This is a genomic window from Lelliottia sp. (assembly GCF_045627565.1).
GTDB lineage: Bacteria > Pseudomonadota > Gammaproteobacteria > Enterobacterales > Enterobacteriaceae > Enterobacter.
Window position 1 is genome coordinate 172,437 of the sequence record NZ_JAZQNX010000008.1, and the last position, 114,296, is coordinate 286,732.

Annotated in this window: 108 protein-coding genes and 1 riboswitch (2 of these 109 cut by a window edge); of the genes, 58 read left to right on the forward strand and 50 right to left on the reverse strand. The window is 54.9% G+C overall.

The features are described from left to right. The 5 genes from galK to modE all read right to left on the reverse strand — a co-directional run. Nucleotides 1-429, reverse strand: partial view of a galactokinase gene (gene galK / locus ACKI5T_RS05680; RefSeq protein ID WP_407436201.1) — the 5' end (the start) only. The gene continues 720 nt to the left of window position 1, outside the view; 429 of the gene's 1,149 nt are visible here — the first part of the coding sequence; it begins with the start codon at nucleotides 427-429; the stop codon falls past the left edge of the window. A gap of 3 nt (nucleotides 430-432) precedes the next feature. Further along, on the reverse strand, nucleotides 433-1,479 hold the full coding sequence (gene galT, locus ACKI5T_RS05685) for a galactose-1-phosphate uridylyltransferase (RefSeq protein WP_407436203.1): 1,047 nt from the start codon (nucleotides 1,477-1,479) through the stop codon (nucleotides 433-435). Nucleotides 1,480-1,491: 12 nt separating this feature from the next. Continuing rightward, nucleotides 1,492-2,508 (reverse strand): UDP-glucose 4-epimerase GalE, encoded by a 1,017-nt coding sequence (gene galE / locus ACKI5T_RS05690; protein ID WP_407436205.1) that lies wholly within the window; start codon nucleotides 2,506-2,508, stop codon nucleotides 1,492-1,494. Between the two features lie 201 nt (nucleotides 2,509-2,709). Further along, a complete protein-coding gene (modF, locus tag ACKI5T_RS05695; RefSeq protein ID WP_407436207.1) occupies nucleotides 2,710-4,182 on the reverse strand; it encodes a molybdate ABC transporter ATP-binding protein ModF in 1,473 nt (490 codons plus the stop codon). A gap of 67 nt (nucleotides 4,183-4,249) precedes the next feature. Next, nucleotides 4,250-5,038, reverse strand: coding sequence for a molybdenum-dependent transcriptional regulator (gene modE / locus ACKI5T_RS05700; RefSeq protein ID WP_407436209.1), 789 nt, complete (start codon nucleotides 5,036-5,038; stop codon nucleotides 4,250-4,252). Between the two features lie 127 nt (nucleotides 5,039-5,165). On the opposite strand from modE, the gene ACKI5T_RS05705 reads away from it, so the two are divergent. The 4 genes from ACKI5T_RS05705 (at nucleotide 5,166) to modC (ending at nucleotide 8,017) form a co-directional block, all read left to right on the forward strand. Beyond that, a complete protein-coding gene (locus tag ACKI5T_RS05705) occupies nucleotides 5,166-5,315 on the forward strand; it encodes an AcrZ family multidrug efflux pump-associated protein (protein ID WP_012016653.1) in 150 nt (49 codons plus the stop codon). Between the two features lie 178 nt (nucleotides 5,316-5,493). Beyond that, on the forward strand, nucleotides 5,494-6,267 hold the full coding sequence (gene modA / locus ACKI5T_RS05710) for a molybdate ABC transporter substrate-binding protein (RefSeq protein WP_407436211.1): 774 nt from the start codon (nucleotides 5,494-5,496) through the stop codon (nucleotides 6,265-6,267). After that, a complete protein-coding gene (modB, locus tag ACKI5T_RS05715; protein ID WP_012016655.1) occupies nucleotides 6,267-6,956 on the forward strand; it encodes a molybdate ABC transporter permease subunit in 690 nt (229 codons plus the stop codon). Before modA ends, modB begins: the two co-directional genes overlap by 1 nt. 2 nt (nucleotides 6,957-6,958) lie before the next feature. Next, a complete protein-coding gene (gene modC / locus ACKI5T_RS05720) occupies nucleotides 6,959-8,017 on the forward strand; it encodes a molybdenum ABC transporter ATP-binding protein ModC (RefSeq protein ID WP_407436213.1) in 1,059 nt (352 codons plus the stop codon). Here the strand turns inward: modC and ACKI5T_RS05725 are convergent, their stop codons facing one another. Next, nucleotides 8,018-8,836, reverse strand: a complete 819-nt coding sequence (locus tag ACKI5T_RS05725) for a pyridoxal phosphatase (protein WP_407436215.1) — start codon at nucleotides 8,834-8,836, stop codon at nucleotides 8,018-8,020. 141 nt (nucleotides 8,837-8,977) lie between these two features. Here ACKI5T_RS05725 and pgl point away from each other — a divergent pair, with 141 nt between their 5' ends. Beyond that, entirely contained in the window at nucleotides 8,978-9,973 is a 996-nt protein-coding gene (pgl, locus tag ACKI5T_RS05730; protein ID WP_407436217.1) for a 6-phosphogluconolactonase, read from the forward strand. Between the two features lie 57 nt (nucleotides 9,974-10,030). Here the strand turns inward: pgl and ACKI5T_RS05735 are convergent, their stop codons facing one another. Beyond that, complete coding sequence (locus ACKI5T_RS05735) at nucleotides 10,031-11,314, reverse strand: putative acyl-CoA thioester hydrolase (RefSeq protein ID WP_407436219.1); 1,284 nt, start codon at nucleotides 11,312-11,314, stop codon at nucleotides 10,031-10,033. Between the two features lie 224 nt (nucleotides 11,315-11,538). Between ACKI5T_RS05735 and hutI the strand changes: the two genes are divergently transcribed. The 5 genes from hutI (at nucleotide 11,539) to hutH (ending at nucleotide 17,784) form a co-directional block, all read left to right on the forward strand. Continuing rightward, entirely contained in the window at nucleotides 11,539-12,762 is a 1,224-nt protein-coding gene (gene hutI, locus ACKI5T_RS05740; RefSeq protein ID WP_407436783.1) for an imidazolonepropionase, read from the forward strand. Further along, a complete protein-coding gene (hutG, locus tag ACKI5T_RS05745; RefSeq protein WP_407436221.1) occupies nucleotides 12,759-13,697 on the forward strand; it encodes a formimidoylglutamase in 939 nt (312 codons plus the stop codon). The genes hutI and hutG overlap by 4 nt, the downstream gene beginning before the upstream one ends. Nucleotides 13,698-13,716: 19 nt before the next feature. Beyond that, nucleotides 13,717-14,451, forward strand: coding sequence for a histidine utilization repressor (locus tag ACKI5T_RS05750; protein WP_407436223.1), 735 nt, complete (start codon nucleotides 13,717-13,719; stop codon nucleotides 14,449-14,451). 127 nt (nucleotides 14,452-14,578) lie between these two features. Then, nucleotides 14,579-16,264, forward strand: a complete 1,686-nt coding sequence (gene hutU / locus ACKI5T_RS05755; RefSeq protein ID WP_407436225.1) for a urocanate hydratase — start codon at nucleotides 14,579-14,581, stop codon at nucleotides 16,262-16,264. Further along, nucleotides 16,264-17,784, forward strand: a complete 1,521-nt coding sequence (gene hutH / locus ACKI5T_RS05760; protein WP_407436227.1) for a histidine ammonia-lyase — start codon at nucleotides 16,264-16,266, stop codon at nucleotides 17,782-17,784. Before hutU ends, hutH begins: the two co-directional genes overlap by 1 nt. A 49-nt stretch (nucleotides 17,785-17,833) precedes the next feature. Here hutH and bioA read toward each other — a convergent pair whose 3' ends face one another. Continuing rightward, nucleotides 17,834-19,123 carry an adenosylmethionine--8-amino-7-oxononanoate transaminase gene (gene bioA, locus ACKI5T_RS05765; RefSeq protein WP_407436229.1) on the reverse strand — a complete coding sequence of 430 codons (1,290 nt, stop codon included), beginning with the start codon at nucleotides 19,121-19,123 and terminating at the stop codon, nucleotides 17,834-17,836. Between the two features lie 86 nt (nucleotides 19,124-19,209). Here bioA and bioB point away from each other — a divergent pair, with 86 nt between their 5' ends. From bioB to bioD, 4 genes are read left to right on the forward strand one after another with little or no spacing between them, the layout of a single operon-like run. Then, nucleotides 19,210-20,250, forward strand: coding sequence for a biotin synthase BioB (gene bioB / locus ACKI5T_RS05770; protein ID WP_407436231.1), 1,041 nt, complete (start codon nucleotides 19,210-19,212; stop codon nucleotides 20,248-20,250). Beyond that, the gene (gene bioF, locus ACKI5T_RS05775; protein WP_407436232.1) at nucleotides 20,247-21,401 is read left to right on the forward strand and encodes an 8-amino-7-oxononanoate synthase; all 1,155 of its coding nucleotides are present in this window, start codon (nucleotides 20,247-20,249) and stop codon (nucleotides 21,399-21,401) included. The genes bioB and bioF overlap by 4 nt, the downstream gene beginning before the upstream one ends. Then, nucleotides 21,388-22,143, forward strand: a complete 756-nt coding sequence (bioC, locus tag ACKI5T_RS05780) for a malonyl-ACP O-methyltransferase BioC (protein WP_407436234.1) — start codon at nucleotides 21,388-21,390, stop codon at nucleotides 22,141-22,143. The genes bioF and bioC overlap by 14 nt, the downstream gene beginning before the upstream one ends. After that, nucleotides 22,136-22,837 (forward strand): dethiobiotin synthase, encoded by a 702-nt coding sequence (gene bioD, locus ACKI5T_RS05785; protein WP_407436236.1) that lies wholly within the window; start codon nucleotides 22,136-22,138, stop codon nucleotides 22,835-22,837. Before bioC ends, bioD begins: the two co-directional genes overlap by 8 nt. Here bioD and ACKI5T_RS05790 read toward each other — a convergent pair. Beyond that, nucleotides 22,800-23,522: an ABC transporter ATP-binding protein gene (locus ACKI5T_RS05790; RefSeq protein ID WP_012016670.1), complete on the reverse strand. Its 723-nt coding sequence runs from the start codon at nucleotides 23,520-23,522 to the stop codon at nucleotides 22,800-22,802. The two genes, bioD and ACKI5T_RS05790, sit on opposite strands and share 38 nt — an antisense overlap. A 749-nt stretch (nucleotides 23,523-24,271) precedes the next feature. Here ACKI5T_RS05790 and uvrB point away from each other — a divergent pair. Further along, nucleotides 24,272-26,293, forward strand: a complete 2,022-nt coding sequence (uvrB, locus tag ACKI5T_RS05795) for an excinuclease ABC subunit UvrB (protein WP_407436239.1) — start codon at nucleotides 24,272-24,274, stop codon at nucleotides 26,291-26,293. A 93-nt stretch (nucleotides 26,294-26,386) separates the two neighbouring features. Here uvrB and yvcK read toward each other — a convergent pair whose 3' ends face one another. After that, nucleotides 26,387-27,295: a uridine diphosphate-N-acetylglucosamine-binding protein YvcK gene (yvcK, locus tag ACKI5T_RS05800; protein ID WP_407436241.1), complete on the reverse strand. Its 909-nt coding sequence runs from the start codon at nucleotides 27,293-27,295 to the stop codon at nucleotides 26,387-26,389. Nucleotides 27,296-27,518: 223 nt separating this feature from the next. Beyond that, nucleotides 27,519-27,653, forward strand: a riboswitch (molybdenum cofactor riboswitch). On the opposite strand from yvcK, the gene moaA reads away from it, so the two are divergent. From moaA to ACKI5T_RS05830, 6 genes are all read left to right on the forward strand, one after another. Further along, on the forward strand, nucleotides 27,641-28,630 hold the full coding sequence (gene moaA / locus ACKI5T_RS05805) for a GTP 3',8-cyclase MoaA (RefSeq protein WP_407436242.1): 990 nt from the start codon (nucleotides 27,641-27,643) through the stop codon (nucleotides 28,628-28,630). Its footprint overlaps the riboswitch before it by 13 nt. A 22-nt stretch (nucleotides 28,631-28,652) precedes the next feature. Then, nucleotides 28,653-29,165, forward strand: coding sequence for a molybdenum cofactor biosynthesis protein B (moaB, locus tag ACKI5T_RS05810; protein WP_407436244.1), 513 nt, complete (start codon nucleotides 28,653-28,655; stop codon nucleotides 29,163-29,165). A gap of 2 nt (nucleotides 29,166-29,167) precedes the next feature. Beyond that, nucleotides 29,168-29,653: a cyclic pyranopterin monophosphate synthase MoaC gene (gene moaC / locus ACKI5T_RS05815; RefSeq protein ID WP_407436246.1), complete on the forward strand. Its 486-nt coding sequence runs from the start codon at nucleotides 29,168-29,170 to the stop codon at nucleotides 29,651-29,653. Then, complete coding sequence (gene moaD / locus ACKI5T_RS05820) at nucleotides 29,646-29,891, forward strand: molybdopterin synthase sulfur carrier subunit (protein ID WP_407436248.1); 246 nt, start codon at nucleotides 29,646-29,648, stop codon at nucleotides 29,889-29,891. Before moaC ends, moaD begins: the two co-directional genes overlap by 8 nt. Nucleotides 29,892-29,893: 2 nt before the next feature. Continuing rightward, nucleotides 29,894-30,346: a molybdopterin synthase catalytic subunit MoaE gene (moaE, locus tag ACKI5T_RS05825; RefSeq protein WP_059178581.1), complete on the forward strand. Its 453-nt coding sequence runs from the start codon at nucleotides 29,894-29,896 to the stop codon at nucleotides 30,344-30,346. A 58-nt stretch (nucleotides 30,347-30,404) separates the two neighbouring features. Next, on the forward strand, nucleotides 30,405-31,112 hold the full coding sequence (locus tag ACKI5T_RS05830; RefSeq protein ID WP_012016678.1) for a Bax inhibitor-1/YccA family protein: 708 nt from the start codon (nucleotides 30,405-30,407) through the stop codon (nucleotides 31,110-31,112). A 104-nt stretch (nucleotides 31,113-31,216) separates the two neighbouring features. On the opposite strand, the gene ACKI5T_RS05835 is transcribed toward ACKI5T_RS05830, so the two are convergent. Genes ACKI5T_RS05835 through ACKI5T_RS05845 form a run of 3 tightly spaced genes read right to left on the reverse strand, consistent with a single transcriptional unit; the run spans nucleotide 31,217 to nucleotide 34,178 of the window. Next, nucleotides 31,217-32,179 (reverse strand): YbhN family protein, encoded by a 963-nt coding sequence (locus tag ACKI5T_RS05835; RefSeq protein WP_407436250.1) that lies wholly within the window; start codon nucleotides 32,177-32,179, stop codon nucleotides 31,217-31,219. Next, nucleotides 32,179-33,420, reverse strand: coding sequence for a cardiolipin synthase ClsB (clsB, locus tag ACKI5T_RS05840; RefSeq protein ID WP_407436252.1), 1,242 nt, complete (start codon nucleotides 33,418-33,420; stop codon nucleotides 32,179-32,181). Before clsB ends, ACKI5T_RS05835 begins: the two co-directional genes overlap by 1 nt. Then, nucleotides 33,417-34,178, reverse strand: a complete 762-nt coding sequence (locus ACKI5T_RS05845) for an endonuclease/exonuclease/phosphatase family protein (protein ID WP_407436254.1) — start codon at nucleotides 34,176-34,178, stop codon at nucleotides 33,417-33,419. Before ACKI5T_RS05845 ends, clsB begins: the two co-directional genes overlap by 4 nt. A gap of 133 nt (nucleotides 34,179-34,311) precedes the next feature. Between ACKI5T_RS05845 and ACKI5T_RS05850 the strand changes: the two genes are divergently transcribed. Continuing rightward, nucleotides 34,312-34,722: a YbhQ family protein gene (locus ACKI5T_RS05850; RefSeq protein ID WP_407436256.1), complete on the forward strand. Its 411-nt coding sequence runs from the start codon at nucleotides 34,312-34,314 to the stop codon at nucleotides 34,720-34,722. Here ACKI5T_RS05850 and ACKI5T_RS05855 read toward each other — a convergent pair. Genes ACKI5T_RS05855 through cecR form a run of 5 tightly spaced genes read right to left on the reverse strand, consistent with a single transcriptional unit; the run spans nucleotide 34,684 to nucleotide 40,324 of the window. Further along, nucleotides 34,684-35,790, reverse strand: coding sequence for an ABC transporter permease (locus ACKI5T_RS05855; RefSeq protein ID WP_407436258.1), 1,107 nt, complete (start codon nucleotides 35,788-35,790; stop codon nucleotides 34,684-34,686). The genes ACKI5T_RS05850 and ACKI5T_RS05855 overlap by 39 nt on opposite strands. 9 nt (nucleotides 35,791-35,799) lie before the next feature. Further along, entirely contained in the window at nucleotides 35,800-36,933 is a 1,134-nt protein-coding gene (locus tag ACKI5T_RS05860) for an ABC transporter permease (protein WP_407436260.1), read from the reverse strand. Then, nucleotides 36,923-38,662: an ATP-binding cassette domain-containing protein gene (locus tag ACKI5T_RS05865; protein ID WP_407436262.1), complete on the reverse strand. Its 1,740-nt coding sequence runs from the start codon at nucleotides 38,660-38,662 to the stop codon at nucleotides 36,923-36,925. The genes ACKI5T_RS05860 and ACKI5T_RS05865 overlap by 11 nt, the downstream gene beginning before the upstream one ends. Continuing rightward, nucleotides 38,655-39,650, reverse strand: a complete 996-nt coding sequence (gene hlyD, locus ACKI5T_RS05870; protein ID WP_012016686.1) for a secretion protein HlyD — start codon at nucleotides 39,648-39,650, stop codon at nucleotides 38,655-38,657. Before hlyD ends, ACKI5T_RS05865 begins: the two co-directional genes overlap by 8 nt. Then, on the reverse strand, nucleotides 39,647-40,324 hold the full coding sequence (gene cecR / locus ACKI5T_RS05875; protein ID WP_407436264.1) for a transcriptional regulator CecR: 678 nt from the start codon (nucleotides 40,322-40,324) through the stop codon (nucleotides 39,647-39,649). The genes hlyD and cecR overlap by 4 nt, the downstream gene beginning before the upstream one ends. A 232-nt stretch (nucleotides 40,325-40,556) precedes the next feature. Between cecR and rhlE the strand changes: the two genes are divergently transcribed. From rhlE to ybiB, 3 genes are all read left to right on the forward strand, one after another. Beyond that, on the forward strand, nucleotides 40,557-41,945 hold the full coding sequence (gene rhlE, locus ACKI5T_RS05880) for an ATP-dependent RNA helicase RhlE (protein ID WP_407436266.1): 1,389 nt from the start codon (nucleotides 40,557-40,559) through the stop codon (nucleotides 41,943-41,945). Nucleotides 41,946-42,042: 97 nt separating this feature from the next. Further along, on the forward strand, nucleotides 42,043-44,220 hold the full coding sequence (gene dinG / locus ACKI5T_RS05885) for an ATP-dependent DNA helicase DinG (RefSeq protein ID WP_407436268.1): 2,178 nt from the start codon (nucleotides 42,043-42,045) through the stop codon (nucleotides 44,218-44,220). 64 nt (nucleotides 44,221-44,284) lie between these two features. Next, the gene (ybiB, locus tag ACKI5T_RS05890; protein ID WP_407436270.1) at nucleotides 44,285-45,250 is read left to right on the forward strand and encodes a DNA-binding protein YbiB; all 966 of its coding nucleotides are present in this window, start codon (nucleotides 44,285-44,287) and stop codon (nucleotides 45,248-45,250) included. A 119-nt stretch (nucleotides 45,251-45,369) separates the two neighbouring features. On the opposite strand, the gene ybiJ is transcribed toward ybiB, so the two are convergent. From ybiJ to mcbA, 3 genes are all read right to left on the reverse strand, one after another. Continuing rightward, nucleotides 45,370-45,630: a DUF1471 family protein YbiJ gene (gene ybiJ / locus ACKI5T_RS05895; RefSeq protein ID WP_407436272.1), complete on the reverse strand. Its 261-nt coding sequence runs from the start codon at nucleotides 45,628-45,630 to the stop codon at nucleotides 45,370-45,372. A 285-nt stretch (nucleotides 45,631-45,915) separates the two neighbouring features. Further along, a complete protein-coding gene (locus tag ACKI5T_RS05900; protein WP_012016692.1) occupies nucleotides 45,916-46,182 on the reverse strand; it encodes a DksA/TraR family C4-type zinc finger protein in 267 nt (88 codons plus the stop codon). Between the two features lie 125 nt (nucleotides 46,183-46,307). After that, nucleotides 46,308-46,571: a DUF1471 family periplasmic protein McbA gene (gene mcbA / locus ACKI5T_RS05905; protein WP_407436275.1), complete on the reverse strand. Its 264-nt coding sequence runs from the start codon at nucleotides 46,569-46,571 to the stop codon at nucleotides 46,308-46,310. A gap of 241 nt (nucleotides 46,572-46,812) precedes the next feature. Between mcbA and rlmF the strand changes: the two genes are divergently transcribed. Next, nucleotides 46,813-47,730: a 23S rRNA (adenine(1618)-N(6))-methyltransferase RlmF gene (gene rlmF / locus ACKI5T_RS05910; RefSeq protein ID WP_407436277.1), complete on the forward strand. Its 918-nt coding sequence runs from the start codon at nucleotides 46,813-46,815 to the stop codon at nucleotides 47,728-47,730. A gap of 45 nt (nucleotides 47,731-47,775) precedes the next feature. Here rlmF and ybiO read toward each other — a convergent pair whose 3' ends face one another. The 6 genes from ybiO to rhtA all read right to left on the reverse strand — a co-directional run bounded on the left by ybiO (nucleotide 47,776) and on the right by rhtA (nucleotide 54,382). Further along, nucleotides 47,776-49,989: a mechanosensitive channel protein gene (ybiO, locus tag ACKI5T_RS05915; RefSeq protein ID WP_407436279.1), complete on the reverse strand. Its 2,214-nt coding sequence runs from the start codon at nucleotides 49,987-49,989 to the stop codon at nucleotides 47,776-47,778. 138 nt (nucleotides 49,990-50,127) lie between these two features. Continuing rightward, entirely contained in the window at nucleotides 50,128-50,850 is a 723-nt protein-coding gene (glnQ, locus tag ACKI5T_RS05920; protein WP_012016696.1) for a glutamine ABC transporter ATP-binding protein GlnQ, read from the reverse strand. After that, entirely contained in the window at nucleotides 50,847-51,506 is a 660-nt protein-coding gene (glnP, locus tag ACKI5T_RS05925) for a glutamine ABC transporter permease GlnP (protein ID WP_012016697.1), read from the reverse strand. Before glnP ends, glnQ begins: the two co-directional genes overlap by 4 nt. Before the next feature lie 78 nt (nucleotides 51,507-51,584). Next, a complete protein-coding gene (gene glnH, locus ACKI5T_RS05930) occupies nucleotides 51,585-52,328 on the reverse strand; it encodes a glutamine ABC transporter substrate-binding protein GlnH (protein ID WP_012016698.1) in 744 nt (247 codons plus the stop codon). Between the two features lie 362 nt (nucleotides 52,329-52,690). Next, nucleotides 52,691-53,194 carry a DNA starvation/stationary phase protection protein Dps gene (gene dps, locus ACKI5T_RS05935; protein ID WP_012016699.1) on the reverse strand — a complete coding sequence of 168 codons (504 nt, stop codon included), beginning with the start codon at nucleotides 53,192-53,194 and terminating at the stop codon, nucleotides 52,691-52,693. Nucleotides 53,195-53,494: 300 nt separating this feature from the next. Beyond that, nucleotides 53,495-54,382 carry a threonine/homoserine exporter RhtA gene (gene rhtA / locus ACKI5T_RS05940; RefSeq protein WP_012016700.1) on the reverse strand — a complete coding sequence of 296 codons (888 nt, stop codon included), beginning with the start codon at nucleotides 54,380-54,382 and terminating at the stop codon, nucleotides 53,495-53,497. Nucleotides 54,383-54,738: 356 nt separating this feature from the next. Between rhtA and ompX the strand changes: the two genes are divergently transcribed. Next, the gene (ompX, locus tag ACKI5T_RS05945) at nucleotides 54,739-55,257 is read left to right on the forward strand and encodes an outer membrane protein OmpX (protein ID WP_059178562.1); all 519 of its coding nucleotides are present in this window, start codon (nucleotides 54,739-54,741) and stop codon (nucleotides 55,255-55,257) included. A gap of 136 nt (nucleotides 55,258-55,393) precedes the next feature. Here the strand turns inward: ompX and ACKI5T_RS05950 are convergent, their stop codons facing one another. Both ACKI5T_RS05950 and mntS read right to left on the reverse strand, forming a co-directional pair. Then, nucleotides 55,394-56,977 (reverse strand): phosphoethanolamine transferase, encoded by a 1,584-nt coding sequence (locus ACKI5T_RS05950; protein ID WP_407436283.1) that lies wholly within the window; start codon nucleotides 56,975-56,977, stop codon nucleotides 55,394-55,396. A gap of 278 nt (nucleotides 56,978-57,255) precedes the next feature. Then, the gene (gene mntS, locus ACKI5T_RS05955; protein ID WP_041689350.1) at nucleotides 57,256-57,384 is read right to left on the reverse strand and encodes a manganase accumulation protein MntS; all 129 of its coding nucleotides are present in this window, start codon (nucleotides 57,382-57,384) and stop codon (nucleotides 57,256-57,258) included. Nucleotides 57,385-57,567: 183 nt separating this feature from the next. Here mntS and mntR point away from each other — a divergent pair, with 183 nt between their 5' ends. The 6 genes from mntR (at nucleotide 57,568) to ACKI5T_RS05985 (ending at nucleotide 63,920) form a co-directional block, all read left to right on the forward strand. Then, on the forward strand, nucleotides 57,568-58,041 hold the full coding sequence (gene mntR / locus ACKI5T_RS05960) for a manganese-binding transcriptional regulator MntR (protein WP_407436286.1): 474 nt from the start codon (nucleotides 57,568-57,570) through the stop codon (nucleotides 58,039-58,041). Further along, nucleotides 58,038-59,138 carry an anion transporter gene (locus tag ACKI5T_RS05965; protein ID WP_407436288.1) on the forward strand — a complete coding sequence of 367 codons (1,101 nt, stop codon included), beginning with the start codon at nucleotides 58,038-58,040 and terminating at the stop codon, nucleotides 59,136-59,138. The genes mntR and ACKI5T_RS05965 overlap by 4 nt, the downstream gene beginning before the upstream one ends. Before the next feature lie 101 nt (nucleotides 59,139-59,239). Continuing rightward, nucleotides 59,240-60,280, forward strand: coding sequence for an aldo/keto reductase (locus ACKI5T_RS05970; RefSeq protein ID WP_407436290.1), 1,041 nt, complete (start codon nucleotides 59,240-59,242; stop codon nucleotides 60,278-60,280). Between the two features lie 157 nt (nucleotides 60,281-60,437). After that, nucleotides 60,438-61,814, forward strand: coding sequence for a glycoside hydrolase family 1 protein (locus ACKI5T_RS05975; RefSeq protein WP_407436292.1), 1,377 nt, complete (start codon nucleotides 60,438-60,440; stop codon nucleotides 61,812-61,814). Between the two features lie 50 nt (nucleotides 61,815-61,864). Beyond that, nucleotides 61,865-63,193, forward strand: a complete 1,329-nt coding sequence (locus tag ACKI5T_RS05980; RefSeq protein WP_407436294.1) for a PTS sugar transporter subunit IIC — start codon at nucleotides 61,865-61,867, stop codon at nucleotides 63,191-63,193. A 10-nt stretch (nucleotides 63,194-63,203) separates the two neighbouring features. Next, nucleotides 63,204-63,920 (forward strand): GntR family transcriptional regulator, encoded by a 717-nt coding sequence (locus ACKI5T_RS05985; RefSeq protein ID WP_407436295.1) that lies wholly within the window; start codon nucleotides 63,204-63,206, stop codon nucleotides 63,918-63,920. 47 nt (nucleotides 63,921-63,967) lie between these two features. Here ACKI5T_RS05985 and ldtB read toward each other — a convergent pair whose 3' ends face one another. Beyond that, nucleotides 63,968-64,888 carry a L,D-transpeptidase gene (ldtB, locus tag ACKI5T_RS05990; RefSeq protein WP_407436297.1) on the reverse strand — a complete coding sequence of 307 codons (921 nt, stop codon included), beginning with the start codon at nucleotides 64,886-64,888 and terminating at the stop codon, nucleotides 63,968-63,970. A gap of 222 nt (nucleotides 64,889-65,110) precedes the next feature. Between ldtB and ACKI5T_RS05995 the strand changes: the two genes are divergently transcribed. Further along, entirely contained in the window at nucleotides 65,111-66,706 is a 1,596-nt protein-coding gene (locus ACKI5T_RS05995) for an ABC-F family ATPase (protein ID WP_012016711.1), read from the forward strand. A 184-nt stretch (nucleotides 66,707-66,890) separates the two neighbouring features. Here ACKI5T_RS05995 and ACKI5T_RS06000 read toward each other — a convergent pair whose 3' ends face one another. Continuing rightward, nucleotides 66,891-69,254, reverse strand: coding sequence for a TIM-barrel domain-containing protein (locus tag ACKI5T_RS06000; protein WP_407436300.1), 2,364 nt, complete (start codon nucleotides 69,252-69,254; stop codon nucleotides 66,891-66,893). Nucleotides 69,255-69,271: 17 nt separating this feature from the next. After that, the gene (locus ACKI5T_RS06005) at nucleotides 69,272-70,573 is read right to left on the reverse strand and encodes an MFS transporter (protein WP_407436302.1); all 1,302 of its coding nucleotides are present in this window, start codon (nucleotides 70,571-70,573) and stop codon (nucleotides 69,272-69,274) included. A gap of 290 nt (nucleotides 70,574-70,863) precedes the next feature. On the opposite strand from ACKI5T_RS06005, the gene ACKI5T_RS06010 reads away from it, so the two are divergent. Next, the gene (locus tag ACKI5T_RS06010; protein ID WP_407436304.1) at nucleotides 70,864-71,937 is read left to right on the forward strand and encodes a LacI family DNA-binding transcriptional regulator; all 1,074 of its coding nucleotides are present in this window, start codon (nucleotides 70,864-70,866) and stop codon (nucleotides 71,935-71,937) included. On the opposite strand, the gene ACKI5T_RS06015 is transcribed toward ACKI5T_RS06010, so the two are convergent. The 4 genes from ACKI5T_RS06015 to ACKI5T_RS06030 form a co-directional block, all read right to left on the reverse strand. After that, nucleotides 71,934-73,196, reverse strand: a complete 1,263-nt coding sequence (locus ACKI5T_RS06015) for a DUF1479 domain-containing protein (protein WP_407436306.1) — start codon at nucleotides 73,194-73,196, stop codon at nucleotides 71,934-71,936. The two genes, ACKI5T_RS06010 and ACKI5T_RS06015, sit on opposite strands and share 4 nt — an antisense overlap. 149 nt (nucleotides 73,197-73,345) lie before the next feature. Beyond that, entirely contained in the window at nucleotides 73,346-74,161 is an 816-nt protein-coding gene (locus ACKI5T_RS06020) for a Cof-type HAD-IIB family hydrolase (RefSeq protein ID WP_407436308.1), read from the reverse strand. Nucleotides 74,162-74,431: 270 nt separating this feature from the next. After that, complete coding sequence (locus tag ACKI5T_RS06025; protein ID WP_407436310.1) at nucleotides 74,432-76,864, reverse strand: formate C-acetyltransferase/glycerol dehydratase family glycyl radical enzyme; 2,433 nt, start codon at nucleotides 76,862-76,864, stop codon at nucleotides 74,432-74,434. Nucleotides 76,865-76,868: 4 nt separating this feature from the next. Further along, entirely contained in the window at nucleotides 76,869-77,768 is a 900-nt protein-coding gene (locus tag ACKI5T_RS06030) for a glycyl-radical enzyme activating protein (protein WP_407436312.1), read from the reverse strand. Between the two features lie 126 nt (nucleotides 77,769-77,894). On the opposite strand from ACKI5T_RS06030, the gene fsa reads away from it, so the two are divergent. Next, nucleotides 77,895-78,557, forward strand: a complete 663-nt coding sequence (gene fsa, locus ACKI5T_RS06035; RefSeq protein ID WP_407436314.1) for a fructose-6-phosphate aldolase — start codon at nucleotides 77,895-77,897, stop codon at nucleotides 78,555-78,557. Between the two features lie 266 nt (nucleotides 78,558-78,823). On the opposite strand, the gene moeB is transcribed toward fsa, so the two are convergent. Both moeB and moeA read right to left on the reverse strand, forming a co-directional pair. Then, entirely contained in the window at nucleotides 78,824-79,582 is a 759-nt protein-coding gene (gene moeB, locus ACKI5T_RS06040) for a molybdopterin-synthase adenylyltransferase MoeB (protein ID WP_407436316.1), read from the reverse strand. A gap of 2 nt (nucleotides 79,583-79,584) precedes the next feature. Continuing rightward, nucleotides 79,585-80,817 carry a molybdopterin molybdotransferase MoeA gene (gene moeA / locus ACKI5T_RS06045; RefSeq protein ID WP_407436318.1) on the reverse strand — a complete coding sequence of 411 codons (1,233 nt, stop codon included), beginning with the start codon at nucleotides 80,815-80,817 and terminating at the stop codon, nucleotides 79,585-79,587. Nucleotides 80,818-81,006: 189 nt separating this feature from the next. Between moeA and iaaA the strand changes: the two genes are divergently transcribed. The 7 genes from iaaA to ACKI5T_RS06080 all read left to right on the forward strand — a co-directional run bounded on the left by iaaA (nucleotide 81,007) and on the right by ACKI5T_RS06080 (nucleotide 89,053). Next, a complete protein-coding gene (gene iaaA, locus ACKI5T_RS06050; protein WP_407436320.1) occupies nucleotides 81,007-81,945 on the forward strand; it encodes a beta-aspartyl-peptidase in 939 nt (312 codons plus the stop codon). A gap of 11 nt (nucleotides 81,946-81,956) precedes the next feature. After that, complete coding sequence (gene gsiA / locus ACKI5T_RS06055) at nucleotides 81,957-83,828, forward strand: glutathione ABC transporter ATP-binding protein GsiA (RefSeq protein ID WP_407436322.1); 1,872 nt, start codon at nucleotides 81,957-81,959, stop codon at nucleotides 83,826-83,828. Nucleotides 83,829-83,861: 33 nt separating this feature from the next. Continuing rightward, nucleotides 83,862-85,400 carry a glutathione ABC transporter substrate-binding protein GsiB gene (gene gsiB / locus ACKI5T_RS06060; RefSeq protein ID WP_407436325.1) on the forward strand — a complete coding sequence of 513 codons (1,539 nt, stop codon included), beginning with the start codon at nucleotides 83,862-83,864 and terminating at the stop codon, nucleotides 85,398-85,400. 48 nt (nucleotides 85,401-85,448) lie between these two features. After that, complete coding sequence (gsiC, locus tag ACKI5T_RS06065; RefSeq protein WP_041689351.1) at nucleotides 85,449-86,369, forward strand: glutathione ABC transporter permease GsiC; 921 nt, start codon at nucleotides 85,449-85,451, stop codon at nucleotides 86,367-86,369. After that, on the forward strand, nucleotides 86,370-87,281 hold the full coding sequence (gene gsiD / locus ACKI5T_RS06070; protein ID WP_407436327.1) for a glutathione ABC transporter permease GsiD: 912 nt from the start codon (nucleotides 86,370-86,372) through the stop codon (nucleotides 87,279-87,281). 162 nt (nucleotides 87,282-87,443) lie between these two features. Continuing rightward, nucleotides 87,444-87,827, forward strand: a complete 384-nt coding sequence (bssR, locus tag ACKI5T_RS06075; protein WP_407436329.1) for a biofilm formation regulator BssR — start codon at nucleotides 87,444-87,446, stop codon at nucleotides 87,825-87,827. Between the two features lie 107 nt (nucleotides 87,828-87,934). Next, complete coding sequence (locus ACKI5T_RS06080; RefSeq protein ID WP_407436331.1) at nucleotides 87,935-89,053, forward strand: PQQ-dependent sugar dehydrogenase; 1,119 nt, start codon at nucleotides 87,935-87,937, stop codon at nucleotides 89,051-89,053. On the opposite strand, the gene ACKI5T_RS06085 is transcribed toward ACKI5T_RS06080, so the two are convergent. Beyond that, complete coding sequence (locus ACKI5T_RS06085; RefSeq protein WP_407436333.1) at nucleotides 89,054-89,680, reverse strand: glutathione S-transferase family protein; 627 nt, start codon at nucleotides 89,678-89,680, stop codon at nucleotides 89,054-89,056. It lies immediately after the preceding gene. 257 nt (nucleotides 89,681-89,937) lie between these two features. On the opposite strand from ACKI5T_RS06085, the gene dacC reads away from it, so the two are divergent. Next, nucleotides 89,938-91,140, forward strand: coding sequence for a serine-type D-Ala-D-Ala carboxypeptidase (gene dacC / locus ACKI5T_RS06090; protein ID WP_407436335.1), 1,203 nt, complete (start codon nucleotides 89,938-89,940; stop codon nucleotides 91,138-91,140). A gap of 85 nt (nucleotides 91,141-91,225) precedes the next feature. Here the strand turns inward: dacC and deoR are convergent, their stop codons facing one another. The 3 genes from deoR to ACKI5T_RS06105 form a co-directional block, all read right to left on the reverse strand. After that, nucleotides 91,226-91,984 (reverse strand): DNA-binding transcriptional repressor DeoR, encoded by a 759-nt coding sequence (gene deoR / locus ACKI5T_RS06095; RefSeq protein WP_407436337.1) that lies wholly within the window; start codon nucleotides 91,982-91,984, stop codon nucleotides 91,226-91,228. Between the two features lie 65 nt (nucleotides 91,985-92,049). Further along, nucleotides 92,050-92,658 carry an undecaprenyl-diphosphate phosphatase gene (gene ybjG, locus ACKI5T_RS06100; protein ID WP_407436785.1) on the reverse strand — a complete coding sequence of 203 codons (609 nt, stop codon included), beginning with the start codon at nucleotides 92,656-92,658 and terminating at the stop codon, nucleotides 92,050-92,052. A 7-nt stretch (nucleotides 92,659-92,665) separates the two neighbouring features. Next, entirely contained in the window at nucleotides 92,666-93,394 is a 729-nt protein-coding gene (locus tag ACKI5T_RS06105; protein WP_407436339.1) for a phosphatase PAP2 family protein, read from the reverse strand. 166 nt (nucleotides 93,395-93,560) lie between these two features. Between ACKI5T_RS06105 and ACKI5T_RS06110 the strand changes: the two genes are divergently transcribed. Continuing rightward, entirely contained in the window at nucleotides 93,561-94,799 is a 1,239-nt protein-coding gene (locus tag ACKI5T_RS06110) for an MFS transporter (protein ID WP_407436341.1), read from the forward strand. 47 nt (nucleotides 94,800-94,846) lie between these two features. Here the strand turns inward: ACKI5T_RS06110 and ACKI5T_RS06115 are convergent, their stop codons facing one another. Continuing rightward, nucleotides 94,847-95,659, reverse strand: a complete 813-nt coding sequence (locus ACKI5T_RS06115; RefSeq protein WP_407436343.1) for a Cof-type HAD-IIB family hydrolase — start codon at nucleotides 95,657-95,659, stop codon at nucleotides 94,847-94,849. Continuing rightward, complete coding sequence (locus tag ACKI5T_RS06120) at nucleotides 95,649-96,863, reverse strand: MFS transporter (RefSeq protein WP_407436345.1); 1,215 nt, start codon at nucleotides 96,861-96,863, stop codon at nucleotides 95,649-95,651. The genes ACKI5T_RS06115 and ACKI5T_RS06120 overlap by 11 nt, the downstream gene beginning before the upstream one ends. An 81-nt stretch (nucleotides 96,864-96,944) precedes the next feature. Here ACKI5T_RS06120 and ACKI5T_RS06125 point away from each other — a divergent pair, with 81 nt between their 5' ends. Next, nucleotides 96,945-97,493 (forward strand): TetR/AcrR family transcriptional regulator, encoded by a 549-nt coding sequence (locus tag ACKI5T_RS06125; protein WP_407436347.1) that lies wholly within the window; start codon nucleotides 96,945-96,947, stop codon nucleotides 97,491-97,493. Between the two features lie 232 nt (nucleotides 97,494-97,725). Here ACKI5T_RS06125 and ACKI5T_RS06130 read toward each other — a convergent pair whose 3' ends face one another. Further along, entirely contained in the window at nucleotides 97,726-99,411 is a 1,686-nt protein-coding gene (locus ACKI5T_RS06130; protein ID WP_012016762.1) for an aspartate:alanine antiporter, read from the reverse strand. Between the two features lie 276 nt (nucleotides 99,412-99,687). Between ACKI5T_RS06130 and ACKI5T_RS06135 the strand changes: the two genes are divergently transcribed. After that, nucleotides 99,688-100,056: an inner membrane protein YbjM gene (locus ACKI5T_RS06135; RefSeq protein WP_041689356.1), complete on the forward strand. Its 369-nt coding sequence runs from the start codon at nucleotides 99,688-99,690 to the stop codon at nucleotides 100,054-100,056. A gap of 30 nt (nucleotides 100,057-100,086) precedes the next feature. On the opposite strand, the gene ACKI5T_RS06140 is transcribed toward ACKI5T_RS06135, so the two are convergent. Further along, nucleotides 100,087-100,356 (reverse strand): GrxA family glutaredoxin, encoded by a 270-nt coding sequence (locus tag ACKI5T_RS06140; RefSeq protein ID WP_012016764.1) that lies wholly within the window; start codon nucleotides 100,354-100,356, stop codon nucleotides 100,087-100,089. A 185-nt stretch (nucleotides 100,357-100,541) separates the two neighbouring features. Here ACKI5T_RS06140 and nfsA point away from each other — a divergent pair, with 185 nt between their 5' ends. From nfsA to ACKI5T_RS06195, 11 genes are all read left to right on the forward strand, one after another. Next, a complete protein-coding gene (nfsA, locus tag ACKI5T_RS06145; RefSeq protein WP_407436350.1) occupies nucleotides 100,542-101,264 on the forward strand; it encodes an oxygen-insensitive NADPH nitroreductase in 723 nt (240 codons plus the stop codon). Nucleotides 101,265-101,333: 69 nt separating this feature from the next. Continuing rightward, on the forward strand, nucleotides 101,334-102,236 hold the full coding sequence (gene rimK / locus ACKI5T_RS06150; RefSeq protein ID WP_407436352.1) for a 30S ribosomal protein S6--L-glutamate ligase: 903 nt from the start codon (nucleotides 101,334-101,336) through the stop codon (nucleotides 102,234-102,236). Nucleotides 102,237-102,291: 55 nt separating this feature from the next. Beyond that, a complete protein-coding gene (locus ACKI5T_RS06155) occupies nucleotides 102,292-102,771 on the forward strand; it encodes a YbjN domain-containing protein (RefSeq protein WP_407436354.1) in 480 nt (159 codons plus the stop codon). A gap of 357 nt (nucleotides 102,772-103,128) precedes the next feature. Continuing rightward, the gene (gene potF, locus ACKI5T_RS06160; protein WP_407436356.1) at nucleotides 103,129-104,241 is read left to right on the forward strand and encodes a spermidine/putrescine ABC transporter substrate-binding protein PotF; all 1,113 of its coding nucleotides are present in this window, start codon (nucleotides 103,129-103,131) and stop codon (nucleotides 104,239-104,241) included. A gap of 107 nt (nucleotides 104,242-104,348) precedes the next feature. Then, nucleotides 104,349-105,482 carry a putrescine ABC transporter ATP-binding subunit PotG gene (gene potG / locus ACKI5T_RS06165; protein WP_012016769.1) on the forward strand — a complete coding sequence of 378 codons (1,134 nt, stop codon included), beginning with the start codon at nucleotides 104,349-104,351 and terminating at the stop codon, nucleotides 105,480-105,482. A gap of 9 nt (nucleotides 105,483-105,491) precedes the next feature. Continuing rightward, nucleotides 105,492-106,445, forward strand: a complete 954-nt coding sequence (gene potH, locus ACKI5T_RS06170) for a putrescine ABC transporter permease PotH (RefSeq protein WP_407436358.1) — start codon at nucleotides 105,492-105,494, stop codon at nucleotides 106,443-106,445. Beyond that, nucleotides 106,442-107,287: a putrescine ABC transporter permease PotI gene (gene potI, locus ACKI5T_RS06175; RefSeq protein WP_235135194.1), complete on the forward strand. Its 846-nt coding sequence runs from the start codon at nucleotides 106,442-106,444 to the stop codon at nucleotides 107,285-107,287. The genes potH and potI overlap by 4 nt, the downstream gene beginning before the upstream one ends. 42 nt (nucleotides 107,288-107,329) lie before the next feature. Continuing rightward, nucleotides 107,330-107,827: a YbjO family protein gene (locus ACKI5T_RS06180; RefSeq protein ID WP_150099565.1), complete on the forward strand. Its 498-nt coding sequence runs from the start codon at nucleotides 107,330-107,332 to the stop codon at nucleotides 107,825-107,827. Nucleotides 107,828-107,991: 164 nt separating this feature from the next. Next, nucleotides 107,992-109,119 (forward strand): 23S rRNA (uracil(747)-C(5))-methyltransferase RlmC, encoded by a 1,128-nt coding sequence (rlmC, locus tag ACKI5T_RS06185; protein WP_407436360.1) that lies wholly within the window; start codon nucleotides 107,992-107,994, stop codon nucleotides 109,117-109,119. Between the two features lie 72 nt (nucleotides 109,120-109,191). Then, nucleotides 109,192-109,908, forward strand: a complete 717-nt coding sequence (locus ACKI5T_RS06190) for a response regulator transcription factor (protein WP_407436362.1) — start codon at nucleotides 109,192-109,194, stop codon at nucleotides 109,906-109,908. Next, the gene (locus ACKI5T_RS06195) at nucleotides 109,892-111,364 is read left to right on the forward strand and encodes a sensor histidine kinase (RefSeq protein WP_407436364.1); all 1,473 of its coding nucleotides are present in this window, start codon (nucleotides 109,892-109,894) and stop codon (nucleotides 111,362-111,364) included. The genes ACKI5T_RS06190 and ACKI5T_RS06195 overlap by 17 nt, the downstream gene beginning before the upstream one ends. Nucleotides 111,365-111,405: 41 nt before the next feature. Here ACKI5T_RS06195 and artJ read toward each other — a convergent pair whose 3' ends face one another. From artJ to artI, 4 genes are all read right to left on the reverse strand, one after another. Continuing rightward, nucleotides 111,406-112,137: an arginine ABC transporter substrate-binding protein ArtJ gene (gene artJ / locus ACKI5T_RS06200; RefSeq protein WP_407436366.1), complete on the reverse strand. Its 732-nt coding sequence runs from the start codon at nucleotides 112,135-112,137 to the stop codon at nucleotides 111,406-111,408. A gap of 178 nt (nucleotides 112,138-112,315) precedes the next feature. After that, on the reverse strand, nucleotides 112,316-112,984 hold the full coding sequence (artM, locus tag ACKI5T_RS06205; RefSeq protein ID WP_012016777.1) for an arginine ABC transporter permease ArtM: 669 nt from the start codon (nucleotides 112,982-112,984) through the stop codon (nucleotides 112,316-112,318). Further along, complete coding sequence (artQ, locus tag ACKI5T_RS06210) at nucleotides 112,984-113,700, reverse strand: arginine ABC transporter permease ArtQ (RefSeq protein WP_407436368.1); 717 nt, start codon at nucleotides 113,698-113,700, stop codon at nucleotides 112,984-112,986. Before artQ ends, artM begins: the two co-directional genes overlap by 1 nt. Nucleotides 113,701-113,706: 6 nt before the next feature. Continuing rightward, on the reverse strand, nucleotides 113,707-114,296 hold the 3' portion of the coding sequence (gene artI, locus ACKI5T_RS06215; RefSeq protein ID WP_012016779.1) for an arginine ABC transporter substrate-binding protein ArtI. Its footprint extends 142 nt past the window's final position; the window shows 590 of its 732 coding nt (coding positions 143-732); its start codon lies off the right edge, out of view; it ends in the stop codon at nucleotides 113,707-113,709.

Here is a 114,296-nt window from a genome sequence, read left to right on the forward strand (position 1 = left end):
CTGCTGGAAGACCGTCCCCACGGCGACTTCGAGAGACGCGGAAGAGCTTAACCCCGCGCCCTGCGGCACGTTACCGGTGATCACCAGGTCCGCGCCACCAAAATCCTTATTACGCATTTGCAGGTGCTTCACCACGCCACGAACGTAGTTAGACCACTGCTGTGTATCGTGTGCCACGATCGGCGCGTCGAGCGAAAACTCGTCGGTTTGATTATCATAATCCGCCGCAATGACGCGCACGATGCGGTCATCGCGTTTTGCACAGCTGATAACGGTTTGATAATCGATCGCACACGGCAGCACAAAACCGTCGTTGTAATCGGTGTGCTCACCAATCAGGTTCACGCGGCCAGGTGCCTGAATCGCGTGGGTGGCAGGGTAGCCGAATGTTTCAGCAAACAGGGATTGTGTTTTATCTTTGAGACTCATTTTTTAGACTCCTGATTCGCGGTAATGCACATCGCTAACGGCACGGAGACGTTCAGCTGCTTGTTCTGCCGTCAAATCACGCTGGGTTTCCGCCAGCATCTCGTAGCCGACCATAAATTTACGTACCGTCGCTGAACGCAGCAGCGGCGGGTAGAAATGAGCGTGCAATTGCCAGTGCTGATTATCTTCATCATTAAACGGCGCGCCGTGCCAGCCCATCGAATATGGGAATGAGCACTGGAAAAGATTGTCGTAGCGGCTGGTCAGTTTTTTCAGCGCCAGCGCCAAATCATCGCGCTGCTCTTCCGTCAGATCGGTAAGGCGCAGAACGTGTACTTTTGGCAGCAGCAGCGTCTCGAACGGCCACGCCGCCCAGTACGGCACCACAGCGAGCCAGTGTTCAGTCTCGACAACCGTACGGCTACCGTCGGCCATTTCACGCTGCACGTAATCGGCCAGCAGCGCAGACTGATTTTCGGCGAAATAGGCTTTTTGCAGGCGGTCTTCGCGCTCAACTTCGTTCGGCAGAAAACTGTTCGCCCATATCTGGCCGTGCGGATGCGGGTTAGAACAGCCCATCGCCGCACCTTTATTCTCAAACACCTGCACCCAGGGATAGGTCTGGCCAAGCTCAGCGGTCTGATCTTGCCAGGTTTTGATCACATCGGTCAGCGCACTGATACTCAGTTCCGGCAGCGTTTTGCTGTGATCGGGCGAGAAACAAATCACCCGGCTGGTGCCGCGTGCGCTTTCACAGCGCATCAGCGGATCCGCGCTTTCCGGCGCGTCCGGTGTGTCGGTCATCAGCGCAGCAAAATCGTTAGTGAAAACGTAAGTGCTTTGATAATCGGGGTTTTTATCGCCCGTGACGCGGGTATTGCCCGGACATAAGAAACAATCCGGATCGTGCTGTGGCAGCGTCTGTTTGGCCGGCGTTTCTTGCGCCCCTTGCCACGGACGCTTAGCGCGATGTGGTGAAACCAAAATCCACTGGCCGGTTAACGGGTTAAAACGCCGATGTGGATGATCGACGGGATTGAATTGCGTCATGACGGAGGATCCTTAGTCCGGATAGCCCTGGGGATGGCGTGACTGCCAGCGCCAGGTATCTTGTGCCATTTCATCAAGCGTGCGGGTCACACGCCAGTTAAGCTCTTTATCGGCCTTGGTGGCATCTGCCCAGTAAGCCGGAAGATCGCCCTCGCGGCGTGGCGCGAAGTGATGGGCTACTGGCTTACCGCAGGCTTTGCTGAACGCGTTGATGACATCCAGCACGCTGCTGCCAATGCCTGCGCCGAGGTTATAAATATGCACGCCAGGCTTGTGCGCCAGCTGCTGCATCGCAGCCACATGTCCGTCGGCCAAATCCATGACGTGGATGTAATCACGCACGCCCGTGCCGTCTTCCGTTGGGTAATCATTGCCAAAGACCGCCAGAGAATCACGACGACCCACGGCAACCTGCGCGATGTAAGGCATCAGGTTATTAGGAATGCCCTGCGGGTCTTCGCCCATCTCTCCCGATGGATGCGCGCCGACCGGGTTGAAATAGCGCAGCAAGGCGATGCTCCATTCCGGCTGCGCTTTTTGCAGGTCAGTCAGAATCTGCTCCACCATCAATTTACTTTTCCCATACGGGCTTTGCGGCGTGCCGGTCGGGAAGCTTTCAGCGTAAGGAATTTTTGGCTGGTCGCCATAGACGGTCGCAGAAGAGCTAAAGATGAAGTTTTTCACGTTCGCGGAGCGCATCGCGGCTACCAGACGCAGGGTGCCGTTAACGTTGTTATCGTAGTATTCAAGCGGCTTCGCGACGGATTCGCCGACGGCTTTCAGACCGGCAAAGTGGATAACCGTATCGATCGCGTGATCGTGAAGAATTTCGGTCATCAACGCTTCGTTGCGGATATCGCCTTCCACAAAAGTGGGCTGCTTGCCGCCAAGGCGTTCGATAACGGACAGAACGCTGCGCTTACTATTGCACAGGTTATCGAGGATGATGACGTCATGGCCATTTTGCAGCAGTTGTACACAGGTATGACTTCCAATGTAACCGCTACCACCTGTTACCAGAACTCGCATTTTTCGCTCCATTAGGCTTATGGTATGTATTAACCATAGCATAACAGAGACGCGAAAAGTGTGACATGGGATAAAATAGTGGAATCGGTTACACCGATTGTCATGCACGCTTTCTGGCGATGTGCAGGCATTTTAAATCAAAGAGATAGGGATGTAATGATGCCACTTGTCTGAAAAAGGGGCCGAGGCCCCTGTGTGATGTCAGCCAATGCGGGTGAATTCGTAGCGATAGCCTTCACCCTCCGGCACAAAGGCCAGGCGGTGGGTAATGCAAGACGGGGCGTCCTCTGCATGGTGTGAAACAAACAACAGCTGCGTTTCACCCTCGCTAATCAGAATGTCCACAAAGCGACGGACCAGCTGCCGGTTAAGCGGGTCCAGACCCTGTAGCGGTTCGTCGAGGATCAGCAGCGTAGGGTGCTTGACCAGCGCGCGCACAATGAGCGCCAGACGCTGCTGCCCCCACGACAAACTGTGAAACGGTGCATCCGCCACGCGTTTGTCCATACCCAGAATATCCAGCCACTGCTGCGCCAGTTTTTGCTGCCTGTCAGACACCGCCTGATAAATTCCGATAGAGTCGAAATAGCCTGACAAAATCACGTTTCGCACCGTGGTGCTGACGCGGTAATCCAGATGCAGGCTACTGCTGACGTAGCCAATATGTTTCTTAATATCCCAGATGGTTTCACCGCTCCCGCGACGGCGGCCAAACAGCGTTAAATCATTGCTATATCCCTGGGGATGATCGCCTGTGATCAGGCTCAAGAGCGTCGACTTACCCGCGCCATTGGGGCCGGTAATTTGCCAGTGCTCGCGCGGATTCACGGTCCAGGTGAGCTGATTAAGAATAGGGCGATCTTCGTAGGACACGACGCCATTGTGCAGTTGAATGCGCGGCTGGTGGCTATCTAATTCGTGCTGAGCCGCGGGCGCGTCCGGTTCCGGAAGTGCGATACCGTCCAGCTTTTCGCTGTGCGCCAGCTGCGAGATCAGCGCTTGCTGCAAAAGCGTCGCTTTTTCGCCGGTTTCCACCAGGGCGCAATCGGCCAGTACGCCTGCAAACTGCACAAAATCGGGGATCTCATCAAAACGGTTTAACACCAGAACGAGGGTATAACCTTCCTGATTCAGCGTGGCTAGCAGGGACGCCAGCTGCGCGCGGGATTGCGCATCCAGCCCGTCGAAAGGTTCATCAAGAATCAGCAGGTCAGGGGCGCTCATCAGCGCCTGGCATAGCAGGGTTTTTCGGGTTTCACCCGTGGAGAGATATTTAAAACGCCTCCCCAGCAGCGCGGAGATACCGAACTGCTCTGCCAGCTGTCGACAGCGGGCGTCGTCTTTAATCTCGTCCTGGATGATCTGCGCCGTGGTACGGCCGGTATCGTCTTCGCCAGGACTGAGCAGATCCGTGTTGTTGCGCTGCCATTCGTCACTGACCAGTTTTTGCAACTGCTCAAAGGAAAGACGCGTCAGGCGCGTAAAGTTGCACTGACGTTCGCCTTTCAGCTGCGTCAGTTCGTCTGCCAGCGCACGCGCGAATGCGGATTTTCCGCTACCGTTAGTGCCCACAAATGCCCAGCTTTCGCCTGCGCGTAAAGTGATATCAGGAAGGGCCAGCGTCTGGGTGTCGCTAAGACGAAACGTGCCTTGCGAAATATGCAATGATGACATGAAGTATCCCATTTAGTGCAGCGATAATCTTCAGGGATACGCACTGTCGGCAGGTTTGTCAATGCACTCAGCACAACGTGGCGATAATCACCCGGTCAGCATTGAAATATGCGGTCACTTCGCCACCTTCTGTCAGATCGTCTGCGCCAGCGGCCGGGATCGTCGCGCACAGGGTTTGTCCGTCAGGCAGCGTCATCAGCACTTCTGATTGCTCTTCACCGCGTTCTATCTGGCTGATTGTGCCGCGCAGTTGGTTATCCGCCGTTTTGGCCTGTTCGGCATCTCGCGTGATATTCACCCACGGCGCCTTGAGCAGCACCAGCACCTCTTTGCCTTCGTCGAGTCCGAGTCGTTCACCGCTTTGCGCCGTAATCGCCACCTTCAGATGCGTGGTGCCATCGGCGAGAAGAATATCCACGTGCTGTTGCACCTGAGCGCGATCGCGTGCCGTCACGGTGCCAAACCACTGATTGCGTGCGCTGGTTTGCAGCGAGAAGCGGGAGATGGCTGCCAGCAGGCTGTCGAGTGGAAGGGCATCGTCATCGCTCAGGACATCGAAGGCTTTTTGCTGAATTTGCGCCAGCAAATCGTACAGCTTAATCAGGCGTTGGCCGTATCGCGTTAACACCGCGCCACCGCCCCCTTTACCGCCAGTCGCTCTGTCGACCAGCGTTTGCTCACTCAGGGTATTCATCTCATTGATGGCGTCCCACGCGCTTTTGTAGCTGATACCGGCGTTTTTCGCCCCCTGGCTAATTGAGCCGGTTTGCTCTATTTGTTTAAGCAGGGCAATGCGTCGCGGATCGGCGAAAAGCTTCTGCTGAAGTCGAAGGGTAAGGAGAATTTCGGCCTGCATAACAAAGTCCTGGCAAAAAGAGTATTGTGACCCAATTGCTCGGATGCGCAAAGACTACCGCACAAAAGGGGATGTTTTTCTCACTTTTCAGGGTAGAATACGTCACTCACAATGTCTGGAGAACACCATGTTAGAGTTGTTGAAAAGTCTGGTATTCGCCGTGATCATGGTACCCGTAGTGATGGCCATCATCCTCGGCGCCATCTACGGCTTGGGTGAAGTGTTCAACGTATTTTCGAACATCGGTCATAAAGACCACCCTAAAAAGCAGCATTGATTCCTTTCTAAACGCCCGGTCTGACCGGGCGTTTTGCTCTCAAGTTTCTCCCTCCTGCGCCGATAGTATTCCCAATGTCAGAACGCGTTACTCATTAATCGGTACGATTTAACGCTAGGACTTCCCTGCAGATATCGTTATATTTATTTGTATATAACGAGGCTAACAGGAGATAAAAATGGCACGTACATTACTACGCCTTCTTGCAGGGGCAACGCTGACGCTTTCTCTCACCGGACATGCACTGGCAGAAGAAAGCAAAATCACGGTCTTTGCAGCGGCATCGCTGACCAATGCCCTGCAGGATATCGCGGCGCAGTACAAGAAAGAGAAAAACGTTGATGTGGTCTCTTCTTTCGCATCGTCGTCAACGCTGGCGCGCCAGATTGAAGCGGGCGCACCTGCCGATCTGTTTATTTCTGCCGATCAGAAATGGATGGATTATGCGGTCGAGAAGAAATCTATCGACACCGCAACCCGTGAAACGCTGCTGGGCAACAGTCTGGTTGTTATCGCACCTAAAGCGAGCGCACAGGGCGAGGTAGCGATTAACAAAGAGACCCACTGGGCCAGCCTGCTGAAAGACGGGCGTCTGGCGGTGGGCGATCCGGATCATGTTCCAGCCGGGATCTACGCCAAAGAAGCGCTGCAAAAACTGGGTGCCTGGGATACATTATCTCCGAAACTGGCACCCGCCGAAGATGTGCGCGGTGCGCTGGCGCTGGTCGAGCGTAACGAAGCCCCGCTGGGTATCGTTTACGGCTCTGATGCGGTTGCCGGTAAAGGCGTGAAAGTGGTCGGTACGTTCCCTGAAGACTCTCATAAGAAAGTCGAGTACCCGATTGCGATTGTTGATGGACACAAAAATGCGACGGTCAGCGCCTTCTATGACTATCTGAAGGGGCCTGAAGCGTCAGCTATCTTTAAACGTTACGGATTTACGACTCACTGATGATATTGACCGATCCTGAATGGCAGGCTGTGATTCTCAGCCTTAAAGTCTCTTCCCTGGCCGTAGCCTTTAGTTTGCCCTTTGGGATCTTTTTTGCCTGGCTGCTGGTTCGCTGCCAGTTTCCGGGCAAAACGTTGCTCGACAGTATTCTTCATCTTCCCCTGGTGTTGCCGCCGGTGGTGGTCGGCTATTTACTGCTGATCGCCATGGGGCGCCGTGGTTTTATCGGCGAATGGCTGTATGACTGGTTTGGCCTGACGCTGGCGTTCACCTGGCGCGGTGCGGTGCTGGCAGCGGCGGTGATGTCCTTCCCGCTGATGGTGCGGGCGATTCGCCTCGCGCTGGAAGGGGTGGATATCAAACTGGAGCAAGCTGCGCGTACGCTCGGTGCCGGGCGTTGGCGCGTCTTCTTCACCATCACGCTGCCGCTGACCCTGCCGGGAATTATTGTTGGCACGGTGCTGGCTTTTGCCCGGTCGCTTGGCGAATTCGGCGCGACCATTACGTTTGTGTCAAACATTCCTGGCGAAACGCGCACCATCCCGTCGGCCATGTATACCCTGATCCAGACGCCTGGCGGCGAAAGTGCGGCGGCCCGACTGTGCATTATTTCCATCGTCCTTGCGCTGGTGTCACTGTTGATTTCTGAATGGCTGGCGCGTCTTAGCCGCGAGCGGATGGGGAAATAATCATGCTGGAACTCAATTTCACCCAAACGATGGGCGACCACACGTTGACGCTCAACGAAACGCTGCCTGCATCAGGGATCACCGCTGTTTTTGGCGTATCGGGCGCGGGTAAAACGTCGCTTATCAACGCGATTAGCGGCCTGACGCGTCCGCAAACGGGCCGCATTGCGCTTAACGATCGTGTGCTAAACGACGTCGAAAAGAAGATTTACCTGGCACCAGAGAAGCGTCGCATTGGCTATGTGTTCCAGGATGCGCGCCTGTTCCCGCATTACAACGTGCACGGCAATCTGCGCTACGGCATGGCGAAAAGCATGGCCGGGCAGTTTGATAAGCTGGTGGCGTTGCTTGGGATTGAAACCTTACTTGAGCGTCTGCCATCGTCGCTTTCTGGCGGTGAAAAACAGCGCGTCGCCATCGGTCGCGCGCTGCTGACTGCGCCAGAACTGCTGCTGCTGGATGAGCCGCTGGCCTCGCTCGACATCCCGCGTAAACGCGAGCTGTTGCCGTATCTCCAGCGTCTGGCGCGCGAAATAAATATTCCGATGCTGTATGTCAGCCATTCTCTGGATGAGATTTTACATCTGGCAGATAAGGTGCTGGTGCTGGAAAACGGCAGCGTGAAAGCCTTTGGCAATCTGGAAGAGGTGTGGGGTAGCAGCGTCATGCACCCGTGGCTGCCGAAAGAGCAGCAAAGCAGCGTGCTGAAAGTGAGCGTGCTGGAGCACCACCCGCACTACGCCATGACGGCGCTGGCGCTGGGCGATCAGCATCTGTGGGTCAACAAGATTGAAAAACCGTTGCAGACTGCGCTGCGGATCCGCATTCAGGCGTCTGATGTTTCGCTGGTACTGCAGCCGCCGCTGCAATCCAGTATCCGAAATATTCTGCGCGCCAAAGTGGCGCAATGTTTCGATGATAACGGGCAGGTGGAAGTACAGCTTGAAATCGGCAGCAAGACGCTCTGGGCGCGCATCAGCCCGTGGGCCAGGGATGAACTTGGTATCAAGCCTGGCCTGTGGCTTTACGCGCAAATCAAGAGCGTCTCGATCACCACCTGATTACAGCAGGTGAGTATAAATATACTGCGCGATGCTATCGGCGGTGTTGTCGCCGATCACCACGTTAGCGCGCGCTTTCACCGCATCGTCGGCATTGCCCATCGCCACACCTGTACCCGCCGCTTCCAGCATGCTGATGTCGTTATAGTTATCGCCAAAGGCAATCACATCGCGCATTGATCCGCCCTGAGATTCGACAAACTGCGTCAGACGTTTACCTTTGCTGTTGCCTTTGCGGGCGATATCCACCTGATCGTGCCACGACCACTCGCACTCCAGCCCTAGCGTTTGCTCCACGTGCGCCGCGAATTCGTTCAGCTTTTGCGTGTTTTCATCCGTTAGCGCGAATTTCCAGATAGCGTTCACATCCTGCGCGGCCTGACGCAAAGTAGACACCTGGGTAAACACCGGACGCTGGGCTTCGGGCAGCGTCAGCGCCCAGTTGCTAGTGCGGATCACATGCCCGGTTGGGCGTTCATACAGCATCGCATCGTCGACGTACATCAGCCCGTGAACGTCATGTTCATCCAGCAGGTCAATCAGTTGCAGCGCCTGAGTGACAGGCAGCGGATCGGACTCAAGAACCGTTTTTGTTTGATAATCATACAAATAAGTCCCGTTACAACAAATTGCAGGTGTATCTAACGCCAGTGCCTGATAAAAAGGATGAATGGCAACGTGATGTCGACCCGTGACGATCAGGAGTTGATATCCCGCTTCCTGGGCACGTTTAAGTGCTTCAAGCGAAGAGGGAAGCAGGGTTTTTTGAGGGGTTAGCAGTGTACCGTCTAAATCCAGTGCAATCACACGCGAGGTCATTTGTTCTTCCGGGTTAATATTGAATTTAACGTCTTCTGGTATGGTACACCGAGAGAGGATGCCGGCAAAATGCCAGGCTAGAATTCAGCATTCACCGTTAAAAGTTAATTACTTTCACGCGCAGTGAGGAAAGGAGAATTCATGAAACAAACCGTTTATACCGCCAGTCCTGAAAGCCAGCAGATCCACGTCTGGCGTCTGAATACCGAAGGCTCGCTCACGCTGGTGCAGGTTGTCGATGTGCCTGGGCAGGTCCAGCCAATGGTCGTCAGTCCGGATAAACGTTTTTTGTATGTTGGCGTGCGTCCTGAATTCCGCGTTCTGGCTTACCGTATTTCCCCGGACGATGGCGCGCTGACCTACGCCGCCGAAGCGCCACTGCCGGGCAGCCCGACGCATATCTCCACCGATCGTCAGGGGCGTTTCATTTTCAGCGGCTCTTACAATGCGGGCAGCGTCAGCGTAACGCGTCTGGAAGACGGCATTCCGGTTGAAACCGTGGATATTGTCGAAGGGCTGGAAGGCTGCCACTCCGCCAATATCTCGCCGGATAATCGCACGCTGTGGGTTCCCGCGCTGAAGCAGGATCGCATTTGCCTGTTTACCTTGAGCGACGATGGCCACCTGCAGGCGCAAAACCCAGCAGAAGTCACCACCGTTGAGGGCGCAGGTCCGCGTCACATGGTGTTCCATCCAAATCAGCAGTACGCCTACGTGGTAAATGAACTAAACAGCTCCGTTGACGTGTGGGAACTGCGCAATCCAAACGGCCAGATCGAATGCGTCCAGACGCTGGATATGATGCCTGCGGACTTTGCCGACACCCGCTGGGCGGCAGATATTCATATCACCCCAGATGGGCGTCATCTGTACGCCTGCGACCGCACCTCGAGTCTGATCACCGTGTTCAGCATTTCTGAAGACGGTAGCGTGCTGGCTATCGAAGGCTTCCAGCCAACCGAAACCCAGCCGCGCGGCTTTAATATTGATCACAGCGGCAAATTCCTGATTGCGGCGGGGCAGAAATCCCATCACATCGCGCTGTATGAAATCAAAGGCGTGCAGGGGCTGCTGGAAGAGAAAGAGCGCTACGCCGTCGGCCAGGGCCCAATGTGGGTAGTGGTTAACGCGCACTAAGCGCGAGAAAATAAAAAACCTCGCAACTGCGAGGTTTTTTTATGTCCGGATGTCGGATTACTTCTTAGGCTCAGCCACGACTTTACTGCCCACGCCGCGGTTATTGAATTCCCACATGCGGTTGAAGTTAGCGTCGTTCAGGTTGCGCTGCACGTTGCCTTTATCATCCACCGCGCCGGTGTTGCCAGAGAATGGACGTTTGGAGATAGCGGCATCGGCCCATGGTTTTGCCATGTTAAAGCCTTCGTTGATCACACTGTCGCGAATCACCACCTGACCGTTTGTCGCTGAATCCACATCCAAAGAACGACCCAACTGCGCCACGCCGTCACCGGACGCGGTGAAACGGCTGTTCACGGCCAGGAAGCCGTAGAACATGTTCGACAGCGTTGCAGGCGCAAACACGTAACCTTCCTGCTGAGTGCGGGTGTTCACGACGCGGAATTCGGTGTTATCAAACACCACTGCGCCACGACCAGAGACGATATCCACATCGCCTTCAATGTAGCTATTGGTAACCTGCGTGCGCGTCAGACGGTTATTTTGCAGCGTATTCTTCACACCGCTGTTGGTCACAAAGAAGGTGTTCTGGCGACCCAGAATGTTCACGTTGTTGATCTGCACTTGATCGCCGTCGGTACGCAGGGCAACCGCCTGGTGATTACCCGCATCCACGCTGTCACCTACGGTGTTCTGGATGGTCAGGTTTTGCAGTTGCAGACCGTTGTTCTGTGACCAGACGACTGCGGAACACATCACGCCCACGGTCGCGCTCTGCTTGCTCTGACAGTTATCGAACATATACCACGCCGGTTTGCCAGGCATATATTTACCGGCCGGATTCACCAGATGACGCCAGGTGTTACGGTCGATTTCGGAGTCGATCGCCAGGCCAATTTTCACGTCGACCGCTTTCTCACCGGTACCATAAATTGTGATGCTGCCCGGTGCGGCAGGAACATAAACGGTTCCTTCGTATTCACCCGGTAAAATCGCAATGTACTGGCGAGACGCGCTGTGCTTGGTGATCGCCGCGTCAACCGCAGCCTGAATGCTGGTGTGTGTTACGCCCTGTGCACCTGCTGGGCCAACCACGAAGTTTGGCTGCTCAGGCAGACGAATAGGAGACGGCGTCCACGGCGCAGCATTTGGATCCATGGCTGAGTAATAATGTGCAGCGGTGAAATTCTTTGCTTCGCCAGCAGACAGAATCGGGCGAGACGCCGTACCTGGTGCGGCTTGCTCAGAAGGCAACTGATCCGCAGGCGTTGAGCTACAGGCGGATAACGTCACGCCAAATGCGAGCGCCAACGCCAGACGGGAAATCCTGGAAATGTTCAAGGGAAAGCTCCTTGCTTCGCGAGTCTTAACGGGATAATCGAAATAGCCTGCTTTTTTATACTAAGTTGAGCGAAACGGGAAGACGAATTGGCAAAAAGTTGCATTTTACACCTGTAGCTGGCGCGGAAGTCGTCACAAATAAATAACATTCTTGATAAAGCGGGTTGACAGGGGCGATCGAATGAAAATAAATGTCTATACAACTCATGACAAGCGGACGCCCTATGCAGCAGCTTCATCCCGATGACGTTATCTGGCATCACGCACGGCTGGCTACCCTGAATCCGGCCAATCCTGAGCCTTACGGTATGCTGGAAAATGTTGCGCTGATTGTGCGCGGCGAGAAAATCCTGGCGCTGATTCCTGAAACAGACGTTCCAGCAAATCATCCGCATCAGGTCGACCTTGAAGGGCGGCTGGTCACACCGGGCCTGATTGACTGTCACACCCATCTTGTGTTCGGCGGCGACCGGGCCGCCGAGTGGGAGCAGCGGCTGAACGGCGTTTCGTATCAAACCATCAGCGCGCAAGGCGGCGGGATTAACGCTACGGTCGTGGCGACGCGCGAAAGCTCAGTGGAAACGCTGCTGGCGCTGGCGCAACAGCGGCTGCAACGCCTGATGCAGGAGGGTATCACCACGCTTGAGATCAAATCCGGCTACGGTCTGAATCACGAATCCGAAGCGAAAATGCTGCGCGTGGCACAGAAGCTCGCGCAAAGCCATGCGGTAGAGATCAGCCCGACGCTGCTGGCGGCGCATGCCGTGCCGGCGGAATACCGTCACGATCCGGATGCTTATCTGACGCTGGTTTGCGAGCAAATCATGCCCACGCTCTGGGCGCAGCGCTTATTTGACGCGGTGGATGTCTTTTGTGAAAACGTCGGGTTCACCCCTGCACAAACCGAGCGGGTTTTTCAGGCTGCGGCGGCGCTGGGTATACCCGTCAAAGGCCATGTCGAGCAGCTTTCAAACCTCGGTGGTGCGGCACTTGTCAGCCGCTATAAAGGTTTGTCCGCCGATCATATCGAATATCTGGACGATGCGGGCGTTGCCGCGATGGCGCAAAACGGCACGGTCGCGGTGTTACTCCCGGGCGCGTTCTATTTCTTACAGGAGCGCCAGCGTCCACCGGTTGAAATGCTTAGAAAGCAGGGCGTGCCGATGGCCGTGGCGACCGATTACAACCCCGGCACCAGCCCGTTTGCCAGTCTGCATCTGGCGATGAACATGGCCTGCGTCCAGTTTGGCTTAACGCCGGAAGAGGCGTGGGCTGGCGTCACGCGTCATGCTGCGCAGGCGCTGGGACGTGGAGCCACACACGGGCAATTAGCCGCGGGTTTTGTCGCCGATTTTATTGTCTGGGATGCCGAGCGTCCGGTGGAAATGGTGTATGAGCCGGGACGCAATCCGCTGTATCAACGTGTTTTTCGCGGGAAAATAACATGACGCTCTGGCGACCGACGCCTTCCGATATCTGGCAAGGGCGAGACGATCGCGCCGAGGCCAGCAACGCGCTGCGTATTTTCCAGACGCTGCGCCAGTCTGAACATTTTATTCCGGTAAGTTCCGGTATCGCGCTGATGGGTTTTGCCAGCGATGAGGGCGTGAAGCGCAATCACGGCAGAACCGGCGCGGCGCAGGCACCTGACGTACTGCGCAAGGCGCTGGCGAACATGGCCAGCCATCACGGGCACGATCGACTGGTGGATATGGGGACGTTCACCGTTGAAGCAGACCAGCTTGAAGCCGCGCAGCACGCGCTCAGCGATGGGGTTCAGGCCTGCCAGCAAGCGGGGATGCGTACGCTGGTTTTCGGCGGCGGGCACGAAACGGCGTGGGCGCACGGGCGCGGCGTGCTGGAGGCGTTCCCGGATGAACGCGTTGTCATCATTAATCTCGATGCGCATCTCGATCTGCGCAACGCCGAAAGGGTCACCTCCGGTACGCCATTCCGCCAGCTTGCGCAGTATTGCGCAGCGCGTCAGCGTGAATTTCAGTACGCCTGCTTTGGCGTCAGCCGCGCGGGGAATACGCAGGCGCTGTGGGATGAAGCGGGTCGCCTGAACGTCACGCTGGTGGAAGATCTGCATTTTCGCCGCGATGCGTTATCCACGCTGGATGCCGTTTTAGCGCAGGCGGATCGCGTTTATCTCACCCTCGATCTGGACGTCCTGCCCGCAGGTGAAATGCCAGCGGTTTCAGCCCCGGCGGCGCTCGGTATCCCGGCGTTGGATCTGATGCCGGTGATTGAGCAAATCTGCCGGAGCGGTAAACTGCAGGCCGCCGATTTGGTCGAGTTTAATCCGTTGTACGATCGCGAGGGTCAGGGCGCGCGACTGGCTGCGCGTCTGGCCTGGCAAATTGCTCACTGGTGGGCATAACACGTTTAGAGGAGTCACGATGATTACACGCTCACCGAATCAGCCACCCAGCGCGCCCGCACCTTTTTACGAAAAGGTAAAACAGGCGATCAGCGAGAAAATCGCCGCGGGCGTCTGGAAGCCGCACGATCGCATTCCCTCCGAAGCGGAACTAGTTGCGCAGTTTGGCTTTAGTCGCATGACCGTCAACCGCGCGTTGCGTGAACTGACCGACGAAGGCATGCTGGTGCGGCTGCAGGGCGTCGGGACTTTTGTCGCCGAGCCAAAAGGGGAGTCCGCGCTCTTTGCCATTCGCAGCATCGCCGATGAGATCGCCGCACGCAATCATCAGCATCATTGTGAGGTTTTAATTCTTGAAGAGACGCAGGCCAGCGCTGAGCAGGCGTTAGCGCTGAACGTCAATGAGGGGACGCGGATTTTTCACTCGGTAATGGTGCATTTTGAGAACGACATTCCGGTACAAATTGAAGATCGCTGCGTGAATGCCGCACGCGTGCCGGACTATCTCGAACAGGATTACACCCAGACCACGCCGCATGCCTGGCTGTCGCAGGTTGCCCCGCTGACCGAAGGCGAACACATCGTCGAAGCGGTGCGCGCCACGTTGCAGGAGTGTGAACTGCTGCGCATCAAGGAGCACGATCCATGCCTGCTGATCCGCCGTCGTACCTGGTCTGGCTCGCAAATCGTTTCCCACGCGCGGCTGCTGTTTCCCGGCGATCGCTACCGGTTGCAGGGCCACTTTATGTCATAAGTTTTGAAAGCGTGATAGCTAACGCAATATAACAAAATTGTATCTTTTTTGTTAAATCCCGTCTTGTGTGGGGTTGTCTATACAAGTATATCTATTTGTATCTTTCATCCCGTATGAGGACCACACAATGTCGTCAGGTAAATACCGCCAGCAGGAGATCCGTGCCCCGCGCGGCACCACACTGACTGCCAAAAGCTGGCTCACCGAAGCGCCGCTGCGCATGTTGATGAACAATCTCGATCCGGAGGTTGCCGAAAATCCGAACGAACTGGTGGTGTACGGCGGCATCGGTCGCGCAGCGCGCAACTGGGAATGTTACGACGCCATTGTGGACTCTCTGACCCATCTTGAAAGCGACGAAACGCTGCTGGTGCAATCCGGAAAACCGGTCGGCGTCTTCAAAACCCATGAAAATGCCCCGCGCGTGCTGATCGCCAACTCGAACCTCGTGCCGCACTGGGCGACGTGGGAACATTTTAACGAGCTGGATGCGAAAGGGCTGGCGATGTACGGCCAGATGACAGCGGGCAGTTGGATCTATATCGGCAGTCAGGGGATTGTGCAGGGCACCTATGAAACCTTCGTGGAAGCCGGTCGCCAGCACTATAACGGTTCGCTGAAAGGCCGCTGGGTACTGACTGCAGGACTGGGCGGCATGGGCGGTGCACAGCCGCTGGCCGCTACGCTTGCGGGCGCGTGTTCCCTGAACATTGAATGCCAGCAGAGCCGCATCGATTTCCGTCTGCGCACCCGCTATGTCGATGAGCAGGCCGACAATCTGGACGACGCGCTGGCGCGCATCAACAAATACACGTCCCAGGGCAAAACCGTGTCGATTGCCCTATGCGGCAATGCGGCGGATATTGTCCCGGAACTGGTCGCGCGCGGCGTGCGCCCGGATCTGGTCACCGACCAGACCAGCGCCCACGATCCGCTGCACGGCTATCTGCCCACCGGCTGGAGCTGGGAAGAGTACCAGCAGAAAGCGAAAACCGATCCGGAAGGCACCGTTCTGGCCGCCAAAAAATCGATGGCTGAACACGTTCGCGCGATGCTGGCGTTCAGCGACATGGGCGTCCCGACCTTCGACTACGGCAACAATATTCGCCAGATGGCGAAAGAGATGGGTGTCGAAAACGCCTTTGATTTCCCCGGTTTCGTCCCCGCCTATATTCGCCCGCTGTTCTGCCGCGGCATCGGGCCATTCCGCTGGGTTGCGCTCTCTGGCGATCCGCAGGATATCTATAAAACCGATGCCAAAGTGAAAGCGATCGTTGCCGACGACGCGCATCTGCATCACTGGCTGGATATGGCCCGCGACCGTATCAACTTCCAGGGTTTACCGGCGCGTATCTGCTGGGTGGGGCTGGAGTGGCGACAAAAGCTGGGCCTGGCGTTTAACGAAATGGTGCGCAGCGGTGAAGTCTCTGCGCCGATTGTGATCGGCCGCGACCACCTGGATTCAGGTTCCGTTGCCAGCCCAAATCGCGAAACCGAAGCGATGCAGGACGGCTCCGATGCGGTCTCCGACTGGCCGTTGCTCAACGCGCTGCTGAACACTGCCAGCGGGGCAACCTGGGTGTCATTGCACCACGGCGGCGGCGTGGGAATGGGCTTTTCTCAGCATGCGGGAATGGTGATCGTCTGCGACGGCACCGACGAAGCAGCCGCGCGCATTGCCCGCGTATTACATAACGACCCGGCGACAGGCGTGATGCGTCATGCCGATGCGGGTTACGACATCGCGATTGATTGCGCCAAAGAGCAGGGGCTGAACTTGCCGATGATCGCCGCCACACAAGGAAAGCACTGATGAATGCGTTAACCCTAACTCCTGGCGCACTGACGCTGAAACAGCTGCGCAGCGTCTGGCGTCACCCAACGTCGCTGGCGCTCGATGAAAACGCGTATGAAGCCATCAACCAAAGCGTGGCCTGCGTCGAAGCGATCGTAGCTGAAGACCGGACCGCCTACGGGATTAACACCGGTTTTGGCCTGCTGGCGCAAACGCGCATAGCCACGCACGATCTGGAAAATCTCCAACGCTCGCTGGTGCTGTCGCATGCCGCGGGCGTAGGCGCTCCGCTGGACGACAACATGGTGCGTCTGATGATGGTGCTGAAAATCAACAGCCTGGCGCGCGGCTTTTCCGGCATCCGACTGAGCGTGATTCAGGCGCTGATTGCGCTGGTAAATGCTCAGGTGTACCCGTGGATCCCGTCGAAAGGCTCCGTGGGCGCGTCGGGTGATTTGGCTCCGCTGGCGCATATGTCGTTGCTGTTGCTCGGCGAGGGCAAAGCCCGCTGGCAGGGCGAATGGCTGCCTGCTAAAGACGCGCTGAAAAAGGCCGGACTGGAGCCGATCACCCTTGCCGCGAAAGAGGGCCTGGCGCTGCTGAACGGTACGCAGGCGTCAACCGCGTTTGCGCTGCGTGGATTATTCGAAGCCGAAGATCTGTTCGCGTCGGCGGTGGTGTGCGGCGCGTTAACGACCGAAGCGGTGCTTGGCTCGCGGAGTCCGTTTGATGCGCGGATTCATGCGGTGCGCGGTCAGCGCGGGCAAATTGACGCGGCGGCGATGTATCGCCATGTTCTGACGGATACCAGTGAAATCGCGGATTCCCATCATAACTGCGACAAAGTGCAGGACCCGTATTCGCTGCGCTGTCAGCCGCAGGTGATGGGCGCGTGTTTAACCCAGTTGCGCCACGCCGCAGAGGTTTTACTGGTCGAATCCAACGCGGTGTCTGATAACCCGCTGGTCTTTGCCGAGCAAAATGAAGTGGTTTCCGGCGGCAATTTCCACGCCGAGCCGGTGGCGATGGCGGCGGATAATCTGGCGCTGGCGATTGCCGAAATCGGCGCATTATCCGAACGCCGCATCGCGCTGATGATGGATAAACACATGTCGCAGTTGCCGCCGTTCCTGGTGCGCAACGGCGGCGTGAACTCCGGGTTTATGATTGCCCAGGTCACGGCGGCGGCGCTGGCGAGCGAAAATAAAGCGCTGTCGCACCCGCACAGCGTCGACAGTCTACCGACATCGGCGAATCAGGAAGATCACGTTTCCATGGCACCGGCCGCAGGGCGTCGCCTGTGGGAAATGGCGTCGAACACGCGCGGCGTGCTGGCGGTGGAATGGCTCGCAGCGGTGCAGGGTATTGATTTGCGCGAAGGGTTAAAATCCAGCCCACTGCTGGAGCAGGCGCGCCAGACTCTGCGCGAGCAGGTTTCGCACTACGATGACGACCGTTTTTTCGCACCGGACATCGAAAAGGCCATGGAATTGCTGGATGACGGACGCCTGGTGGCACTGTTGCCACCGGTGTTATAAAAAAATGCCCGGCAGAGCCATCTGACCGGGCATTTTTTTGCGTCCTGGATTACATCACAAAGTGGTCGGGATACTTCACCGCGTTGACCACGGCGTCAGTCAGTTTTTGCAACTGCTCAGCGGTGATGATGTAAGGCGGCATCAGATAAATCAGCTTGCCGAACGGACGCACCCACACACCTTGCTCGACGAAGAAACGCTGCAACGCTGCCATGTTCACCGGATAGCGGGTTTCTACCACGCCAATCGCGCCCAGAACGCGCACGTCGGCCACAAATTCAGACGCTGTTGCCTTCGCCAGTTCCCGTTTAAGCTGCGCTTCGATAGCCGCAACCTGTGTCTGCCACTCGCCACTTTCAAGGATTGCCAGGCTTTCACTGGCCGCCGCGCAAGCGAGCGGATTGCCCATAAACGTTGGACCGTGCATAAAACAGCCGGCTTCGCCGTCGCTGATGGTTTCGGCAACATGACGCGTGGTGAGCGTGGCAGAAAGGGTCATCGTCCCGCCCGTCAGCGCTTTACCAAGACACAAAATATCCGGCGCGATGCCCGCATGTTCGCAGGCGAACAGCTTACCGGTTCGACCAAATCCGGTGGCTATCTCATCGGCAATCAACAGAATCCCTTCGCGGTCGCACATCTTGCGGATGCGTTTTAGCCACTCAGGGTGATACAGCCGCATGCCGCCTGCGCCCTGAACGATGGGCTCCAGAATCACGGCGGCGATGTCGTGACGATGCGCTGCCATCGTTCGCGCAAATCCCACCATATCGGCCTCGTCCCATTCGCCGCCAAAACGACTCTGCGGGGCAGGGGCAAACAGGTTTTCCGGCAGATAACCCTTCCACAGGCTGTGCATCGAATTGTCCGGATCGCAGACCGACATCGCGCCAAAGGTGTCACCGTGATAGCCGTTGCGGAACGTCATAAATTGCTGACGCGTTTCGCCCTTCGCGTGCCAGTACTGCAACGCCATTTTCATCGCCACTTCGACCGCGACCGAACCCGAGTCGGCGAGGAAAACGCACTCCAGATTTTCTGGGGTCATCGCCACCAGACGGCGGCAGACATCAATCGCCGGCTGGTGAGTGATCCCGCCAAACATCACGTGTGACATCTGGTCGATTTGCGTTTTCATTGCCGCATTCAGGCGCGGATGGTTGTAGCCATGAATCGTCGCCCACCACGATGACATCCCGTCGATCAGCGTTTCACCCGTCGCCAGATGCATCTCGCAGCCGTGCGCGGACGCCACCGGATAAACGGGCAGGGGCTGAGTCATAGAGGTGTAAGGGTGCCAGATATGGCGTTGATCGAAGGCGAGATCGTCTTGTAACATAATCGACTTGTAAACCATTTCGTATTAATTTAGGTTTACCATTATAAACTGAACCGACAATTAACAAAACCCTTTGGAGAAGCCCAATGGCTCACCACCCGCGCTGGACAATGTCGCAAGTCACCGAATTATTTAATAAACCTTTCCTGGAACTGATGTTTGAAGCGCAGCAGATCCACCGTCAGCACTTCGACCCACGCCATGTGCAGGTCAGCACGCTGCTGTCGATCAAAACCGGCGCATGCCCGGAAGATTGCAAATATTGCCCGCAAAGCGCGCGCTACAAAACAGGGCTGGAAGCCGAGCGCCTGATGGAAGTGGAGCAGGTGCTGGACTCCGCACGTAAAGCCAAAAATGCCGGATCAACCCGTTTCTGCATGGGTGCAGCGTGGAAAAACCCGCACGATCGCGATATGCCGTATCTGGAACAAATGGTTCAGGGCGTCAAAGAGATGGGATTGGAAGCGTGCATGACGCTCGGTACGCTCAATGACAGCCAGGCGCAGCGCCTGTCGGCAGCGGGGCTGGATTACTACAACCACAACCTCGATACCTCGCCGGAATTTTACGGCAATATTATTACCACCCGTACCTATCAGGAGCGTCTGGATACGCTGGAAAAAGTGCGCGAGGCGGGTATCAAGGTCTGTTCTGGCGGTATCGTTGGCCTGGGCGAAACGGTGAACGATCGCGCCGGTCTGCTGTTGCAACTGGCCAATTTACCGACGCCACCGGAAAGCGTGCCGATCAATATGCTGGTCAAAGTCAAAGGTACGCCGATGGCCGATAACGACGATGTGGACGCGTTCGATTTTATTCGCACTATCGCCGTGGCGCGCATCATGATGCCTACCTCTTTCGTGCGCCTCTCTGCGGGCCGCGAGCAGATGAGCGAGCAGACGCAGGCGATGTGCTTTATGGCGGGCGCGAACTCAATTTTCTACGGCTGCAAACTGTTGACCACGCCAAACCCGGAAGAGGACAAAGACGTTCAGCTGTTCCGCAAACTCGGGCTAAACCCGACGCAAACGGACGTGCTGACGGGCGATAACGAACAGCAGCAACGCCTTGAGCAGCAGCTTTTCAACGCTGACACCGAACAGTATTACAACGCGGCCACCGCATGACCTGGCAGCAGCGCATCACGACCGCGCTGGAGAAACGTCGGGCGACAGAGGCGCTTCGCGTGCGCACGGTCGTGGAGGGCGGCGCAGGCCGCTTTCTCATCCGCGACCAGCGTCAGTTCTGCAATTTCTCCAGCAACGATTACCTCGGTCTGAGCCAGCATCCGGCGATCGTTCGCGCCTGGCAAGAAGGGGCTGAACGGTACGGCGTCGGCAGCGGCGGCTCCGGTCACGTCAGCGGTTACACTACCGCGCATCATGCGCTGGAAGAATCGCTCGCCGACTGGCTCGGCTATTCCCGCGCGCTGCTGTTTATCTCGGGATTCGCCGCGAATCAGGCGCTCATTGCCGCGCTGATGGAGAAAGACGACCGGATTGTTGCTGATAGGCTGAGTCACGCCTCGCTGCTGGAAGCGGCAAATCTCAGCCCGGCTCAATTGCGCCGCTTTGCGCACAACGACGCGTCGCAGCTCAATACGCTGCTGGAAAAGCCCTGCGACGGGCAACAGCTCGTGGTGACGGAGGGGGTGTTTAGCATGGACGGTGACAGCGCGCCGTTATCCGATGTGCAGGCAACCGCTCAGCGGCATAACGCCTGGCTATTGGTCGATGATGCCCACGGAATTGGCGTGCTGGGGGATGAGGGGCGCGGTAGCGCGTTCAGCCAGCATGTTCAGCCGGAGGTTTTGGTGGTGACGTTCGGCAAAGGCTTTGGCGTGAGCGGTGCGGCGGTGCTGTGCAGCGATTCCGTTGCTGATTATCTGCTGCAGTTCGCGCGACATCTGATCTACAGCACCAGTATGCCGCCCGCGCAGGCCGTGGCGCTCCAGGCCGCGTTGAAGGTCATTCGAAGCGATGATGGTGAGCAGCGGCGGCAAACGCTGGCGGCGCTCATTCAGCGTTTCCGTGCAGGTGTACGGGATTTGCCCTATCAGACAACCGATTCGCACAGCGCGATTCAACCGCTGATCGTGGGCGAAAACAGTCGTGCGTTGACGCTGGCGCAACAGTTGCGTGAGCGCAATGTGTGGGTGACGGCGATTCGCCCGCCAACCGTCCCGGCGGGAACCGCGCGGCTGCGTCTGACGCTGACGGCGGCGCACCTGACGCAGGACATCGATAACGTGCTGGAGGCGCTGTATGCCGCAGGTTAATAAGCAGGCCATTGCGTCCGCCTTTGGCCGGGCGGCGCGGTGCTATTCCCAACACGATGAACTCCAGCGCCAGAGCGCGCAGGGGCTGTATGCATTTCTCGGTGATCAACGTTTTAACGCCGTGCTGGATGCCGGGTGTGGACCGGGGACAAACAGCCGCGTCTGGCGGGAAAGAGGCAGCCACGTCACGGCGTTCGACCTTTCCCCGCAGATGATCGAGCAGGCCCGTTATCAGCAGGCAGCGGACGATTATCAGGTGGGGGACATCGAATCCATGACTTTGCCTGACGCCCAGTTTGACCTGGTCTGGAGCCACCTCGCGGTGCAATGGTGCGCCAGCCTGCCGCAGGCGCTACGGGAGCTGTATCGGGTGACGCGTCCAGGCGGAACGCTGGCTTTTACCACGCTGCTGGCCAATTCGCTGCCGGAACTCAATCAGGCGTGGCAGGCGGTGGATGAGCGGCCTCATGCCAACCGGTTTTTGTCCGAGGCAGAGGTGATTTCCGCCCTGCAGGGTTGGCGGTATCGGGCGACCGCGCAGACCGTGACGCTGACCTTCGTGGATGCGCTCAGTGCTATGCGATCGCTGAAGGGCATCGGCGCAACGCATTTGCATGACGGGCGCGGGCGCAAACCATTGACGCGCGGTGAGCTTCAGCGGCTGGAGTTCGCCTGGCCGCAGCAGCGGGGTGAATTCCCACTCTCTTATCAACTTTTCCATGGAATTATCGAACGTGATTGAACGCTTTTTTGTCACCGGGACAGACACCGAAGTAGGGAAAACCGTGGCCAGCTGTGCCTTGCTGCAGGCCGCGCGTTTACAGGGATTCAAGACCGTTGGATACAAACCGGTCGCCTCTGGCAGCGAGATGACGGCAGAAGGGCTGCGCAATACTGACGCGTTAGCGCTGCAACGAAATAGCAGCGTGGCACTGTCGTATCAGGCCGTAAATCCCTATACCTTTGCGGAACCGACCTCGCCGCACATTGTGAGCGCCGATGAGCAGCGCCCAATCTCGTTTTCTGTGCTCTCCGCGGGTCTGCGGTCGCTTGAGGAACAGGCCGAATGGGTACTTGTTGAAGGGGCGGGCGGCTGGTTTACCCCGCTCAGTGATGACCTGACTTTTGCCGACTGGGTGGCGGGCGAACAGCTGCCGGTAATTTTGGTCGTTGGTATCAAGCTTGGTTGTATTAACCATGCGATGCTCACCGCATTAGCGGTGAAACAGTCAGGTCTGCGTCTTGCAGGTTGGATTGCCAACGATGTGGTTGCGCCCGGAAAACGTCATCATGAATATCTGGCGACGCTTAAGAACTGCATCCATGCGCCATTTCTCGGCGAAATACCCTGGCTTGCCGACGCGGCTGAAAACGCGGAGACGGGACATTATCTCGATCTCAGCGCCTTGCATCCAGCGTCATCCAGTGGGCAATAAGCTCGTCATTCAGCTCAGTAACGTGGCCCTGCGCCACGTTACGTCCGCGATACAGCATGCAAAAACGGTCGGCGACACGGCGGATAAACGACAGCTGTTGTTCCGCCAGTAAAACCGTCATACCCAAATCTCGATTTAAACGCGCCAGAAGTAGCCCCAGCCTGTGGGCAAACGTCGGGCTGGCCCCGTGCATCGGTTCGTCCAGAATCAGCAGGCGAGGGCGACTGACCAGCGCATTGGCCAGCGCCAGCTGGTATTTGTCATCCGGTGATAATCCCATCGCACGGGCCTGTCGTAGTGGCCACAGTTGCGGCAGCAGGTCATACATTTCGCTGCTGGCCGTCGCGTCGGATTTCCCCTGCGCGCGCATTGCGACATGCAAATTTTCCTCAACCGTGAGCTGCGAAAATATCCGCCGATCCTGCGTGACATACCCGATCCCAGGTAATTCGCTGCGCTCACGCGTAGCGCCCAGCAGATCCTGTGGTGGTGCGCCCGCTTCATGCCAGATAATGGAACCGCTCTCTACCGGAAGTTGCCCGGTGATGCAGTTGATCAGGGTGGTTTTTCCCATTCCGGGCAGCCCGACCACGCCTGTACACATCCCTGGCGGCAAATCGAGATCAATGTTCCACAGCGTGTGTTCGCTCCCGTAAAACTGATTTATTGCGCGCAGACTCAGCATAATTCACTCCTTAAAAAACGCGTGGGCGAGATGTCATAATGATTCTGCAAAACCCTTGCCATATCCGAAAATCGACTTGAATAAGCTGTTTTTTTCGGACTATGTCACTGCTAACGCGATGCACAGAAGCGGATTTGCACACCTTCGGTGCCACAGAGGATGGGTCGTGGTGCAGCGAGGATCGCGGAAATGTGAGTAAGATCTCACCGGTCGTATATGATCCGCTCAACTGTTAATCATCGAAAAAGAGCTATAAATATTTTTTACGGACAGGCTTTTGGGAAAAACCGGGACTTTGCGGAGTGGCTGTCTACTTGGGCTGGAAGCAGTTATCCACTATTCCTGTGGATAACCATGTGCATTAGGGTTAGAAAACTTCAGGTAAGCGAGAGAATACGCGGCCTGCGCATGAATTGATGCGAAACGCGGCTTTAAGAAATATCCTCTATTAATTAATGCGTTAGACAAAAGCAATCATCGTAATGAAAGTGTCATCTGCGAGCTTAAATCTGACTTTACCCTGCTTGACAAATGTTAAAAGTGGAAATGTTCTGGGGATAAACCCCTCAGGCTGGTGTTTTATAGTGCCGTAGTCTGGATATTGACCACTTTTTCGCTGATTCACCGGATGCAGTACCAAATATCGTTACATGCCACTGGATTTACATCCAGTATTTTTTACTGGCAAATTTGCCAGTCACGCGTAAAATTACTCACCTGCCGCTTTTATCGTCATCAGGTTGTTGCCCATGAGTAAAATGTTCAAATTGAATTCTGCCTTCCGTCCTTCTGGCGATCAGCCAGATGCGATCCGTCGCCTGAAAGAGGGGCTGGAAGACGGGCTTGCACATCAAACGCTGCTGGGCGTAACCGGGTCGGGTAAAACGTTTACCGTCGCCAATGTGATTGCCGATCTGCAGCGCCCCACGATGGTGCTGGCACCCAACAAAACCCTGGCGGCGCAGCTTTATGGTGAGATGAAAGAGTTCTTCCCGGATAACGCCGTGGAATATTTCGTCTCCTACTACGATTATTATCAGCCCGAAGCCTACGTCCCGAGTTCGGATACCTTTATCGAGAAAGATGCGTCTGTGAACGAGCATATCGAACAGATGCGTCTGTCGGCGACCAAGGCATTGCTTGAGCGTCGAGACGTCATTGTGGTGGCCTCTGTGTCCGCTATTTACGGCCTGGGTGATCCCGATCTGTATCTGAAAATGATGTTGCACCTGACCAACGGGATGATCATCGATCAGCGCGCCATTTTGCGGCGACTGGCGGAGCTGCAATATGCCCGTAACGATCAGGCGTTCCAGCGCGGGACGTTCCGCGTGCGGGGCGAAGTGATTGATATCTTCCCGGCAGAATCCGACGATCTGGCGTTACGCGTTGAGCTTTTTGATGAAGAAGTCGAGCGGCTGTCGCTTTTCGATCCGCTCACCGGCCATGTTGATTCGGTTATTCAGCGCTTCACCGTCTATCCGAAAACCCACTACGTCACCCCGCGCGAGCGTATTGTGCAGGCGATGGAAGACATCAAGGTCGAACTGGCCGAGCGACGCAAAGTGCTGCTGGAAAATAACAAACTGCTCGAAGAGCAGCGTTTAAGCCAGCGTACGCAGTTCGATCTGGAGATGATGAACGAGCTGGGCTACTGCTCGGGTATCGAAAACTATTCACGCTACCTTTCGGGTCGTGGGCCTGGCGAAGCGCCACCGACGCTGTTTGATTATCTGCCTGCCGATGGGCTGCTGGTGGTGGACGAATCCCACGTGACGATTCCGCAAATTGGCGGCATGTACCGTGGCGACCGTGCGCGTAAAGAGACGTTGGTGGAGTATGGTTTCCGCCTGCCGTCGGCGCTGGATAACCGTCCAATGAAGTTTGAAGAGTTCGAAGCGCTGGCCCCGCAGACCATCTATGTCTCCGCGACGCCGGGCAACTACGAGCTGGAAAAATCAGGCGAAGATGTGGTGGATCAGGTGGTGCGTCCGACCGGCCTGCTGGATCCCATTATCGAAGTCCGTCCTGTGGGAACTCAGGTGGACGATCTGCTTTCTGAAATCCGTGCGCGCGCCATTATCAACGAGCGCGTGCTGGTCACGACGCTCACCAAGCGTATGGCAGAAGATCTGACCGAATACCTTGAAGAGCACGGCGAGCGCGTGCGTTATCTGCACTCGGATATCGACACCGTCGAGCGTATGGAGATCATCCGCGATTTGCGACTCGGTGAATTTGACGTGCTGGTCGGCATCAACCTGTTACGAGAAGGTCTGGACATGCCAGAAGTGTCGCTGGTGGCGATTCTGGATGCCGATAAAGAGGGCTTCCTGCGTTCTGAGCGTTCGCTTATTCAGACCATTGGCCGTGCTGCGCGTAACATCAACGGTAAAGCCATTTTGTATGGTGATAGAATTACGGCGTCGATGGCGAAAGCGATTAGCGAAACAGAGCGTCGCCGCGAGAAGCAGCATCAGTACAACCTGGATAACGGCATTGTGCCGCAGGGCTTGAACAAGAAAGTGGTGGATATTCTGGCGCTGGGCCAGGGTCTGGCGAAAACCAAAGCCAAAGGCCGTGGCAAATCGCGCTCACCGGTTGAGGCCGATCCGGTCGAACTGGTGCTGACGCCAAAAGCGCTGCAGCAGAAAATTCACGAGCTGGAAGGGTTAATGATGCAGCACGCACAAAACCTGGAGTTTGAAGAAGCCGCGCAAGTCCGCGATCAGCTTCATCAGCTACGGGAATTGTTTATTGCGGCGTCGTAGCTCAAAGCAAAATGGCAGCGCGAGGCTGCCATTTTTAGTGTCCCCGAGGGCTAAGAAATTCCCCCAAAGTGATCATTTGCACAATGACTCGCGCTAACCCAATTCCTGAATGGCTTTCTCCAGCGCCAGGCGCAGTAAATGGCGGTCATGGCGATACTTGATATCGCTTGCTTCCAGCGGCTCCTGCACGACGACGCGGCCATCCATTCCGGAAACATCAACGTTTGGCCCTACGACGACACCGTCGATAATTTTCTTCCCGACATACTGTTCCATCAGATGCAGTTTATCTGCCAGCGACAGGCTGGCGGCGGCGGGACTCAGTTCGCGCCCCAGATTGCCGATATAGACCATCGGCGCAGGGGTTCTGCGCAGCGCTTGTGCCAACTCTTTGACCAGCAAAAGCGGCATCAGACTGGTGTAGAAGCTGCCAGGACCAATCAGGATCAGGTCGGCTTCAGCAATGGCTTCAATCGCTTCACGCGTGGCGGGAACATTCGGATAGGTCATCAGCTCTTTTGGCGGCACGACAAGCTGATCGATATTCACCTCGCCGTAGACTTCATGGCCATCCACATCAATCGCCATCAAATCGACCGGTTGTTCTGACATTGGGATAAGGAATGCATCGACTTTCAGCAGGTTTCTAATCAAATTGATCGCTTCAAGAGGCCTGACGCTCAGGTGGTCCAGCGCCTTTAACATCAGATTTCCGAGGTTATGCCCCGAAAGTTCACCGTTACCGCTAAAACGATATTCAAACATCGCCGACGCGACGCTTTGCTCGGTAATTAATTGATTAAGACAGTTGCGCATGTCGCCCCAGGCAATACCGCCTTCCGCACGACGTATACGTCCTGTTGAACCACCGTTATCCGTGGTGGTCACGATACCGGTCAGCCGGGAACCCAGCGACGATAGCGATGACATAACGCGTCCCAGCCCGTGCCCGCCACCGAGAGCGACGACACGGTCAAGATCCGCAAAAGTGCGACTGCGCATACTTATTCCTTATCCTAATGATCTGCGTAACAGTAACCCAACTACCCCTAAAAGACGATGCCCCACGCCCGTCAAAATGACGTATATCAATGTGAAACGTTGAGTTTTACGTATCCTGTAGTGAAAGTGCACGATAATGTCGCTATGTATATATATATACAGCGAAAGCAAAATGGCGGAAGCGCCATTTCCGCGCTACTATCGGCATAACCACGTTTTCGCTGATGAAAACATACACTCTAGCCTTGACGCCTGTGTCACAAGATATGGCGCCCTGGCCGTGGCGGTTTCGCCACCAGGGTACAGAAAGAAATGACTGTGCCTCCCGTATCTGGAAAGGTGTACATGGCTTCACAACTCACTGATGCTTTCGCGCGTAAGTTTTTCTATTTACGTCTGTCGATTACCGATGTGTGCAACTTCCGTTGCACCTATTGCCTGCCGAACGGTTACAAGCCCGGCAGCGTCACCAATAACGGATTTCTCTCCGTGGCAGAAGTGCGGCGTATCACGCGCGCATTCTCAGAACTCGGCACGGAAAAAGTGCGCCTGACAGGCGGAGAACCCTCACTTCGTCGTGACTTTACTGACATTATCGCCGCTATTCGTGAAAACGAGAGCATTCGTCAAATCGCCGTCACCACCAATGGCTATCGTATGGCGCGCGACGTCGCAAGCTGGCGCGACGCTGGATTAACGGCGATTAACGTCAGCGTCGACAGCCTTGATGCACGCCAGTTTCACGCCATTACCGGGCAGGATAAATTCCAGCAGGTGATGGACGGCATTGACGCTGCTTTTGAGGCCGGCTTCGATAAAGTCAAAGTCAACACTGTACTGATGCGCGATGTGAATCACCATCAGCTGGACACCTTCCTGGCGTGGATCAAACCGCGCCGCATTCAGCTGCGTTTCATTGAGCTGATGGAGACAGGCGAGGGCAGTGACCTGTTTCGTCGCCATCATATTTCCGGGATGGTGTTGCGTGATGCCCTGCTCAGACGCGGTTGGATCCATCAGATTCGCCAACGCAGCGACGGCCCGGCGCAGGTCTTTTGTCACCCGGATTATGAAGGGGAAATCGGGCTTATCATGCCGTATGAGAAAGACTTCTGCGCTAGCTGTAATCGCCTGCGCGTCTCGTCGGTTGGCAAGCTGCACCTGTGCCTGTTTGGCGACGGCGGCGTCGATCTCCGTGATTTGCTGGAAGACGATGCGCAGCAGAATGCCCTTGAAGCGCGTATCTCTGCCGCGTTGACGCACAAAAAGCAGACCCACTTCCTGCACCAGGGCGACACCGGAATCACACAAAACCTGTCCTACATCGGCGGGTAATTGGCTTAAAAGGAATCAGAAAATGAGTCAGGTCAGCGCAGAGTTTATCCCGACGCGTATTGCTATTCTTACGGTTTCAGAACGCCGTGGCGAAGAGGACGATACCTCTGGCCACTGGCTGCGTGACGCGGCGCATGAGGTGGGACACCATATCGTCGATAAAGCCATCGTCAAAGAGAACCGCTATGCCATCCGCGCGCAGGTTTCACAGTGGATCGCCAGCGACGACGTGCAGGTGGTGTTAATTAACGGGGGAACGGGTTTGACCGCAGGCGATCAGGTCCCGGAAGCGCTGCTGCCTCTGTTTGACCGCGAGGTCGAAGGGTTTGGCGAAGTGTTCCGCATGCTGTCGTTTGAAGAGATTGGCACCTCGACGCTGCAATCACGGGCGGTCGCGGGGATTGCAAACAAAACGCTGATTTTTGCCATGCCAGGCTCCACTAAAGCCTGCCGCACCGCATGGGAAAACATCATTGCGCCCCAGCTGGATGCCCGCACACGTCCGTGTAATTTCCATCCTCATTTAAAGAAATAATTATGTCGCAACTCACCCATATTAACGCCGCAGGCGAAGCCCATATGGTGGATGTCTCTGCCAAAGTCGAAACGGTGCGCGAAGCGCGTGCCGAAGCTTTTGTCACCATGCTGCCTGAAACGCTGGCGATGATTATCGACGGCAGTCACCACAAAGGTGACGTGTTTGCTACCGCACGTATCGCCGGGATTCAGGCGGCGAAACGCACCTGGGATCTCATCCCGCTTTGCCATCCGCTGATGCTAAGCAAGGTCGAAGTAAACCTGCTGGCTGAGCCAGAACACAGCCGCGTACGTATCGAATCGTTATGCCGCCTGACCGGAAAAACCGGCGTAGAAATGGAAGCCTTAACGGCGGCCTCCGTGGCGGCACTGACCATTTACGACATGTGCAAAGCGGTGCAGAAAGATATGGTGATTGGTCCGGTTCGACTGCTGGCGAAAAGCGGCGGCAAATCCGGCGATTTTAAGGCTGACCGTCATGATTAAGGTTCTGTTTTTCGCGCAGGTTCGCGAGCTGGTGAATACGGACAGTCTCACACTTGACGCGTCTTTCGAGACCGTCGACGCGCTGCGCGCCCATCTGGCGGCGCAAAGCGACCGCTGGGCGCTGGCGCTGGAAGAGGGCAAATTATTGGCCGCCGTCAATCAGACGCTGGTGGATTTCAGCCATCCTGTTAATGCGGGTGATGAAGTGGCATTTTTCCCGCCAGTGACAGGGGGGTAACGATGAGTGACACGCGAATCATTGTCAGTCCCGCGCGATTTAGCGTCGGAACGGAATACACGTGGCTTGCAGAGCGCGATGAAGACGGCGCGGTCGTTACCTTTACCGGGAAAGTCCGCAACCATAATTTGGGCGACAGCGTCAAAGCGCTGACGCTTGAGCACTATCCGGGAATGACCGAAAAATCGCTGGCCGATATCGTGCAAGAGGCGCGCACTCGCTGGGCGTTGGGGCGTATCACGGTGATTCACCGCATTGGTGAAATGTGGCCGGGTGAAGAAATTGTCTTTGTTGGCGTCACCAGTTCTCACCGCAGCAGCGCGTTTGAAGCGGGAGAATTTATCATGGATTATCTCAAAACGCGGGCACCATTCTGGAAGCGCGAGGCCACGCCAGAAGGCGAACGCTGGGTCGAGTCACGCGACAGCGATAAAGACGCTGCCAGCCGCTGGTAACCGACGCGCGCAGATGTGTTAATCTTAACGGTAAATGTCCACTTAATGAGGAGTTATCATGGACCGATTTCCACGTTCGGATTCAATCGTTCAGCAGACCCGTAGCGGCCTGCAAACGTATATGGCGCAGGTGTACGGCTGGATGACCTGTGGCTTGCTGTTAACCGCGTTCATCGCGTGGTATGCCGCAAATACGCCCGCAGTGATGATGTTTGTCTTCTCCAGCAAAATCACCTTCTTTGGGCTGATTATCGCGCAACTGGCGCTGGTCTTTGTGCTCTCCGGTCTCGTGCAAAAGCTCAGCGCGGGAATGGCGACCACGCTGTTTATGCTCTATTCCGCGCTCACCGGCCTGACGCTTTCCAGCATCTTTATCGTCTATACCTACTCGTCTATTGCCAGCACCTTCGTGGTTGCCGGCGGGATGTTTGGTGCGATGAGCCTCTACGGCTACACCACCAAACGTGATTTGAGCGGTTTTGGCAACATGCTGTTTATGGCGCTGATCGGTATCGTGCTGGCTTCGCTGGTGAACTTCTGGCTGAAAAGCGAAGCGCTGATGTGGGCCGTGACCTACATCGGGGTGATCGTCTTTGTCGGTCTGACCGCATACGACACCCAAAAGCTGAAAAACATCGGCGAGCAAATTGACGTGCGCGACAGCTCAAACCTGCGCAAATACGCCATTCTTGGCGCGTTGACGCTGTATCTTGACTTCATCAACCTGTTCCTGATGCTGCTGCGTATTTTCGGCAACCGTCGTTAATGTTGTTTTGCCGGGTGGCGGTGCGGTCTCGCGCTCTCACCCTGACCCTCTCCCACGGGAGAGGGAACAACACGAAAAACGGCAACGAGGTTGCCGTTTTGCTTTTATTTAGCCATCGCCTTCTCGTTTTTCGCCCGCAATTTCTTCGCCCGACTTTCCAGAAGCAGATAGCAAACCGTCGCCAGCGCAAGCGGTAAGAAGTAGTACAGCATGCGATAGGCCAGCAGCGCGGCAATAATCTTGCCCTGAGAAACATGTTCCCCTGCCAGCAGCGCAATAAATACCGCTTCGAGTACGCCGATCCCCGCCGGAATATGCACGATGACGCCCGCGATACTGCTCACCAGCAGCACGCCAAGGACAAAGAAATAGTTCACGTCTTCGCCGATCAACAGCCAAATAATCGTGCCCATTACCATCCAGTTGGCGCTGGAAATCGCCATCTGCATCAGGGCAAATTTCCACGTCGGCAGAACCAGCTTTTGCCCTTTGATGGTCATGTGACGGTGTTTGGCGAACGCGCAGGCCCACAGATACACCGCGATAATCAGCAACAGAACGATGCCTAAAATCCGCAGCGTGGTCTCGTCGATATACCAGTGCGCCGGTAACTGCACCACGCCGATGGTAAAAATCACCCCGCCGAGCAGAATATAGCCCAGCCAGTTGGTGGTAATACTCAGTGAGAAAATGCGCGTGATGGTGCTGCTCGGCAGCCCAAGCCTGGAGTAGAGCCGGTAACGCATTCCGATACCGCCCACCCAGGTGCTGAGCGTCAGGTTGAAGGCATAGCAGATAAACGACACCAGCATGACCTGGCGTTTCGCCAGCTTATGCCCGCAATATGCGCGTCCAAGTAAGTCATAGCAGCCATAAATCAGATAGCTCACGATAACCAGCCCGACGGCGCTGAACAGCACCGTACGGTTATAGTTGCGGATGACTTTCCAGACCTCTTCCCAGTCAATTTTTTGCGCGTACACCACCAGTAGAACGATGACCGCCACAAAAAAGAGCCAGGTGAGGATTTTTTTGGCCATTCGCCAGCGAGGATGTGATTTGCTCATTACGGCTTCACCCCCGTGTTCTCGGCTTCGACGCGATCCTGGGTTTCCATGGCGGGTTGAACCGGCGCCGGGACCTGCGCCAGTTTAGGCGTGTGGGCGGGTAGCCAGCCGACGAGAGCCGGGAAGTGGCGCAGGAAGTGGAACACCACCACGCTTTTGGTCAAATTCCACCAGGTACGTTTGGGCACCATTGAATCGTCCACCCGCACGCAGTCGCGGGCGATAATCCCGCTCAGGTTATCGCGCAAGGTCTGGTTAAATTCACGATCGTGGATAATCAAGTTGGCCTCAAGATTCAGCGACAGGCTTAGCGGATCGAGATTACTGGAGCCGACCGTCGCCCAGTGATCGTCCATCAGTGCGACTTTGCCGTGCAGGGGACGACGGCGATATTCATAAATTTGCACGCCGCCTTTGACCAGATAGTTGTACAGCAGTCGCGCGCCGACGGTGACAATGGGCATATCCGGCTCGCCTTGCACAATCAGTTTGACCCGCACACCGCGTCGTGCAGCATTGCGCATGGCGTGCAGCAGGCGGTAGCCCGGGAAGAAATAGGCGTTTGCGATAATCACTTCACGCTTCGCGTTGGCCAGCATTTTCAAATAATGCCGTTCGATATCGTCACGATGCTCATCGTTATCACGCCAGATGAACAGCGCTTGCGCTTCGCCCGGCTGACGGTTTTCTTCAGGACGATGACGGCGTTTCCACCAGCGACGCGTCACGGATTCGCCGGGCAGGTTTTCCAGTTCGAACTGCAAAATATCCAGAACCACCGGGCCTTCGACGCGTATCGCGTAATCCTGTTTGGCTTCAGGGCCGTAATCGGACATGTGTTCATCGGAATAGTTAATCCCGCCGACAAACGCAACCGTATCATCCACCACCACAATTTTTCGATGCATGCGGCGGAAGACGTTGGTGCGCATGCCCAGCAGAGGAGGGCGTGGATCGTAATAACGAAACACCACCCCCGCCGAGGTGAGTTCGTTGACAAACGCGTCGCTCAGATCGGGTGAGCCGTAGCCATCGAGTAGCACTTCAACTTTGACGCCGCGCTGCGCAGCACGCAAAACGGCCTCATGAAGCTGACGTCCAACGCCATCTTCAAACCAGATAAACGTTTCCAGAATCACCCTGTGCTGGGCTTTATCAAGCGCGGCATACACGGCTGGATAATACTCGTCACCATTCTCCAGCAGCGTGATCCGGTTTCCTTCTCGCCATGAACATTTCATAAGTGAATCTCCGCACTTAAAGGGGCGTGGTCGGATAAATGACGCCATGTACGCAGCGCCAGCGCAGTTGGGCTGCTGGCGTGCGCGTTTTTGACATAAATTCGATCGAGGCGGAGCAACGGGAAACTCACCGGGAAGGTCCGCGCCGGACGCCCGTGCGCGCGCGTAAAGATCTCATCCAGCCCGGCGTGAGCTTTCAGCGGACGGTTGGCGCGCTGCCGCCAGTCGTTGAAATCGCCCGCGACGACCACCGGTTCGCCTTCGGGCAGAGCATTCACCCATTTCGCCATCATGTTCAGCTGTGCCTGACGGTGTGCTTCGCGCAGGCCCAGATGGACGCACCCGACGTGAATCGGAAACGCCAGTTCCGGTGGCGTAATCCGACAGTAAAGTAGCCCACGCTTTTCGCTCTCGCCCACCGAAACGTCCTGATTTTCATAATGTTCGATGGGAAAGCGCGACAGAACCGCATTACCGTGATGCCCTTCAGGGTAAACGGCGTTGCGTCCGTAGGCGTAGTCACTCCACATGGTATCGGCCAAAAACTCGTAATGTGTCGTGTCTGGCCAGTTTTCGACATGCATAGGGTGAATCTCATGCGCGCCCATCACCTCTTGCAGGCACACGATATCTGCGCCGACGGTGCGTACCGCGTCCCGCAACTCGGGTAAAATGAAGCGGCGGTTAAATGCCGTGAAGCCCTTGTGTGTGTTTATCGTCAATATTTTTAATGAAAAATGCCGGTTTTTTTGCGTCATATTTTCCTGCCAGCGTCACTATCCTGATGAAAATAAAGTGTAGTCGGCGTCACAAAAAGATGCGGCGTTACGGAATTTTCCGTAAAGTGCGGTACTCTGAACTAGCAGAGAAATATCCTTCAGGAGAGAAGCCATGAAGTGGCAACAACGCATTCGCGTCGCAACTGGCCTCAGTTGCTGGCAGATTATGTTGCATTTACTGGTCGTGGCGGTACTGGTAATGGGCTGGATGAGCGGCGCGCTGGTGCGTGTCGGCTTAGGGTTATGCGTCATGTATGGCGTGACCGTGCTGTCGATGCTGTTTTTGCAGCGTCACCACGACGCACGCTGGCGCGAAGTGGGTGATGTGCTCGAAGAGCTCACCACCACCTGGTATTTTGGTGCGGCGATGATTGTGCTGTGGCTGTTGTCACGCGTGCTGCAAAACAACCTATTGCTGGCCCTGGCGGGTCTGGCAATCCTTGCAGGACCCGCAGTGGTTTCGTTACTGACCAAAGAGAAAAAGTTACGCAATATTTCGTCTAAACATCGCGTACGCCACTGAGCCTGTCGTGGCCGCTATGACCAGTAGCGGCCACAAACTTCCCCACACAATATCCATGCTCGCATCCTTCAGATAAATTTGTTTCGTGATATCCGTAAAGTGCCTGATGGGATTCACCCACGTCAGATCCTGTAGCCAGACCGGCATGTTTTCGACCGGTGACACGTAGCCCGACAGCAAAATCGCCGGCATCATAAAGACAAACACACCGATAAACGCCTGCTGTTGCGTGGAACACAGCGCTGAAATTAGCAGACCGAATCCCACCAGCGATAACCCGTAGATAAGCATCGTGAAATAAAACAGCGCCAGCGATCCGGCAAACGGAATCTGATACGCCCAGATACCAATTCCCAGCACAATGCTGGCCTGGAACGTGGCGACGATCAGCGCGGGAACGGCTTTTCCGACAAATATCTGCCACGTGGCGAGCGGTGACACCAGCAGCTGATCGAGCGTCCCTTGTTCACGTTCACGTGCTACCGACAGCGACGTCACGATCATCACGCCAATGGTGGTGATCATGGCGATCAGCGATGGCACGACAAACCATTTGTAATCCAGATTCGGGTTGTACCAGTTGCGCACTACCAGCTCGCTGTTATTCGGTTTCGGCTTACCGTCCATCAGCTCCTGCTGATAATTTTTCACCACCTGTTGCAGGTAATTCGCTGCAATCTGCGCGCTGTTAGAGTTGCGCCCGTCAAGAATCAGCTGCATTGGCGCGGTCTGGAAGGTATCCAGGTTCCGCGAGAAATCAGCGGGGAAACGCACCAGCAGCAGCGCCTTTTGCGTGTCGATAGTCGGCTTGATCTCCTGCGGACTTTTCAGTAGCAGCACGTGGGTAAAGGCTTTGGCGCGAGCAAAACGCTGGGTCAGTTCGATCGAATGTTTACCGTTGTCTTCGTTGTAGATCGCGATAGTGGCGTTGGTGACCTCAAGCGTGGCGGCAAACGGAAACAGCAGCACCTGAATCAGCACCGGCAGCACCAGAATCGCGCGGGTCTGCGGCTCACGCAGCAAGGATTGCAGCTCTTTGCGAATTAACGTCCATAGACGATGAAACATAATTCCCCCTTAATCCAGCCGCCGCTTGGTTTTCATCCATGTCAGGCCGATAAACATCACCGCCGACGCCATCAAAAACAGAATATTGACCACTAACACCGACGGAATATTGCCCGCCAGAAACAGGCTTTGCAGCGTGTTGACGAAATAACGCGCCGGGATGATATAGGTCACCGCGCGGATAATCGCCGGCATGCTGTCAATCTGGAAAATAAAGCCGGACAGCATAATCGACGGCAGAAACGCGGCGTTCAGCGCCACCTGTGCGGCGTTAAACTGATTGCGAGTAATCGTCGAAATCAACAGCCCCATCCCCAGCGTGCTGAGTAAAAACAAGCTGGTGATCAGGAACAGCAGAATCAGCGAGCCGCGATAGGGCACGCCGAGGATAAACACCGAGACCAGCATGCAGAGCAGCATCGCCAGCATGCCGAGAAAATAGTACGGAATCAGTTTACACAGCAGCAGCTCCACGCGGGTGACTTCGGTGGAGAGCAACGCTTCCATCGTGCCGCGCTCCCATTCGCGGGCGATCACCAGCGAGGTCAGGATCGCGCCAATCACGGTCATGATAATCGTCACCGCGCCGGGGATAATAAAGTGCTGGCTGATCGCCGCCGGGTTAAACCAGTAGCGGGTTTGCACGTCGATCAGCGGTTCAAATTTTTCCCCGCGATCTTCGGCGCGCTGCATTTGCCACAGCTGCCAGATCCCCTCGGCGTAGCCCTGCACAAAGTTAGCGGTATTCGGCTCGCTGCCGTCGGTGATCACCTGAATAGGCGCGTCGGTATTTGCCCGCGCCATATTGGCGGCGAAATCGACCGGAATGACGATCAGCCCGCGAATGCGCCCGGCCTGCATTTTCTGAACCAGTTCCTGCCGGTTATCGCTGATGGTGGCGTCGATATACGGCGAGCCTGTGAGGGCGTGGGTAAAATCGAGCGCGTCTTCACTCTGCTGTTCCAGCAAAATCCCCACCCGCAGCTTGCTGGAGTCGAGGTTAATGCCGTAGCCGAAGATAAACAGCAGCAGCAGGGGGATCACCACCGCAATCAGCCAACTGCTCGGATCGCGGACGATCTGCCGCGTCTCTTTGACGCACAAGGCGCGCACCCGGCGCCAGGATACGCTTTTATGACTCACTGGCGTGCTCCTTATCCCAGTCATTGATAAGCGTGATAAACGCCTGCTCCATGGTGAGGTCTTGATTGTCGTCATCAGCGGCCTGGGCTTTTAAATCGTCCGGCGTACCGTGCGCAATCAGCTTGCCGCGATAGACCAGCCCGATGCGATCGCAATATTCCGCCTCATCCATAAAGTGGGTGGTCACCATCACGGTCACGCCTTTCTCGACCATGCTGTTGATGTGCAGCCAAAACTCGCGGCGGGTAATGGGATCCACGCCGGACGTCGGTTCGTCGAGAAACAGAATGTCCGGCTCGTGCATCAGCGAACAGGCCAGCGCCAGCCGCTGCTTAAACCCGAGCGGCAGTTCATCCGTGGCGTGGGAGGCAATGTTGGTCAGGCTAAACGCATCGCTCATGCGGGCGATTTTTTCGTTCTGCGCTTTTCCGCGCAGGCCATACACGCCGGAGAAAAATCGCAGATTTTGTTCAACGGTGAGGTTGCCGTACAGCGAGAATTTTTGCGCCATATAGCCCAGATGCTGGCGCGCCTTTCCTGAGCTGACCTTCAGGTCCATGCCCAGTACCAGCGCTTTGCCGGATGTCGGTACCAGCAGGCCGCACATCATTTTGAAGGTGGTGGATTTCCCCGCACCGTTCGGGCCCAGCAGGCCAAAAATCTCCCCGCGCTTGACGGCAAAATCCACGTTATCGGTCGCGGCAAAATCGCCGAATTTTTTGGTCAGGGCTTTCGCCTCGATCACCGTTTCGCCGGGCGTGCCTTCAACGGTATGCAAAATTGCGCCGAGCGGTGACTCTGACGTGCCCGCACCGCCGAGCAAGTCGATAAACGCATCTTCAAAGCGCGGGGCGGTTTCGTCCATTTCAATGGGCGGCATATTAGGGGCATGACGAATGTCGTCGGCAGTGGCCTCTTTTTTGAGGATCACTCGCACCGAACGCCCCTGAATCATGCCGTCGCTGACCTGAGGGAGTTTCAGTACGCGCTGCAATAATTTGCGGTTGGTTTCCTCCGGGCTGTGCAGTAGAAAACAACGGCCCGCCATCTGCTGCGTCAGCGCCGTTGGCTCGCCCTGATACAACAGCTCGCCTTCATTCATCAACAGCACGTCGCGGCACTGCTCGGCTTCATCCAGATAAGAGGTGCTCCAGAGAATGAGCATCCCGTCGCCCGCCAGCTCGTGAACCATCTGCCATAGCTCGCGGCGCGAAATCGGGTCCACGCCAACGCCGGGTTCATCCAGCAGCAGCACTTTGGGTTCGCCGACCAGCGTACAGGCCAGCCCCAGCTTTTGCTTCATCCCACCCGAAAGCTTGCCCGCCAGTCGGTCAGTGAACGGACCCAGAGAGGTAAACTCCAACAGCCGTGCAAACGTGGTTTTCCGCGTTTCGCCGGTAACGCTGCGCAAATCGGCGTATAAATTCAGGTTTTCCATTACCGTCAGATCTTCGTACAGACCAAACTTCTGCGGCATATAGCCCATGATGGCGTGTAGCTCACTGTCGTTTTTAATCGGATCAAGCCCGAGCACCGTGGCGCTGCCTTCATCCGGTTTTAGCAGTCCGGCGAGCATACGCATGAGCGTGGTTTTCCCCGCGCCGTCCGGTCCGACCAACCCGGTCACGTAGCCTTTTTGCAACGTACAGTTCAGCGGCGCGACGGCGGGTTTATCCATTCCCGCAAAGCGTTTTACCAGACTGTTGAGTTGGATAACCGCGTCATTCATGTCCTTCCCCATCGTTGAATTTGACGGTGATTGGCATGCCCTGACGCAGCGCATCGTCGGCGTCAGTCACGATAATACGCAGGCGATAAACCAGGTCGGTGCGCAGATCCGGCGTCTCGACGGTTTTCGGCGTGAATTCAGCCGTCGGGGAAACAAATCCGATTTTGCCGTGATACGGCTTATCCGGACGGCCATCGGTATACAGCAAAATTTCGCGTCCCGGCTGCGCCTGGCTGAGATTCGGTTCATCAATATAGGCGCGCACCCACACCGGGCGGGTGAGCGAAAGCGTCAGCACGGTGCTGCCCGCGCTTAACATGCTGCCCGGCTCGACGGCGCGGGTCATCAGCGTGCCGTTTGATGGCGCGATAAGCGTCGTATCGTGCAGATCCAGTTCCGCCTGCGCCAGCTGCGCCTGCGCCTGTTCGAGATTGGCTTTCGCCTGGGCAATATCCTGCGGGCGGTTACCGGTGCGGTACTGACTCAATTTATCCTGGGCAGATTTGAGCGTGGCCTGGGCCTGATCGCGTGAGGAGCGAGCGTTTTCCAGATCGTTGGCGGAAATCGTGCGGCTTTTCCACAACCCTTGCTGGCGGTTATAGAAGTTTTGCGAATAATCGTAAGCCGCTTTCGCCTGTTTGACGGCGGCTTCTGCCTGCGCGACCTCTTCGTCACGGTAGCCCGCCAGCATCAAATCATACTGGGCCTGCGCCACCGAAACGCTGGCTTTAGCCTGCATCAGCGCATTTTCATATGGGGCTTTATCAAGCTGGCCGAGCAGTTGCCCACTTTTTACCGTATCGCCCTCGTCAACGGCGAGCGATTCCAGACGCCCGCCCACGCGGAAACTCATATTCAGCGTGCGAATATCGACGTTACCGTAAAGCGTAAGACCTCGATCCTGCTGGCTTTGATACCACAGCCAACCGCCGATACCGGCTGCCAGCAGAACAACGACCGCCAGTATGACCACGACAGGTTTTTTCATGACTCCAGGCTCCTTAGCGTTAAACCGTGCAGGATAAGATCGAGATGACAGGTGATAACCTGGCTAATCTGCGCGGCTTTATCCTCATCAAATTGTGTCCAGCCAGTGCGTAACAAAATCGTTTCTCGTCCCAGGCGAAAGGCGAGGATTTCGCCGAGCAGCGCATGGGTGTGCAAAATGGTTTGCGTATCGTTGGGGTCGCGACCGGTGTAAGCCGCGATCAACCGGGTCAAATGGGTGTGCATTGGGGAAATGACCTGGTCGTGAACCAGTTGATAGGCGGCTGTGGGCGAAAGTTGTTCCCGTGAGATAAACTTACTGAGGTTCATCGTATCGTCATGGGTCAGCAGCCGAATCATGTTGTTGCACGCGTCATGAAGCAGCCCACGAATGGCATCGCGATCTGGCGATGGCGCGTCAAGCAGCGCCGTAGCGGCTTCGACGTGCGGGCGAAAATTGCTGCCAATGAAATCAGCAATAGACTGCGCGCAGGCGAGATACAAATCTTCCTTTGAACCGAAGTAGTACGGAATAGCCGCGATGTTTTGCCCGGCTTGCGCAGCGATATCGCGCGTTGTGGCGTGCAGTCCGTATTCGCCGAACTGGGCCAGTGCCGCCGCAATCAGCTGGCTTTTCGCCTGTTCCCCTTTGGTGGTGGTCGGTGTCGGATTCATCTCGTCATTAAAAGTTAATCAATCGATTGATTAAGATTATGTATAAATTTTCACCTTGTCCAGTCGCATGGTGCAATATTTCGCAGAGGAATCACGGAGGGATATTTTATGCGCCGTATCACAAAATCTGCTACACTCCGCAGCTTCGTGACATTGTGGTTTTTGTCCTCTTCTATTCGTCTTATCTCCCTGAAAACTACACCTGTGACGGTCGGGGCGGTTCGGAGTTTTTATGTCTTTTGATACCCTTGGCCTGAACCCGGAAATTCTGCGCGCCGTCGCAGAACAGGGCTACCTCGAGCCAACACCGATTCAGCAGCAGGCGATCCCTGCGGTGCTGGAAGGCCGTGACCTGATGGCCAGCGCACAGACCGGTACCGGCAAAACGGCGGGCTTTACGCTGCCGCTGCTGCAACGTCTGGTGCAGAACGAGCCGCACGCGAAGGGCCGTCGCCCGGTGCGTGCGTTGATCCTGACACCAACCCGTGAACTGGCGGCGCAGATCGGCGAGAACGTGCGTGAGTACAGCCGCTATCTCGATATCCGCTCGCTGGTGGTTTTCGGCGGCGTGAGCATTAACCCACAGATGATGAAACTGCGCAGCGGCGTTGACGTTTTAGTTGCGACGCCAGGCCGTTTGCTGGATCTGGAACATCAAAACGCGGTCAAACTGGATCAGGTCGAAATCCTGGTGCTGGATGAAGCTGACCGTATGCTGGACATGGGCTTTATCCATGACATTCGTCGCGTGCTGGCGAAACTGCCTGCTAAGCGTCAGAACCTGCTGTTCTCCGCCACCTTCTCTGATGAGATTAAAGGCCTGGCGGAAAAACTGCTGCGTAACCCGCTGGAAATTGAAGTCGCGCGTCGTAACACCGCGTCTGAGCAGATTTCACAGTACGTTCACTTCGTGGACAAAAAGCGTAAGCGGGAACTGCTCTCGCAGATGATTGGCGAAGGCAACTGGCAGCAGGTGCTGGTCTTTACCCGTACCAAACACGGCGCTAACCATCTGGCTGAACAGCTAAATAAAGACGGCATTCGCAGTGCGGCAATCCATGGCAACAAGAGCCAGGGTGCCCGTACGCGTGCATTAGCTGATTTCAAATCCGGTGACATTCGCGTGCTGGTGGCAACGGATATCGCCGCGCGCGGTCTGGATATCGAAGAACTGCCGCACGTTGTGAATTACGAGCTGCCAAACGTACCGGAAGATTACGTACACCGTATCGGCCGTACCGGTCGTGCTGCGGCCACCGGTGAAGCGCTTTCACTGGTTTGCGTCGATGAGCACAAACTGCTGCATGACATTGAACGTCTGCTGAAGAAAGAGATTCCGCGCATCGCCATTGAAGGCTATGAAGTGGATAAGTCAATCAAAGCTGATCCGATTCAAAACGGTCGTCAGGGCGGCGGTGGTCGTGGACAGGGTGGTGGCGGTGGACGCAGCCAGCAGCCGCGTCGTTCCGAAGGCGGCGCGCCGAAAGCGTCAGGTAAGCCTCCGCGTCGTAGCGGTGATGCAAAACCGGCGGGCGAAAACCCGTGGCGCAGCGGGGAAGCCAAACCCGCAGGCGAAGGCCAACGCCGACGCAAACCGCGTAAACCTGCCTCCGCGCAGTAATCTGGAAGCCCGGCTCTGAAGCCGGGCTTTTCTTTTTGCGACAACGCCTCGAACGTGCCACAATAGTGGCTGTTTATACAGTATTTCAGGTTATCCGATGGCTTTAACCGCTGCGCTCAAAGCGCAAATTGCCGCCTGGTATAAGGCGTTGCAGGAACAGATCCCCGATTTTATTCCCCGAGCCCCACAGCGACAGATGATTGCCGATGTGGCGAAGACGCTCGCCGGGGACGAAGGGCGGCATCTGGCGATTGAAGCGCCGACTGGCGTCGGTAAAACACTCTCCTATTTAATTCCTGGGATCGCCATCGCCCGCGAAGAGCAAAAAACGCTGGTGATCAGTACCGCCAACGTGGCGCTTCAGGATCAGATTTACAGCAAAGATTTACCTCTGCTGCGCAAAATTATTCCCGAGCTGCGGTTTACCGCGGCGTTTGGTCGTGGACGTTATGTCTGTCCGCGTAATCTGGCAGGGCTTGCCAGCAGCGACGCGACGCAGCAGGATTTGCTGGCGTTCCTCGATGACGATTTAACCCCGAACAACAAAGCCGAACAGGATCTGTGCGCAAAGCTGAAGGTCGATCTCGACGGCTATAAATGGGACGGCCTGCGCGATCACACTGATAAGGCAATCAGCGACGATTTGTGGCGACGCCTGAGTACGGATAAAGCCAGCTGTCTTAACCGCAACTGTCACTATTACCGTGAATGTCCGTTCTTTGTTGCCCGCCGTGAAATTCAGGAAGCGGAAGTGGTAGTCGCCAACCACGCGCTGGTGATGGCGGCGCTCGAGAGCGAAGCGGTGCTTCCTGATCCCAAAAACTTACTGCTGGTGCTCGATGAAGGACACCATCTGCCGGACGTGGCGCGCGATGCACTCGAGATGAGCGCGGAGATCACCGCGCCGTGGTTCCGTCTCCAGCTCGATCTGTTCTGCAAACTGATCGCCACCTGCATGGAGCAGTTCCGCCCCAAAACAACGCCACCGCTTGCAGTGCCTGAACGGCTTAGCGAGCACTGCGAAGAGGTTTACGCGCTGATTGCGTCCCTGAACGTCATCCTCGACCTTTATCTTCCCGCGGCTCAGCAGGCGGAGCACCGCTTTGCGATGGGCGAGCTGCCGGATGAGGTAATGGAGATCTGCAAGCAGCTGGCGAAACTGCTGGAAAAATTGCGGGGGCTTGCCGAAATGTTCCTGAACGATCTCAGCGAGAAAACCGGTACCCACGATGTGGTGCGCGTGCACCGCGTGTTATTGCAGATGAATCGCGCGTTAAGCATGTTTGAAAGCCAAAGCAAGCTGTGGCGACTGGCGTCAATGGCGCAAGCATCTGGCGCGCCGGTCACCAAATGGGCGACGCGCGAAGTAAAAGATGGGCAAATCCATCTGTTCTTCCACTGCGTGGGCATTCGCGTGAGCGATCAGCTGGAAAAGCTGATCTGGCGTAGCGTGCCGCATGTGGTGGTGACGTCGGCGACGCTGCGTTCGCTGAACAGCTTCTCACGTTTGCAGGAGATGAGCGGTTTAAAAGAGAAGGCGGGCGACCGTTTTGTCTCGCTGGATTCGCCATTTAACCACTGTGAGCAGGGCAAACTGGTTATCCCAAAAATGCAGCATGAGCCGCTGATGGAGCACGAAGAGCAGCATATTGCCGAAATGGCCGCCTATTTTCGCGAGCAGGTGGAGAGCAAGAAATATCCCGGCATGCTGGTACTTTTTGCCAGCAACCGTGCCCTGCAGCTGTTCTTAACGTTTGTCACCGATCTGCGTTTGCTGCTGCTGGTGCAGGGCGATCAGCCACGCTATCGCCTTGTGGAAGCGCACCGTAAGCGTATTGATAACGGTGAGCGCAGCGTGCTGGTGGGCTTGCAGTCCTTTGCGGAAGGTCTGGATCTGAAGGGCGATTATCTGACGCAGGTGCATATCCACAAAATTGCCTTCCCGCCGATTGACAGCCCGGTGGTGATCACTGAGGGCGAGTGGCTGAAAAGTCTGAATCGCTATCCGTTTGAAGTGCAAAGCCTGCCGGCGGCGTCGTTTAATTTGATTCAGCAGGTCGGGCGACTGATCCGAAGCCACGGCTGCTGGGGCGAAATCGTCATTTATGATCGTCGTCTGCTGACTAAAAACTACGGTCAGCGTTTGCTGAATGCCCTGCCGGTGTTCCCCATCGAGCAGCCCGATGTGCCGGAAGTCAAAAAGCGTCCGACTCAGGTCGTGCCCGCGTCTAAAAAAAGTCCTCGTGCCCGTGGGCGTCGTCCCGCAGGTAAATAAAAACCTGTCGGCGAACGCTTCTTCGGGGCTATATTGTTAAAAAGATGTCGCCAGGAGAAGTGTTGTGGATTATCGCAAAATTATCAAAGAGGTAGGGCGCGGGAAAAACCATGCTCGCGATCTGGACCAGGAAACCGCCCGTGCGCTGTATACCCATATGCTGAATGGCGATGTGCCAGAGCTTGAAATGGGCGGCATATTGATTGCGCTGCGCATCAAAGGGGAAGGCGAAGCGGAAATGCGGGGTTTTTACGAGGCGATGCAGGCTCATACCCTGCAACTAACGCCGCCCGTGGGCAAGCCGATGCCGATTGTGATCCCCAGTTATAACGGCGCACGTAAACAGGCGAACCTGACGCCACTGCTGGCGATGTTGCTCCACAAACTGGGATTCCCGGTGGTGGTGCACGGGGTGAGTGCCGATCCAACTCGCGTGCTGACCGAAACCATTTTTACTCTGCTTGGGATTGCGCCTACGCTTCATGCCGGTCAGGCTCAGGCCAAACTCGATGGACCTCACCCCGTTTATATTCCGGTTAACGCCCTGTGTCCGCCGCTCGAAAAGCAGCTGGATATGCGCTGGCGGATGGGGGTGCGTAACAGCGCGCATACGCTGGCGAAACTGGCGACGCCGTTCGCGGAAGATGCGGCGCTGCGTCTGTCCAGCGTGTCTCACCCGGAGTATGTCACCCGTGTCGCTGGTTTTTTTGCCGATATCGGTGGCAGAGCACTGTTGATGCACGGAACGGAAGGAGAGGCGTATGCGAATCCGCAGCGCTGCCCGCAGATGACGTTGATCGACAGCGCTGGAACGCGTGTGGTGCTTGAACGCGCGGAAGAATCCGCCGGGGAGATTGCGCTGCCCGAGGCAAAAGATCCTGCGACCACGGCCCGCTGGATTGAGCGTTGCCTTGCGGGAAGCGAGCCGGTACCACACTCTCTCAAGCTTCAGATGGCGTGCTGCCTGCTGGCAACGGGAGAAGTGGAAACCGTGGATGCCGGGCTTGCGCGTATTGCCCAGACATTTTAAATAAAAAAAAGCCCGTCCAATCCTGAACGGGCAAACAAAGGGTAACAACAACAGGGTCAATGAGGGTTGGAGCAACTCGCCAGAGGGGTTAGCGAGGGTCGAGCATTACATCGTTTGGCTTACTGGTAAATTACCGCAGTACCGCTGAGTTTGTTGTTGCCGTTCGCAGACGTGATGGTGTAACCACTTGCACCAGCAGCAGACGCTTTCTCAGCCAGTTTCGCTTCCAGACCATCCAGTGTAGTCGCGCCTTCAGCACTGACAACACCCAATTTATTCATGTTTTGTGCCTGAGCTTCAGTCACTGACTGCGCGGCGAATGCGCCGAAAGAAAGGGTAGTCAGGGCGATAGCGGCAACAGCATATTTGATGGTTTTCATAGTTAATCTCTCGCAGGTTGTTCTGTTAAGGGGACGATGTTCCGTCGATGTGATAAGTATCACGTTTTTTTGCGGAAGATATAATCTAAGAGAATTGACAGCATTGCTCAAAAAAACTGAATGACAAATAACTTATTGAATATTAATAAATTCATACCCCCGCTTTACCGTTCTTGCCGTTTCGCTTTACACAACGCGCATCGAGGGCACGTTTTGCTACGCGACACGGGAAAAATCGTGAGCGTAAAGCTAGATGCGGGTGACTTTATTTTAGGTAAAGAAGAGTCAGCGCAACTGGCTGTCTTTCGATCCTCTGCGATTATATCCTGAGTGTGAAGTGTTTTTTGAATCTTTATTCTGTTGACAGGTGATGCAAAGCCGCACGCCTGGCACGGCTTTACGCCGGGCTTCAGGGATGGGATCGCCGCATTCCTCGCACTCACATAAACTCTCGCCCTGCGCTAATTCGCCGCGAACACGCGCGACAGCATCTTCAATAGTACTGTTGATCTGTTCGTTGACGGCGTCATCATTGGCCCAACCGGATGCCATGCCAGCCTCCTCATGCACGATAGACGTTCATATAATGAATATGGGGTTAAAAAATAGACAGTCAAGGTGGGGTCAGTGAGAACTGCATCTGTTGGGGGCAGATGCAGCTCTATGAGCATTAACTCTCATTTATAGATCGTGGCCGTGCCGAACATGCGGTTTTCACCGCCAGCAGAGTTCACCACAAATCCACTTGCGCCTTCATCTTTGGCTTTTTCAGCGAGCTTAGACTGGAGGTCGTCGAGGTTTGCTGCGCCGGTGACGGAGACAGTGCCTGCCGGGCGAAGCTGCCCGGTATCGCTGCGGGAGAGTGATTCAGCTGTCCAGGCGGAGAACGAGGCCGACGCCAGCGAACCAGCAAGTACAAGTAGTGTCAGGTATTTCTTCATAATCACATCCTCTGAATAACAACGGGTAATGCAGACTAAGTTTAGAAGTAATCCTGATGTGATTTAGCGCAAAAATTTGATGGTGATCTGCGTGTTTTTTGAACGATGTTTATTGACAAAATATTGACATATCATAGACATACAGGTTGCTGATTTTTGACGGATTATTGTGCACGGAAGAGAGTTATTTACCGTTGCGCCGCCAGAGGGTATCTTACGCCGCTGTTAAAAGGAGAATACCATGACTGCCGAAAAGCCGGGATTACACCCGCGTAACCGCCACCGCAGCCGCTACGACATGAATGCCCTGTGTCAGAGCTGCCCTCAACTGCAAGCGTTCATCGTGGAGACGCCTGCAGGTGAACCCTCAGTGAATTTTGCCGACCCGCTGGCGGTAAAAGCGCTGAACAAGGCGCTGCTGGCCCATTTTTACGGCGTTACGCAGTGGGACATTCCGGAAGGTTTTCTCTGCCCGCCTGTTCCTGGACGTGCTGATTACGTCCACCATCTCGCCGATTTGCTGGCGGAAGATAATGCCGGGACGATCCCGCCGCAAGCGACGGTGCTGGATATTGGCACGGGCGCGAATCTGATTTATCCGCTGATTGGTGTCGCGGAATATGGCTGGCGCTTTACCGGAAGTGAAACCGGGAAAGAGGCGTATGCCAGCGCACAGGCGATCGTGAACGGGAACGAGGGGCTGACCCGCGCGATTCGATTACGTCGTCAGAAAGAGGCGTCCGACATTTTCAACGGCATCATTCATAAGAATGAAAGCTACGACGCCACGATGTGTAATCCCCCTTTCCATGATTCAGCCGAGACGGCCCGCGCAGGCAGCGAACGTAAGCGTCGTAACCTTGGTCAGGCAGAAGATGGTGCGCTGAACTTTGGCGGTCAACAGCACGAGTTGTGGTGTGAAGGCGGCGAAGTGGCTTTCATCGAGAAGATGATTACGGAAAGCAAATTGTTTGCCCGTCAGGTGAAATGGTTTACGACGCTGGTTTCTCGTGGTGATAATTTACCGCCGCTGTATCGTGCGTTGACTGCCGTAGGCGCGGTAAAAGTGGTGAAAAAAGAGATGGCGCAAGGGCAGAAGCAAAGCCGCTTTATCGCCTGGACGTTTATGGACGACGCCAAACGCCGCAAATCGTTTTAAGCGTGATGTGGCGGTGATATGCCGGGCAACAATGCCCGGCCTGTTTTAAGGCGTCGGTTCCTGCGGTGGCGGAAGTGCGCCAGCAGGCGAGAGCACCTGATACGTCTGAACGGGTGTTCGCACTTCTGCCAGATCAAAGTGCTTCTTCACCATGCTGTCGAGCGCAAAACGCACCGTCCACTGTTTCAGCGGCTGGGTAGTGAATGAGACGCGCAGCGTAAAGGCGGTGTTCGTCAGCCCCACAATGCCCGCAAACGACGGTTCACCGATCACCAGCCCTCGGATATCCTCCATCTCCATCAGTTCCTCTACCGCCGATTTGAGCGCCTGTTTGGCTTTGTCTGCGTCCTCATGGCGATCCACGTCGTAATTTGCTACCACAGACCCGATACCCCGCACGAAGTTGGCGAATGTGGTAATCGAAGACCACGGAATGATGTGATATGCGCCAGTGTCTTGTCGTACGCCCACAGAACGGATCGACATCCGCTCCACGGTGCCGGTTAATGGCCCAATGGTCACCAGATCGCCGGTGTTCATCCCGTTCTCAAACTGAATGAAAATCCCGGTAATGATGTCTTTCACCAGCGTTTGTGACCCGAACGAAATCGCCAGGCCGAGTGCACCCGCGCCTGCCAGCAGCGGCGCGATATTCACGCCAATTTCAGAAAGCACAATCATGATGGTGATGGTACTGATAATAACGGCCAGCGCATTGCGGAATAACGTTAACAGCGTGCGGGCTCGCGCGCTGGGCAGAGGACGCCCGTGAATATCTGACACCAGCCGGTTCTCAATCAGACTCGCCAAAAGCGTCCAGCCAACCGCCGAGAAGAACAGGATCAGCGCGATACGAATCAGGATATCCACCGTTTTCTCGCCCGCGCCGTTGTGCAGCCAGTTCCAGAAGTCAAACAGCCCCCAGGCGTTAAGCAGCAGCATAATGGACACGCAAACCGTCAGAATGCGTGCGACTTTCAACGACGTTGAGATCCAGCTGTTCACCCGTTTCTGCAATTCGGGATAATTTCGCTGCACCTGCGGAGAAAGCGTGACGGTTTTCGAAATCCAGCGCGACAGCAAACCCGACACAAACGCCGCGATGCCAATAATCGCCAGGCTGTGGAATGTCGCCCCCATCATAAACTTTAGGCTGTTGCCCGGATCGAACAGCGAGAAGAAGCACAGCACAATAAAATAGGCGCTGGCGAGCCAGTGCCATATCAGCGCAAATGCACGGATAAACAGGCTAAAGAAAGAAAGCGACCGATCGGCCAGATGCAATAGCCCGTCGGTGATGGCTTTTTTGTTGTGAAAAATCAAGTACAACGCCCAGACGGTAATGCAGATCATGATAAGCACGTTGGCCAGCGCGCCAATTTGGACATTGACCTGGTTTGAGATAATCGGCACCGCAACCAGCAGACCGTAACCAATCAGACCGCTGAGAATGCTCAGGCGAAGCGCCCAATATTTCGCGTGCTCATCGCTGAGGGAGAAAGGCCGTAAATCCGCCACGCGTGGGCAAAACAGCAAACGTAAAAGCGCTTTGAAAAATTCAATCAGGGCGAAGGCGTTAAGGAATAGGCTTTGCTGAAAGGCGATGGTGTGGTTACCGGCATCGAGATTATCACTGAGAATTTGACCGACAAACAGCGTTAGCGCCAGCAGCAGCAAATCGATAATGAACGCCCCGGCAATCATCAGCGGTAAGTGAAACCAGCTGCTTCTCTCCCGATTCTTTTTGCGTCCCCATTGCCCCATTTTGCGGTACAGCGGCCAGGCACACAGACGCACCAGCCAGTAGAAGGCAAAGACCATCGCGGCCAGCATCAGAAAATGGCTGGCCGCGTTATTGAACGTTTGCGGATTAAAGGCCTTGTGCGGGGAACCGATAAGATTGCGATAGAGCTGAGCAAAGCGGGCTGATAGCGCGTCACCATAATGGCGACCCACGTCGGTGACGTTTTCCAGCACGGTTTTTTGTTCAACCACGTCCGGTGGCGTGATTTTTGGGACCGGATCCTGCGGTGGCGTCGCCGCAACGGTACGGAGCTGTTCGATCAGCTCCTGGCGCGAGGTGTCATTCTCGAGCACATCCGCGAGCGCACTGTAGGCGGCTTTCTTTTGTTCAACGTCAGGTTCAGGGGCTGTCGTGGTTTGCTGGGAGGTTGACGCGCCGGTCGTGACGCCCGGAATAGTGACCGCCTGCGCGGGTGCGCAGAACAGGCAAAACAGTAGCAGCAGGATCCACGGCACGGCTTCCTCCGATGAAGAAAATGTTCAGCAAAATGATAAGTATAGAAGGAGCACGGGGGAGGGAAGTTTTTGGGAACAATCTGGCATTAAAAAGCCGGGCGATAATGTGCCCGGCTTTGGATGATTAGCGTGAAAATATCAGGAGACGTGCTGCAAGAATTCCTGCAAACGCTGGCTCGGCGGATTTTCGATCAGCGCCTGCGGATTGCCATCTTCGGCAATGCGGCCTTTATCAATGAAAATCAGACGGGACGCCACTTTCTCGGCAAAGCCGATTTCGTGAGTCACGATCACCATCGTCATGCCTTCTTCCGCCAAATCCTGCATAACTTTCAATACTTCATGACGCAGTTCTGGATCCAGCGCAGAGGTCGGCTCATCGAAAAGCATCATTTTCGGTTTCACCGCCAGCGCACGGGCGATTGCCACGCGCTGTTGTTGACCACCGGAAAGCTCAGAAGGGTAGTGATGCGCACGCTCGGCAAGGCCGACTTTTGCCAGCAGCTCTTTTGCCAGTTTCTCAGCTGCCGCTTTGTTGGCTCCGCGCACGCGCAGTGGGCCGAACATCACGTTTTCCAGCGCCGTCAGGTGCGGGAACAGATAAAACTGCTGGAACACCATACCCGCTTCCTGACGAATCAAACGCTCGTCCACTTTCGGGTCGTTCACTTTCAAACCATCGACAAACAGATCGCCGCTGGTGATCTCTTCCAGCTTGTTAATGCAGCGCAGCAGCGTTGATTTACCGGAACCTGACGGCCCGATAATGACCACCACTTCGCCCTGTTTAATATTCAGATCGATATCGTGCAGCACTTTCGTGGGACCGAAGTGCTTGGAAACGTTTTTAAATTCAATCACAGGATTTTCATCCTTCTTTCAAGACGGCGCAGAACAAAGCTCAGCAGCAGCGTAATAATCAGATAAACCACCGCAACGGCGCTCCAGATTTCCAGTGCACGGAAGTTACCGGCAATGATCTCCTGGCCCTGACGGGTTAATTCAGCCACCCCGATAACGATAAACAGCGAGGTATCTTTGATACTGATGATCCACTGGTTGCCCAGCGGTGGCAGCATACGACGCAGCGCCAGCGGCAGAATAACGTGGCGAATGGTTTCGCGGCGGGACAGGCCCAGCGCCAGACCGGCTTCACTGAAGCCTTTATGTATCGACAGCACCGCGCCACGGGTGATTTCCGCAATATAGGCGCCGGAGTTGATCATAATGGTCACGACCGCTGCGCTGAACGGATCAATGCGCAGATCGTTAAACGCCATAGGCAGGGCGAAGTAGATAAACATGACCTGTACGACGATGGGCGTACCGCGGATCACTTCGATGAAAACCAGTGCGATATGGTTTGCAATCCAGCCACCGTAGCTACGAGCGAAACCGGCCACAAGACCGATAATCAACCCGCCAGCCAGACCGAGGACCGAAATCCACAAGGTCATTTTAGCGCCTTCAAGCAAGAGAGGAATGGCAGGCCAGATGGCGCTCCAGTCAAACTGCATGATAATTTCCTGTAACCGTGGTTCTAAAAAATGCAGGGGCGAAAGCCGCCCCTGAGCGTACAACGTCTTTAATAATAATTATTTTGGTTCAGTACCGAACCATTTTTTGTAGATTTCGTTGTAAGTGCCGTTTTCACGCAGCGTTTTCAGCGCGCCGTTCACTTTATTACGCAGCTCGTCGCTGCCTTTAGGGAACGCGATGCCGTACTGCTGTGCTTCCAGTGACTCACCAACCGCTTTGAACTTGCCGTTGCCCGCAGTTTTGATGAAGTACAGAATGTTAGGGGTGTCGTGCAGTACCGCGTCAGCGCGGTTAGTGCCGAGCTCCATATAGGCGTTGTCGATGTTAGGGAACTGACGCAGGTCTTTGGTTTTGATATTCGCTTTCGCGTAATCAACAGAACCGGTGCCGCTCTTCACTGCCACGATTTTGCCGTCGAGGTCTTTCACGCTTTTCACGTCGTTGTTGTCGGCTTTAACCATCAACAGCAAACCGCTTTTGTAGTAGCCGTCAGAGAATTCGATCGCTTTTTTACGTTCTTCAGTGATCGTGATACCCGCCAGCGCCAGGTCGATATTTTTGGTTTGCAGAGCCGGGATGATGCCGCTGAAATCCATTGGCTTCAGGGTGTAATCCAGTTTCAATTCTTTTGCGATTGCCGCCCACAAATCCACGTCAAAACCAACGTACTTATCACCCTGCTTGAATTCGAAAGGAACGAAAGCGGTGTCAGTTGCCACAACGAGTTTGTCTGCGGCCTGAGAAGATACCGCGAACGCCAGGGTAAGTGCAGCCAGTGAAACTTTTAATACAGACTTCATAGTATTTCCTTTTATATCCACGGGGCGATCCCCTGCGGGAGCAAACGGCTATATGAAAAAATCGTGCCAACTTTACAACCTATTGTTTTGCAAAGAGGATATATACTTACGTTGCACAATAATCGTTGCAAGAGTATCGATTTGCACCAAAGTGAGGCACTGTTTTGGTGCGTTTCAATGTAGTCAACAGACGGAAGGATATTAAGCGCAATTAACGACGATAAAACAATCGTTCGTTAACGATTTTGTGAGGTGATTATTACAACTTTTTTACTTTTGCAGGCGTCGCAGGAAAAAGTGTGCACCATAAATGTGCAAAACCCCCACCGTAAGGCGAGGGTTTGATTAAAATTCCGTATGGATTATTCGATGTTAGATTCGATAAACCACAGGAACTGATCCAGGTCGCGAGAAGCCGCGGTCAGTATATCGGCTGTGTCTTCGTCTTTTGCTTCGCCAATAGCTTTGCGCACATCGTTAGCAACGATGGCATAGCGATCGGCCAACTCTTTCAGGTGATCCTGTACAGAGTGAATGTCCAGCGGATAGCTTTTCAGCGCCGTTTTGCTGTTAATCACCTGGGTCGTACCCAAGGCCACACCGCCAAGCTGTACAGCCCGCTCAGCCATAGTATCAAGGTGAGTCACCAGCGCAGTACGGAATCCATCCAGCATTTCATGGACGGCAATGAAGTTTGCGCCGCGCATGTTCCAGTGGGCCTGTTTGGTGATTAATGACAGGTCAATGAACTGGATCACCTGGCGATTCAGCAACTCAATCGTCGCTTTCTTATCACTGTCCGATACATCGTTGCGGGTATAAAGCAGATTAGACGCTTTCGTTTTTACCAGTTTAGCGGTACTCATAATCTCATATCCTCTTGATGTTTTGTGTTCCAGATAATTACCGGAAATAAGTATAGCACCGCTTTTTCATTCTGCAGGGTTGTCTGTGCCTATCGATTTAATAGTGATAATAATGTATTTTTTTAATGTTTTGATTTTATGGGTTTTTATTTTATTCGTTGCGGATGAGTCTTAATTTCACTAAATCATGTGAAATGCACCAAAATATTTCATCATGATGACAAAGTATGTGCGGAAATAACGGGTGATAAGAATTGGCGTATATTCTGCATGACAAGAAACCATGCAGAATAAGGCATATTAATGTATGTCGATTTCTTTGATTTTAGGTTCAGATCGCATGGTCAGCGTTGAACCCATTGAGGCGGCAATAATCGAGCACAGCGCCAGCACCTGAACCAGCGTCAGGCTTTCGCCCAGGAACACCATTCCGGACATTGCCGCCAGTGCGGGTTCCATACTCATCAGCGTGCCGAAAATACGCGTGGGCAGCCGCGTCAGCGCAATCATTTCGAGTGAATAGGGCAGCGCGGTGGAGAGCACGGCGACCGCAAGACCGATCGGCAATACAGACCATTGCCAGATGGATTCTGTCGCCTGCGCCATGCCGAGCGGAACAAAAATGATGGCGGCAATCAGTGAGCCTAACGCCACCGTGGCGGGTCCATGCTCTTCGCCTGCGCGTTGTCCTGTCAGGATATACACCGCCCAACAGGCGCCTGCACCCAGCGCCAGCGCGGCACCGGTTAAATCGACGTGGGAAATATTCTGCCCAAGCGGCAACAAAAACCACAGCCCAAGCACTGCGAGTACAACCCACACAAAATCTACGGGACGACGGGAAGAAAATAGCGCGACCGCCAGCGGCCCGGTGAATTCCAGCGCGACGGCAACCCCGAGCGGTACGGTTTGTATCGACAGGTAGAAGAGATAGTTCATCGCCCCCAGCGACAGGCCATAGAACAGCAGCGGCAGACGTTGCTCTTTTTTAAACCGCAAACGCCAGGGTTTAAAAATAATCACCAGAATCAGGGTGCCAAGCGCGATACGCAGCGCGGTCACGCCGGGGGCACCTATAATAGGGAAGAGCGATTTTGCCAGCGACGCGCCGCTCTGGATTGAGAGCATAGCAATAAGTATCACGACGATGGGCAACCAGACCGGCGCTTTACGAGACAAACCAGGCATCCTTTCTCCTGTCAATTTATGTCAAAGGGAGTAAAAGTCGCAGTGTAATGGAAATAAAAGGTGAGCGGTTGAGACTTTGTTGAAAAAAAAGTTGCCGTAAATCCGTAAAATGGCGGCGAGTTGATGAATTTATCAGCTAATAGATTAGGAATAATCTGGATGAATGTAACGTCATTGACGCGCAAAATTAGCGAATAAATGTGGAAATTCGGAGTTATTTGAACGAGATAGCTTCTCGTTGAAATGTTCTGTTACATCAAAGACTCGGTTAGACATTACGAATCACAAAGAGTTTCACCAGATTTTTTGATATATTTAAAACTTACGGATTTACTTGAAGCACATTTGAGGTGGTTATGAAAAAAATTGCATGTCTTTCAGCACTGGCCGCTGTTCTGGCTGTTTCCGCAGGTACTGCTGTAGCTGCTACTTCTACCGTTACCGGTGGTTACGCTCAGAGCGATATGCAGGGCGTTGTCAACAAAGCTAACGGTTTCAACCTGAAGTATCGTTACGAGCAAGACAATAACCCGCTGGGCGTGATCGGTTCTTTCACTTACACCGAGAAAGATCGCTTTGAAGATGGCGCATATAACAAAGCTCAGTACTACGGTGTTACCGCAGGTCCAGCTTTCCGCCTGAATGACTGGGCAAGCATCTACGGTGTTGTAGGTGTTGGCTACGGTAAATTCCAGCAGACCGAGAACGAAAGCCTGAACCGCAGCGCGACTAACAGCGATTACGGTTTCTCTTACGGCGCAGGTATGCAGTTCAACCCAATCGAAAACGTTGCTCTGGACTTCTCCTATGAGCAGAGCCGCATCCGCAACGTTGACGTTGGCACCTGGATCGCAGGCGTGGGTTACCGCTTCTAATCACTTCGGTGATGAAATAAAAATCCGCCCACTGTGGCGGATTTTTTTTGAAGGTAACAGCAAAAACGGCAACCCTTGGGTTGCCGTTTTGTATTTGTACTTTCTCACACCTGGAGAGAGTAGCAGGCCGCACAAGTTAGCGACTTTTTATCTCAAACACATCGGTTCCCAAATGCGTGTACTCCACTTTCTGTAACTTAAAGTTGGTAATGTAGGCGGGGGGCGCTTTCTTGTTTGAAACAAACGGATAATTGTTGACGATCTCTTTTGCAGAAATCCCGGTCCACTGCGCGAAAAAGTTCAGGAAATCGTTCGCTGATCGGCGCGCTTTAATCACACGATGCTTTTTATCATCGCTCGACAGCACCATAAACGGCACCTGAAAGTTCTGCTGGAACTTATCATCGTGCGCCAGGTACTGCACCGCTTTACCCCGTTCTTTGAACGCCAGACCATGATCCGAGAAGTACACCATAGAGAAGCTGTCACCCGTGTTTTGTAACTGGGTATACAGTTTGCTCAACAGATCGTCGGTTTGCGTCATCGTATAGAGATAGCAGGACGTCTCTTTTGACTGCACGAATTCTGCGTATTTCCCCTGCGTGCGATCGCACGCTTGCGGGTGCGATCCCATCAGATGCAGGACGATCAGCTGAGGCTGGGTGCGTTGAGAAGCAAATACCTGCGACGTCATCTTCAACAGGGCTTCATCTTTGGTGTTTTTATCCGCCTCGAAATCGCCATTTTTCAGAAACTGGGCTTCGTCTGCACGTTTCGCAATACTGGCAATCGCCGTGTCATATTCACCGATTTGGCCCTGATTGGAAAACCACCACGTCTGGAAACCGGCGCGGTTGGCTAACGTGACAAAGTTATCCTGATACTGCGGTTTCCCATCGACCACGCGGCTTAACGTCAGGCCAAGTGACTTTTGCGTTGATCCGCTTGCTGCGATGTAATCCGTAAACAGCGTACCGTTCACTGAGCTGGCAAACGGTGTGTTATTCCAGTGACCGCCAAAGGCGCCCAGCGCATCGCGGCGCGCGCTCTCGCCAATCACGACCACATAAGTATGGTACTTCGGCTTCACGGCCAGCACGTTCCAGGTGTCTTTCATGTTTGAAAGCTCAGCCATACGCGCCTGCTCGTCGATCACTTCTTTATTGTTCACCACAATATCTTTTACGAAGCGGAAAACCGGATAACCCGTGTCTTTCAGCTTGAAAACACCGCCCCACGCCAGGTTTTGTACCGGTGCGACAAAAAATGCCGCGGTGCTTACGATCAGGCACAGATTATCAATTTTGCTCCATGACTTTTTCTCTTGCGGCTGACGACGCACGGCAATCACGCCCAGCGCAAAAATGAACAGGCCAATGACGTAGCTGTACCATGGGAAAATCGTCAGGATCTCCGTCGACTCTTCCATATTGGTGGAGTGCAGCGCGAGCAGGGTATTAAAGTTGGGGGCGCCATAAGCCTGACCAAACGGGTAATACATCGCGGCAACCACAGAGCAAATTCCCACCACCGCTTTTTGCACACGCGGTGCGCTTCGCCACATCAGATGCAGCAGGCAGGTAAACGCGACGGCGTACAGCAGGCTATAAGGATAGCCAAGCGCAAAGTTAATCAGCAGTGATTGCAGAAAGTAGAATCCCGTCCACGGGCTTAAGGCCCGGCTGCGGGTAACGATCGTGTCTTTCAAGGTTAAATTCATAGGTCACTATCATAAAACGCCATGTGCTCACCCTGGCGTCGAGGGTCAAAGCCTGCCTGACAGTGCGTGGAGAGGGAATGAGGGTCCGCTTCAGCGAGCCGCAAATGGTGCAGGGCTGCAAGAAGATAGAGCCAGTCGGCAATTAGGTCAACAGTTGCTAATAAGATGTTTTGCGAGAGGGGCTGCAAATCCGTAAAAAAAATCGGGGAATGGGGGACAAACGGCCAGAATACGTAGTGAATATGACAGAAAAATGAAGCGGCGTACCGCAACGCCGCTTAGTGATTGGGTTTGTCGTTCTGCTGTGGCTTGCCGTTAAAAATGTCGCATAGCATGTTCAACAGCATTAACCGCACTTTAAAGGGGGAGTGGCTAAACACGTTCATGCACCTCTTGAATTCGTTCATGTGACCTCCTGATTTCAGATCCCTTCGATCCGTGAAGGGTGACTGCATTACATACAGATATAGCACAGGCTATATTGTATAGCTATGGCTAATTCGTTAATTTTTTGTGCTTGTAGAGCTATGGTTTACACTGTGCGCTTTCGTTATAGGACGCCACAGGCGTCACCCCACTGAGGAAGTACAATGAACAGTCGCGCAGGTAAACCAACTACAAAAAAAAAGACGCAACTGGTGAATGTTGAAGAGCATGTTGAAGGGTTTCGTCAGGTGCGTGAGGCGCACCGTCGCGAATTGATTGATGACTACGTCGAGCTGATTTCCGATCTTTTTCGTGAAGTCGGTGAAGCCCGTCAGGTGGATATGGCCGCGCGCCTTGGCGTTTCTCAGCCTACGGTCGCGAAAATGTTAAAACGCCTGGCGTCAGTAGGACTGATCGAAATGATCCCCTGGCGCGGTGTTTTCCTGACACCGGAAGGTGAAAAACTGGCCCAGGAGAGCCGGGAGCGCCATCAGATCGTCGAAAACTTTTTGCTGGTTCTGGGTGTGAGTCAGGATACGGCCCGTCGTGATTCGGAAGGGATCGAGCATCACGTCAGTGCAGAGACGCTGGAGAGATTCCGCGAATTTACCCTCAAATACGGTTCGCCCACAGAATGAACATCCCTGGACTGCAGGCGCTTGCCCGCGATCGGTTTTTCCACCTTCTATTAGTCATTGGTGTCGGGCTGAGTTTTTTTGTGCCTTTTGCGCCAAAAACCTGGCCGGAGGCCATCGACTGGCACACGATCATCACCCTCAGCGGGCTGATGATGCTCACCAAAGGCGTAGAGCTCAGCGGTTATTTTGACGTGCTGGGGCGTAAAACGGTGCGTCGGTTTGCCACTGAGCGCAAATTAGCCCTTTTTATGGTGCTGGCCGCCGCGCTGCTATCCACGTTTCTGACCAACGATGTGGCGCTTTTCATCGTGGTGCCGCTCACCCTGACATTACGCAAGCTGTGCGAAATCCCGGTTAACCGACTGATTATCTTTGAAGCGCTGGCCGTTAATGCCGGATCGTTGCTGACGCCAATCGGCAACCCGCAAAACATTTTGCTGTGGGGGCGTTCGGGGCTGTCGTTCGCGGCCTTTACCTGGCAAATGGCGCCGCTGGCGCTGGCCATGATGGCGTCGCTGCTGGTGGTCTGTTGGTTCGCATTTCCCAATAAAGCGCTCAATTATCATAGCGGAAGCGTCACTCCCCAGTGGAAGCCGCGCCTGGTATGGGGTTGTCTGGCGCTGTATATCGTTTTCCTGACGACTCTTGAACTGAAGTTCGCCCTCTGGGGCGCATTGCTGGTGGCGGCGGGCTTTTTGGTACTGGCGCGTCGTGTACTGATAAGCGTCGACTGGACGTTGCTGCTGGTGTTTATCGCCATGTTTATCGATGTGCATCTGCTGATTCAACTGCCTGCTTTGCAGGGCGCGCTGCACAGCGTGACCGATTTGTCACCCCTCGGGCTGTGGCTGACGGCAATTGGATTGTCGCAATTCATCAGTAACGTGCCGTCTACCATTTTGCTGATCAATTACGTGCCGCCAACCGTTCTGTTGGCCTGGGCCGTGAACGTCGGAGGATTTGGCCTGTTGCCAGGGTCTCTGGCGAACCTGATCGCGCTCAGAATGGCGAACGATCGGCGTATCTGGTGGCGTTTTCACGTCTGGTCGCTGCCGATGCTTATCTGGGCGGCATTGATTGGCTTTATGCTGGTTTAGAGAAATGGGCAAGAAATAGACAGGAACGACACATTCGCAATCGGGACCAGAGAGGTATAACTCTCTGGTAGCTTTTAAACGAAGATTGCGAGGAGCGTCGTATGCGTTATCAAAAACTGGGTAATACGGGTCTGTTTGTTTCCGAACTGTGCCTTGGCACCATGACGTTCGGGGGTGAAGACGGCATGTGGGGAAAGATTGGCCAGCTTCAGCAAAGCGATGCCGAAAAGCTGGTGGGGGGAGCGCTGGATGCGGGTATCAACTTTATTGATACCGCCAATGTCTATTCGGAAGGGCGCTCGGAAATCATCACCGGGCAAGCGCTGAAGAACCTGAAAATTCCGCGTGAAAATGTGGTTGTCGCCACAAAAGTCTTTGGCGAAACCGGCACGGCGGGCGTTAACTCTCGCGGCAGCTCGCGATACCACATCATCAACAGTGCGAAAGAGAGCCTGCGACGCATGCAGCTCGATCATATCGATCTCTATCAACTCCATGGTTTTGACCCGGCCACACCAATCGAAGAGACACTTTACGCTCTGGATAATCTTGTCCAGCACGGTCATGTGCGCTACATCGGCGTGTCAAACTGGGCGGCCTGGCAAATTGCCAAAGCACTGGGGATTTCTGAGCGTCTTGGGTTGGCCCGTTTTGCGTCGTTGCAAGCGTATTACACCATCGCCGGGCGTGACCTTGAGCGTGAACTGGTGCCGATGATGCAAAGCGAAGGCGTGGGGTTAATGGTCTGGAGTCCATTAGCAGGGGGATTGCTGAGCGGCAAATATGATCGCGACGGTAAAAGCGAAACTGGCGGACGCCGCCTTCAATTTGATTTCCCACCGGTGGATAAAGACCGTGCATTCGATTGTGTCGATGTAATGCGCACCATTGCCGACAGCAAAGGCGTCTCCGTCGCGCAAATCGCGCTGGCCTGGCTGCTGAATCAGAAAGTGGTCAGCAGCGTGATTATTGGCGCAAAACGCGTCGATCAGCTCGACGATAATATTGCTGCAACGGACATTCGCCTGAGCGACGATGAGTTAAAACAGCTGGATGCTGTCAGCGCGTTACCGCGTGAGTATCCAGGCTGGATGCTGGAGCGGCAGGGTGAATATCGCCGTCATCAGTTAGCTCAGCAGTAATATTGAGTTCTGATCTTCAAGCCGGATCCGCATTGCGCATCCGGCTTTTTTATTTCTATCCCGCTCACAAAAAACGATCCTTATCTTTGATTGATTTTTCATCTTTGGCTATATGACTAGTCATGAAATTTAAATGACTAGTCATATAGGAGCGAACATGAATCAATCACTACCGGCGAATTTTTTATGGGGAAACTCAGTTTCCAGCATGCAGACGGAAGGCGCGTGGAACGAGGGCGGAAAAGGGATGTCGGTGTATGACATTCGCGAAGTCGGTGAAAACGCATCCGACTGGAAAGTGGCGACCGACTCGTATCACCGCTACAAAGAAGACTTTGATTTAATGCAGGATCTGGGCATGAACTGCTACCGTTTCCAGATCTCCTGGAGCCGCGTCTGCCCGCAGGGTGACGGCGAATTTAACGAAGAGGGCATCGCCTTTTACGATCGGTTCATCAACGATCTGATCGTGCGCGGCATAGAGCCGATGGTGTGCCTGTATCACTTCGACATGCCGCTGGCGCTGGCGAACGAATACAACGGATTTATGGACAGGCGAGTGATGGACGCATTTATCCGTTACGGCAAAAAAATGATCGACTGCTACGGCGACCGCGTGAAGTACTGGTTGACCTACAACGAGCAGAATATCTTCCATATGCCGGAAGCGTTCCGTGTTTCAGGGTATATGAAAGGCGAGCAAACCCTGCGCGAGCTGTACCAAATCCAGCATCACACGATGGTGGGGCACATGGCGCTGACCGAATATTTGCATCAGGCGAAACCGGGTCAGTTGATGGGCGGTATGCTGGCGCATCAGCTGATTTATCCCGCCACCTGCAAGCCGCGCGACATCTTCTGCGCGCAGCAATATGATGAATTCCTCAACCAGAATCTGCTGCGCGTCTTTGCCGGTCAGGGCTATAGCCCCGCGGTGATGGCGGTGGTGGAACAGCAGGGTTTCAGCGATATTTATCGCGCAGAGGATCTGGCGCTGCTGGCGCGCACCAAAAATGACTACATGGCCTTTAGCTATTACGCCAGCAAAACGCTGGACAGCGATCCGATCCCAGAAGGCACACCCGTTAATTATTATCTCGCGCACGGCGAAAAAAATAACCCGTTCCTGAAGGCCACCGAATGGAACTGGCAAATCGATCCGCTGGGCTTTCGCACCATTATCACCCGCTATTACAACGACTGGCGTTTACCGGTATTCCCGATTGAAAACGGGATCGGCGTTATCGAATCCTGGGATGGGGTCAATCAGGTCGAAGACGATTATCGCATCGACTATCACCGTAAGCATTTTGACGCCATGAAAGCAGCCATGTTTGAAGACGGCGCGCAGGTTATCGGTTATCTCGGCTGGGGGTTGATCGATATTCTCAGCTCACAGGGTGATATGCGTAAGCGCTACGGTGTGGTGTATGTCAACCGTGAAAACCACGATCTGAAAGACCTGAAACGCGTGCCGAAAAAGAGCTACGCCTGGTTGAAACAGGTCATCCATAGTAACGGACGCGATTTGTAAGTCGTACGCTGCCGGACCGTTTTTGTGACTGATTGATGGGAATATCCGCTATGTCTGATACAAAAATTACACCTGCGATGCAGTCTTTTGTTGATAAGTTTGTTGAGTTCTCAGCGCGCCTGGCAAATCAGGTGCACTTACGTTCTCTGCGCGACGCTTTTGCCACGGTCATGCCCATTTTCATTCTCGCCGGACTTGCGGTGCTGGTGAATAACGTGGTGTTTCCGTGGGTGCTGGAGGGCGACACGCTTGCCCAGTTTAAAGTGTGGGGCGAGGCGATCATTAACGGCACGCTGAATATCGCGGCGCTACTGTTAGCGCCGATGATTGCCTGGTCGCTCGCACGCAACAAAGACTTCGACAATCCGGTCTCGGCAGTGGTTATCGCTGTCAGCAGTTTTATCATTATGATGCCGATGCAGTTACAGCTGGTTCCCGTGGGGAGTCAGACGGCGGTGAACGTCACGCAGGTGCTGACGTTCGCCAATATTGGCTCGACGGGGATCTTTGCGGGTGTGCTCATTGCCCTGCTTTCTACCGAAATTTTCATCGCCATATCACGCTTAAAATCGCTGCATATTTCGCTGGGCGAGAACGTGCCACCAGCGGTGAGTAAATCGTTCACCACGCTGATCCCGACGATTATTACGCTCTCTCTGTTTGCCGTGCTGGCGGCGCTGCTCGCCAACGTGCTGCACACGGACCTGATTCACCTGATCACCACGTTTATCCAGCAGCCGCTGCGGTTGATCAATACCAGCCTGCCAGGCACGCTTTTTATCTATAGCTTTGGTAATTTCTTGTTTACGCTGGGGATTCATCAGTCGGTAGTGAACAGCGTGATTCTGGAACCGTTCTTATTGATCAACACCAACGAGAACATGATCGCGTTCGCTAACGGACAGCCGATTCCACACATTATCAATAATATCTTTGTCCCTACGTTCGGCATGATTGGCGGAACCGGGAGTACCATTTCCCTGCTGATTGCGATTTTTATCTTTGCACGTCAAAAGTCATCAAAGCAGGTGGCGCGGCTGTCGCTGGCGCCGGGATTGTTCAATATTAACGAGCCAGTGATTTTTGGCCTGCCGATCGTGTTCAACCTGCCGCTGATGATCCCGTTTGTCCTGCTGCCGGCCATCGGCATTTATTTTGCCTGGATCTGTACCACGCTTGGGCTGATGTCGCGCTGCGTGGTCATGATCCCATGGACCACGCCGCCAATACTCAGCGCCTGGCTGGCGACGGCGGGGGACTGGCGCGCGGTGGTGGTGCAGTTGGCAATCATTGTATTTGGTGTATTCTTCTACCTGCCTTTCCTCAAGATTGCTGAGCGAGTGGCGTTAAAAAACAGTGTGATAGCGGATCAATCATAAGGAAAAGGCGATGGCGGCGAAGTACATCACCATAGCGCGGGAAATCAAAAAACGCATTATTAGTCAGCAGTATGCCGCCAACGAACCGCTGCCCGACCAGTTTGCGCTGGCGGCGGAGTTCAGCACCAGTCGCATGACGATTCAGCAGGCCATGCGTCAGCTGATTGTGGAAGGGCTGGTGTATACGCGCCAGGGGCAGGGGACGTTTATCCGTAAAAACTTCCTGCAGCTGTCGCAGTGGGATCTTTCCGGCAGCGACTATTTTGGTGCGACCAAAACCTGGGAACATCTTGGAACTGTCAGCAGCAAAGTGGTGCATTTCGAACTGCGGTTTCCGAATGAGAAAGAGCAGTCTTCGCTGATGATTAATGTCGATACGCCAGTATATGATTTTATCCGTTTACGTTCGCTCAACGGCGAGCCGATGTCGCTGGATTCAACCGTAATGCCGCTGAATCTGGTGCCGGGGCTGAATAAAGCTCACCTTGAAAGCTCGGTGTTTCAGTACGTTCAGGAGACGCTGGGGCTGAAAATTATGGGATCGTATCGGGTGGTTCGTGCCTTAAAACCGACGGCGCTCGATATGCAGCATTTGATATGTGAACAAACCGACCCGGTGCTGGAAGTCGAGCAGGTTATCTATCTGGAAGACGGCACACCGCTGGAATATGCCCACTGCCACTACCGCTACGATCATGGCGGAATCGTCATCGTGAATAACGGATAATAAAAAAGCGGGCTAAAAAGCCCGCTTTTTTTATGTCGCGATTCGAATCAGTTCAAACGAACCGGCATCCCTGAGCGGTTCTGCACGGCCTGATCAACAACCGTCGCTTCAACGTCTGGCTGGGTAGTAACAGCCTGCACGTTGCTCTTCAGATTAATCGGTACGATTTCATTGTTATTAATCTGGTCTTCGCTGGTGGAGAGTGGGTTATGCACTTCAATGTAGCGGCTGCCATCCGGCTCGGAAGTGGCTTTGACAGGCTCATTGATGAACTGTACGCGCGTCCCGACAGGCACGTTCTCGAACAGGAATTTGATATCTTCGTTACGCAGACGCACACAGCCGTGGCTGACGCGCAGGCCTATACCAAAGTTGGCGTTGGTACCGTGGATCGCATACAGACGACCGATGTACAGCGCGTACAGACCCATCGGGTTGTCCGGGCCGGCTGGCACAACGGCTGGCAGAGGTTCACCTGCTGCGATGTATTCAGCGTGCATTTTCGCGGTTGGTGTCCAGGTCGGACCCGCTTTTTTACGTTCGACTTTGGTGGTCCAGTTCAGCGGGGTATCTTTGCCCAACTGACCGATACCAATCGGCAGAACGATCACGGTATTCGTGCCTTTCGGGTAATAGTACAGGCGCATTTCCGCGCTGTTGATCACGATGCCTTCATGGACGGTGTCCGGCAGAATCAGCTGCTGAGGAATGTTCAGCACGGTGCCCGCTTTCGGCAGATACGGGTCAACGCCCGGGTTTGCTTCCAGCATGTTGGACAGGCCCAACTGATATTCAGCTGCAAAATATTCCAGCGGCTGGTCGTTGCCTTCCGGCACGATAACCACCTGGTTTTGACCCACCAGACGGCTACCGTCTGTCGGCAGCGGATAAGTTACCGCAGAAGCGGTATTGCAAAAACCTACTACGGCTAACGCCGCCGCAAAAAGCGTTGATAATTTCATATTCATGTTATGCGAGGTATCTTTGCCACTCTGGCGATTAGTTGATGAGTCTGAGTCAGTGATGGGAGCGCATTATATGTGCATTCCCTTCCCCTGGGAATTCAGATGTGTACGAAATCACATTTTTTTCACTTTCGTTAAAGTTTAGCGGTTCGCTGCAACACGGGATCTCATTTAGGAATTGTGGCATAATGATGTGTTTATCACACTTTTTCGCAGGAATCTCCCGTGTTAGTTACCAGCAACATCACTATGCAGTTTGGCAGTAAGCCGCTGTTTGAAAACATTTCCGTCAAGTTTGGCGGCGGCAACCGTTACGGCCTGATTGGTGCCAACGGTAGCGGAAAATCCACCTTTATGAAGATTCTCGGCGGCGATCTAGAGCCAACGCTCGGCAACGTGTCGCTGGATCCGAACGAACGTCTCGGTAAGCTTCGCCAGGACCAGTTCGCCTTTGAAGAGTTTTCGGTGCTCGACACTGTGATCATGGGACACGGGGAACTGTGGGAAGTGAAACAGGAGCGTGACCGCATTTACGCTCTGGCAGAAATGAGTGAAGAAGACGGCTATAAAGTGGCCGACCTCGAAGTCCTCTATGGTGAGATGGACGGTTACTCTTCCGAATCCCGCGCGGGCGAACTGCTCCTCGGTGTCGGCATTCCCGTTGAGCAACATTACGGCCTGATGAGCGAAGTCGCGCCAGGCTGGAAGCTGCGTGTGCTGTTGGCACAGGCGCTGTTCTCTAACCCAGAAATTCTGCTGCTGGATGAACCGACGAACAACCTGGACATCGATACCATTCGCTGGCTGGAGCAGGTGCTGAACGAACGTGGCAGCACCATGATCATCATTTCGCACGACCGTCACTTCCTGAACATGGTCTGCACCCATATGGCTGACCTGGACTACGGCGAGCTGCGCGTTTACCCAGGCAACTACGACGAATACATGACGGCTGCGACCCAAGCGCGCGAGCGTTTGTTGTCTGATAACGCCAAGAAAAAAGCGCAGATTGCCGACCTGCAATCCTTCGTGAGCCGCTTTAGTGCCAACGCCTCTAAATCTCGTCAGGCAACGTCTCGTGCCCGTCAGATTGACAAAATCAAGCTAGACGAAGTGAAAGCGTCCAGCCGTCAGAACCCGTTCATTCGCTTCGAGCAGGACAAGAAATTGTTCCGTAATGCGTTAGAAGTAGAAGCGCTGACCAAAGGTTTTGATAACGGTCCTCTGTTCAAAAACTTCAATTTGCTGCTGGAAGTGGGCGAGAAAATTGCGGTTCTGGGTGCCAACGGCGTCGGTAAATCCACGCTGCTGAAAACCCTGGTGGCTGAGCTTCAGCCCGATCACGGTACGGTGAAATGGTCTGAAAATGCGCAAATTGGCTATTATGCGCAGGATCACGAATATGAATTCGAAAATGATCTGACCGTATTTGACTGGATGAGCCAGTGGAAACAGGAAGGCGACGACGAGCAGGTTATTCGCGGCATTCTAGGCCGTCTGCTGTTCAGCCAGGACGATATCAAAAAGCCTGCAAAAGTGCTTTCCGGTGGTGAGAAGGGGCGCATGCTGTTTGGCAAGCTGATGCTGGAAAAACCAAACATTCTGGTGATGGATGAACCAACGAACCACCTGGATATGGAATCTATCGAATCGCTGAACATGGCGCTGGAGATGTATCAGGGGACGCTGGTCTTCGTTTCTCATGACCGTGAGTTTGTTAGCTCGTTGGCGACCCGCGTGATTGAGATTACGCCAGAGCGCATCGTGGACTTCACCGGTAACTACGAAGATTACCTGCGTAGCAAAGGCATCGACGGCTAATTTCCCGTCGTCTTTCGCGCTGCAGATGCGTTGGTTTCACCTGTTCACCCCGGTCACTGACTGATGTAAGATTCCGGGGATTTGCAGATTTGTCGCCATACTGCAGCGCGAAATACGAGGGAAATCAACGTGTCCTTTTCCCTCTCCCCGTGGGAGAGGGTTAGGGTGAGGGCCTCAGACCGCTTTATAACACCCACTCACTCCCTTCAACGCCATTCACCAGCAACTTACGTTTTTCGCCCGCCGGTAACGACACTTTCAGCATATTCCACGCCGGACGATAATCACCGCGCGCTTCCACCTTCAGATTAATCGTTGATCCTTCACACACCATTTCCCAGTTCAGCCACAACGCGTTGCCTTTTTGATAACCCCAGCTTTCGCCGTCGTCTTCAAACAGCATGCCAGACGTCGTCCCCACGCCTTTCAGCGGGAACAATTTCAGCTCACGCGTATCATCTTTTTCAGCTGACACATGCGTAATGCGTTCGCTCAGTGGCAGACCCGCCCCGGCGCGCACCAGCAATGGCAGTTTTTCCAGAGGCGCATCGCGGGTAATCCACTGACCGCCGGAGAACCATTCGTGGGTATAAAAATCATACCAGCCAGTTTCGTTGTCAGGCAGCCAGAGGCGACGCTCACGTTGTCCCGCTTCGACGACGCTCGCGACAAGCACATCGCGGCCCAGCAGGAAGTCGTCACACTCTTCGAACGTCTGCGCATCATGCTCGTGATCGAGGAACGTTGGGCGCAGCATCGGCTCGTCGTCAGCGTGAGCCTGCCAGAGGAGGGTGTATAAATACGGCAGCAGCCGATAGCGCAGCTCGATGGCACCGCGAATGGCTGGCGTCACGCCCGGATACATCCACGGCTCATTTACCGTCTGATCGTCGTTCCACGAGTGAATGGTAAACCGCGGATGCATCACGCCGTTCTGTACCCAGCGTACAAACAGCTCAGCGTCAGGTTTATCTCCTGAGAAGCCACCCACATCGTGGCCGACGTTAAACAAGCCAGACAGGCTCATGCCCAGGCCCATGCGGGTGTTATAGCGCAGCGTCTCCCAGTTGGTCCGATTATCGCCGCTCCAGGTCTGGACGTAGCGTTGCATTCCGGCGCAGCCTGAACGCGAGATCAAATACGGCCTTTTTTCTGGTGCAAATTTCTGCTGCGCTTCCATCGACGCACGCATCATCAGCAGCGGCATCACCGGGCGAATGTGTTTGATCGCCATTTCCTGACCGAAGCCGTGACAGCGCGCTTCACCATCCCAGACTTCAAACTCGTTGTTATCATTCCAGGTGGAATCGATCCCCATTTCCAGAATTTGAGTCGTGACACCGTTCTGCCACCACTCGACCGTTTGGGGGTTCGTAAAGTCGAGGTGCGAGCCTTCGTCGTCCCAGAAGCTTGAGCGTTCTGGCGCATCGGTTTCTGAATCGCGGATAAAAAGGCCTTTTTCCGCCACTTCGCTGTAGCGCGGGTGATCCTGTAGCAGGCACGGTTTGATGTTCGCCGCAAGTTTGAGACCCGCGTCGTGGAACGCCTGAGTCATCACTTTGGGCTGCGGCACTTTGTCATAGTTCCAGTTAAAGACGTAGCGCTTGCCATTAATCGAGGTATACCCCGACGACAGCTGGAACGAATCGCACGGGATCGCGTGTTCTTCGCACAGGCGGATGAAGTTCATCAGCTGATTTTGCGCGTCGGGTGCGTCGGTGTAGTGCATGGTCGAACCGCTGTAACCCAGGCTCCATTTCGGGCCAAAAAGCGTTTTCCCGGTCAAGCGCACGAAGGCTTTGGTGACGTCCAGCACGCGTTTGCCGGTAAAAATGTAGTAATCAATATCACCCGCTTCGGCCTGCCAGCGGCGATAGGCGGTGTGGTAGTTGTCGATTTCGTTGCCCAGATCCAGCCAGCAACTGCTCAGGTTGTCGTAAAACACGCCGTAGCTCACGTCATCGCGGCGGGCGATGGTAAACGGAATATGCTTGTACAGCGGATCGGTGCTGACGGCGTTGTACCCCATCGCATCCAGATTGCGCATCTCATAGCGTTTACCGTTGCGCTGCAAATCACCGGCTTTCTCACCCAGGCCATAAAAGCGCTCATCTTTACGACGGCTCAGGTAGTGGGCCGCGCCGTCGCCGTGGGCGTTCAGCAGATAGGCACTTGTTGGCCGGTCATTCACCAGCGCCTGCCATTCACCCGCGTCATTGCGATAATGCCACTCCAGCCACAGCGGCTGATGCACGGTGACGCACAGCTGTTGGGTGGCAATCACCAGCGCGTCGTCCTGCTGCGTGAGCGTCCACGTCGGGCAGCTAAATCCGCTGAGATCTTCACGATGCCGGCCTTCCCACGGCACGTCCTGTTCTGGCGCAATGCTCCAGGTTTTCTCCAGCGCCAGCTCGCCTTTGCGCTTAATCAGCACGCGGAACAGATTCTCTTCCAGCACATACAGGCTCAGGTGATGTTGAGAATCAACCAGCAGTTCCAGATGATTCGCTGACTGCTTCGCCAGCGTCCAGTTTTTCAATGTTTTCATATGCAATACATCCAGTATCAGGCGCGCTTAGCGCGACGTTCAGCAATAAATGCGACCAGGAAAAATGCGCCAACAAGGTCAAAGAAACCCATGGCAATGAACAGCGGGTTAAAACCGATTTTGTCGGCGGTGACGCCGATTAACAGTGAGAACAGGAAGCTGGCGATCCAGGCCGCCGAGCCGCGCATGCCGTTGACGGTCGCCATCTGACCTTTGTCGAATGACTCCACCACGAGGGCGCTGAGCATGCAGGAGATGATCTGATGGCCGAACCCGCCGATAGAGATAAGCGCAATCGTGATATACGGGTCGCGGGTGATAGCAACCGCAGCCAGAGAAATCATTAAGAACGCGCCGGTCACGGAGCTGGCCACCACGGAGTTAACACGCGAGCAGCCGAAAAGACGGGTATAAAGACGGGTGAGATATCCGCTGACCACGCTGCCGAGATCGGCGGCCAGGAACGGCAGCCAGGCAAACATCGCGATCTGTTTCAGGTCCATGCCGTGTTCTTTGGCAAGATACAGCGGAACCCAGAAGCTCAGCACGGCCCAGGCCGGTTCGGCCATGAAAGCGGGAATGGCGATACCGTAGAAACGCTTATTTTTGGACACGGTTTTGAGCGCGGTCAGGAACGGCAGCTTAACGGCTGGTGGCTCGTTATCCTGCTTGATGAACGCCAGCTCGTCTTTGCCCAGATTCGGGTGCTGTTCCGGATTGTGGTAGAACGCCCACCACAAAATCACCCACAGCAGGGCCAGCACGCCGGTAAACATGAACGCGCCCTGCCAGCCGAACGACGCATGAGCAAAGTAAATAATGGGCGGTGCCAGCATCGCACCGATCGAGAAGCCTACGCCTGCCCAACCCGCAGCAATCGGACGCTCAGATTTTGGGAACCATTCGCCAATAGTTTTGGCGTTTGCGGGCGTAGCGGCGGCTTCCGATGCACCCATGAAGAAGCGCAGGATAGCCAGGTGCACCCAACTGCCCGCACCAGCGTGGAAAATACACATAAATGCCCAGATCCCAGCGCAGACCATAAAGCCAATTTTCAGGCCAATCACGTCGATCAGCCAGCCGCATAAGGGCTGGAAAATGGTATAGGCAATCTGAAACGCGCCGACAATCCAGGAATATTGCTCGGTGGTAATCCCCATTGTCGCTTTCAGCTCGGGTGCCAAAATGCCCAGGGAGTTACGGGTAATGTAGTTAACGGTGACGCCCAGCAAAAACAGCACCAGCACATACCAGCGCAGGTTTTTGATGACGCGGCGGGTTTTGCTTGCCACAACCGGAGTATTAATGTCCTGACTCATTTTCTCTCTCCACAAGACGGACGGTAGGGGGAAGGTACGTTTCGGTTGTCACACAGATTATTATGACGTTGAAAGTTATCTGTTTTTCACTTCAAGTTGATATGCAACTAGTATGGAAGTTGTGTGACAAGTTCACCTTATGGCAGAAAATGAGCGGGCAATAGTGGATTTTGTGCAAGCTTTCTCATAAGTGGCTTTCGTTTTTTGGCAAGATGCTATTAAAGCCTGTAGATATGGGAATTTCACACTATGAAAATTTTTTCATTTAGCAAATGGAGCGAGATCACAAAATGGATAAAAGGCTAAAAATCGCAGAAATTGCCAGCCGGACGCAGCTCTCGATCAGCACGGTTTCTCGTGTTTTGGCAGGGAAGGCAAACACCAGCGAAAAAGCCCGTCAGAAGGTGCTGGAATGCGCACGGGAACTGGGCGTCATGGATGGCATGGCTGCGGGGCGGTTACTGTTGAATAGCCTGGTGGTCTTCGCCCCGCAGCGTGCATTTGACGAGCGGTCCGACATCTTTTACTACCGCGTGATCCAAAGTGTGAGCAAAGGGCTCGCCTCTCATGAAGTCAGGCTTCGCTACTGCGCGCTGGAGGAGAACGACAGCGACGCGCAGCTCTTTCTCGCCCGTATGAACGAAACGGACACCCAGGCCGCTATATTACTGGGCATTGACGATCCCCATATTCACGATCTGGCCGTTGATATTGCCAAACCCTGCATGCTCATTAACTGTCGTGACAGTCGGATGCGCTTGCCTGCCGTCGCCCCCGATCACCGCGCCATTGGTGAACGGGCCGCGGAGTACCTGTTCGAAATGGGTCATCGGGAGATCATGAATGTACTGTGCCTGCGCCGGTATACCATGGAGCTGCGTCTGGCGGGCATCCGTGATAGCTGGCAGACGCACAATCTGAAATTTAACGATAAACGCGATCTGCTGGTGGTGCCCAGCTTCAGCGCTACAGAAACGGAACAGCAGGTCAGCGAATGGCTCAGCCGAACGCCGGCCAAAAACCTGCCAACGGCGTTTCTGGTGGGGGGCGATTTCATGGCGGCGGGCACCATTAGCGCGTTACAAAAGCATGGTCTGCGGGTGCCGCAGGATGTCTCGGTGATGAGCATCGACGGTTTTAATCTGGCAGCGATTCAGGATGTTCCGTTAACGGCGGTGCATGTTCCGCGCGATGAGCTGGGTACGGAAGCGGTGCATATGCTCCAGCAGCGTCTGATGCGCCCGGATGCGCCGGTGGGAACGTTGTTGCTAAACGGAACGCTGACGGTGCGGGAATCAGTACGGCGGATACGTCAGGGAAAACGACGCACCGCCGTAGCGCGGGAAGGGCTTTACGACGCTTAGACCATGCCGAGTGCGCGCTTGCCGTGGATATTCAGGTCGCTCACGGTAAAGCGGTCCTGCCAGGTTTTTTCGTAATCTTCACGCGGGAAATCGCCCGGCGATGCGCCCGTTTCCAGAGCCGCTTTGACTTTTTTCGCGTAGGCGAGATTTTTCTCGCACATCGGCGCGGCAGGGATGTACATCACGTTGCCCCAGCCTTGCTGATTCTCCACGGGTGCGACGGAGTGAATCACATCGCAATGCCACCACACCGAATCCCCCGCGTCGAGTGCCGGAATGCTGGTTAACGCTTCGATCAACAGCGGATGCCACTTCTCGGAAATCGGCAGTACGCGTCCCGGTGCCACGCCGCAAAGCTCGTCCTCCGGCACATCGTCGAGCAGCGGACGCAACAGAATATACGCCATCGCCTCTGGGATCGGCACGACGTGCAGCAAGCCCTGGTCTGGGATCATATCCGACAGCGCCGTCCAGCCCTGGAAGGTACGGAACACGGAGCACTTGGTGGTGTTATCCACGGTGTACTCTTCTACTTCCGTGCGATGCGCAGCATTCCAGGGATCGTATTGATCAAGATCCCCGTCAAACACCCGCGCAAAGACCTGCTGATAAGCCGGAAGCAGCCAGCGTTCCAGCGCCCCGGAATCGGTATGTGCGCCTAAACCTTTGGACGTTGTTCCTGGCGGACGCCGGCGGATGCGATCCGGATAAATCACGCTGACATCCGGGTTAAACCACTGTTTTCCGTTGCTCTCGAACGTCCACAAACGATTCAGGAACGATTGCACCTGCGCCATCTGTTCGCTCTGACGCGCCTGCATTTGCGCCTGCGACCAGTAAATCGGATAAATTTCCGGACGCGATGCGGTTAAGGAGCCAAAGAAGTTATCGCCTGGCCCTTTGTAGGCCTCGTCGAACTGGTTGAGATCGAGATAGTCGAGCATGGAATTATCCCACGCCAGCGCTTGCTCGCGCGGGAAATGACCTTTGATGACCGCACAACCCCGACGTTTCACCGCTTCACGCTGTACAGCCGATATCTGACCGTTCTTCACATCTTCAAAAGGGATGACCGGCCAGACGGATCCCCCTTTGCTTTTCAGTTCATTAATTTCCGCCACGCGAGTCGCAATTTTATCACTCAGCCGGTCGAAAACCGCCTGAACGTCACCGATCTGCGCGCGTAACTCGCGTTTCATCTGGCGAATTGCGGCTTTAGGGTCCGCAGGCAAAATTTCACTGGTAAACGTTAACGTCATAACCGCCTCGCATCTTTCATTCGAAAGTAAAATTATCTACAAGTGATACTTTAAGTTAAAAATTAGTTAATGCAAGTTTAAAAATTTGACGTGCGCCGCAGGATCGGAAAAGAGTGATGTGCCGGAGCTTGGCCCCGGCCAGAGGGGGATTACCCGTTGAATGGATCGGTATTGTCGAGCACGGCCTGGATGACGTTGAGCGCGCCCTGATGATTGTTATCGTCAGCACGAAAACGGCTGATGGATTTAATGCTTTCCGCTGCGTTACCCATCGCAAACGAATATTTCACCAGCTTGAGCATTTCGGCGTCGTTACCGCTGTCGCCAATGCCTACGCACTCCTGCGGGGAAATGCCCCAGCGTTTGAGCAGGCGGCTGATGCCATTGGCTTTATGCAGGCCAGGGATAATCAGATCGACAAAGCCAAAACCGCTGGTGACGGGCTTCATGATGCCGTCCAGCGACACATGCAGTTGGTCGATGAGATCCGGGATATCGCTATCCGGCAGGTTAAGTGAGAATTTGAACAGGACGTCGTCGATGTCCTGATAATCGCTGATACGCTTTAAGCGGTGATAGTGTTTTGACATCAGCGCCACAAACTCATCGGGCGCGTTATTGCTCACGTATGCGCTCTCTAATCCACAGGCGACGAAATTCAGCTGTTTATCTTTGAGCAATTCGCCGATCACGATTTGTGATTCGTGGCGGGTCAGTTCGCCGTGGAAAATCTGCTCGCCGTGATCGAACACCAGCGCGCCATTTTCAGCGACGAAAGAAATGTGTTCTTTCAGTTCCGGGAAGAACGAGATGAGCTGGTAATACTGGTTGCCGCTGGCGACAACAAATTCAATATCACGTGCCTTAAGCTGCTCGAATTGTGCCTGAAAGCGTTCACGATCGTACTGCTTGGCATCATCAAGGAAAGTTCCGTCCATATCGGTGACGATAACTTTAACGGTCATACATTGTTCTCCAGAATATTACTGCGACCAAGAAACATTCTAATAACAATGTGACCCGAACCACAAATCTATTTCATTCGAAACCAAAAGCAAAATGACAACCTTGTGTTGTCATTTTTAGTTTTTGCTCCCTCTCCCGTGGGAGAGGGGTGGGGTGAGGGCATCAAGCCGCAGCGGAGGTAAAGCAAAACGGCAACCCAGTTGCCGTTTTGAGTGTGTGCTCCCTCTCCCGTGGAAGAGGGTTGGGGTGAGGATATCAAGCCGCAAAGGTTAGAGCGTATGCTCCGTCCGGGCGATGATATCGTCCTGCGCGTCTGGCGACAGCGCGGTAAAGAACGCCGAATAACCCGCTACGCGCACCACCAGGTCACGATACTGATCCGGATGCCGTTTCGCTGCCTGCAGCGTTTCACGCGACACAATGTTGTACTGAATATGCCACCCTTTATGCACCTCAAAGAAGGTGCGCAGCAGGATCATCAGCTTCTGACGGTCAGAATCGTTCTCAAGCGTTGCCGGATTCAGCTTCTGGTTCAACAGCACGCCACCCAGAATCGCTTCCGTCGGCAGTTTACCCACGGAACCGATAACCGCGGTCGGACCGAGATGATCGGTGCCCGACGCCGGGCTTGCGCCTTCCGCCAGCGGGGTATGCGCTTTACGTCCATCCGGCGTTGCCATCGTGGCCGCACCAAACGGCACGTTTGCCGAAATAGACGACGTACCCGCGTAATAATTACCGCCGATCGGACCACGGCCGTAGCGCGGGTTGTGGTACTGCTTTAGCTCTTCGATATAGGTCTGGTACGCGCGTGCCAGCAGCAAATCAACGCTGTCGTCATCGTTGCCGTATTTCGGTGCGCCGTTGATTAAACGCTGGCGCAACTGCTCATGCGTCAGCCCTTCGTAATCATCCGCCAGCGCGGCTGCCAACTGCTGCTGACCGATCGTGCCCTGTTCAAAGACCAGCTTCTTCACCGCAGCCAGACTGTTGCCAAGGTTGGCGATACCGACCTGCAAACCCGACACCCAGTCGTATTTCGCGCCGCCTTCTTTAATACTTTTCGCGCGCTCAATGCAGTCGTCCACCAGCGACGAGCAGAGAATATCGGGGACGTTTTCTTCCAGCATGGTATCCACCACGTATTCAATCTCGATGGATTTGCGCGTGTAGTAGCGAATCTGGTTATCCCAGGATTCCATCACCTGTTCAAAATTATCGAAGTTACCGGCGGAAAGCGCTTTATCCTGAGGCAGGAAAACCTTGCCGCTGGTGGCATCACGACCGCCTTCCATCGCCGCCAGCATCACGCGGGCGAAGTTGATAAAGCTCATACCGGTGCAGCGATATCCCCATTTGCCGCCCACGGCGGTTTCGATACACCCGATCGCCGCATAGTCGTACGCATCTTCTTTTTCGACGCCGAGTTTGATGAACTCGGAAATCACGATTTCATCGTTATTAAACGCGGGCATCCCAAAGCCGCAGCGGATCACCTGCACGCAGGCGTCGAGGAAATCATTGCTCATACCGGCGTGGTAACGCACGCTGAGGTTTGGCTGGGTGGAGCGCAGGCGACCGCAGGATTCCAGAATCGCGTACGAGAGCGGGTTCACCGCGTCCATCGCTTCGCCATTGACCAGCTTTTGTCCGCCAATGGTGACGTTCTGATACAGCGGACTGCCCGCCGACGCTTTTGAGTGCGAACCGGAACGAATTTTGTTCACTTCCAGCAATTTCAGCCAGCAGCTGTGCAGCATTTCTATCGCGTGTTCGCGGTTGAGCGACTGATCCAACTCAACGTCGCGGCGGTAGAACGGATAGAGATATTGGTCCATACGGGCGAAGGAGACGGAGTGACCGTTGGATTCAATTTGCAGAATCAACTGGATGAAATAGCAAAGCTGAAGCGCCTGCCAGAAGGTTTTTGGCGGCTGATGGGCAATCACATCGCAGTTTTCCGCCATCGCCAGCAGCTCGTCGCGACGACTTTCGCGGATCTCGTTGCTCGCCATTTCACGCGCCAGACTGGCAAAACGTTGGATATGCAGGCTCACGGCGTCCAGCACGATATCAATTGCTTTCAGGAACTGATCGCCGTGCAGATCGTCCAGTACGGTCAGGTTAATGCGAGTACGGCGCTCGGCCACTTTGGCACGCATCCCGTCGAGGCCTTTTTCCAGCAGCAGCGGGAAATTCACCGCCAGATGGGCGTCGCCAGAGGTCATATTGCCTTCGGCTTTGATAATCCCGGTTTCCAGAAGCCCTTTTTGCTCGTCAGTAAACATGCCGTAACAGCGATCCTGCACCGTCTGGCCGCGCCACCACGGGCAAATATCATGCAGAACGCGTTTATTCTCTTCGCTAACGGCAAAGCCCGCGCCCGGACGGTCGGCCAGGTCGTCGATCTCTTTTTCAATCCACGACACGGTATATTCCGGGAAAATCGGCGCGGCGCGGACTTCGCTTGCCTGGTTGCCGATGATCAGCTCGTCGTGTTTGATCCAGATGGTGCGCTTCGCCAGATGATGCGCCAGCGCCAGCGCGCGACGCACCGGGATAGGTTTGTCCATGTGCTGCTGGTACATTTCGGTGTAATGCTGCGCGCGTTCGGTACAGACGGGCGGCTTAACGATATGCACCAGAGCGGTTTTATGCGCCTTAATACGATCGGTCAGGGTGTTCAGATTCAGCTGTGTCATAACATTATCCTCGTAAGGTCGCGGTTAACCCATTCTGGGCAGCAAACGCCAGGGCAAAGTCCAGTAACGCCGGGTTATCGAGCGGTTTATCAGGGGCAGAGTAGGGTTGGCCGAGCAGGGTATATTTGTTCATGCCAAGGGTGTGGTAGGGCAGAAAATGGATCTCGCGGACGTTGAGTTTATCCGCAGCAAAACGGGTAATGGCTTTGATGGACGCTTCATCTGCGTTAAAACCGGGAATCAGCGGGACGCGAATCGTGATTTTTTTGCCCGCTGCCGCAAGGCGTTTCAGGTTTTCCAGAACGCGCTTAGCCGAGCCGCCAGCCCATTGTTTAAATACCTCGCCATCGACATGTTTCAGGTCGGCGAGAAACAGGTCAACATACGGCAGCGAGGGCTCGATAGCGTGCCACGGGACATGCAGACAGGTTTCGACGGCGGTATGTATGCCTTGTTCGTGGCTGGCTTTGAACAGCGAGAGGGCCAGATCCGGGTTCATAAATGGTTCGCCGCCGGAGAGCGTGAGACCGCCGCCGCTGCGATCGTAAAAAGGTTTATCGCGCAGTATGGTGGCCATAATATCGGCGACCTGTTGATCCTCACCGCATATGGTCATCGCTTGCGTAGGGCAACAATCGGTGAGGGCGTCGAGCGTTGCGTCGTCGAGTTTTTCGCGATGAATAATCAGTCCATTCAGCGCACGCTCGATAATCCCTGGCGCCGCCTGCTGGCAAAGGTCACAGCCATCCAGGCACAGGCGGGCATCAAACAGGACGTCTCGGGTACGAGAACGGCTCTCCGGGTTTTGACACCAGCGGCAGCTCAGTGAGCAGCCTTTCAGGAACACCACGGTACGAATACCGGGGCCGTCATGAGTTGAGTAGCGCTGAATATTGAAAATCATAATGTCGCCTCTTGTTGCGTATGAAGATTAAATAACTTTCGAATGAAAGTTATTTTGATGTGTGTCAACTCTGCGGCGGGTTTTTACGTGGTAGTGTTAGGGCAGGCTAATTTTGAGGGTTTGATCATGGAACTTTATCTCGATACTTCTGACGTTGCCGCAGTCAAAAAACTGGCGCGTATTTTCCCGCTGGCGGGTGTAACCACTAACCCCAGTATTGTGGCGGCGGGTAAAAAGCCGCTGGACGTGCTGTTGCCGGAGCTGCGTGACGCGCTCGGGGGTAAAGGCCGGTTGTTCGCGCAGGTGATGGCAACCTCGGCAGAAGCGATGGTCGAAGATGCGCGAAAATTACGCGCCATCATTAACGATCTGGTGGTCAAAGTGCCCGTCACGGCAGAAGGGCTGGCCGCCATTAAAATGCTGAAAGCCGAAGGGATCCCAACGCTGGGAACGGCGGTGTACGGCGCTGCACAGGGCATGCTGTCGGCGCTGGCGGGTGCGGAATATGTTGCGCCGTATGTGAACCGCCTGGATGCACAGGGCGGTGACGGTATTCAAACGGTGGTGGAATTACAGCAACTGCTGACGCTGCATGCCCCACAGGCAAAAGTGCTGGCTGCGAGTTTTAAAACGCCGCGTCAGGCGCTGGACTGTTTGCTGGCGGGCTGCGAGGCCATCACTTTGCCGCTGGACGTGGCGCAGCAGTTTATTAGCGCTCCTGCGGTGGATGCTGCTGTGGCAAAGTTTGAGCAGGACTGGCAGGACGCGTTTGGCCGGATGTCTATTTGATTGTGCAGCCTGATGCCCTCACCCCGATCCTCTCCCACAGGGAGAGGGAGAAAGGCGACGGCAGAGAAAATAGGGCATCGGACAGTTCCCTCTTCCACAGGGAGAGGGAGAAAGGCGACAGCAGAGAAAATAGGGCATCGGACAGTTCCCTCTTCCACGGGGAGGGGGAGAAAGGTGCCAGTAGAGAAAATAGAGTATCGGGCAGTTCCCTCTCCCTCCGGGAGAGGGGTAGGGTGAGGGGAAACAGGCGCACACAACAATCCGCGTTACTGTTCCCCCCCGCACACCTCGCATCCCGGATGGCGCATCAGTTTCATCTCACGGAACTGACAAGTCATCGCGTCATACATCACGATTTTCCCCGCCGCTGGTGTTCCGTAATGCGTCAGCACTTTAATTGCTTCCATCGCCTGCAATGACCCGATCACGCCGACCAGCGGAGCCATTACGCCCGCCTCGACGCAGGTCAGCGCATTCTCGCCAAACAGACGGCTCAGACAGCGATAGCACGGCTCGCCGTCGGCGTAAGTAAATACGCTGATCTGGCCCTCCATACGAATCGCCGCGCCGGAAACCAGCGGAGTTTTATGGGTAAAACAGCCCGCGTTGAGCTGATTGCGAATCGTGACGTTATCGGTGCAATCAAGCACCAGGTCGTGCTGCGCGATGTGCGCGAACAGCGCGGTGTCATCGAGCAACGCGTCAATCAACGTGAACTGAACGTGAGGATTAATACGTGCCAGCGCGGTGTGCGCGGAGGCGACTTTCGGCTCACCAACCGTTGCATCGCTGTGCAGCGTCTGGCGCTGCAAATTGGATACCGACACGGTGTCGAAATCCAGCAACGTCATATGCCCGACGCCCGCTGCGGCCAGATATTGCGCCGCAGCACAGCCCAAACCACCCAAACCAACCACTAACACGCGGGCGGCTTTGAGCGCTTCCTGACCGTCAAAATCAAAACCACGCAGGACGATCTGGCGGTTGTAGCGCAGCATCTCCTGGTCGCTCAGTTCAACCGTCATGCTCAGCCTCCGAACAGGTGGTTAAAGGCTTCGACCTCAACCCATTCACCGGCTTCGACGTTCCCGCGCTCGCGCTCAAGGACGATAAAGCAGTTGCCCTGGCTGAAGGAGCTGAAAATATGTGAACCCTGATGGCCGGTGGTGCTCACTTCCAAATCGCCCTCGGCGTTTCGCGCCAAAATCCCGCGCTGGAAATCAAGACGCCCCGGTGATTTCTTCAGGCGCGTAGCGGCCCGTACGCGCTGGCGCACAGGCAGACCCTGCGCCGTATTCCCGGACAATTTCGCCAGCAGCGGCTGCACCAGCTGATAAAACGTCAGCGCCGCCGACACCGGATTACCCGGTAGGCCGCAGAACCAACTGTGTTCAAGTTTACCGAAAGCGAACGGTTTTCCGGGTTTAATCGCCAGTTTCCAGAAGCCGATTTCACCCAGCTCATCGAGCATGGTTTTGGTGTAATCCGCTTCGCCAACGGATACGCCGCCAGAACTTATCACCACATCTGCGGATGTGTCCGCTTCGATAAATGCGGCGCGCAGTTTTTCCGGATCGTCAGGGATAATACCGAGGTTAATGACCTCGCAGCCCAGCTGTTCAAGCATCAGATGCACGGCCAGACGGTTGGTGTCGTAAATTTGCCCCTCTTTAAGCGGCTGACCCGGCAGCTGCAGCTCATCTCCCGTCGAGAACAGGGCAACGCGCACGTTGCGCACCACGTCGATTTCCGCAATACCCAGCGACGCAAGGACTGGCAGTTCGGCGGCCGTCAGCTGTTTCCCGGCGGCAAACACAGCCGCGCCCAGCGTGATATCTTCTCCGGCGCGGCGGATGTTCTGGTTCGGTTTAACGATGGCGGTAAACCGCACGCCGTCGTCGGTTTGCTCGGTCTCTTCCTGCATCACCACCGCGTCGCAACCCGCTGGCACCGGGGCACCCGTCATAATGCGAATACAGGTTCCCTGCGGCCATTCGCCCTGGAAAGGCTGGCCCGCGAAGGCTTTTCCGGCGACCGGCAATACATTTCCCGCCTGAATGTCTGCAAGACGCACCGCATAACCGTCCATCGCGGAGTTATCAAATCCCGGCACGTTCAGCGGAGAGACGATATCGCTCGCCGTCACGCGACCAAAACAGCGCAATAAAGGTAGCGTTTCGTGCTCTTTCAGCGGCGAAATCTGGTCGAGCATCTGCGTGAGTGCCGTCTCAAGCGGCATCAGTCCGGCGGTAAAATCCATGGGTCACTCCTGCGGGATTGCAACGAAAGCGGGCATTATGGCAGAAAAGTGCCGCTAACTGTATGACTCCGATGGTGTACGCTTTACATCACAGTTGCGTCTTTCTATATTCAAAAATCATCTGAAGCTCCGGCCACGATAATGATATTTATAGAAAAAGCAGCGCCTTTACGCTGATGGGTGATTGATATGGTGAGTGCGGTTATCGCAATACACGGCGGAGCAGGGGCAATTACCCGATCAAAGCTGAGTCCTGAGCAGGAAAAACGCTACGTCAATGCGCTGTCTGCGATTGTCGAAACCGGTCAGCAAATGCTGGAGGCGGGAGCCAGCGCGCTGGACGTGGTCACCGAAGCAGTGCGTCTTCTGGAGGAGTGTCCGCTGTTTAATGCGGGCATTGGCGCGGTGTTTACGCGCGACGAAACGCACGAGCTGGATGCTTGCGTGATGGACGGCAACACGCTAAAAGCAGGGGCTGTTGCGGGCGTTAGCCATCTGCGCAACCCGATTCTGGCGGCGCGTCTGGTGATGGAGCAAAGCCCACATGTGCTGCTGATTGGTGCCGGAGCAGAAAAATTTGCCGCTGAGCACGGAATGGAAACGGTTCAACCTGACATTTTCTCCACACCTGAGCGTTATCAGCAATTACTGGACGCGCGCACGGCGGGGATCACCCAGTTGGATCATTCGGCCCCACTGGATGAGAGCACCAAAATGGGGACGGTTGGCGCGGTAGCGCTCGATAAAGAGGGCAACCTGGCGGCGGCGACGTCCACCGGCGGCATGACCAACAAATTACCCGGTCGGGTAGGGGACAGCCCATTACCTGGCGCGGGATGCTACGCCAATAATGCCAACGTGGCGGTCTCGTGCACCGGCACGGGGGAAGTGTTTATCCGCACGCTCGCCGCCTACGATATTGCGGCGTTAATGGATTACGGTAATTTAAGCCTCGCAGAGGCCTGCGAGCGCGTGGTGATGGAAAAATTGCCTGCGCTGGGCGGGAGCGGCGGGCTTATCGCTGTCGATCGCGAAGGCAACGTTGCGTTGCCGTTCAACAGTGAAGGCATGTATCGCGCCTGGGGTTATGCAGGCGATGCACCAACAACGGGAATTTATCGTGAATAAGGGGGTTATGGGTGCCGCAACGTAACGATCTGGACAGCCAGCAGGTACTGGCGGTTCACAACCTGAACATCGCGTTTCAGGAAGAGCGGCGGCCCGTACCGGCGGTAAAGCATCTCTCGTTTTCACTCAAACGGGGAGAGACGCTGGCGATTGTCGGCGAATCCGGCTCCGGTAAATCGGTGACGGCGCTGTCGCTCATGCGCTTGCTGGAACAATCTGGCGCTACTGTCGAGTGTGACAGCATGCTGCTGCGCAAGCGCAGCCAGAAAGTGGTGAGCCTGATGGACATGAGTCAGTCGCAAATGCAGAGCGTGCGCGGCGCGGACATGGCGATGATATTCCAGGAACCGATGACGTCGCTCAATCCGGTGTTTCCGGTGGGCGAGCAAATTGCCGAGTCGATCCGCTTACATCAGGGTTTAAACCGGGAAGATGCGCTGGCAGAAGCCAAACGCATGCTGGAACAGGTCCGCATTCCGGAGGCGCAGACGATCCTTTCGCGCTATCCGCATCAGCTCTCCGGCGGGATGCGCCAGCGGGTGATGATTGCGATGGCGCTGTCATGCCGTCCGGCGGTGCTGATTGCCGATGAACCGACCACCGCGCTGGACGTCACGATTCAGGCGCAGATTTTGCAGCTCATTAAAGTGCTGCAACAGGATATGGACATGGGGGTGATTTTTATCACTCACGATATGGGCGTGGTGGCGGATATCGCCGACCGGGTGCTGGTGATGTATCAGGGCGAAGCGGTGGAGACGGGTAGCGTCGAGCAGATTTTTCATACGCCACAGCACCCCTATACCAAAGCGCTGCTGGCGGCAGTTCCGCGTCTGGGGGCGATGAACGGCAGCGATTTACCGCGTCGTTTCCCACTGATCTCCATGAACGATCCGCAGCATCAGGAAGCCGAAACGGAGCAAGATACGGTGGTGGCGGGCGAGCCGATTTTACAGGTCCGCGACTTAGTGACGCGCTTCCCGCTGCGTGGCGGCATTCTGAACCGCGTGAAGCGTGAAGTGCATGCGGTCGAAAACGTCAGCTTTGATTTGTGGCCCGGCGAAACGCTCGCGCTGGTGGGCGAGTCGGGCTGCGGCAAATCCACCACCGGACGCGCGTTGCTGCGGTTGGTTGAGTCGCAGGAAGGCAGCATTATCTTTAACGGCGAGCGCATTGACACGCTGTCGGCGAGCCAGCTGCAACCGCTGCGGCGTGATATTCAGTTTATTTTTCAGGACCCGTATGCGTCGCTCGATCCGCGCCAGACGGTGGGGTACTCGATTATGGAGCCGCTGCGGGTGCACGGTTTGCTGCAAGGCGAAGAGGCCCAGCGTCGCGTGTCGTGGTTGCTGGAACGCGTAGGGCTTAAACCGGAGCATGCCTGGCGTTATCCGCACGAATTTTCTGGCGGTCAGCGGCAACGCATTTGTATTGCCCGCGCGCTGGCGCTGAACCCGAAAGTGGTGATCGCGGATGAGTCCGTGTCTGCGCTGGACGTCTCAATCCGGGCGCAAATCATCAACTTACTGCTCGATTTGCAGCGTGACTTGGGCATTGCCTTTTTGTTTATTTCGCACGATATGGCAGTAGTGGAGCGCATCAGCCATCGCGTGGCGGTGATGTACATGGGGCAAATTGTTGAAATTGGTCCACGTCGCGCGGTGTTTGAAAATCCACAGCATCCTTACACCCGTAAGCTGATAGCGGCCGTACCGGTCGCCGATCCGGCGCATCGCCACGGCCAGCGCGTACTGCTCCAGGATGAAATGCCGGGCAATATTCGTAAACGTGGTGAGCGCGCCGAACGGGTTGAATTACGCGAGGTTGGCCCCGGCCATTTCGTCGCACCTCCGCGTCAGAACAATGCGTTTTCGCGTTTATAACGTTTGACAGACAGGGAACAACAGGAGAATAAAATGACAAAATTTGTTGCTCGACCATGGCTGTTAGCCGCGAGTGTCACGGCGGCGCTGGCGGCAAGCCCTGCCTTTGCTGCCAAAGATGTGGTCGTGGCGGTGGCATCAAACTTCACCACACTCGATCCGTATGACGCCAACGACACGCTGTCGCAGGCGGTGGCGAAGTCGTTCTATCAGGGACTGTTTGGCCTTGATAAAGAGATGAAGCTGAAAAACGTGCTGGCGGAGAGCTATACCGTCTCTGATGATGGCCTGGTGTACACCCTCAAACTGCGCAGCGGTGTGAAGTTCCAGGATGGGACCGACTTTAACGCGGAAGCGGTCAAAGTGAATCTGGATCGCGCCAGCAACAAGGAGAACAGCCTCAAGCGCTATAACCTGTACAAGAATATCGCCAGCACCGAGGCCGTCGATCCCACGACCGTTAAAATCACCTTAAAAGAGCCGTTCTCGGCGTTTATCAATATTCTGGCGCACCCGGCGACGGCGATGATTTCGCCAGATGCGCTGAAAAAATACGGCAAAGAGATTGGTTTCCACCCGGTCGGAACTGGCCCGTATGAGCTGGTCACCTGGAACCAAACCGATTTCGTGAAGGTGAAGAAATTCGCTGGGTACTGGCAGAAAGGGCTGCCAAAGCTGGACTCCATCACCTGGCGTCCGGTGGTGGATAACAACACCCGCGCGGCGATGCTGCAAACCGGCGAAGCACAGTTTGCCTTCCCGATCCCTTACGAGCAGGCGGGGATTCTGCAAAAAAACAGCAAGCTGGAGCTGGTCGCTAGCCCGTCGATCATGCAGCGTTATATCAGCATGAACGTCACGCAAAAGCCGTTTGATAACCCAAAAGTGCGTGAGGCAATCAACTACGCGATTAACCGTCAGGCGCTGGTGAAAGTGGCCTTTGCGGGTTACGCGACGCCAGCCACCGGCGTCGTGCCGCCGTCGATTCAGTACGCCGAAACCTACACGCCGTGGCCTTACGATCCGGCAAAAGCGCGCGAGCTGCTAAAAGAGGCCGGATTCCCGAACGGCTTCAGCACCACGCTATGGTCGTCGCACAACCACAGCACCGCGCAGAAAGTATTGCAGTTCACCCAACAGCAGCTGGCGCAGGTGGGTATTAAAGCGCAGTTAACCGCGATGGATGCGGGGCAGCGTGCCGCAGAAGTAGAAGGCAAAAGCCAGAAAGAGAGCGGTGTGAGAATGTTCTACACCGGCTGGTCAGCCTCAACGGGCGAAGCAGACTGGGCGCTGTCGCCGCTGTTTGCTTCGCAGAACTGGCCGCCAACGCTGTTTAACACCGCGTTTTACAGCAATCCGCAGGTGGATAAAGATCTGGCTGACGCCCTGAAAACCACTAAACCGGAAGAGAAAGCGCGGCTGTATAAAGACGCGCAGGATACTATCTGGAAAGAGTCGCCGTGGATCCCGCTGGTGGTGGAAAAACTGGTTTCCGCGCATAACAAAGCGCTGACGGGTTTCTACATTATGCCGGATACGGGCTTTAGCTTTGACGAAGCGGATTTGAAATAACAGAACTCATTCCCGCAGGCGACGGCTTGCGGGATGAGAGGGAAAGGCATGCTGAATTACGTTATTAAACGCCTGCTGGGGCTGATTCCAACGCTACTGATCGTGGCGGTGCTGGTGTTTTTGTTTGTCCATATGCTGCCGGGCGATCCGGCGCGATTAATTGCCGGGCCAGAGGCGGATGCAACGGTCATTGAGATGGTGCGTAAGCAGCTGGGTCTCGATCAACCGCTGTATGTCCAGTTCTGGCATTACATCACCAACGTTTTACAGGGCGATTTCGGCACGTCGATGGTGTCGCGTCGTCCGGTGTCCGAAGAAATTGCCAGCCGCTTTATGCCGACGTTTTGGCTCACCATCGCCAGTATGTTGTGGGCCATGGTGTTTGGTCTTGCGGCGGGGATTATCGCTGCCGTCTGGCGCAACCGCTGGCCGGATAAACTCGGTATGGCGCTGGCCGTGACGGGGATTTCATTCCCGGCGTTCGCGCTGGGCATGCTGTTGATGCAGATCTTCTCGGTGGAACTGGGCTGGTTGCCCACGGTGGGGGCGGATACCTGGAAGCACTACATTCTGCCGTCGATCACGCTGGGCGCTGCCGTGTCCGCCGTGATGGCGCGCTTTACGCGCGCCTCGTTCGTGGATGTGCTGAGTGAAGATTATATGCGGACCGCGCGCGCCAAAGGCGTGAGCGAAAAGTGGGTCATCCTCAAGCATGGTCTGCGTAATGCGATGATCCCGGTGGTCACGATGATGGGCCTGCAGTTTGGCTTTTTGCTGGGCGGCTCGATTGTGGTCGAGAAGGTGTTTAACTGGCCGGGGCTGGGTCGCTTACTGGTCGATTCGGTCGACATGCGCGACTATCCGGTGATTCAGGCGGAAGTCCTGCTGTTTTCACTGGAGTTTATTCTTATCAATTTAGTGGTGGATGTGCTGTACGCCGCCATTAATCCGGCAATCAGGTACAAGTAAATGAGATTGTTGCACTGGCGCCGTCAGGCCATGTTAAACGCGATGCCGGGGATAAAACCGGACCATATCCGCACGCCGTGGCTCGAATTCTGGCGGCGATTTCGCCATCAACCCGTGGCGATGACCGCAGGGCTGTTCGTTTTGCTGTTGATCGTCGTGGCGATTCTGGCGCCCTGGATAACTCCGTTTGATGCGGAAAATTATTTTGATTACGACCGCCTGAACGATGGCCCGTCAATGATGCACTGGTTTGGCGTGGATTCGCTTGGGCGCGATATCTTCAGCCGCGTGCTGGTGGGGGCGCAGATTTCGCTGGCCGCAGGTGTTTTCGCTGTGCTGATTGGCGCAGCGATAGGCACGGTGCTGGGGCTGCTGGCAGGGTATTACGAAGGCTGGTGGGATCGCATTATCATGCGTATCTGCGATGTGCTGTTTGCCTTTCCCGGCATTTTGCTGGCGATTGCGGTGGTGGCGATTATGGGCAACGGCATGGCCAACGTGATAATCGCCGTGGCGGTGTTTTCCATCCCGGCGTTTGCCCGTCTGGTGCGCGGCAATACGCTGGTCCTCAAGCAGCAGACGTTTATCGAGTCGGCGCGAAGCATCGGCGCCAGCGACGCGACCATCCTGTTCAACCACATTTTGCCCGGCACCGTGTCATCCATTGTGGTCTATTTCACGATGCGCATCGGCGTGTCAATTATCTCGGCGGCGAGTCTGTCGTTCTTAGGATTGGGCGCACAACCGCCGACGCCAGAGTGGGGCGCGATGCTGAACGAAGCGAGGGCCGATATGGTGATTGCGCCGCACGTCGCGCTCTTCCCGAGCATGGCCATTTTCCTGACGGTGCTGGCGTTTAACCTGCTGGGCGACGGACTGCGCGATGCGCTGGACCCCAGAATCAAAGGCTAAGCGCGGGGATGATTTCCCCTGTTTCAGAAAAAGCATTAGCACGCAAGTGTTAACATTGTAAAAGATGTAAAATAGTTGCCATTTATTGATCTCAGGCAGTGATCTGTACAAAAAATAAACATATGCTTTCTGTGCACAATGGCTGATTAGGGAGGAAATAGCATGTCCGTTGACAGACTGAAACGCGATCTGCTGAACAAGCTGATCAATGCCCGAATTGACCTTGCAGCTTATCTGCAGTTAAGGGTGGCAAAAGGGTATATGTCAGTCAGCGAAAGCGACCATTTGCGCGAAAATTGTTTTGAACTGAGCGCCTACATGCGTCAACACGCGCCGATCCTGAAGGATCATTATGATGCGAATGAACAACTCGTTCTGCGTCGCGCGGCAGATGCGCTTTCTAAAGCCGCCGTCTGTTTGATGACCGGGCACCATGATTGCCCAACGTTTGTAGCCGTTAGCGCAGATAAGCTTGAAAACTGCCTGACAACACTCACTCTCTGCATTACGTGCCTGAAAGAGCACACTCCGCTCCAACAGCACTAAGCCACGGGGGAGGTAACTCCCCCTTCTGATTAAGCTTTTGTAAAAACGCTAACGCGCCCGTGCGATCTGGCTAGTCTTTATGCCATACGTCGAAAAAGGAGTGCGTTATGCGTCGATCCTCGCTTATTTCTTTATCTGTCTTATTAATTTCCACGTCGGTAATAGCGGCTCCCACAGCGGTTAAGGTCGATGTTCTCCAGACTAAACTGGATCACCCCTGGTCTCTGGCCTTTTTGCCCGATAATCAGGGCATGTTGATCACTCTGAAAGGCGGACAGCTTAAACACTGGCAGGCGGGTAAAGGGCTATCCGATCCGATTGTGGGCATTCCAAAAGTGTGGGACAGCGGGCAGGGTGGGCTTTTCGACGTGGTTCTCGCACCCGATTTTGAACAATCACGCCGCATCTGGCTGAGCTACGCCGAAGTCGGGAATGACGGTAAAGCGGGCACGGCGGTGGGATATGGCCGTCTTAGCGATGACCTGTCGCGCATCGAAGCGTTCCAGGTGGTGTTCCGCCAGATGCCAAAACTGTCCACCGGCAACCACTTCGGCGGGCGATTAGTCTTTGATGGTAAGGGCTATCTGTTTATCGGACTGGGTGAAAACAACCAGCGTCCGACCGCGCAGGATCTGGATAAACTGCAGGGTAAAGTGGTGCGTCTGACCGACCAGGGTAAAGTGCCTGCCGACAACCCGTTTGTCGATAAAGCCGGTGCGCGTCCCGAAATCTGGTCCTACGGCATTCGCAATCCGCAGGGGATGGCGATGAATCCCTGGAGCGATACGCTGTGGCTGAATGAACACGGTCCGCGCGGTGGCGATGAAATTAATATCCCGGAAAAAGGCAAAAATTACGGCTGGCCGCTGGCGACACACGGCATCAACTACAGCGGCCTGAAGATCCCTGAAGCGACAGGCGAGCACCACGACGGCACCGAGCCGCCACTGTTTGTCTGGAAAAAATCGCCGGCAGTCAGTGGGATGGCGTTCTACAACAGCGACGTATTCCCGCAGTGGAAAAACAAGCTGTTTATCGGCGCGTTGAAAGAGAAAGACGTGATTGTGCTGAGCGTGAACGGCGATAAGGTGACGGAAGACGGCAGGATTCTGGGCGATAAAGACTCCCGTATCCGCGATGTCCGCGTCGGGCCAGATGGATATTTATACGTGCTGACAGATGAATCAGACGGGCAACTGTGGAAAGTCAGCCCGTCTAAACAGTGATTAGCTGACGGGGATCATCACCACATTCTGGTACGCCGGGCGCTCGCTGAGTTGTTTCAGCCAGCGCTCAAGATTCGGACGTGGTGCCCAGGTCAAGCCAATCTGGGTCAGGTTCCAGACGAACGGCGCCACCGCAATATCACCCACGCCGAAGTTTTCCCCGGAGAACCACGGTTTGTCGGCCAGTTCGGCATCCATCATCGCGAATAGCGTTTCGCAGGTGTCTTGCGCCGCGTGGATGGCGGGATAATCGCGGTCGGGTTCAGCGGTTCTCACCAGCCCCATTAGGATCACGCGGTGGGCAGGAGAGAGCGTTTGGTTCGCCCAATCCATCCATTTTTCACCCTGAGCACGTTGCGCGGGGGCGTCGACCCACAGGCGATTCTGACCGTACTGCGCCGCCAGATAACGCACAATCGCATTGGATTCCCACAGCGTTAAATCCGTTTCATCGTCACGTAACAGCGGCACCAGGCCGTTCGGATTCATTGCCAGATAGTCGGCGTCTTTATTCACGCCGAACTGCAAACCTGCCATCACCAGGTTAAACGGTAAATCCAGCTCTTCCAGCGTCCAGAGGACTTTCTTGACGTTGGTGGAATTATTCCTGCCCCACAGCGTAATCATACTGACTCCTGAAATCATCAAACCATCGGTTTTGTGAATGAAACCTAACGAATTCCATGGTGAGATAAACCCAACAATTTCGCAACAGGTGACAAAAAAATCGTCTCTATCAAAGCGTATCTGAATGTTATTGCGTAAACTTTAAAAACTTTACCTCGTTTAGGTTTCTTTGAACGCATTTGTGCGCTATTACTCATCGCTTCTTGCGACACGGTGATGTGACGTGATTTTTAGAATGGACACTCGGGTGGGCATGTATGACGCAACTAACTTCTTCTCTGCGCGGCCTGGCAGCTGGCTCCGCGCTACTTTTCCTGTTCTCTCCAACACTTTATGCAGCTGAACAAGCCGCGCCTGAAGCGCCTCCGGTTGACGCGCGCGCCTGGATTTTGATGGATTACGCCAGCGGCAAAGTGCTGGCGGAAGGCAACGCGGACGAACAGCTCGATCCGGCGAGTCTGACCAAAATTATGACCAGCTATGTGGTGGGTCAAGCGCTGAAAGCAGGCAAAATCAAACTTGACGATATGGTCACCATCGGCAAAGACGCCTGGGCCACCGGTAACCCGGCGCTGCGTGGATCGTCCGTTATGTTCCTGAAACCGGGTGATCAGGTGTCTGTTTCCGACCTGAATAAAGGCGTAATCATTCAGTCAGGCAATGACGCCTGTATCGCGCTGGCCGATTATGTGGCGGGCAGTCAGGATTCGTTCATTGGTTTGATGAATGGTTACGCGCAAAGACTGGGCTTGACCAAAACCACGTTCAAAACCGTTCACGGTCTGGATGCGCCTGGGCAATTCAGCACCGCGCGTGATATGGCGTTGCTCGGCAGGGCGCTGATTCACGATGTGCCAGAAGAGTACGCCATCCATAAAGAAAAAGAGTTTACCTTCAACAAGATTCGTCAGCCGAACCGTAACCGCCTGTTGTGGAGCAGCAACGTGAATGTGGACGGGATGAAAACCGGCACCACGGCGGGCGCGGGTTATAACCTTGTGGCCTCGGCAACGCAGGGCGATATGCGCCTGATCTCCGTTGTGCTGGGGACCAAAACGGATCGTATCCGCTTCAACGAATCAGAAAAACTGCTGACCTGGGGCTTCCGCTTCTTCGAAACCGTCACGCCGATCAAACCGGATGCGACGTTTATCAGCCAGCGCGTGTGGTTTGGTGATAAGAGCGAAGTTAATCTGGGGGCGGGTGAAGCCGGTTCAGTGACCATTCCGCGCGGACAGCTGAAAAACCTGAAAGCCAGCTATACGTTGACCGACCCGCAGCTCACGGCGCCGCTGAAAAAGGGCCAGGTAGTCGGGACAATCGACTTCCAGCTTAACGGCAAATCCATCGAGCAGCGTCCGCTGATTGTGATGCAAGCGGTGGACGAGGGCGGCTTTATTAGCCGGATGTGGGATTTCGTCCTGATGAAATTCCACCAGTGGTTCGGGAGCTGGTTCTAGGTAAAAGCAAACGGCAACCTTTGGGTTGCCGTTTTGGTGTTTACTCGCTTTCCCCGTGGGAGAGGGCTGCGGTGAGGGCATCAGCCTAGTACATCAGCTTAATTTGATGCTCTTTTGCATGAGCGACCAGTTCGTCATCCGGGCGACAATCACTCACAATCGCATCAAAACGTGACAGTTCACCCATTCTAGCCGAACGCACTTTCCCGAACTTACTGTGATCCACCACCAGCACATGATATTGCGCGGCGTTCATCGCCCAATGCTTCACCGTCAGCTCTTCGAGATTAAAACAGGTCGCCCCCTGGCGCGCGCTCACGCCCGCCGCTGAATAAAAGGCGATATCCGGGCACAGGTTGCTAAGGGTGTCTTGCAGATTCAGCGGCTTGAAAATCGCGTTGCTGGCGTGGAATTCCCCACCGCAGAGAATCACCCGGCACTCGGGCTTTTCCTGTAAGGCCAGAAAAGTGTTCAGTGAATAACAGACGCCGGTAAACGGCAGTTCGCTGTCGATGGCTTCGATAATCCAGGGCGTGGTAGTACCACAATCAAAAAACAGGGTTTGATGCGGCTGGACTAACGACGCTGCCTGACGCGCGGCTTTGCGTTTTTCTTCAACCAGACGGGTTTTTTGATCGCTTATCAGATAATGACTACCGCTGCGGGGTTCGAGAACGATATACCCACCCAGCAGCACCACAGGGGCACTTTCGCTGTTCAGATCGCGACGAATAGTCATCTCAGAGACGCCAAGCAACGTCGCGGCTTCTTTGAGATGCAGCTTATCGCTGCGCTTCAGCGCCTGCAGTAGCTGGGCAATGCGGTCATCGCGTCGTGTTTCCATAGGTCCTCAGGATCAAAAGTGAACCCCGCAACGCGGGGGCTCAAGTGTAACCTGTCGCACCGGGATTAGTCACGTATCCAGCCTTTGCGGATAGGAAAGGCAAAGCAGATGCGGTAGACCTGCTGGAGCCCGCGATACAGCTGCTGACCAAACAGATTCCACAGGATTTGCGCACTCAGGCAGCCAATCATGCCGACCAGCAGACCGCCGAGCATATCGAGCGGCCAGTGAACGCCCAGATAGACGCGCGACCAGGCAATAGCTATCGCGATGCCCATCATGACAACGCCAGACCAGACGCGATGCCAGAACAGGAAAGCCAGCGCGAAGGTGAAGATCACCGTGCCGTGATCGCTCGGGAAGGAGTCATCCGCCGAATGATGCAGGAAATTGGAGCCGATATGGTCGACAAACGGACGATCGTGCGGGAACAGATGCCCCAGCATCCACGAGGCCGTCATGCTGACAGCGAGCGCCATGGCGACTTTAATCACCAGTTGGCGCTGCGCGCTAACCTGTTTACGCGGCCCCCACAGCCAGAGGATCACCACCAGTGCCGGGACAATGTTAATCAGATCTTTGGCGATAAATTTGGCGAAGACGATACTCCACTCTGGCGATGCCGGGGTGGCATTAATCAGATAAAACAGTCCTAAATTGAGATTCTCTAGCATTCCATCATCACTCTTTTGCAAACCAGGCAGAAACAAGGCCATAGGCCAAAACCTGAGAAAACCACACCCACCAACCTGCCCACAGGTTGTGAGAGAAAAAATGCGCGCCGCGCATCACCTGGCCATAACCCATCAACAGCCCAAAGATGATGCCGAGTGCGACAAAGCCCCAGGCCAGACGTGGACGCTCACGCCAGAACGCAAAAAACAGCCCCATCACCATAAAACCGCTGGACGCGTGCCCGCCGGGGAAACAACGGCCGGGGCCGCTATCAACCGGCGTGCTGCCGAACAGGGGATACGAAACCGCCTTTCCGCCGTATTCCACCAGATCCCACGGGCAACTGTGATGGCTCATGCTTTTCAGGACACCAACCACCAGCGTGCCGAGCCCCATCAATAACGCACCGGTTACCAGCGGCGCGTTACGACGATAAGCGCCGTAAATCAGCGCGACGGCAGCCAACGCAATGGCGATGTACTTTGCCAGTCGGTGATTGAGTAAATCGAGCAAGGGGTTCTGTTGCAGCGGAAAACGGTGCGTTGCCGCGTCAAACCAAAAGCCCGTTATCCAGCGGTCCAGCATTTCGTCGTGCGAAAGCCAGGTAAACAGCACCGCCAGAACGCCTAGCACGAAAAGCTGATAACCATAAAAGCGTGCCGGCAAACGGTAAAGCGGTTTTGTCTTAGTTGTCTGTGACTTAGATAATTCTGATGCGACAGGTAATAGGGCCATGATGACATTCGATGACGAGAAATAGGGCTATCATAGGGAGGGCAACTTAAGGAAACCTTAAACGACAGCGATATGTGCTTTATTTCTGTTTATCTTCAATAATTCACTATCTCGACACCGGCCAATTCATTAAAATCATCGCGATTTTTCATCATAAAGAGACCGCATGTTAAACCGTTCTTCTTCTTCTTCCGGTCATCGTCTGGGTCGCCAGGCGTTACTGTTCCCGCTGTGTCTGGTGCTTTACGAATTCTCGACCTATATCGCTAACGATATGATCCAGCCCGGTATGCTGACGGTCGTCGCGCAATACAACGCCGGGATCGAGTGGGTACCCACATCCATGACCGCCTATCTGGCGGGAGGCATGTTTTTGCAGTGGTTGCTCGGACCGCTGTCGGACCGTATTGGCCGCCGTCCGGTGATGCTGACGGGCGTGGTGTGGTTTATCGTCACCTGCCTCGCCATTTTGCTGGCGCAAACGATCGAACAATTCATGGTGCTGCGCTTTTTGCAGGGCGTGAGCCTGTGCTTTATCGGTGCCGTGGGGTATGCCGCCATTCAGGAGTCGTTCGAAGAGGCGGTATGCATCAAAATTACCGCGCTGATGGCGAACGTAGCGCTGATAGCGCCACTGCTCGGCCCGCTGGTGGGCGCGGCCTGGGTACACGTGGCACCGTGGGAAGGGATGTTCATCCTTTTCGCTCTGCTAGCGGCGATCTCCTACTTCGGGCTGCATCGCGCAATGCCAGAAACCGCGACCCGACTCGGCGAAAAATTGTCGCTCAAAGAGTTAGGACGCGATTACAAAGAAGTGCTGAAAAACGTCCGCTTCGTGGCGGGCGCTCTGGCAACCGGATTTGTCAGCCTGCCGCTGCTGGCGTGGATTGCGCAGTCGCCGGTGATTATTATCAGCGGCGAGAAACTCAGCAGCTATGAATATGGCCTGTTGCAGGTGCCGATTTTTGGCGCACTGATTATCGGTAACCTGGTGCTTGCGCGTCTGACGTCACGCCGCTCCGTGCGCTCGCTGATCATTCTGGGCGGCTGGCCGATTGCAGGCGGTTTGATTCTTGCTGCCGTCGCGACAGTGGCTTCTTCGCATGCTTATTTGTGGATGACCGCTGGCCTGAGCATTTACGCGTTTGGGATTGGTCTTGCCAACGCAGGCCTTGTGCGCCTGACGCTGTTTGCCAGCGAGATGAGTAAAGGAACGGTGTCGGCCGCGATGGGCATGCTGCAAATGTTGATTTTTACCGTCGGTATCGAAGTTAGTAAACATGCTTACATCATCGGCGGTAACGGCCTGTTCAGCCTGTTTAATCTGGCGAATGGCGTGCTGTGGGTAGGGCTGATGGTGATATTCCTGAAAAATAAACGCGTCGGCAACGCGTTACAACCGTAACAGTATGAGTAACCCGGCCCGCACTAATGTGCGACCGGGCTAAGCCATCAGTTGAATGGCGCTTCTTTAGTTAACACTTTCTCGATCACGTCCAGTACGCCTTCTTCGTTATTGTGCGGCGCCTCAAAACGAGCGACGTCTTTGATATGCGCTTTGGCATTCGCCATCGCAAAGCTAAAGCCTGACTGACGCAGCATTTCGATGTCGTTCCCGCTGTCACCGAAGGCCACCACTTCACTGTCCTCAATGTCCCACAGCTTCTGCAAAATACGCAGACCGTTCGCTTTGTGCACACCCGGAATAATCAGGTCGATATTGCCGTGCCCGGTGGTAACCGGCACCATAATATCGCTGAGCTCCGCATGAATCATGGCCTGAATGCGTGGGATCTCGCTGTCCGGCAGGTTCAGTCCAAACTTAAAGAAGATGTCGTTCAGATTCTCGAAATTTTCGACCATTTCGAGGCGGTGGTAATATTTCGCCGCCATCTCTTTCAGTGAATCGTCGTAAGATTTCAGGGTGTAAGCGCTGTTTTTCCCGCAGGCGATAACGTCCACTTCGGGCAGGGAACAGAGAAAGCGCGCGACCGTGTCAAACTGCGTTTTACTCAATTCGCCGTTGAACACATCTTCACGGCCATTCACCACCCAGCCGCCATTTTCGGCGACGAAGGCGATTTCATGCGCGATCTCAGGGAAGAAAGAGATCAGCTGATAATACTGATTCCCGCTGGCGACCACGAAGCGAATGCCTTGCTGTTTCATGCGTTCATACTGCGCCAGAAAGCGTTCGCGATTGTAGGTTTTGGCGTCGCTTAAAAAGGTGCCATCCATGTCGACTGCGATTAACTTAACGCTCATATCCCTTCTCCATAGCTGAGTCTTGCGAATCCGGTTTGGCGACGGCTTTTGCCACCAGCGCGGCAACAATGACTAACGCTAACACCACTAGCATGGCGCTGCGTAACCCGTAATGCTCGCCGAGGAAACCGAGCAGCGGCGGGCCGACCAGAAAGGCCAGATAGCCCGTCGTCGCAACCACGCTGACGCGCGTCGGCGCATCCGGGCCGGTGTCGCTGGCGGCGGAAATGGTCAGTGGGAAGCCCAGCGATGCGCCTGCGCCCCAAAGAATCACCGATACGCCTGCTATCCAGTCCACGTCAACAAAGATAATTAATGCGATGCCCAATGCACCCATCAGCGCACTGGCGCGGACCACGGCCACGCGGCTGTAGCGATCGATAAACCAGCCGCCGGTAAAGCGCCCGACGGTCATACCGAGCGTGAATCCAGCGTAAATCAGCGAGCCAGAGGTCGGGCTAAAACCGTGGCCGTCGACCATCAGCAGCGGTAGCCAGTCGTTAGCGGAGCCTTCGGCAAAGGCCATCGCCAGAACCACGACACCAATCAGCATCAACTGCATATCGCGATAAAACGGCAAACCTTTCTCCGCCGATTTTTGCTCTTCCGCGGTGTTTTTACCGGTGCCGTCAGGAATGGCGGTGATGCCGGTGAGAATCGGGATAATGCAGACCAGTGCCGCCAGTAAAATATGTAAATTCGCCGCGACACCGAACGCTGTCAGCGCCATGCCCACGCCAGCACCTGCCAGCGTGCCGAGGCTGTAAAAGCCGTGCATCATCGGCAGCACGGTTTTATTCATCTCGCGTTCAACGGCGGCGCCTTCTACGTTAATGGCCACTTCTGCCGCGCCAAAGCTGCCGCCAAAGACCGTCAGGCCAAGGGCGAACATCAGCGGCGAGGCAAACCACAGCGCCACGCTCAGGAACACCATTCCCAGTACCGCGCAGCACATGGTGGTGCGGATGACGGTGCGTGTTCCAAAGCGCTTAACCAGCCACGCGGAGCACAGAATGCCGCTCATTGAGCCAATCGACAGGCCAAACAGCACGATGCCCATTTCTGCGGTAGATACCGTCAAAATATCGCGGATGGCGGGCGTGCGCGTGGCCCAGGACGCCATCAGCAATCCGGGAATAAAGAAGAACATAAAGAGCGCCCACATGCGTCGCTGCAGGGCCTTGTGCGGAGAAGTTAAGGTCATTCGAATCACACCAGAAGCATAACAATAGCGACAACACTAGCAAGATTGTGTACATTTGTACATAAAGTGAAAGAGGAATTTATGAGCAGACGACCGAACGATCCACTGCGCCGGGAAAGAATACTTCAGGCGACTCTGGAGACCATAGCAGAGCATGGGATAGATGCCGTCACGCACCGTAAAATCGCCACCTGCGCGGGCGTGCCGCTAGGGTCGATGACCTATTATTTCGACGGCATGGATTCACTGCTGGAAGAGGCGTTCACGCGTTTTACCTGTGATATGTCACAGCAATATTGCGACTTTTTTGCGGGCGTGACCGGGCCGGAAATGGCCTGTGAATCCATTACTACGCTGATCCACAGTTCCGAAGTCACCACGCCACATAATATGGAGCTGATGTATCAACTTTACGCGCTGATGAGCCGTAAGCCCGCGTTAAAAAAGGTGATGCAGGACTGGATGCAAACCAGCCAGTCGACGCTTGAGCAGTGGTTTGATCCAGTGACCGCCCGCGCGTTGGATGCGTTTATCGAAGGGATGACGCTGCATTTTGTGACCGACAGCCAGCCGCTCTCGCGAGACGATATTCGACAGATGGTGGGACGGATTGCAGGTGAAAATTGCTGATGCAGATAACGGTTTTTGATACCGGAAAAGTAGGAATCGAGATGCTTGACTGGAGATGCTGTGAATTTCAGGCAACAAAAAACCCATCAACCTTGAACCAAAACGGCGGGGTTGATGGGCTCCACAAAATGGGGGACATCAAAGAAAAGCAGTGGCACTAATTATGACTGCCTCCTTTTGGAAAAGTTCTGCGCATAGCCAAAATAATTTTCTCGATGCGCAAACTTGAGAGTTATCCGAGTCCCGGCCAGATGATGATGATTAGCGTACCGGCCAGTGTGAGCAGCACGTTAGCAATGGCGTACGTGCCCGCGTAGCCCAGCGCGGGTATGTTACTGCGCGCAGTATCGCTGATAATTTCCATCGCGGGGGCGCAGGTGCGGGCACCCATCATGGCGCCAAATAACATCGCGCGGTTCATGCGCAGGACGTAAGCGCCGAACAGGAAACAGATCACCACCGGCAGCAGGCTGACAATCAAACCGGCGACCAGCATCTGCCAGCCGACGGCCCCCAGACTGTGCCCAATACCGCTGCCCGCGCTTAAACCGACGCCCGCCATAAAGACCATCAGACCAAACTCTTTCACCATATTTAGCGCACCCTGCGGGATATAGCCGAAGGTTGGGTGGTTAGCACGCAGGAAGCCAAGCATAATCCCGGCGAATAAGAGTCCGGCGGCGTTGCCGACGCCGAAGCTGAAGTTGCTGAACTGGAACGTGATCATTCCAATCATCAGACCGACAATAAAGAAGGCGCAGAACGCCAGCAGATCGGTCACCTGGCTGTGGATGGAGATAAAGCCGATGCGGTCGGCAACAGTTTTCACACGGCGCGCGTCGCCGCTCACCTGCAGGACGTCACCTTTATTGAGAACCACATTGTCGTCGATCGGCATTTCAATCTGGCTGCGGATCACACGGTTTAAGAAGCAACCGTGATCGGTCAGCTTGAGTTGCGCCAGGCGGCGGCCCACGGCGTTGTGGTTTTTGACCACAATTTCTTCGGTGACGATGCGCATGTCGAGCAGATCGCGGTCAAACACCTCTTTGCCGTTACGGAAGCTGGGGTCGAGACGGGCATGCGCATCGGGATAACCCACCAGCGCGATATCGTCACCCATCTGTAATACCGCGTCGCCGTCCGGGTTCGCCAGAATGCCGTTGCGGCGAATACGTTCGATGTAACAGCCGGTCTGGCGATAGATCCCCAGCTCGCGCAAATTTTTACCGTCGGCCCAGGCAACCAGCTCCGGGCCCACGCGATAAGCGCGGATCACCGGTAAGTAGACTTTGCGTTTGGTGTCGGTATCCAGGCCGCGTTCACGGGCGATTTGTTGGGCGCTGGTTTGCAAATCCTGATGCTGTAATTTTGGCAAATAGCGTGCGGCGACAATCAGGCTGACCAGACCGATCAGATAGGTCAGGGCATAGCCTAAACTCAGATGATCAAGCGCAACGGAAAGTTGGCTCCCTTCCATCCCCGAATGGCGCAAGGTGTCGCCAGCACCGACGAGAACGGGCGTCGAGGTCATCGACCCTGCCAGCATGCCTGCGGTTAACCCAATATCCCAGCCAAACAGTTTGCCCAACCCTAACGCGATAATCAGTGCGCTACCGACCATCACCAGCGCCAGCATCAGATAATTTTTGCCGTCGCGAAAGAAAATTGAAAAAAAGTTCGGGCCCGCTTCCACGCCGACGCAAAAAATAAACAGCATAAATCCAAGGTTTAGCGCGTCGGTGTTAATGCTGAAATGTTGTTGGCCTAATAATAATGAGACGACTAAAACGCCAATGGAATTACCGAGTTGAACTGAACCCAGGCGTAATTTGCCCAGGCACAGGCCTAATGCCAGTACAACAAATAATAACAGGATGTAATTCCCGTTTAACAAATCTGCGACGTTTATATTCACGAAGGCTAACTTCTTGTTTACCGTTAAGCTGTTGAAAGAAAGGGTTATTTAGGCTACTGTTTTGTTCCATGCGCGAGCTGAAAAATACACTTTTCTCACACTAAAAATATATCCGCAGAACAATAACTGGCCGATAGTCTAATCGCATTGGATATTCAGAGCCAGTAAAGATCGCATATCACCTATGGGCTTTGGCAAGGAGTGCCACGTTGCTTTATCTGACTGGGCGTCCGCTGGACGAATGTGTATTCGATAGAGATGAAGTCAGGAGGATTTTTGAACATAAAACGGAACTGGGCGGGGGTCGCCTGCTGTTTCTTGTTGTTTACCGCGGTTTGCCTTGTATTAGCGAATGTGAAGGGCGCATTTCGGTCTTCAGGTCATCCTGAGCTGGGGTTACTGTTTTTCATTCTCCCTGGGATGGCGGCCAGTTTTCTGACGCGCGGTGAAGAGGTATTCAAACCGCTGATTGGCGCGATCCTGGCGGCACCGCTGTGCCTGGTGGTGATGCGTTGGGTGTTTGTGCCGTCGCGTTCGCTGTGGCAGGAACTGGCGTGGCTGATGAGCGGGATATTCTGGTGTGCGCTGGGCGCGTTGTGTTTTCTCTTTGCGCGCAGTCTGATCCGACGTCTGCGTCACAAATAAAAACGCCCTCCAGAGAGGGCGCTTCACACGTTACTGGGCAGCAAAAAGACCCAGATTCTCTTTCGCGTAGGCTTCGAAATCAGTGAAACCACCAATGTGCGTCTGATCGAGGAAAATCTGCGGTACGGTTTCAACCGGTTTACCCACTGTTTTTTCGAGGTCAGATTTGCTGATGCCTTCCGCGTGGATATCGACGTAGCGGAAGTTAAAGTCATCACGCTCAGCGGTCAGTTTTTCTGCCAGTTCTTTAGCGCGCACGCAGTAAGGGCAACCTGGACGTCCAAAAATCACTGCAAACATATCTCTCTCCTAAAACGTAAGCCCGACGGCGAATGACGCTTATAGTGCACGATAACCTGCCCTCATGAAAAGCAGGTTTCACCTGTCGCTTTGATACCTTCAGGCTATATTTCGCCAATTACACGGTCACCATCTTTGCCTATACTGGCTGGAAACCGCGTAAAGAGAGAGAAAAGAGAGACCCAATGACCCCGACGATTGATGTGATCCGTTCCCACCGTTCTATCCGCCATTACACCGACAAACCGATTACGGATGCCCAGCGGGAGGCGATTATCGCGAGTGCGCAGGGGACGTCCAGCTCCAGTTTCTTGCAGTGCACCTCGATTATCCGTATTACCGATCCGGCCATGCGCGAACAACTGGTGACGCTCACGGGCGGGCAAAAGCATGTCGGACAAGCAGCTGAGTTTTGGGTGTTCTGCGCCGACTTTAATCGTCATCTGCAAATTTGCCCGGATGCGCAGCTGGGGCTGGCAGAACAGCTTCTGCTGGGCGTTGTGGATACCGCAATGATGGCGCAAAATACGCTGACAGCCGCCGAATCGCTGGGTTTAGGTGGTGTGTATATCGGTGGCATTCGCAACAACATTGAAAGTGTGACGGAACTCCTGCAACTGCCAAAACATGTTTTACCGCTGTTTGGCCTGTGCCTTGGCTGGCCCGCTGATAATCCGGATGTGAAGCCGCGCATCCCTGCCGCGATGCTGATGCATGAAAATCACTATCAGCCCGTGGATGCTGACGTACTGGCGCAATACGACGACGATCTTGCCAACTATTATCTGACGCGCGACAGCAATAATCGCCGCGATACCTGGAGCGATCATATTCGTCGCACCATCATTAAAGAAAACCGTCCGTTTATTCTCGACTATTTGCATAAACAGGGCTGGGCCGTGCGATAGCGCATTTATCCTGTGCCTGGCTGCGTATATGATACGCAGGCTCTTATTGAGATTTTGGAGAGGTGCAGGGTGAAAATTGCCATTTTGTCCCGGGATGGAACGCTCTATTCTTGTAAGCGCCTGCTTGACGCGGCGAATAAGCGTGGCCATGTGGTTGAGATCCTCGATCCGCTGTCGTGCTATATGAACATCAGCCCGGCGGCGTCTTCTATACATTATAAAGGTCGTCATTTACCGCACTTCGACGCGGTGATCCCGCGCATCGGTTCGCAAATGACCTTCTATGGCACCGCCGCTTTGCGTCAGTTCGAGATGCTCGGCAGTTACCCCCTGAATGAATCCGTTGCCATCACCCGCGCGCGCGACAAATTGCGCTCCCTGCAGCTACTCGCGAGACAGGGCATCGATTTACCAATGACCGGCATTGCCCATTCGCCCGACGACACCAGCGATTTAATTGCGATGGTGGGCGGCGCGCCGCTGGTGGTGAAACTTGTGGAAGGGACTCAGGGCATTGGCGTGGTGCTGGCCGAAACGCGTCAGGCGGCCGAGAGTGTGATTGACGCGTTTCGCGGCCTGAACGCGCATATTCTGGTGCAGGAATATATCGAAGAGGCGAAAGGGCGCGACATTCGCTGCCTGGTCGTCGGCAATGAAGTGGTGGCGGCGATTGAACGCCAGGCGAAAGACGGCGATTTCCGCTCTAATTTGCACCGAGGCGGTGTGGCGCGAATCGCGGACATCACCGAGCGCGAACGTGAAATTGCCATCACAGCGGCGCAAACCCTTGGGCTGGATATCGCGGGCGTGGATATTTTGCGCGCGAACCGCGGGCCTCTTGTGATGGAAGTGAATGCCTCGCCGGGCCTTGAAGGGATCGAGAAAACCACGGGCGTCGATATTGCGGGTAAAATGATTTCATGGATTGAGCGCCACGCCACGCCGGGCTATTGCCTTAAAACGGGTGGTTAGGAACGCGCTTTTTGCGTACTCTAAGCAAAGTTTTTTATTAAGAGGCTGCACTGCTATGGATTTACAGGTCGTTCCAACTCTGGATACGTTACGCCACTGGCTCGACGATGCGGGCATCACTTACTTTGAGTGTGATTCCTGTCAGGCGTTGCACCTGCCGCACATGCAAAATTTCGACGGCATTTTTGACGCCAAAATCGACCTGATCAACGACGTGATCCTTTTCTCGGCGCTCGCCGAAGTAAAACCGTCGGCACTGCTGGCCCTGGCCTCTGATTTATCGGCGATCAATGCCGGTTCTTTGACCGTAAAAGCATTTCTCGATATTCAGGATGATAATCTGCCAAAATTGGTGGTTTGCCAGTCTTTATGCGCCGGAGCGGGGCTGTCATTTCAGCAGTTCGCCTGGTTTATGCGCCAGAGCGAAGAGCAAATCTCGATGGTTATGTTAGAGGCCAGCGCGCATCATCTGCTGTTTACGCCTGAAGATGAAGAACTCGAGAATAACGAGTCACGCGACCCCTTTCTGCACTAAAACACAATGATACTCACGCAGTCGCTACCGCAGCGGCTGCATAACACCCTTTATTCTGCTGCTTTTAACCTTCCTTTAAAGAATATTTCACCTGTCTTCGGGCCAGTTCGGCTTATCACATAGACCCTTTCTGCATAAAAAATTGATAAAAACCGCTTTTTAATCTGGGCTATAGCCTGGGGCACAGGCTACAGTTATTCTTGCGGAGCTTAAAAAAGCGAGCGAAAACTGCCAGAAGGTTTTTTCTTTTGCGTCAGGCAGAGCGACAAAATATGCACGATTCTTGCATATCCCCCAATGCATGCTTTTAGTTCGTTTGTTAACAACAGTTAACGAGCTTTCATAAGGAATAACGATATGGTCGCCTTTAATAAAAAATGGTTATCGGGTCTGGTTGCGGGCGCTCTGATGGCTGTCTCTGCCGGTACGCTCGCTGCGGAACAAAAAACGCTGCACATTTATAACTGGTCTGATTATATCGCGCCGGATACGGTGGCGAATTTCGAAAAAGAGACCGGGATTAAAGTGGTTTATGACGTGTTTGATTCCAACGAAGTGCTGGAAGGCAAACTGATGGCGGGAAGCACCGGCTTTGACCTGGTGGTTCCATCGGCCAGTTTCCTTGAGCGCCAGCTGGCGGCCGGCGTGTTCCAGCCGTTGGACAAAAGCAAGATGCCGAACTGGAAAAACCTCGATCCTGAAGTGCTCAAGATGGTCGCGAAGCACGATCCGGACAACAAGTACGCTTTACCGTATTTGTGGGCGACGACCGGGATTGGCTACAACGTTGATAAGGTCAAAAAAGCGCTGGGAACCGACGTACCGCTGGACAGCTGGGATATGGTAATGAAACCGGAAAACCTGGCAAAACTGAAAAGCTGCGGCGTCTCATTCCTGGATGCGCCTGAAGAGATTTTCGCCACCGTGCTGAATTATCTCGGCAAAGATCCGAACAGCACCAAAGCAGATGACTACACCGGGCCGGCTACCGACCTGCTGCTGAAGCTGCGTCCAAACATTCGCTACTTCCACTCTTCTCAGTACATTAACGATCTCGCTAACGGCGATATCTGCGTCGCTATCGGCTGGGCGGGTGACGTCTGGCAGGCGGCTAACCGTGCGAAAGAAGCGAAGAATGGCGTGAACGTGACGTATACGATCCCGAAAGAGGGGGCGCTGGCGTTCTTTGACGTCTTCGCGATGCCTGCGGATGCGAAAAACAAAGATGAAGCCTATCAGTTCCTGAACTATCTGCTGCGTCCGGAAGTGATTGCCCATATCAGCGATCACGTCTTCTATGCCAACGGTAACAAAGCGTCGGTGCCGCTGATCAGCGCTGAAGTGCGTGACAATCCGGCTATCTTCCCGCCGGCAGACGTGTTCGCCAAGCTGTTCACGCTGAAAGTACAAGACCCGAAAATCGACCGCGTGCGTACCCGTGCGTGGACGAAGGTGAAAAGCGGTAAATAATTCATTCACCGACTTTTTCCAGGCCGGGAATGTGCAGAACATCCCGGCAACAGGCGCACCGAAAGGGTGCGCCTGCACCAGTTTAGATTGATGCCGGAGAGCACCCCGTGAATGAAGCGACCCCCCGCCCGCAGGCGAAAACCCGTAAAGCGCTGACCCCGCTTCTTGAAATCCGTAACCTGACGAAGTCCTTTGATGGTCAGCATGCCGTGGACGATGTCAGCCTCACCATCTACAAAGGCGAGATCTTTGCGCTGCTCGGCGCGTCTGGCTGTGGTAAATCGACGCTGTTGCGGATGCTGGCCGGTTTTGAACAGCCCACCGCCGGGCAAATTATGCTGGATGGCGTCGATCTCTCTCGCGTGCCGCCTTACGAGCGCCCGATCAATATGATGTTTCAGTCTTACGCCCTGTTCCCGCACATGACGGTGGAGCAGAACATCGCGTTTGGCCTGAAGCAGGACAAACTGCCAAAAGCCGAAATCACGGCCCGCGTGGCCGAAATGCTCAGCCTGGTGCACATGCAGGAATTCGCGAAGCGCAAGCCGCATCAGCTTTCTGGCGGCCAGCGCCAGCGCGTGGCGCTAGCGCGTAGCCTGGCAAAACGGCCAAAACTGTTGCTGCTCGACGAGCCGATGGGGGCGCTGGATAAAAAGCTGCGCGACCGCATGCAGCTTGAAGTGGTGGATATTCTTGAGCGTGTCGGCGCGACCTGTGTGATGGTGACGCACGATCAGGAAGAGGCCATGACCATGGCCGGACGTATCGCGATCATGAACCGCGGCAAGTTCGTGCAAATTGGCGAGCCGGAAGAGATTTATGAGCACCCGACTACGCGCTACAGCGCGGAATTTATCGGCTCGGTCAATGTGTTTGAAGGGCTGCTGAAAGAACGTCAGGAAGATGGTCTGGTGATTGAAGCGCCAGGGCTGGTACATCCGCTTAAAGTGGACCCTGACGCCTCGGTCGTGGATAACGTGCCGGTTTACGTGGCCCTACGTCCAGAAAAAATCATGCTCTGCGAGGAATCGCCTGCCGATGGCTATAACTTCGCCGTCGGTGAAGTGGTGCATATTGCTTACCTGGGCGATCTCTCGATTTATCACGTTCGACTCAAAAGTGGGCAGATGATCAGCGCCCAGTTGCAGAACGAGCACCGTTACCGAAAAGGGCTGCCTACGTGGGGCGACGAAGTGCGTCTTTACTGGGACGCGGACAGTTGCGTCGTGCTGACGGTATAAGGAGCGGCAATGAGTACACTTGAACCCCCTGTCCGCGATCCTAAAACCAGCGGATTCGCGAAATGGCTGACGCATATGCAGATGGCGCATGGCCGCAAGCTGGTGATCGCTATGCCGTACGTGTGGCTGATCCTGCTGTTCCTGCTGCCGTTCCTGATTGTCTTCAAGATAAGCCTCGCCGAAATGGCGCGGGCGATCCCGCCGTATACCAATCTGATGGAGTGGGCGGATGGAACGCTGACGATCGCGCTGAATTTGGGCAATTACCTGCAGCTCACCGACGATCCGCTCTATTTCGAAGCGTATTTGCAGTCATTGCAGATAGCTGCGGTGTCGACGATCTGCTGTCTGGCGATCGGCTATCCGCTTGCGTGGGCGGTGGCGCACAGCAAACCGTCGACGCGCAATATTTTGCTGTTGCTGGTGATTCTGCCGTCCTGGACCTCGTTTCTGATCCGCGTGTACGCGTGGATGGGGATCCTGAAAAACAACGGTGTGCTGAATAACTTCTTGCTGTGGCTCGGCGTTATCGATCAGCCGCTGACGATTTTGCACACCAATCTGGCGGTGTATATCGGCATTGTGTACGCCTATCTGCCGTTTATGGTTCTGCCGATTTATACGGCGCTGACGCGTATTGATTACTCGCTGGTAGAAGCCTCACTGGATCTCGGTGCCCGTCCGCTGAAAACGTTTTTCAACGTGATTGTCCCGCTTACCAAAGGCGGCATTATTGCGGGGTCAATGCTGGTGTTTATCCCGGCGGTCGGTGAGTTTGTTATTCCGGAACTGCTCGGCGGCCCGGACAGCATTATGATTGGTCGCGTGCTGTGGCAGGAGTTCTTTAATAACCGCGACTGGCCGGTGGCCTCTGCGGTCGCGATTGTCATGCTGCTGTTGCTGATCGTGCCAATCATGTGGTTCCACAAGCATCAGCAAAAACAGATGGGAGGTAACGGATGAATAATTTACCGGTCGTACGCTCTCCGTGGCGCATTTTGATTCTGGTACTGAGCTTCACGTTCCTTTATGCCCCGATGTTGATGCTGGTCATCTACTCGTTCAACAGCTCCAAATTGGTGACCGTCTGGGCGGGCTGGTCGACGCGTTGGTACGGCGAATTGTTCCGCGATAGCGCCATGATGAGCGCGGTGGGATTAAGCCTGACGATTGCCGCCTGCGCGGCCACCATGGCCTGCGTACTCGGTACGATTGCCGCGCTGGTGATGGTGCGATTCGGTCGCTTCCGCGGCTCAACGGGCTTTGCGTTTATGATTACGGCTCCGCTGGTTATGCCGGACGTCATTACCGGTTTGTCGCTGCTGCTGCTGTTTGTCGCCCTCGCACATGCGATTGGCTGGCCGGCGGATCGTGGCATGTTGACCATCTGGCTGGCGCACGTCACCTTCTGCACAGCTTATGTGGCGGTGGTGATTTCATCGCGTCTGCGCGAGCTGGACCATTCGATTGAAGAGGCGGCGATGGATCTCGGTGCCACACCGGTGAAAGTCTTCTTCATCATTACGCTGCCGATGATTATGCCTGCGGTGATCTCCGGCTGGCTGCTGGCGTTCACATTGTCGCTCGATGATTTGGTGATCGCCAGCTTCGTTTCTGGCCCGGGTGCTACGACGCTGCCGATGCTGGTTTTCTCCAGCGTGCGCATGGGCGTTAACCCTGAGATTAACGCCCTGGCGTCAATCATTTTAGGTGTCGTGGGCGTCGTGGGCTTTATCGCCTGGTATCTGATGGCGCGCGCGGAAAAACAGCGCGTACGTGATATCCAGCGTGCAAGACGCGGCTGAAGCATTTAAAATTCTCAATGAAGTGCCGCGCGTGTCGCGGCACTGTTTTTCAGGGAAGTAAAAACATTGGGATTCTTTACTAAATCGCGACAAGCACATGCTCGCCTGAACGTACCTGCTTTTGTGCAGGTAGCGGCGCTCGCCATTATCATGATCCGCTGTCTGGATTTAGTGATGCTGTTTAATATGCTGGGTCTGCGCGGCGTGGGGGAATTTATCCATCGCAGCGTGCAAACGTGGAATTTAACGCTCGTTTTTATGGGCAGCCTGGCACTGGTTTTTGTTGAGATCTACTGCGCTTTTTCCCTGGCGAAAGGGCGTAACTGGGCGCGGTGGGTGTTTCTGCTGACGCAGGTGATTGCCACGGGTTATCTGTGGGCTGCGTCGATCGGCTATGGTTATCCCGAGCTGTTCAGTATTGCCGGTGAGTCGAAACGGGACATTTTCCGCTCGCTGATGCTGCAAAAACTTCCGGATCTGCTGGTGCTGTTCCTCCTCTTTGTTCCCGCGTCCAGCCGACGATTTTTCCGTCTGCAATAACGTGTATACACGTCATCCTTCACGCTGTCTCTGCGTTGGCGGCGTCTGCTCACCCCAGTCACTGGCTTGAGTAAGCTGCTGGGGATTCTCAGACTTGCCGCCTTGATACAACTTGAATGATTTTGTGTATATAATCGCAGCCCCGTTATTCTTAAGGTTTTCCTATGCAGTGCGCACTCTTTGATGCCGGTCGTTGCCGTTCCTGTCAGTGGATAGCGCAGCCGGTCTCCCAACAACTCTCTGCCAAAATGACCGATTTGCAGCAACTGCTTGCTGCGCACCCGGTGGCGGAGTGGTGCGCACCCGTCAGCGGGCCGGAGCAGGGCTTTCGCAATAAAGCCAAAATGGTGGTGAGTGGGAGCGTCGAAAAACCGCTGCTAGGCATGCTCCATCGTGACGGTACGCCAGAGGATTTGACCGACTGTCCGCTCTATCCCGCTTCGTTTGAGCCGGTCTTCGCGGCGCTGAAACCTTTTATCGCCCGCGCGGGTTTAACGCCCTATAACGTCGAGCGCAAACGCGGTGAACTCAAATACCTACTGTTAACCGAAAGCCAGCTCGACGGCGGAATGATGCTGCGCTTTGTTCTGCGTTCCGAAGCCAAACTTGAACAACTGCGCGCGGCGCTGCCGTGGCTTCAGCAGCAGTTACCGCAGCTGAGAGTGATCACGGCGAATATTCAGCCAGTGCATATGGCGATTATGGAAGGGGAGAAAGAGATTTTCTTCACCGACCAGCAGGCGCTGGCGGAACGCTTTAACGACGTCCCGCTGTGGATCCGCCCGCACAGTTTCTTCCAGACCAACCCGACGGTGGCGAGCCAGCTCTATGCCACAGCGCGCGACTGGGTACGGGCGCTAAATATCCATCATATGTGGGATTTATTCTGTGGCGTTGGTGGCTTTGGCCTGCACTGCGCTACGCCGCAGATGACGCTGACGGGGATTGAGATTTCACCAGAGGCCATTGCCTGCGCCAGGCAATCTGCTGCGCAATTAGGCTTAACCGATCTGCATTTTCAGGCGCTCGATTCTGCCGAGTTCGCCACCGGCCAGGGGCGCGTGCCTGAACTGGTGCTGGTGAATCCCCCGCGTCGGGGCATAGGTAAAACGCTGTGCGATTACCTGAGCCAGATGGCGCCTGACTTCATCATCTATTCCAGCTGTAACGCTCAGACCATGGCAAAGGATTTTGGCCACTTGCCGGGCTACCGTGTAGAGCGGGTGCAGCTTTTCGATATGTTCCCGCATACCGCGCACTACGAAGTGTTGACGCTGCTCGTTAAATCTTAAACAAAATGTGAACTCTTCTGCCGCCCAAAATCAGGTAAGCTTTAACGGTTAAACACTGAAAAAGGCTTACTGATGGCGGCGGCAAAACAGATCCTGCTGGTGGAAGACGACGGCGATATCGCGTCTCTCCTGCGTTTACATCTTGAAGACGAAGGTTACGTCATCACCCATGAGGTCGATGGTGCCAAAGCGTTGCTGCTGCTTGAGCAGGCGCAATGGGATGCGGTGATCCTCGATCTGATGTTGCCTCACGTCGACGGGCTGGAGATTTGTCGTCGCATTCGCCAGCTCACCCGATATCTGCCCATCATTATTATCAGCGCCCGCAGCAGCGAAACCGACCGCATCACGGGGTTGGAAACCGGCGCGGATGATTATCTGGCTAAACCCTTTTCCGTGCAGGAGCTGATTGCCCGCATTAAAGCGCTGTTTCGTCGCCAGCAGGCGATGGGGCTGGCGCAAACCAACGGGCAAATTTATGCACACGGCCTGGCGCTGGATCCGCTTTTGCGCAGCGTGCAGTTGAACGGCAAAGAGGTGGTGCTCACCCCACGCGAATTTGAGCTGCTGTATTTCTTTGCCCGACATCCCGGCGAAGTTTTCTCGCGTCTGGCTTTGCTTGAGCAGGTCTGGGGCTATCAGCACGAAGGCTACGAACACACCGTCAACACCCATATCAACCGTCTGCGGATCAAGATAGAAAAAGACGCCGCCGAGCCGGAAATCATTCGTACCGTCTGGGGCAAAGGCTATAAATTTGCGGAGTTTACTCATGACGCGGCGGTTTAGCCTCAGCCAGCGGCTCACGCTGCTGTTTATTCTGTTGCTGGTGCTCAGCGCGGCCGTGGCCTGCGTGGTGCAGCTCTACACCAGTATGCAGTACGGCAACGCCATGGTTCAGCGCCTGTCGGGCGGGCTGGCGCAGCAGATTGCCCAGCGCGAGCCGATTCTTGATGCGCAAGGCAAGGTCGATCGCAGTCGTCTTAAACCGCTGTTCGATCGGCTGATGACTTTCAACCCCAGCGTTGAGCTGTATGTGATTTCGCCGGACGGCGAGCTGCTGGCTGATGCGGCCCCGCCGGGGCACATTCAGCGGCAACGCATTGCGATTGCGCCGCTGCAAAATTTCCTTAGCGGAGAAACGTGGCCGCTGTATGGCGACGATCCGCGCAGTCTCGATAAGCAAAAAGTCTTCAGCGCCACGCCGCTTCGCCAGGACGGTCAGCTTCGCGGCTATTTGTACATCATCCTGCAAGGTGAAGAATTTAACGCGCTTGCGGACATGGCCTGGCACAAAACGCTGTGGAGCACCGCGATGTGGTCGTTGCTGCTGGTGGCCCTGTTTGGCCTGCTGGCGGGCCTGCTGGTGCGCTATTGGGTGACACAACCGGTCAAGCGCCTGACGGTGGAAGTCTCCGGCCTGGAGCAGGACAGCATCAGCGCGATTAAACAGCTTGCAGATCAGCCGCTCGAAAACAGCACGGGTGATGAGGTGGCGCTGCTGCGCAACACCTTTATCGAACTGGCGCGCAAGATTACGTCTCAGTGGGATCAGCTGGCCGACAGCGATCGCCAGCGCCGGGAGTTTATCGCCAATATTTCTCACGATTTGCGCACGCCGCTCACTTCGCTGTTGGGGTATCTGGAGACGCTGTCGATGAAATCCGCGACCCTGACGGCAGAAGAGAGCCAAAAGTATCTGGCCACGGCGCTGCGACAGGGGCAAAAGGTGCGGCATCTTTCGCAGCAGCTGTTTGAGCTGGCGCGCCTCGAATATGGTGGCATCAAACCGCAGCGCGAACGTTTTGCGATGGGCGAGCTGATTTCCGATGTAGCGCAGAAGTTCGAGCTGACCGCGCAGACCCGCGAGCTTCGCCTGCATATTGATGTGCCTGGGCGGCTGCCGCTGGTCAATGCCGACGTCTCTATGATCGAGCGGGTGGTGACGAATCTGCTGGATAACGCCATGCGGCACACGCCTGCGGGCGGTGATATTCGCCTGGCGGTGTGGCAGGAAAATCAGCAATTGCAGGTAGAAGTGACGGACAGTGGACCGGGAATTGCGGCAGCGTTACGGGACGATCTCTTCCAGCGCCCGTCTGCGCTGAGTCAGCAGGCATCGCGAGAAAATCGTGGTGGCTTAGGGCTGCTGATCGTGAAAAGGATGCTGGAGCTGCATGGCGGCGGGATTAACCTGATGGAGGCGGCGAGCGGGGCGCGTTTCCGCTTTTATGTACCGTTATAAATCGGTAATAAAAAGCCGGGCGAGTGCCCGGCGAGACGTGATTATTGTGGGAACCACTGGTCACTGATTTTCTGGTAAGTGCCGTCGGCTTTAATTGCTTTCAGCGCGCCGTTCAGTTTTTCCAGCAGAGCTTTGTTATCCGGGCGAACCGCGATGCCAAGGCCTGTACCAAAGTACTGCGCATCGGTCACTTTTTCCGTCGCTGTACCCAACTGAGGGTTGGTTTTCAGCCACTCATTCACCACGGCGGTATCGCCAAACACACCATCAATACGGCCATTTTTCAGGTCGATAATCGCGTTCTGGTAGCTATCGTAAGCCACGGTTTTGACTTCAGGATGTTGGTCCTGCAGATATTTCTGGTGCGTGGTGCCGTTTTCCATCCCGATGCGTTTGCCTTTCAGCTCGGCGAAAGATTTGTAGGTGTCTTTTTTCGCAATAACGACCGCAGAGTTAGCGTAGTACGGCTCGGTGAAAGAGACCTGTTTGCTACGATCTGGCGTGATGTCCATGCCGGAGATGACCGCATCGTATTTTTTAAATTTCAGCGCCGGGATCAGGCTGTCGAACGCGTGGTTGGTAAAAGTGCAGTCGGCCTGCATTTGTTTGCACAGCGCTTTCGCCAGGTCGATATCAAAACCCACGATCTGGTTGCTGGCATCCAGCGATTCAAATGGCGGATAGGTGGCGGAAACCCCAAAGCTGATTTTATCTGCGGCTGATGCGCCAGCGGCGAAAGTTGCCAGTAATGCGGCCAGAACGTACTTTTTCATTTTACTGCTCCCGTCTGTCAATCTGTCTTATGCGCCGTGTCTTCGGCATAAATCAACAATGCCATTTATTGAATTTATATGCAATAAAAATGATTAAATATTATTGAGTTTATAAAAAAAGACGGGCAGTGGTGAGACTTGCCCGTCTTTCAAATTCACGGTTTATGCAGTTTATTGATTAATTTCTGCGCTCAAAGGCCAGCGCTTTGTTCTCGATAAGACGCATCATCAGCGTCAGCAGACCGTTCACAATCAGATAAACCAGACCTGCCGCACCAAACACCATGACGTCATAGGTACGACCGTACAGCAGCTGTCCGTGACCCATTACTTCCATCAATGTGATGGTGTAAGCCAAAGAGGTACTTTTAAACACCAGCACCACTTCGTTGGAATAGGAAGAGAGCGCGCGTTTAAACGCATACGGCAGCAGGATCGCCAGCGTGTCTTTCTTGCTCATCCCCAACGCGCCGCAGGACTGCCACTGGCCTTCCGGAATGGCGCGGATCGCGCCATAGAAAAGCTGCGTGGTATACGCCGCGCTGTTTAGCGACAGGGCAATCAACGCGCAAAGCCAGGGTTCAGATAGCAGATGCCAGATAACCGGGTATTCCTGCAGCGTCGGGAACTGGCCCGGACCGTAGTAAATCAGGAAGATCTGCACCAGCAGCGGCGTACCCGTAAACAGTGTGATGTACGCGCGAACAATCCACACCAGCACCGGCGTTTTCAGCGTCAGGACGATGGTAAAAATCAGCGCCAGAATCAGAGCCACCACGATAGACGCCACGGTGAGCGTCAGGCTGGTGTGCAGCCCTTTCATCAGCTCAGGTAAATACTCAAGCATCAGCCGGGTCTCCGTTCAAAGCGCGTGGCGCGCAGGTCAATGCGTTTCAGAACGTACTGACTGAGTAACGTGATCACCAGGTAGATAGCCGCCGCAACGATATACCAGGTGAAGGGCTCCTGGGTGCGGGTGGCAATGCTTTTTGTCTGGAGCATTAAATCGTTCACGCTTATCAGGCTCACCAGCGCGGTATCTTTCAGCAATACCAGCCACTGATTTCCCAGGCCCGGCAGGGCATGACGCCACATCTGAGGCATTACCAGACGGAAGAAAATCGCCGTCTTAGATAAACCCAACGCCTGACCGGATTCCCACTGCCCAATCGGAACCGCTTTCAGCGCACCGCGTAGCGTTTGCGACGCGTAGGCGGAATAGAGCAGAGAAAGCGCGATTACGCCACATAGGAACGGGCTAACGTCAAAGTTCTCGATCTGCATTTGCACGGGAATCTGGGCAAAACCCAGGTTTAGCGTGAAGCCGTCAGACAGCGTCAGCAGCAGCTGTGAAGAGCCGAAATAGATAAACAGGACCACCAGAATTTCTGGCAGTCCGCGCAGGACGGTGACCAGTGCGGAGCCCATCCATGCGATTGGGCGCCATTTCGCTGACTCCCACACCGCAAAGACCATCGCCAGCGCCAGGCCGATAATGAGCGCACAAACGGCAAGGCCGACGGTCATCCCGGCGGCGCTTGCTAGAGGAAAAAATTCGTTCATCAGATCTTACTTCTGGAACCATTTGGCATAGATGGTTTCGTAGGTGCCGTCTTTTTTCACTTTTTCGAGAGCAGCGTTGAATTTCTGCTGCAATTCAGTGTTGCCCTGACGTACCGCGATGCCCAGACCTGTGCCAAAGTAATCTTTGTCGGTCACTTTATCGCCGACTGGCGCCAGCTTATCGTTGGCTTTCAGCCATTCGGTGACTACCGCAGTATCACCAAAGACGGCGTCGATACGACCATTCTGCAGATCCAGTTTCGCATTCTGGTAGCTGTCGTAAGGCACGGTGGTGATTTCCGGATGTTTATCCATGATGAATTTCTGGTGCGTCGTGCCGTTCTGTACGCCGACTTTTTTGCCTTTCAGCAGATCAATAGAGGCAAATTTGCCTTTCTGACCGATGAACAGGGCGGAGTTGTCGTAGTAAGGGGTAGAGAACAGCACCTGTTTCTCGCGCTCTGGAGTGATGTCCATACCGGCCATGACCGCGTCGATGCGCTTAAATTTCAGGCTTGGGATCAGGCTATCGAAAGACTGGTTGGCGAAGGTGCAGGTCGCGTCGATCTCTTTACACAGCGCGTTTGCCAGGTCCA

Coding starts and splice junctions, on each gene's coding strand:
- ACKI5T_RS05980 (WP_407436294.1), top strand. CDS start 61,865: ATGTCTGATACAAAAATTACACCTGCGATGCAGTCTTTTGTTGATAAG.
- ACKI5T_RS06010 (WP_407436304.1), top strand. CDS start 70,864: ATGGATAAAAGGCTAAAAATCGCAGAAATTGCCAGCCGGACGCAGCTC.
- ACKI5T_RS06080 (WP_407436331.1), top strand. CDS start 87,935: ATGCGTCGATCCTCGCTTATTTCTTTATCTGTCTTATTAATTTCCACG.
- hutU (WP_407436225.1), top strand. CDS start 14,579: ATGTCGTCAGGTAAATACCGCCAGCAGGAGATCCGTGCCCCGCGCGGC.
- potI (WP_235135194.1), top strand. CDS start 106,442: ATGAATAATTTACCGGTCGTACGCTCTCCGTGGCGCATTTTGATTCTG.
- moaA (WP_407436242.1), top strand. CDS start 27,641: ATGGCTTCACAACTCACTGATGCTTTCGCGCGTAAGTTTTTCTATTTA.
- ACKI5T_RS06025 (WP_407436310.1), bottom strand. CDS start 76,864: ATGACACAGCTGAATCTGAACACCCTGACCGATCGTATTAAGGCGCAT.
- rlmC (WP_407436360.1), top strand. CDS start 107,992: ATGCAGTGCGCACTCTTTGATGCCGGTCGTTGCCGTTCCTGTCAGTGG.
- ACKI5T_RS06085 (WP_407436333.1), bottom strand. CDS start 89,680: ATGATTACGCTGTGGGGCAGGAATAATTCCACCAACGTCAAGAAAGTC.
- ACKI5T_RS05750 (WP_407436223.1), top strand. CDS start 13,717: ATGATTACACGCTCACCGAATCAGCCACCCAGCGCGCCCGCACCTTTT.
- ACKI5T_RS05790 (WP_012016670.1), bottom strand. CDS start 23,522: ATGCTGAGTCTGCGCGCAATAAATCAGTTTTACGGGAGCGAACACACG.
- fsa (WP_407436314.1), top strand. CDS start 77,895: ATGGAACTTTATCTCGATACTTCTGACGTTGCCGCAGTCAAAAAACTG.
- bioC (WP_407436234.1), top strand. CDS start 21,388: ATGCCGCAGGTTAATAAGCAGGCCATTGCGTCCGCCTTTGGCCGGGCG.
- gsiD (WP_407436327.1), top strand. CDS start 86,370: ATGAGATTGTTGCACTGGCGCCGTCAGGCCATGTTAAACGCGATGCCG.
- ACKI5T_RS06030 (WP_407436312.1), bottom strand. CDS start 77,768: ATGATTTTCAATATTCAGCGCTACTCAACTCATGACGGCCCCGGTATT.
- uvrB (WP_407436239.1), top strand. CDS start 24,272: ATGAGTAAAATGTTCAAATTGAATTCTGCCTTCCGTCCTTCTGGCGAT.
- ybiJ (WP_407436272.1), bottom strand. CDS start 45,630: ATGAAAACCATCAAATATGCTGTTGCCGCTATCGCCCTGACTACCCTT.
- ACKI5T_RS06120 (WP_407436345.1), bottom strand. CDS start 96,863: ATGACCTTAACTTCTCCGCACAAGGCCCTGCAGCGACGCATGTGGGCG.
- modC (WP_407436213.1), top strand. CDS start 6,959: ATGCTGGAACTCAATTTCACCCAAACGATGGGCGACCACACGTTGACG.
- potH (WP_407436358.1), top strand. CDS start 105,492: ATGAGTACACTTGAACCCCCTGTCCGCGATCCTAAAACCAGCGGATTC.
- moeB (WP_407436316.1), bottom strand. CDS start 79,582: ATGACGGTTGAACTGAGCGACCAGGAGATGCTGCGCTACAACCGCCAG.
- ACKI5T_RS05850 (WP_407436256.1), top strand. CDS start 34,312: ATGAAGTGGCAACAACGCATTCGCGTCGCAACTGGCCTCAGTTGCTGG.
- modA (WP_407436211.1), top strand. CDS start 5,494: ATGGCACGTACATTACTACGCCTTCTTGCAGGGGCAACGCTGACGCTT.
- ACKI5T_RS06020 (WP_407436308.1), bottom strand. CDS start 74,161: ATGACCGTTAAAGTTATCGTCACCGATATGGACGGAACTTTCCTTGAT.
- galE (WP_407436205.1), bottom strand. CDS start 2,508: ATGCGAGTTCTGGTAACAGGTGGTAGCGGTTACATTGGAAGTCATACC.
- cecR (WP_407436264.1), bottom strand. CDS start 40,324: ATGAATCCGACACCGACCACCACCAAAGGGGAACAGGCGAAAAGCCAG.
- hutI (WP_407436783.1), top strand. CDS start 11,539: ATGCAGCAGCTTCATCCCGATGACGTTATCTGGCATCACGCACGGCTG.
- pgl (WP_407436217.1), top strand. CDS start 8,978: ATGAAACAAACCGTTTATACCGCCAGTCCTGAAAGCCAGCAGATCCAC.
- modF (WP_407436207.1), bottom strand. CDS start 4,182: ATGTCATCATTGCATATTTCGCAAGGCACGTTTCGTCTTAGCGACACC.
- rhlE (WP_407436266.1), top strand. CDS start 40,557: ATGTCTTTTGATACCCTTGGCCTGAACCCGGAAATTCTGCGCGCCGTC.
- ybjG (WP_407436785.1), bottom strand. CDS start 92,658: ATGCTAGAGAATCTCAATTTAGGACTGTTTTATCTGATTAATGCCACC.
- ACKI5T_RS05975 (WP_407436292.1), top strand. CDS start 60,438: ATGAATCAATCACTACCGGCGAATTTTTTATGGGGAAACTCAGTTTCC.
- ACKI5T_RS05830 (WP_012016678.1), top strand. CDS start 30,405: ATGGACCGATTTCCACGTTCGGATTCAATCGTTCAGCAGACCCGTAGC.
- galT (WP_407436203.1), bottom strand. CDS start 1,479: ATGACGCAATTCAATCCCGTCGATCATCCACATCGGCGTTTTAACCCG.
- ACKI5T_RS06125 (WP_407436347.1), top strand. CDS start 96,945: ATGAGCAGACGACCGAACGATCCACTGCGCCGGGAAAGAATACTTCAG.
- ACKI5T_RS06005 (WP_407436302.1), bottom strand. CDS start 70,573: ATGAGTCAGGACATTAATACTCCGGTTGTGGCAAGCAAAACCCGCCGC.
- ACKI5T_RS05705 (WP_012016653.1), top strand. CDS start 5,166: ATGTTAGAGTTGTTGAAAAGTCTGGTATTCGCCGTGATCATGGTACCC.
- moaD (WP_407436248.1), top strand. CDS start 29,646: ATGATTAAGGTTCTGTTTTTCGCGCAGGTTCGCGAGCTGGTGAATACG.
- mntR (WP_407436286.1), top strand. CDS start 57,568: ATGAACAGTCGCGCAGGTAAACCAACTACAAAAAAAAAGACGCAACTG.
- bioA (WP_407436229.1), bottom strand. CDS start 19,123: ATGTTACAAGACGATCTCGCCTTCGATCAACGCCATATCTGGCACCCT.
- gsiC (WP_041689351.1), top strand. CDS start 85,449: ATGCTGAATTACGTTATTAAACGCCTGCTGGGGCTGATTCCAACGCTA.
- yvcK (WP_407436241.1), bottom strand. CDS start 27,295: ATGCGCAGTCGCACTTTTGCGGATCTTGACCGTGTCGTCGCTCTCGGT.
- hutH (WP_407436227.1), top strand. CDS start 16,264: ATGAATGCGTTAACCCTAACTCCTGGCGCACTGACGCTGAAACAGCTG.
- moaE (WP_059178581.1), top strand. CDS start 29,894: ATGAGTGACACGCGAATCATTGTCAGTCCCGCGCGATTTAGCGTCGGA.
- ACKI5T_RS05855 (WP_407436258.1), bottom strand. CDS start 35,790: ATGTTTCATCGTCTATGGACGTTAATTCGCAAAGAGCTGCAATCCTTG.
- ACKI5T_RS05970 (WP_407436290.1), top strand. CDS start 59,240: ATGCGTTATCAAAAACTGGGTAATACGGGTCTGTTTGTTTCCGAACTG.
- bssR (WP_407436329.1), top strand. CDS start 87,444: ATGTCCGTTGACAGACTGAAACGCGATCTGCTGAACAAGCTGATCAAT.
- moaB (WP_407436244.1), top strand. CDS start 28,653: ATGAGTCAGGTCAGCGCAGAGTTTATCCCGACGCGTATTGCTATTCTT.
- ACKI5T_RS05965 (WP_407436288.1), top strand. CDS start 58,038: ATGAACATCCCTGGACTGCAGGCGCTTGCCCGCGATCGGTTTTTCCAC.
- ACKI5T_RS05845 (WP_407436254.1), bottom strand. CDS start 34,178: ATGACGCAAAAAAACCGGCATTTTTCATTAAAAATATTGACGATAAAC.
- artQ (WP_407436368.1), bottom strand. CDS start 113,700: ATGAACGAATTTTTTCCTCTAGCAAGCGCCGCCGGGATGACCGTCGGC.
- ompX (WP_059178562.1), top strand. CDS start 54,739: ATGAAAAAAATTGCATGTCTTTCAGCACTGGCCGCTGTTCTGGCTGTT.
- bioB (WP_407436231.1), top strand. CDS start 19,210: ATGGCTCACCACCCGCGCTGGACAATGTCGCAAGTCACCGAATTATTT.
- ACKI5T_RS05950 (WP_407436283.1), bottom strand. CDS start 56,977: ATGAATTTAACCTTGAAAGACACGATCGTTACCCGCAGCCGGGCCTTA.
- ACKI5T_RS05900 (WP_012016692.1), bottom strand. CDS start 46,182: ATGGCATCCGGTTGGGCCAATGATGACGCCGTCAACGAACAGATCAAC.
- mcbA (WP_407436275.1), bottom strand. CDS start 46,571: ATGAAGAAATACCTGACACTACTTGTACTTGCTGGTTCGCTGGCGTCG.
- dinG (WP_407436268.1), top strand. CDS start 42,043: ATGGCTTTAACCGCTGCGCTCAAAGCGCAAATTGCCGCCTGGTATAAG.
- iaaA (WP_407436320.1), top strand. CDS start 81,007: ATGGTGAGTGCGGTTATCGCAATACACGGCGGAGCAGGGGCAATTACC.
- ACKI5T_RS06115 (WP_407436343.1), bottom strand. CDS start 95,659: ATGAGCGTTAAGTTAATCGCAGTCGACATGGATGGCACCTTTTTAAGC.
- ACKI5T_RS06155 (WP_407436354.1), top strand. CDS start 102,292: ATGGATTTACAGGTCGTTCCAACTCTGGATACGTTACGCCACTGGCTC.
- ACKI5T_RS05985 (WP_407436295.1), top strand. CDS start 63,204: ATGGCGGCGAAGTACATCACCATAGCGCGGGAAATCAAAAAACGCATT.
- ACKI5T_RS05865 (WP_407436262.1), bottom strand. CDS start 38,662: ATGAATGACGCGGTTATCCAACTCAACAGTCTGGTAAAACGCTTTGCG.
- dps (WP_012016699.1), bottom strand. CDS start 53,194: ATGAGTACCGCTAAACTGGTAAAAACGAAAGCGTCTAATCTGCTTTAT.
- bioF (WP_407436232.1), top strand. CDS start 20,247: ATGACCTGGCAGCAGCGCATCACGACCGCGCTGGAGAAACGTCGGGCG.
- ACKI5T_RS06140 (WP_012016764.1), bottom strand. CDS start 100,356: ATGTTTGCAGTGATTTTTGGACGTCCAGGTTGCCCTTACTGCGTGCGC.
- modB (WP_012016655.1), top strand. CDS start 6,267: ATGATATTGACCGATCCTGAATGGCAGGCTGTGATTCTCAGCCTTAAA.
- rlmF (WP_407436277.1), top strand. CDS start 46,813: ATGACTGCCGAAAAGCCGGGATTACACCCGCGTAACCGCCACCGCAGC.
- clsB (WP_407436252.1), bottom strand. CDS start 33,420: ATGAAATGTTCATGGCGAGAAGGAAACCGGATCACGCTGCTGGAGAAT.
- glnP (WP_012016697.1), bottom strand. CDS start 51,506: ATGCAGTTTGACTGGAGCGCCATCTGGCCTGCCATTCCTCTCTTGCTT.
- artJ (WP_407436366.1), bottom strand. CDS start 112,137: ATGAAAAAGTACGTTCTGGCCGCATTACTGGCAACTTTCGCCGCTGGC.
- ACKI5T_RS06195 (WP_407436364.1), top strand. CDS start 109,892: ATGACGCGGCGGTTTAGCCTCAGCCAGCGGCTCACGCTGCTGTTTATT.
- nfsA (WP_407436350.1), top strand. CDS start 100,542: ATGACCCCGACGATTGATGTGATCCGTTCCCACCGTTCTATCCGCCAT.
- mntS (WP_041689350.1), bottom strand. CDS start 57,384: ATGAACGAATTCAAGAGGTGCATGAACGTGTTTAGCCACTCCCCCTTT.
- ACKI5T_RS06105 (WP_407436339.1), bottom strand. CDS start 93,394: ATGGCCCTATTACCTGTCGCATCAGAATTATCTAAGTCACAGACAACT.
- hlyD (WP_012016686.1), bottom strand. CDS start 39,650: ATGAAAAAACCTGTCGTGGTCATACTGGCGGTCGTTGTTCTGCTGGCA.
- rhtA (WP_012016700.1), bottom strand. CDS start 54,382: ATGCCTGGTTTGTCTCGTAAAGCGCCGGTCTGGTTGCCCATCGTCGTG.
- gsiB (WP_407436325.1), top strand. CDS start 83,862: ATGACAAAATTTGTTGCTCGACCATGGCTGTTAGCCGCGAGTGTCACG.
- dacC (WP_407436335.1), top strand. CDS start 89,938: ATGACGCAACTAACTTCTTCTCTGCGCGGCCTGGCAGCTGGCTCCGCG.
- glnH (WP_012016698.1), bottom strand. CDS start 52,328: ATGAAGTCTGTATTAAAAGTTTCACTGGCTGCACTTACCCTGGCGTTC.
- ACKI5T_RS06000 (WP_407436300.1), bottom strand. CDS start 69,254: ATGAAAACATTGAAAAACTGGACGCTGGCGAAGCAGTCAGCGAATCAT.
- moeA (WP_407436318.1), bottom strand. CDS start 80,817: ATGGATTTTACCGCCGGACTGATGCCGCTTGAGACGGCACTCACGCAG.
- ACKI5T_RS06110 (WP_407436341.1), top strand. CDS start 93,561: ATGTTAAACCGTTCTTCTTCTTCTTCCGGTCATCGTCTGGGTCGCCAG.
- deoR (WP_407436337.1), bottom strand. CDS start 91,984: ATGGAAACACGACGCGATGACCGCATTGCCCAGCTACTGCAGGCGCTG.
- ACKI5T_RS06190 (WP_407436362.1), top strand. CDS start 109,192: ATGGCGGCGGCAAAACAGATCCTGCTGGTGGAAGACGACGGCGATATC.
- ACKI5T_RS06015 (WP_407436306.1), bottom strand. CDS start 73,196: ATGACGTTAACGTTTACCAGTGAAATTTTGCCTGCGGACCCTAAAGCC.
- potF (WP_407436356.1), top strand. CDS start 103,129: ATGGTCGCCTTTAATAAAAAATGGTTATCGGGTCTGGTTGCGGGCGCT.
- artM (WP_012016777.1), bottom strand. CDS start 112,984: ATGCTTGAGTATTTACCTGAGCTGATGAAAGGGCTGCACACCAGCCTG.
- modE (WP_407436209.1), bottom strand. CDS start 5,038: ATGCAGGCCGAAATTCTCCTTACCCTTCGACTTCAGCAGAAGCTTTTC.
- hutG (WP_407436221.1), top strand. CDS start 12,759: ATGACGCTCTGGCGACCGACGCCTTCCGATATCTGGCAAGGGCGAGAC.
- ACKI5T_RS05835 (WP_407436250.1), bottom strand. CDS start 32,179: ATGAGCAAATCACATCCTCGCTGGCGAATGGCCAAAAAAATCCTCACC.
- ldtB (WP_407436297.1), bottom strand. CDS start 64,888: ATGAATATGAAATTATCAACGCTTTTTGCGGCGGCGTTAGCCGTAGTA.
- moaC (WP_407436246.1), top strand. CDS start 29,168: ATGTCGCAACTCACCCATATTAACGCCGCAGGCGAAGCCCATATGGTG.
- ACKI5T_RS05725 (WP_407436215.1), bottom strand. CDS start 8,836: ATGACCTCGCGTGTGATTGCACTGGATTTAGACGGTACACTGCTAACC.